The 114,745-nt window shown below is 63.3% G+C and carries 97 protein-coding genes and 3 pseudogenes (1 of these 100 cut by a window edge); 61 read left to right on the top strand and 39 right to left on the bottom strand.

Going from position 1 to position 114,745, the window contains the following annotated elements; all coding sequences use genetic code 11:
- A protein-coding gene (locus tag GTP69_RS24080; RefSeq protein ID WP_161057249.1) for a putative bifunctional diguanylate cyclase/phosphodiesterase crosses the window boundary here: on the bottom strand, window positions 1-1,959 show its 5' portion. 384 nt of this gene lie to the left of the window's left edge; only the first 1,959 of its 2,343 coding nucleotides appear in the window; the start codon lies at window positions 1,957-1,959; its stop codon lies off the left edge, out of view.
- A gap of 259 nt (window positions 1,960-2,218) precedes the next feature.
- Between GTP69_RS24080 and GTP69_RS24075 the strand changes: the two genes are divergently transcribed.
- From GTP69_RS24075 to budC, 5 genes are all read left to right on the top strand, one after another.
- The gene (locus tag GTP69_RS24075; protein ID WP_161057248.1) at window positions 2,219-2,605 is read left to right on the top strand and encodes a response regulator; all 387 of its coding nucleotides are present in this window, start codon (window positions 2,219-2,221) and stop codon (window positions 2,603-2,605) included.
- Window positions 2,606-2,635: 30 nt separating this feature from the next.
- Window positions 2,636-3,184 carry a carboxymuconolactone decarboxylase family protein gene (locus GTP69_RS24070; protein WP_161057247.1) on the top strand — a complete coding sequence of 183 codons (549 nt, stop codon included), beginning with the start codon at window positions 2,636-2,638 and terminating at the stop codon, window positions 3,182-3,184.
- A 1-nt stretch (window position 3,185) separates the two neighbouring features.
- Window positions 3,186-4,403, top strand: a complete 1,218-nt coding sequence (locus GTP69_RS24065; RefSeq protein WP_161057246.1) for a sensor histidine kinase — start codon at window positions 3,186-3,188, stop codon at window positions 4,401-4,403.
- A gap of 78 nt (window positions 4,404-4,481) precedes the next feature.
- Window positions 4,482-7,439, top strand: coding sequence for a sensor histidine kinase (locus tag GTP69_RS24060; protein ID WP_161057245.1), 2,958 nt, complete (start codon window positions 4,482-4,484; stop codon window positions 7,437-7,439).
- An 84-nt stretch (window positions 7,440-7,523) separates the two neighbouring features.
- Entirely contained in the window at window positions 7,524-8,285 is a 762-nt protein-coding gene (gene budC, locus GTP69_RS24055; RefSeq protein WP_161057244.1) for a meso-2,3-butanediol dehydrogenase, read from the top strand.
- Here the strand turns inward: budC and GTP69_RS24050 are convergent.
- Window positions 8,263-9,990, bottom strand: coding sequence for an FAD-binding oxidoreductase (locus GTP69_RS24050; protein WP_161057243.1), 1,728 nt, complete (start codon window positions 9,988-9,990; stop codon window positions 8,263-8,265). The two genes, budC and GTP69_RS24050, sit on opposite strands and share 23 nt — an antisense overlap.
- 271 nt (window positions 9,991-10,261) lie before the next feature.
- Between GTP69_RS24050 and GTP69_RS31475 the strand changes: the two are divergent.
- A pseudogene (locus GTP69_RS31475) lies at window positions 10,262-10,366 on the top strand (TOBE domain-containing protein); the annotation flags it as partial.
- Between the two features lie 96 nt (window positions 10,367-10,462).
- Here the strand turns inward: GTP69_RS31475 and hemC are convergent.
- Entirely contained in the window at window positions 10,463-11,410 is a 948-nt protein-coding gene (hemC, locus tag GTP69_RS24045; RefSeq protein ID WP_161057242.1) for a hydroxymethylbilane synthase, read from the bottom strand.
- 14 nt (window positions 11,411-11,424) lie between these two features.
- A complete protein-coding gene (locus GTP69_RS24040) occupies window positions 11,425-12,468 on the bottom strand; it encodes an HD domain-containing phosphohydrolase (RefSeq protein ID WP_161057241.1) in 1,044 nt (347 codons plus the stop codon).
- 119 nt (window positions 12,469-12,587) lie between these two features.
- On the opposite strand from GTP69_RS24040, the gene GTP69_RS24035 reads away from it, so the two are divergent.
- Both GTP69_RS24035 and GTP69_RS24030 read left to right on the top strand, forming a co-directional pair.
- The gene (locus GTP69_RS24035) at window positions 12,588-13,028 is read left to right on the top strand and encodes a MarR family winged helix-turn-helix transcriptional regulator (RefSeq protein ID WP_161057240.1); all 441 of its coding nucleotides are present in this window, start codon (window positions 12,588-12,590) and stop codon (window positions 13,026-13,028) included.
- Between the two features lie 103 nt (window positions 13,029-13,131).
- Window positions 13,132-13,446: a cupin domain-containing protein gene (locus tag GTP69_RS24030; RefSeq protein ID WP_161057239.1), complete on the top strand. Its 315-nt coding sequence runs from the start codon at window positions 13,132-13,134 to the stop codon at window positions 13,444-13,446.
- Here GTP69_RS24030 and GTP69_RS24025 read toward each other — a convergent pair.
- Complete coding sequence (locus GTP69_RS24025) at window positions 13,430-14,044, bottom strand: LysE family translocator (protein WP_161057238.1); 615 nt, start codon at window positions 14,042-14,044, stop codon at window positions 13,430-13,432. The genes GTP69_RS24030 and GTP69_RS24025 overlap by 17 nt on opposite strands.
- A gap of 67 nt (window positions 14,045-14,111) precedes the next feature.
- On the opposite strand from GTP69_RS24025, the gene GTP69_RS24020 reads away from it, so the two are divergent.
- Window positions 14,112-15,038, top strand: coding sequence for a LysR family transcriptional regulator (locus GTP69_RS24020; RefSeq protein ID WP_161057237.1), 927 nt, complete (start codon window positions 14,112-14,114; stop codon window positions 15,036-15,038).
- A 10-nt stretch (window positions 15,039-15,048) separates the two neighbouring features.
- Here GTP69_RS24020 and GTP69_RS24015 read toward each other — a convergent pair whose 3' ends face one another.
- Entirely contained in the window at window positions 15,049-15,804 is a 756-nt protein-coding gene (locus GTP69_RS24015; protein WP_161057236.1) for an aspartate/glutamate racemase family protein, read from the bottom strand.
- On the opposite strand from GTP69_RS24015, the gene GTP69_RS24010 reads away from it, so the two are divergent.
- Entirely contained in the window at window positions 15,791-16,327 is a 537-nt protein-coding gene (locus GTP69_RS24010; RefSeq protein ID WP_161057235.1) for a GNAT family N-acetyltransferase, read from the top strand. The genes GTP69_RS24015 and GTP69_RS24010 overlap by 14 nt on opposite strands.
- Here GTP69_RS24010 and GTP69_RS24005 read toward each other — a convergent pair.
- A complete protein-coding gene (locus GTP69_RS24005) occupies window positions 16,276-16,710 on the bottom strand; it encodes a winged helix-turn-helix transcriptional regulator (RefSeq protein ID WP_161057234.1) in 435 nt (144 codons plus the stop codon). The two genes, GTP69_RS24010 and GTP69_RS24005, sit on opposite strands and share 52 nt — an antisense overlap.
- Window positions 16,711-16,810: 100 nt before the next feature.
- Here GTP69_RS24005 and GTP69_RS24000 point away from each other — a divergent pair, with 100 nt between their 5' ends.
- The gene (locus GTP69_RS24000; protein ID WP_161057233.1) at window positions 16,811-17,722 is read left to right on the top strand and encodes an NmrA/HSCARG family protein; all 912 of its coding nucleotides are present in this window, start codon (window positions 16,811-16,813) and stop codon (window positions 17,720-17,722) included.
- A gap of 82 nt (window positions 17,723-17,804) precedes the next feature.
- Window positions 17,805-18,668 (top strand): subclass B3 metallo-beta-lactamase, encoded by an 864-nt coding sequence (bla, locus tag GTP69_RS23995; protein WP_161057232.1) that lies wholly within the window; start codon window positions 17,805-17,807, stop codon window positions 18,666-18,668.
- Window positions 18,669-18,672: 4 nt separating this feature from the next.
- Here bla and GTP69_RS31470 read toward each other — a convergent pair whose 3' ends face one another.
- Together GTP69_RS31470 and GTP69_RS31465 are read right to left on the bottom strand one after the other, a co-directional pair.
- The gene (locus GTP69_RS31470) at window positions 18,673-19,398 is read right to left on the bottom strand and encodes a Fic family protein (RefSeq protein ID WP_229261133.1); all 726 of its coding nucleotides are present in this window, start codon (window positions 19,396-19,398) and stop codon (window positions 18,673-18,675) included.
- Window positions 19,399-19,529: 131 nt separating this feature from the next.
- Window positions 19,530-19,742 (bottom strand): annotated as a pseudogene (locus GTP69_RS31465) (Fic/DOC family N-terminal domain-containing protein); the annotation flags it as partial.
- 237 nt (window positions 19,743-19,979) lie between these two features.
- On the opposite strand from GTP69_RS31465, the gene GTP69_RS23985 reads away from it, so the two are divergent.
- From GTP69_RS23985 to GTP69_RS23975, 3 genes are all read left to right on the top strand, one after another.
- Entirely contained in the window at window positions 19,980-22,181 is a 2,202-nt protein-coding gene (locus tag GTP69_RS23985) for an OsmC domain/YcaO domain-containing protein (protein ID WP_161057231.1), read from the top strand.
- An 82-nt stretch (window positions 22,182-22,263) separates the two neighbouring features.
- Entirely contained in the window at window positions 22,264-23,658 is a 1,395-nt protein-coding gene (gene bcaP, locus GTP69_RS23980) for a branched-chain amino acid transporter BcaP (protein ID WP_371868091.1), read from the top strand.
- A gap of 3 nt (window positions 23,659-23,661) precedes the next feature.
- On the top strand, window positions 23,662-25,857 hold the full coding sequence (locus GTP69_RS23975) for an ATP-binding protein (RefSeq protein WP_161057230.1): 2,196 nt from the start codon (window positions 23,662-23,664) through the stop codon (window positions 25,855-25,857).
- A 3-nt stretch (window positions 25,858-25,860) separates the two neighbouring features.
- Here GTP69_RS23975 and GTP69_RS23970 read toward each other — a convergent pair whose 3' ends face one another.
- Window positions 25,861-26,766 (bottom strand): alpha/beta fold hydrolase, encoded by a 906-nt coding sequence (locus GTP69_RS23970; RefSeq protein ID WP_161057229.1) that lies wholly within the window; start codon window positions 26,764-26,766, stop codon window positions 25,861-25,863.
- Window positions 26,767-26,907: 141 nt separating this feature from the next.
- On the opposite strand from GTP69_RS23970, the gene GTP69_RS23965 reads away from it, so the two are divergent.
- Genes GTP69_RS23965 through GTP69_RS23955 form a run of 3 tightly spaced genes read left to right on the top strand, consistent with a single transcriptional unit; the run spans window position 26,908 to window position 31,548 of the window.
- The gene (locus tag GTP69_RS23965; protein ID WP_161057228.1) at window positions 26,908-29,868 is read left to right on the top strand and encodes a sensor histidine kinase; all 2,961 of its coding nucleotides are present in this window, start codon (window positions 26,908-26,910) and stop codon (window positions 29,866-29,868) included.
- A 60-nt stretch (window positions 29,869-29,928) separates the two neighbouring features.
- A complete protein-coding gene (locus GTP69_RS23960; RefSeq protein ID WP_229261131.1) occupies window positions 29,929-30,564 on the top strand; it encodes a response regulator in 636 nt (211 codons plus the stop codon).
- Window positions 30,565-30,597: 33 nt separating this feature from the next.
- The gene (locus GTP69_RS23955; RefSeq protein WP_161057227.1) at window positions 30,598-31,548 is read left to right on the top strand and encodes an AEC family transporter; all 951 of its coding nucleotides are present in this window, start codon (window positions 30,598-30,600) and stop codon (window positions 31,546-31,548) included.
- Window positions 31,549-31,559: 11 nt separating this feature from the next.
- On the opposite strand, the gene GTP69_RS31460 is transcribed toward GTP69_RS23955, so the two are convergent.
- Both GTP69_RS31460 and GTP69_RS31455 read right to left on the bottom strand, forming a co-directional pair.
- A complete protein-coding gene (locus GTP69_RS31460) occupies window positions 31,560-33,917 on the bottom strand; it encodes a TonB-dependent receptor domain-containing protein (RefSeq protein ID WP_371868097.1) in 2,358 nt (785 codons plus the stop codon).
- A gap of 23 nt (window positions 33,918-33,940) precedes the next feature.
- Window positions 33,941-34,348 carry a TonB-dependent receptor plug domain-containing protein gene (locus GTP69_RS31455; RefSeq protein WP_229261130.1) on the bottom strand — a complete coding sequence of 136 codons (408 nt, stop codon included), beginning with the start codon at window positions 34,346-34,348 and terminating at the stop codon, window positions 33,941-33,943.
- 211 nt (window positions 34,349-34,559) lie between these two features.
- Here GTP69_RS31455 and GTP69_RS23945 point away from each other — a divergent pair, with 211 nt between their 5' ends.
- On the top strand, window positions 34,560-36,143 hold the full coding sequence (locus tag GTP69_RS23945) for a methyl-accepting chemotaxis protein (RefSeq protein WP_229261129.1): 1,584 nt from the start codon (window positions 34,560-34,562) through the stop codon (window positions 36,141-36,143).
- Here the strand turns inward: GTP69_RS23945 and GTP69_RS23940 are convergent.
- The 3 genes from GTP69_RS23940 to GTP69_RS23930 are packed head-to-tail and all read right to left on the bottom strand — an operon-like array spanning window position 36,124 to window position 37,743.
- A complete protein-coding gene (locus GTP69_RS23940; RefSeq protein WP_199240549.1) occupies window positions 36,124-36,351 on the bottom strand; it encodes a hypothetical protein in 228 nt (75 codons plus the stop codon). The two genes, GTP69_RS23945 and GTP69_RS23940, sit on opposite strands and share 20 nt — an antisense overlap.
- A gap of 19 nt (window positions 36,352-36,370) precedes the next feature.
- Window positions 36,371-37,288: a PaaX family transcriptional regulator C-terminal domain-containing protein gene (locus GTP69_RS23935; RefSeq protein ID WP_161057224.1), complete on the bottom strand. Its 918-nt coding sequence runs from the start codon at window positions 37,286-37,288 to the stop codon at window positions 36,371-36,373.
- Complete coding sequence (locus tag GTP69_RS23930; RefSeq protein ID WP_161057223.1) at window positions 37,285-37,743, bottom strand: hemerythrin domain-containing protein; 459 nt, start codon at window positions 37,741-37,743, stop codon at window positions 37,285-37,287. Before GTP69_RS23930 ends, GTP69_RS23935 begins: the two co-directional genes overlap by 4 nt.
- Window positions 37,744-37,874: 131 nt before the next feature.
- Here GTP69_RS23930 and ubiU point away from each other — a divergent pair, with 131 nt between their 5' ends.
- The 4 genes from ubiU (at window position 37,875) to GTP69_RS23910 (ending at window position 40,858) form a co-directional block, all read left to right on the top strand.
- Window positions 37,875-38,894 carry a ubiquinone anaerobic biosynthesis protein UbiU gene (gene ubiU, locus GTP69_RS23925; RefSeq protein ID WP_161057222.1) on the top strand — a complete coding sequence of 340 codons (1,020 nt, stop codon included), beginning with the start codon at window positions 37,875-37,877 and terminating at the stop codon, window positions 38,892-38,894.
- A 13-nt stretch (window positions 38,895-38,907) separates the two neighbouring features.
- Window positions 38,908-39,807, top strand: coding sequence for a ubiquinone anaerobic biosynthesis protein UbiV (gene ubiV, locus GTP69_RS23920; protein WP_161057221.1), 900 nt, complete (start codon window positions 38,908-38,910; stop codon window positions 39,805-39,807).
- The gene (ubiT, locus tag GTP69_RS23915) at window positions 39,804-40,274 is read left to right on the top strand and encodes a ubiquinone anaerobic biosynthesis accessory factor UbiT (RefSeq protein ID WP_161057220.1); all 471 of its coding nucleotides are present in this window, start codon (window positions 39,804-39,806) and stop codon (window positions 40,272-40,274) included. Before ubiV ends, ubiT begins: the two co-directional genes overlap by 4 nt.
- Before the next feature lie 83 nt (window positions 40,275-40,357).
- Complete coding sequence (locus GTP69_RS23910; RefSeq protein WP_161057219.1) at window positions 40,358-40,858, top strand: sigma-70 family RNA polymerase sigma factor; 501 nt, start codon at window positions 40,358-40,360, stop codon at window positions 40,856-40,858.
- Here GTP69_RS23910 and GTP69_RS23905 read toward each other — a convergent pair.
- The 3 genes from GTP69_RS23905 to GTP69_RS23895 are packed head-to-tail and all read right to left on the bottom strand — an operon-like array spanning window position 40,855 to window position 44,602.
- Complete coding sequence (locus tag GTP69_RS23905; RefSeq protein WP_161057218.1) at window positions 40,855-42,171, bottom strand: cytochrome c; 1,317 nt, start codon at window positions 42,169-42,171, stop codon at window positions 40,855-40,857. The two genes, GTP69_RS23910 and GTP69_RS23905, sit on opposite strands and share 4 nt — an antisense overlap.
- A complete protein-coding gene (locus GTP69_RS23900) occupies window positions 42,168-43,907 on the bottom strand; it encodes a GMC family oxidoreductase (protein ID WP_161057217.1) in 1,740 nt (579 codons plus the stop codon). Before GTP69_RS23900 ends, GTP69_RS23905 begins: the two co-directional genes overlap by 4 nt.
- 2 nt (window positions 43,908-43,909) lie before the next feature.
- Window positions 43,910-44,602, bottom strand: coding sequence for a gluconate 2-dehydrogenase subunit 3 family protein (locus tag GTP69_RS23895; protein ID WP_161057216.1), 693 nt, complete (start codon window positions 44,600-44,602; stop codon window positions 43,910-43,912).
- A 145-nt stretch (window positions 44,603-44,747) separates the two neighbouring features.
- Here GTP69_RS23895 and GTP69_RS23890 point away from each other — a divergent pair, with 145 nt between their 5' ends.
- Together GTP69_RS23890 and GTP69_RS23885 are read left to right on the top strand one after the other, a co-directional pair.
- Window positions 44,748-45,614 carry an alpha/beta fold hydrolase gene (locus GTP69_RS23890; protein ID WP_161057215.1) on the top strand — a complete coding sequence of 289 codons (867 nt, stop codon included), beginning with the start codon at window positions 44,748-44,750 and terminating at the stop codon, window positions 45,612-45,614.
- A 1-nt stretch (window position 45,615) separates the two neighbouring features.
- Complete coding sequence (locus GTP69_RS23885; protein WP_371868089.1) at window positions 45,616-46,554, top strand: AEC family transporter; 939 nt, start codon at window positions 45,616-45,618, stop codon at window positions 46,552-46,554.
- Here the strand turns inward: GTP69_RS23885 and GTP69_RS23880 are convergent, their stop codons facing one another.
- Window positions 46,555-47,550 (bottom strand): OmpA family protein, encoded by a 996-nt coding sequence (locus GTP69_RS23880; protein ID WP_161057214.1) that lies wholly within the window; start codon window positions 47,548-47,550, stop codon window positions 46,555-46,557.
- Between the two features lie 121 nt (window positions 47,551-47,671).
- On the opposite strand from GTP69_RS23880, the gene GTP69_RS23875 reads away from it, so the two are divergent.
- A complete protein-coding gene (locus GTP69_RS23875) occupies window positions 47,672-48,178 on the top strand; it encodes a hypothetical protein (RefSeq protein WP_161057213.1) in 507 nt (168 codons plus the stop codon).
- On the opposite strand, the gene GTP69_RS23870 is transcribed toward GTP69_RS23875, so the two are convergent.
- Both GTP69_RS23870 and cadR read right to left on the bottom strand, forming a co-directional pair.
- Complete coding sequence (locus GTP69_RS23870) at window positions 48,175-49,296, bottom strand: mechanosensitive ion channel family protein (RefSeq protein WP_161057212.1); 1,122 nt, start codon at window positions 49,294-49,296, stop codon at window positions 48,175-48,177. The genes GTP69_RS23875 and GTP69_RS23870 overlap by 4 nt on opposite strands.
- Window positions 49,297-49,380: 84 nt before the next feature.
- Window positions 49,381-49,776 (bottom strand): Cd(II)/Pb(II)-responsive transcriptional regulator, encoded by a 396-nt coding sequence (cadR, locus tag GTP69_RS23865; RefSeq protein WP_161057211.1) that lies wholly within the window; start codon window positions 49,774-49,776, stop codon window positions 49,381-49,383.
- A 60-nt stretch (window positions 49,777-49,836) separates the two neighbouring features.
- On the opposite strand from cadR, the gene GTP69_RS23860 reads away from it, so the two are divergent.
- Both GTP69_RS23860 and GTP69_RS23855 read left to right on the top strand, forming a co-directional pair.
- Window positions 49,837-50,460, top strand: a complete 624-nt coding sequence (locus tag GTP69_RS23860) for a cation efflux transmembrane domain-containing protein (RefSeq protein ID WP_161057210.1) — start codon at window positions 49,837-49,839, stop codon at window positions 50,458-50,460.
- An 81-nt stretch (window positions 50,461-50,541) separates the two neighbouring features.
- A complete protein-coding gene (locus GTP69_RS23855) occupies window positions 50,542-52,887 on the top strand; it encodes a glycoside hydrolase family 31 protein (RefSeq protein WP_161057209.1) in 2,346 nt (781 codons plus the stop codon).
- A gap of 1 nt (window position 52,888) precedes the next feature.
- Here GTP69_RS23855 and GTP69_RS23850 read toward each other — a convergent pair whose 3' ends face one another.
- On the bottom strand, window positions 52,889-55,150 hold the full coding sequence (locus GTP69_RS23850; protein WP_161057208.1) for an acyltransferase family protein: 2,262 nt from the start codon (window positions 55,148-55,150) through the stop codon (window positions 52,889-52,891).
- Entirely contained in the window at window positions 55,147-55,698 is a 552-nt protein-coding gene (locus GTP69_RS31885) for an arsenate reductase/protein-tyrosine-phosphatase family protein (RefSeq protein WP_161057270.1), read from the bottom strand. Before GTP69_RS31885 ends, GTP69_RS23850 begins: the two co-directional genes overlap by 4 nt.
- Window positions 55,699-56,451: 753 nt before the next feature.
- Between GTP69_RS31885 and GTP69_RS31880 the strand changes: the two genes are divergently transcribed.
- From GTP69_RS31880 to GTP69_RS23830, 4 genes are all read left to right on the top strand, one after another.
- Complete coding sequence (locus tag GTP69_RS31880; RefSeq protein ID WP_371868087.1) at window positions 56,452-56,754, top strand: hypothetical protein; 303 nt, start codon at window positions 56,452-56,454, stop codon at window positions 56,752-56,754.
- Window positions 56,755-56,905: 151 nt separating this feature from the next.
- Entirely contained in the window at window positions 56,906-58,426 is a 1,521-nt protein-coding gene (locus GTP69_RS23840) for a PAS domain-containing hybrid sensor histidine kinase/response regulator family protein (RefSeq protein ID WP_161057207.1), read from the top strand.
- A 78-nt stretch (window positions 58,427-58,504) separates the two neighbouring features.
- A complete protein-coding gene (locus GTP69_RS23835) occupies window positions 58,505-59,458 on the top strand; it encodes a methyltransferase (RefSeq protein WP_371868085.1) in 954 nt (317 codons plus the stop codon).
- Between the two features lie 2 nt (window positions 59,459-59,460).
- Window positions 59,461-61,548 (top strand): Mur ligase family protein, encoded by a 2,088-nt coding sequence (locus tag GTP69_RS23830; RefSeq protein WP_161057206.1) that lies wholly within the window; start codon window positions 59,461-59,463, stop codon window positions 61,546-61,548.
- Window positions 61,549-61,587: 39 nt separating this feature from the next.
- Here GTP69_RS23830 and cphA read toward each other — a convergent pair whose 3' ends face one another.
- The 4 genes from cphA to GTP69_RS23810 form a co-directional block, all read right to left on the bottom strand.
- Complete coding sequence (gene cphA / locus GTP69_RS23825; protein ID WP_161057205.1) at window positions 61,588-64,239, bottom strand: cyanophycin synthetase; 2,652 nt, start codon at window positions 64,237-64,239, stop codon at window positions 61,588-61,590.
- 4 nt (window positions 64,240-64,243) lie between these two features.
- Window positions 64,244-65,071: a cyanophycinase gene (locus GTP69_RS23820; RefSeq protein WP_229261128.1), complete on the bottom strand. Its 828-nt coding sequence runs from the start codon at window positions 65,069-65,071 to the stop codon at window positions 64,244-64,246.
- Between the two features lie 3 nt (window positions 65,072-65,074).
- Window positions 65,075-66,478 carry an iron-containing redox enzyme family protein gene (locus GTP69_RS23815; RefSeq protein WP_161057204.1) on the bottom strand — a complete coding sequence of 468 codons (1,404 nt, stop codon included), beginning with the start codon at window positions 66,476-66,478 and terminating at the stop codon, window positions 65,075-65,077.
- Between the two features lie 108 nt (window positions 66,479-66,586).
- Complete coding sequence (locus GTP69_RS23810) at window positions 66,587-67,048, bottom strand: MarR family winged helix-turn-helix transcriptional regulator (RefSeq protein WP_161057203.1); 462 nt, start codon at window positions 67,046-67,048, stop codon at window positions 66,587-66,589.
- A gap of 32 nt (window positions 67,049-67,080) precedes the next feature.
- Between GTP69_RS23810 and GTP69_RS23805 the strand changes: the two genes are divergently transcribed.
- Window positions 67,081-67,785, top strand: a complete 705-nt coding sequence (locus tag GTP69_RS23805) for a siderophore-interacting protein (protein ID WP_161057202.1) — start codon at window positions 67,081-67,083, stop codon at window positions 67,783-67,785.
- A gap of 3 nt (window positions 67,786-67,788) precedes the next feature.
- Here the strand turns inward: GTP69_RS23805 and GTP69_RS23800 are convergent, their stop codons facing one another.
- From GTP69_RS23800 to GTP69_RS23785, 4 genes are all read right to left on the bottom strand, one after another.
- On the bottom strand, window positions 67,789-68,874 hold the full coding sequence (locus tag GTP69_RS23800) for a porin (RefSeq protein WP_161057201.1): 1,086 nt from the start codon (window positions 68,872-68,874) through the stop codon (window positions 67,789-67,791).
- 20 nt (window positions 68,875-68,894) lie between these two features.
- Window positions 68,895-70,178, bottom strand: coding sequence for a gallate dioxygenase (locus GTP69_RS23795; RefSeq protein ID WP_161057200.1), 1,284 nt, complete (start codon window positions 70,176-70,178; stop codon window positions 68,895-68,897).
- A gap of 8 nt (window positions 70,179-70,186) precedes the next feature.
- On the bottom strand, window positions 70,187-71,515 hold the full coding sequence (locus GTP69_RS23790) for an MFS transporter (RefSeq protein ID WP_161057199.1): 1,329 nt from the start codon (window positions 71,513-71,515) through the stop codon (window positions 70,187-70,189).
- A gap of 131 nt (window positions 71,516-71,646) precedes the next feature.
- Window positions 71,647-72,852: a LysR family transcriptional regulator gene (locus GTP69_RS23785; RefSeq protein ID WP_161057198.1), complete on the bottom strand. Its 1,206-nt coding sequence runs from the start codon at window positions 72,850-72,852 to the stop codon at window positions 71,647-71,649.
- Window positions 72,853-72,972: 120 nt separating this feature from the next.
- On the opposite strand from GTP69_RS23785, the gene GTP69_RS23780 reads away from it, so the two are divergent.
- From GTP69_RS23780 to ligK, 3 genes are read left to right on the top strand one after another with little or no spacing between them, the layout of a single operon-like run.
- Window positions 72,973-74,085, top strand: a complete 1,113-nt coding sequence (locus GTP69_RS23780; RefSeq protein ID WP_161057197.1) for a 4-oxalomesaconate tautomerase — start codon at window positions 72,973-72,975, stop codon at window positions 74,083-74,085.
- A 14-nt stretch (window positions 74,086-74,099) separates the two neighbouring features.
- Window positions 74,100-75,125 carry an amidohydrolase family protein gene (locus tag GTP69_RS23775; RefSeq protein WP_161057196.1) on the top strand — a complete coding sequence of 342 codons (1,026 nt, stop codon included), beginning with the start codon at window positions 74,100-74,102 and terminating at the stop codon, window positions 75,123-75,125.
- 11 nt (window positions 75,126-75,136) lie between these two features.
- Window positions 75,137-75,820 carry a 4-carboxy-4-hydroxy-2-oxoadipate aldolase/oxaloacetate decarboxylase gene (gene ligK / locus GTP69_RS23770; RefSeq protein ID WP_161057267.1) on the top strand — a complete coding sequence of 228 codons (684 nt, stop codon included), beginning with the start codon at window positions 75,137-75,139 and terminating at the stop codon, window positions 75,818-75,820.
- Between the two features lie 5 nt (window positions 75,821-75,825).
- On the opposite strand, the gene GTP69_RS23765 is transcribed toward ligK, so the two are convergent.
- Window positions 75,826-76,713, bottom strand: coding sequence for a LysR family transcriptional regulator (locus GTP69_RS23765; protein ID WP_161057195.1), 888 nt, complete (start codon window positions 76,711-76,713; stop codon window positions 75,826-75,828).
- A 105-nt stretch (window positions 76,714-76,818) separates the two neighbouring features.
- On the opposite strand from GTP69_RS23765, the gene GTP69_RS23760 reads away from it, so the two are divergent.
- Window positions 76,819-78,189, top strand: coding sequence for an MFS transporter (locus GTP69_RS23760; RefSeq protein ID WP_161057194.1), 1,371 nt, complete (start codon window positions 76,819-76,821; stop codon window positions 78,187-78,189).
- On the opposite strand, the gene GTP69_RS23755 is transcribed toward GTP69_RS23760, so the two are convergent.
- The 5 genes from GTP69_RS23755 to GTP69_RS23735 are packed head-to-tail and all read right to left on the bottom strand — an operon-like array spanning window position 78,182 to window position 82,889.
- Complete coding sequence (locus GTP69_RS23755) at window positions 78,182-78,901, bottom strand: hypothetical protein (RefSeq protein WP_161057193.1); 720 nt, start codon at window positions 78,899-78,901, stop codon at window positions 78,182-78,184. The two genes, GTP69_RS23760 and GTP69_RS23755, sit on opposite strands and share 8 nt — an antisense overlap.
- Window positions 78,902-78,921: 20 nt before the next feature.
- Entirely contained in the window at window positions 78,922-79,455 is a 534-nt protein-coding gene (locus GTP69_RS23750) for a hypothetical protein (protein ID WP_161057192.1), read from the bottom strand.
- Window positions 79,452-79,907: a (2Fe-2S)-binding protein gene (locus GTP69_RS23745; protein ID WP_161057191.1), complete on the bottom strand. Its 456-nt coding sequence runs from the start codon at window positions 79,905-79,907 to the stop codon at window positions 79,452-79,454. Before GTP69_RS23745 ends, GTP69_RS23750 begins: the two co-directional genes overlap by 4 nt.
- 13 nt (window positions 79,908-79,920) lie before the next feature.
- Window positions 79,921-82,071: a xanthine dehydrogenase family protein molybdopterin-binding subunit gene (locus GTP69_RS23740; RefSeq protein WP_161057190.1), complete on the bottom strand. Its 2,151-nt coding sequence runs from the start codon at window positions 82,069-82,071 to the stop codon at window positions 79,921-79,923.
- Window positions 82,068-82,889, bottom strand: coding sequence for an alpha/beta fold hydrolase (locus GTP69_RS23735; RefSeq protein ID WP_161057189.1), 822 nt, complete (start codon window positions 82,887-82,889; stop codon window positions 82,068-82,070). Before GTP69_RS23735 ends, GTP69_RS23740 begins: the two co-directional genes overlap by 4 nt.
- Before the next feature lie 202 nt (window positions 82,890-83,091).
- Between GTP69_RS23735 and GTP69_RS23730 the strand changes: the two genes are divergently transcribed.
- Window positions 83,092-84,024, top strand: coding sequence for a GlxA family transcriptional regulator (locus GTP69_RS23730; RefSeq protein WP_161057188.1), 933 nt, complete (start codon window positions 83,092-83,094; stop codon window positions 84,022-84,024).
- Window positions 84,025-84,026: 2 nt separating this feature from the next.
- On the opposite strand, the gene GTP69_RS23725 is transcribed toward GTP69_RS23730, so the two are convergent.
- On the bottom strand, window positions 84,027-85,310 hold the full coding sequence (locus GTP69_RS23725; RefSeq protein ID WP_161057187.1) for an MFS transporter: 1,284 nt from the start codon (window positions 85,308-85,310) through the stop codon (window positions 84,027-84,029).
- Between the two features lie 93 nt (window positions 85,311-85,403).
- Between GTP69_RS23725 and GTP69_RS23720 the strand changes: the two genes are divergently transcribed.
- The 12 genes from GTP69_RS23720 (at window position 85,404) to GTP69_RS23660 (ending at window position 101,637) form a co-directional block, all read left to right on the top strand.
- Window positions 85,404-86,039, top strand: coding sequence for a response regulator transcription factor (locus tag GTP69_RS23720; RefSeq protein ID WP_161057186.1), 636 nt, complete (start codon window positions 85,404-85,406; stop codon window positions 86,037-86,039).
- 21 nt (window positions 86,040-86,060) lie between these two features.
- Window positions 86,061-86,966: a catalase gene (locus tag GTP69_RS23715; protein WP_161057185.1), complete on the top strand. Its 906-nt coding sequence runs from the start codon at window positions 86,061-86,063 to the stop codon at window positions 86,964-86,966.
- 240 nt (window positions 86,967-87,206) lie between these two features.
- The gene (locus tag GTP69_RS23710) at window positions 87,207-87,701 is read left to right on the top strand and encodes a gluconokinase (protein WP_229261127.1); all 495 of its coding nucleotides are present in this window, start codon (window positions 87,207-87,209) and stop codon (window positions 87,699-87,701) included.
- A gap of 42 nt (window positions 87,702-87,743) precedes the next feature.
- A complete protein-coding gene (locus GTP69_RS23705) occupies window positions 87,744-90,728 on the top strand; it encodes a TonB-dependent receptor plug domain-containing protein (protein WP_229261126.1) in 2,985 nt (994 codons plus the stop codon).
- A gap of 3 nt (window positions 90,729-90,731) precedes the next feature.
- Window positions 90,732-92,069, top strand: a complete 1,338-nt coding sequence (locus GTP69_RS23700) for a gluconate:H+ symporter (RefSeq protein WP_161057184.1) — start codon at window positions 90,732-90,734, stop codon at window positions 92,067-92,069.
- Window positions 92,070-92,073: 4 nt separating this feature from the next.
- The gene (locus tag GTP69_RS23695; RefSeq protein WP_161057183.1) at window positions 92,074-95,100 is read left to right on the top strand and encodes a glycosyl hydrolase family 28-related protein; all 3,027 of its coding nucleotides are present in this window, start codon (window positions 92,074-92,076) and stop codon (window positions 95,098-95,100) included.
- Window positions 95,090-95,962, top strand: a complete 873-nt coding sequence (locus tag GTP69_RS23690) for an alpha/beta hydrolase (protein WP_161057182.1) — start codon at window positions 95,090-95,092, stop codon at window positions 95,960-95,962. The genes GTP69_RS23695 and GTP69_RS23690 overlap by 11 nt, the downstream gene beginning before the upstream one ends.
- 92 nt (window positions 95,963-96,054) lie before the next feature.
- Window positions 96,055-96,297, top strand: a complete 243-nt coding sequence (locus GTP69_RS23685) for a hypothetical protein (RefSeq protein ID WP_161057181.1) — start codon at window positions 96,055-96,057, stop codon at window positions 96,295-96,297.
- A gap of 299 nt (window positions 96,298-96,596) precedes the next feature.
- Window positions 96,597-97,292: a Crp/Fnr family transcriptional regulator gene (locus GTP69_RS23680; RefSeq protein ID WP_229261125.1), complete on the top strand. Its 696-nt coding sequence runs from the start codon at window positions 96,597-96,599 to the stop codon at window positions 97,290-97,292.
- A gap of 357 nt (window positions 97,293-97,649) precedes the next feature.
- Window positions 97,650-99,902 (top strand): TonB-dependent receptor, encoded by a 2,253-nt coding sequence (locus GTP69_RS23670; RefSeq protein WP_161057178.1) that lies wholly within the window; start codon window positions 97,650-97,652, stop codon window positions 99,900-99,902.
- The gene (locus GTP69_RS23665; protein ID WP_161057177.1) at window positions 99,902-100,846 is read left to right on the top strand and encodes a fatty acid desaturase; all 945 of its coding nucleotides are present in this window, start codon (window positions 99,902-99,904) and stop codon (window positions 100,844-100,846) included. The genes GTP69_RS23670 and GTP69_RS23665 overlap by 1 nt, the downstream gene beginning before the upstream one ends.
- Complete coding sequence (locus GTP69_RS23660) at window positions 100,843-101,637, top strand: phosphate/phosphite/phosphonate ABC transporter substrate-binding protein (protein WP_229261124.1); 795 nt, start codon at window positions 100,843-100,845, stop codon at window positions 101,635-101,637. The genes GTP69_RS23665 and GTP69_RS23660 overlap by 4 nt, the downstream gene beginning before the upstream one ends.
- A gap of 6 nt (window positions 101,638-101,643) precedes the next feature.
- Here GTP69_RS23660 and GTP69_RS23655 read toward each other — a convergent pair whose 3' ends face one another.
- The gene (locus GTP69_RS23655; protein ID WP_161057176.1) at window positions 101,644-102,582 is read right to left on the bottom strand and encodes an aliphatic sulfonate ABC transporter substrate-binding protein; all 939 of its coding nucleotides are present in this window, start codon (window positions 102,580-102,582) and stop codon (window positions 101,644-101,646) included.
- A gap of 214 nt (window positions 102,583-102,796) precedes the next feature.
- Here GTP69_RS23655 and GTP69_RS23650 point away from each other — a divergent pair, with 214 nt between their 5' ends.
- The 11 genes and pseudogenes from GTP69_RS23650 to GTP69_RS31875 all read left to right on the top strand — a co-directional run.
- The gene (locus tag GTP69_RS23650; RefSeq protein WP_161057175.1) at window positions 102,797-104,362 is read left to right on the top strand and encodes a flavin monoamine oxidase family protein; all 1,566 of its coding nucleotides are present in this window, start codon (window positions 102,797-102,799) and stop codon (window positions 104,360-104,362) included.
- A 15-nt stretch (window positions 104,363-104,377) separates the two neighbouring features.
- The gene (locus GTP69_RS23645) at window positions 104,378-104,839 is read left to right on the top strand and encodes a Rid family hydrolase (protein WP_161057174.1); all 462 of its coding nucleotides are present in this window, start codon (window positions 104,378-104,380) and stop codon (window positions 104,837-104,839) included.
- 26 nt (window positions 104,840-104,865) lie between these two features.
- Window positions 104,866-107,256: a TonB-dependent receptor plug domain-containing protein gene (locus GTP69_RS23640; protein ID WP_161057173.1), complete on the top strand. Its 2,391-nt coding sequence runs from the start codon at window positions 104,866-104,868 to the stop codon at window positions 107,254-107,256.
- 49 nt (window positions 107,257-107,305) lie between these two features.
- Window positions 107,306-108,220: a LysR family transcriptional regulator gene (locus GTP69_RS23635; RefSeq protein WP_161057172.1), complete on the top strand. Its 915-nt coding sequence runs from the start codon at window positions 107,306-107,308 to the stop codon at window positions 108,218-108,220.
- 111 nt (window positions 108,221-108,331) lie between these two features.
- Window positions 108,332-109,162, top strand: coding sequence for an ABC transporter permease (locus tag GTP69_RS23630; RefSeq protein WP_161057171.1), 831 nt, complete (start codon window positions 108,332-108,334; stop codon window positions 109,160-109,162).
- A 2-nt stretch (window positions 109,163-109,164) separates the two neighbouring features.
- Window positions 109,165-110,028, top strand: coding sequence for an ABC transporter ATP-binding protein (locus GTP69_RS23625; RefSeq protein WP_161057170.1), 864 nt, complete (start codon window positions 109,165-109,167; stop codon window positions 110,026-110,028).
- A gap of 4 nt (window positions 110,029-110,032) precedes the next feature.
- A complete protein-coding gene (locus GTP69_RS23620) occupies window positions 110,033-111,271 on the top strand; it encodes an acyl-CoA dehydrogenase family protein (RefSeq protein WP_161057169.1) in 1,239 nt (412 codons plus the stop codon).
- Window positions 111,268-112,371 (top strand): LLM class flavin-dependent oxidoreductase, encoded by a 1,104-nt coding sequence (locus GTP69_RS23615; RefSeq protein ID WP_161057168.1) that lies wholly within the window; start codon window positions 111,268-111,270, stop codon window positions 112,369-112,371. Before GTP69_RS23620 ends, GTP69_RS23615 begins: the two co-directional genes overlap by 4 nt.
- Before the next feature lie 25 nt (window positions 112,372-112,396).
- Entirely contained in the window at window positions 112,397-113,353 is a 957-nt protein-coding gene (locus GTP69_RS23610; protein ID WP_161057167.1) for a D-isomer specific 2-hydroxyacid dehydrogenase family protein, read from the top strand.
- A gap of 15 nt (window positions 113,354-113,368) precedes the next feature.
- Window positions 113,369-114,238, top strand: coding sequence for a class II aldolase/adducin family protein (locus tag GTP69_RS23605; RefSeq protein WP_161057166.1), 870 nt, complete (start codon window positions 113,369-113,371; stop codon window positions 114,236-114,238).
- A gap of 388 nt (window positions 114,239-114,626) precedes the next feature.
- Window positions 114,627-114,745: pseudogene (locus tag GTP69_RS31875) on the top strand (hypothetical protein); the annotation flags it as partial.

Genomic DNA, 114,745 nt, shown 5'->3' with positions numbered 1-114,745 from the left:
GATCAGGCTGGTCTCGGTGATTTCGATCTCGATCCATTCGGGACTGACGGCATGCCGCGCCAGCGAGGCGATCACATCCTCGGGGAGGCGGTTGTCGCGCAGCTGGTGCGCAGAGACGTTGATCGCCACCGGCACCAGCGGCACGTGGTCCGCCTGCCACTGCGCGATCTGGCGGCAGACCGCGTCGATGACCCAGCGTCCCAGCGCGATGATGTAGTTCTGTTCTTCGGCGAGGGGAATAAAGTCGCCGGGGAAGATCAGGCCATGCTCCGGGTGGTCCCAGCGTATCAGCGCTTCCAGGCCGACCACGGCGAAGTCGTCGAGCGCCACTTTGGGCTGGAAGTGCAGGCAGAATTCATTCTCGTGCATGGCGGACTTGAAGCGCGAGGTCAGTTCCGAGCGGCGCGCGCTCGACGCGTTCAGCGATGCATCGTAAAAGCGGAACACGCCACGGCCCTTGGCCTTGGCGCTGTACATGGCATGATCGGCATGGAGCAATAGTGAATCCACGGTCTGGCCGTCGCGCGGGTATAGCGCAATGCCGACGCTGGGACTGGTGTCGACGTTGTGTCCATCAAGGTTCAGATAGGTTTTCGACAGTTCCTGCACCAGGTTGGTCGCCAGCTGGCTGACAAACTCTTCGGAAGGGATTTCGGACAGCAGGACGACAAATTCATCGCCGCCCAGGCGGGCGACCAGGTCGTAATTGCGGACCGATGCCTGAAGCCGCCCGGCAACCGCCTTCAACAGCAGATCGCCGACCGCATGGCCGAGATTGTCATTGACCAGCTTGAAGCGATCGAGATCGAAGAACAGCAGTGCGTACAAATTCCTGCTGCGGCGGGCGCGTTTGAGCTCGGATGCAGCCAGTTGCTGGAATTGCCGGCGGTTCGGAATGCCCGTCAGGTAATCGTGCGAGGCCAAGGCGAGTGCGCGGATCTTTTCCTGCTCCAGCAGGTCGATCAGTTTCTTTTTTTCCTGCTCGGAATCGGCAACCGCCTGATGCAGGCGATGCTGATGCCGCAGGCTGAACACGACAATCAGGATGACCAGGATGACCACCGCCGAGAAGACCAGCGAGCGCACCAGATACTCCTGGTGTTGTGCCGCCAGCCTGCCCAGCACCACGGCGGAATTTTGCGTGACCGCGACCTGGATCGGGTAGTGGGCCAGGCGGTGCACCGAGGACAGATAGCCTAGATCGGTCGGGCCGCTGGAGAAGGTGAAGGCGTCCATGTCACCGGGCAGCCTGGAGTGTGAGCCTGGCAAGCGCGTGTCGACCGATAAGGCGCCTTCGCGCAGGACGGCCAACGGCAAACCATCTGAATGGATCAGCTCGATGCTGCCGCCCTGGCCCAGTTCGACCTCGCGGTAACGGGACAGGATGTAACCGAGGTCGAGAATCGCGCCGTAGTAGCCGGCGTTGCGCTCGTCGCCGAGCGGCACCAGAATCGGCAGCCGCCAGGCGCCGTTGCCGTCGACTGGGGGATGGCCAATCAGGATTTGTGATGGATCGGCGCGCGCGCCGTCGCGCAGCGCCTGATCGAGCAGCGGCTGCAATTCTGCTTCGCTCCGCTGATGGGCCGACGAGTAAATCAGTCTGCCGTCGCGGTCATACACCGCCGCCCGCAAGTAGGCGGAATCGCCGACCTGCTGGGGATTAAAGTGCCGGCTTGCGACGCTGGCGGACTGGTCGCCGCTGCTGGTGATGCGCGCGTACAGGGACGACCTGCCCAGGACCTCTTCCAGATTGGTGGCGACGATGGTAGCGATATTCTGGCTGCTTTCCGTGGTCGCCTGGAGCGCCAGTTTTTTCTCGTTCTGGATGCGGGTGAAGTGCAACGCCCACAGATAGACGAGCAGGGCCAGCCCAAGGACGAAGGCGCTCGGTATCAACGTATGCTGGCTGGTGAGTAGCGAAGCGCAACGACGTTTGAAAACTGCAAGGAGTGAAAACATGGATTGGCAAAGCCAAGTGGTATTGCAAATCGGAAAAATTTCCTTATGGTATCAAAATAAGATGTCAGTTTCGTGACATGACGCATCTGGTCATTTGGTTGGGTGGCGTGCCAGCCTGGACCAGGAGCGGAGTTCATCCTATTGGCATGTATAATGAAAAAAATTTCACAGGTGTTGTCCGCATTGCCATCACCTTCAATCTCGGCCACAGAATCGCCGAACGCGCAGTTTCCTGCGGAACTGCAACCTCGGACTAGCTATGGCCTCCCAATTCGCCCCCAAACGTATTCTTGTGGTTGATGACAACCGCGATGCGGCCGATCTCACCGCGCAGCTGCTGGAACTACACGGCCATCAGGCCGTGGTCGCTTATGGCGGCAAACAAGGTGTCGAGATTGCGCTCAAGTATGGCCCGGACGTGGTGTTGCTGGACCTCGGCATGCCCGAGATGGACGGCTTCGCGGTGGCGTCTGCGCTGCGAAAAGTGAGGTCGTTGGATCAGCTGGTGGTGATCGCCTATAGCGCCTGGGGCGATCCGGAAACCCGGCAGCGGGTCCGCGAGTCTGGGTTTGACGGCCACACGGTCAAACCGGCCAAATTCGACGTGCTGCTGAACTTGGTGACCAACACCCGGCGCGCCAGCTAAATCTGTAGCAACCTACCAGCAAAGCCCACCATGCCCTTTTCGACATTAAAATTACCCGCCGAGTTTTCCGAGGAATCCGAAGCGGTTTTCCAGGAATTCCAACGTGGCATGGGATTCCCGATGACGCCCAACTTCATGAAGATGCACGGGCATTCGCTGGCGGCGGCCAAGGGAACCTGGGGCTTGCTGCAGGGCGCTATGTTGAGCGGAAACCTGCCGCGCGCGCTCAAGGAGATGCTGGTCGCGGCGGTCTCGCATGACCGTGATTGCATCTATTGTGAAGCCGCGCACCTGGCCTGTTGCCGCAGCCTTGGCGTCGACACCGCCACGCTGCAGGCCCTGGTCAAGGACGTCGAGGGTCTGACGCCTGAAAAAATGCGCGACATCATCATGTTTGCGGTGAAATGCGCGCGCAATCCGCAAAGCATGACCGAGCAAGACTACGCGTCCCTGCACCGGCATGGCCTGGGCGACGAAGACATCATGGAATTGATTTCGGTGATCGGCCTGGCCGTCTACCTGAACATCGTTGCCGATGCGACCGGCGTGACGCCCGACGACATGTTCTTCCAGATCTGATATGGACCTGAGGGAGGAGCTGACGCGCCAGAGCTTGCTGTTGGAGTTCATCTCCGAGTGCGTCAGCTTGCAGAGCGTGCCTGACCTGGCAAAGCTGGTCAAATCCCGTTTGCACTGGATCTGCGACTATCACACTTGCACGGCGTTGCTGCCCGACGCCCATGGCTTGTCGCTGTGGTCGCAGGACCGCAAGGCCGGCAGCGCGGCGGAAATCGGCGATGATATGTTTCTGTCGCGACACCGGGCCGCGCTGAATGACGCCATGGCGAGAGGCGCGCCAGCCGTGGCGCACTATGACGACAGCGCCATGTTTCTGGTGTCCTTGCCGTTGGGCTCAAAGACCGCCGTCCACGGCGCCTTGTGCGTTGCCAGGCGCGCGGGCTTTTCGCAGGGCGATGTACGCCATCTGCAGCACGCGTGCAGCGCGCTCGGCGGCGCGCTCACGCGCATCGCGGCGCTGGCCGCCGAACACAAGGCGGAGCACGCCATCAAGCTGGCCGAGTTGGCGCTTCGTGCCGCAGCCGAGGACCGGGTGCTGCTGGCTGAACAGATGGTCGGCATCGTCAGCCATGACTTGCGCAATCCGTTGTCGGCCATCCTGATGGGCGCCACCGTGATGGAAATGGGCGAGCCGTTGCCGGCGCAAAAAGAGCGTGTGCTGCGCAAGGTGCAGAGCGCCGCGCGGCGGGCCCAGCGCCTGGTGGAAGAGCTGCTCGATTTCACCCAGGCCCGGGTTGGCAAGGGACTGGCCCTGCAAAAGGCGGAGGTAAACCTCGACGAGCTGACGACGTCGGTCGTCGATGAGCTGCGGCTCAGCTTCCCGAACGTTGAGTTTGATCGGCCCGATGGGCCGTTGGGAACGGTTTGTCTCGATGCCGACCGTATTCATCAGATGGTCGGCAATCTGGTTGCCAATGCGGTCATGTACGGCGCGCCAGGCCGGCCTGTACTGGTTAAATGCGAGATTCGCAATGGCGAACTGACGCTCTCGGTTTGCAATGAGGGCGAGGCGATTCCGGAGGCCATGTTCGCGGCGATGTTCGATCCCATGATTCGCGGCCAGGGCCAGCAAGCCCAGCGCGGTGTCGGGTTGGGCCTGTACATCGTGCGCGCGATTGCGGAAAGCCATCACGGCACGGTTGACGTGACGTCGAGCGCGGAAAACGGCACCTGTTTTTCAGTGCGCATGCCGGTTGTCGTTGACCTGCTGTTGTTTTGAAATCACGTCATTGCACAAAGGCATGTTCGATTTTTTGTGGACAATCTAAAATCGCGAGTTTGCATTCAGGAATAGTTCATGCGTCTATCTCACTGGTCATTGACGGTCGGCTTGCTTTCACTGCTGTGGTGGCCATGCGCGCATGCGCTCAATCCGGATCTCCGGTTCGATCAGCTCAACCACAGCAGCTGGACACAAAAGGAAGGCGCGCCGTCCGATATCACCAGCATGGCGCAAACCCCGGATGGCTGGCTGTGGCTGGGGACGCGCGGGGGCCTGTATCGGTTTGACGGCATCACGTTTGAGCGCTATCCGCTCAAGGGCAGCCGGGTTTACAAACTTCACGCGGCCGACAATGGCGATCTGCTGATCAGCTTTGTGCCGGACGGCCTGATGATTCTGCATGCGGACGGCAGCAGCACCCAACTGCCGCCGCTGCCCCATCAGCTGGGCACATTCCGTGCCATGACCCTGGACCGCGACGGGGCGATCTGGGCCATCAACCTGGAAGGGCTGTACCGTTACGCGCAGGGCCGATGGCAAGTGATGGCCAGCGGTGCGGAATGGGCGGAAGCGACCCAAAGCCTGGTGGTGGATCAATACGGCCGCTTATGGATCTCCAATAGGCAAGCGCTGTATCTGCACGATCGCGCCACGGACAAACTGATACGGATAGAGGGCGAGGGCATGCAAGGCGGCTTGCTGCAATCGCCCGACGGACGCCTGTGGATCAATGGCAATGACGACCGCGTGCGGCTGGTGCCGATGCCACCGCTCGGACAGCATCTGCAGCGGCTGCCTTCGTTTAACCAGGGCTCGGCGCGCAGCGCGGGGCAATTCGACCGCGATGGGAATCTGTGGGTTCCGCTCTGTCCGCGCGGCATTTGCCGGATCGCCCGCGCTGGCGCCCAGCGCAGCGGGGCGCTGGACCCGGAACACGAGGCCACGGATCGTCTCGACCAGTCCTGGCAGCTCAGCGACCTGGGCACGCGCGGCATACTGGAGGATCGGGAAGGCAATGTCTGGATCTTCACCAAGTCCGGCATCGACCGTTTTCGTGAAAACAAGCTGATTCCTGCGAATATGGTGGGCGTTGCCGGCGAGCTCAATGCCGCCAGCGATAATGCGGGCAAGCTATGGGTGGCGGATGGGCAATTGCACAGCATCTGGACCATCGGCGCCGACGGCGTTGCCGTGCGTGACCCGCAACGCTCTGGCACCTCGATCGCGACGGACCGCGACGGCGCCATCCTGATCGCCGGCAACCGCTACATCGAGCGCATCTACCAAGGCCAGTCCAGCCGCATTGTCTACCCGGAACGGGATGGCAAACCGGCCGACCTCGGCGTGGTGAGCATGCTCGACGACGGCAAGGTCTTGTGGGTGATCTCCATGCAAGCCGGTCTGATGGCATGGATGGATGGCCGCTGGCGCGATCGCTCCGAGTTCAACATCCCGCAGCGCATTTATATGCTGGCGCCGGGCGGCCCTGGCCAGATGTGGCTCAGCAATAACGACGGTAGCCTGAAGTTTTTAGATAACGGCAAGCTCACCCCATACGATATCGCGCTGGTGGGCCAGGAGTCGGGCATTTTTCCCGGCCCACAACTGGTGGTGGCGGGGGATCGGGGTATCGCGGTTCTGCGCGACAGCAAGTTCGTGGCGCTGGGGCCTATCGGCGTGGAAGCATTGCGCAACGTCAGCGGCATGGCGGTGACAGCCGATGGCGACCGCTGGCTGAACGGCGCCCGCGGCCTGGTGCACATTCGCCGCGAAGACTGGGACGCATCGATGCGCCAGCCCGCGATTCCGCTGGTGTATGAGCTGATCGATTCGCAGGAAGGCTATCCCGGCCAGGCAACGCTGGATAATCGTCAGCCATCCGTGTACGACATGGGCGGCGGCGTGCTGTGGCTGCGCGGCAGCGGTGGCCTGGTGCGGATAGACACGGCCAAGCTGCGGCCCAATCCGGTCAAGCCTGTCGCGCAACTGCTGCGCGTCAATGTCGACAACCACTCTTATCCGGCGACCTCACCCTTGCGCCTGCCGCCGGACACGCGCAGCTTCAACATCCAATATACTGCGCCTGGCTTGCGCAAGCCGGAAGGCATGCGCTTCCAGTACAAGCTCGACGGTGTCGACCGGCAATGGCAGGATGCCGGCAGCCGGCGCGCCGCCTACTACACCAATGTGGGGCCGGGCCATTACACCTTCAGCGTGCGCGCCGTCAATGAGGATGGCCTGGCTGGTACGGCAGTGGCTGCGCTGCAGCTGGAGATCGCACCGACCGTTGTGCAGACCTGGTGGTTTCAACTGGCGTGCCTGCTTGCCGTGATGCTGGCGGTATATGGCTTGTACCGGTATCGGCTAAGCAAGGCGACCGCAGCGATCGCGCGGCAGCTGGAAGTGCGCATGGACGAACGCGTGCGCATCGCCCGCACCTTGCACGACACTTTCCTGCAGAGTGTGCAGGCGCTGATCCTGCGCGTGTACACGGTGCTGACCAAGCTGCCCGAGGACAGCGAGCCGCGCATCAAGCTGGAATCAATTCTTACGCAGGCGGAGCAGGCGATTAACGAAGGCCGCGATCAAGTGCAGCAGCTTCGCAGCGGGCGCGATCTCCAGCAGGAAATCGAAGGGTGCGGCAACGCGATGGCCCTGCTGCACGAAGGCGTCGCCTTCGACCTGGTGACAGTCGGCACCGTGCAGCCGCTGGCGCCGCCGGTGCAGGAGGAATTGTGCGCCATCGCGCAGGAGGCGTTGAGCAACGCCTTCCGTCATGCATCCGCCAGCAAGATCACAGTGAGGCTCGAATACATGCGGGATGGATTGTTGCTGAGTGTGGCCGATGACGGTTGTGGAATTGATGATGCTCAATTGCATCGCCGTATGCAGGGGCGCCATTTTGGCATGGTCGGCATGCGTGAACGCGCCAAGCGGGTGGGCGCTGTTCTGGAGGTGACCAGCGCGCCCGGCAAAGGCACTGTCCTCGCGATGAAGGTGCCTGGCGAACTATGCTATGCCGCCGATATGTGAGTGCGCTGTTCAACAGACCGCACCGGCAGTTTTCCCTAAGCTGGAAGCAGGCTCCAAGGCCTTGACCTCCACGAAAGGAAAAAGATGAACCGCTTTAAAGATAAAACTGTACTGATCACCGGCGCCGCTTCCGGCATGGGCCTGGCGGCTACCCGCCGCTTCCTCGATGAAGGCGCGCGCGTCACGATGCTGGATATCGACGAGGGCAGCCTCAGGGAAGCCGCTGCAAAATTTCCACAGGACCGCGTTCTGGTGCAAGTTGGCGATACCGCTGACCAGCAAACTGCGGCGGTCGCCGTCAAAGCGACCGTCGAGCGCTTCGGCGGGCTGGATGTCCTGATTAATAACGCCGGCGTCGCCAGCGAGGGCGACATCATGAAGACCAGCGAAGCAGACTTCGAGCGCGTGATGGCGGTCAATGTCACCGGTTACTTCCACATGGCCAAAGCCGCGATGCCGGCGCTGGTGAAGGCCGGCGGCTCGATCGTCATGACCTCGTCCGTGTCAGGGCTGGGCGGCGACTGGGAAATGTTTGCTTATAACACGTCGAAAGGCGCGGTCAGCAACATGGTGCGCGCGATGGCCCTGGATGCGGCCAAGGATGGCGTGCGGGTCAATGCGGTCAATCCCAGCCTGACGAAAACCGGGATGACCAAGGATATGTTGAAGGATGCGGAACTGGTCGCCAAGTTCAAGGAACGCATGCCACTCGGCACGCCTGAAGACCCGGATGGCATTGCAGCCGCAATGGCCTTCCTTGCCAGCGACGACGCGCGCCTGATCACTGGCGTTAATCTGCCGGTGGATGCCGGCTTGAGAGCTTCTAATGGGCAGCCGCGCCAGTAAGTAGCAAGTCTTCGAAATAAGCGCCATAGTGCAGGTCGGGATGCCGGATGTGAATTTCCAGCACCCATAGTTGCGGTGACGGTTTGAAATCGACCTGCGCCATGGTGCCGTCAAAGTGTACAGTGTGTGGAAAGTCCCCCAGCCGGTGCCCGGACAACTCCAGATTCAGCACCCAGCCACGGCGCTCTGTCGCAGCGCGGGCGAACTCGTACAGCGCCTCGCCGCTGTCGCCGGTATCCAGCCAGTGTTGCCGCACTTCGTCAAAGATGATGCGGGCGTCCTGTTGGCAGCGCCGCATGTTGGCATTGTCGCCGGTCAGGAAGGTCATGGCACCGTCGCCTTCCAGTCCTTGCCAGGTGGGGCCGATGTCGATGAAGTAGATATCGTCCTTGCCAAGCACCACGCCAGGCTCGGACTTCTCGCTCCACGATTTGACGGTATTGCGGCCGAAGCGGACATAGACGCCATGCCAGCCTTGCAGCATGCCGTGCTCAGCTAACACTGCCTTGGCCAATTCAAGCGCATCTTCTTCCACCATGCCGGCATGGATTTGCGCAGCAATGAGCTGGATTATCTCGAAGGTGCGTGCGCGCAAAGCCAGCATGCCCTCTGCATCGTACCGGCTGCCGACCGCTTCGATTTGCGCTTGCGCGCGTGGTGTTTGCGTTTGAAGCTGCGTGTGGATGTCTAGCCGCAAGCCGTTCATCGCCGGCGTGACGGGCAGTTGGCAGGCCAGCCGATCGCCAGCAACATAGTTAACCAGACTTGCCAGCAGGCGCTGCTCGGCAAGCGATATGGACGGCAGAACCGCCGCCCATGCCGGTTCCGGGCGCACGCGGCAGGTGCCGCAGGACAGCTTGCCGCCGCATACGCCTTGCATTAGCTTGTTGGATTTGAGGCCGCGATAGAGGCTATCACCAACGGCCACCGCCGCCTGGTGGTGTCTTCCGTCGGGCAGCGTTGTCTCTACCTGCACCGTTGACGCTTCTGCATCCTGCACCGACTCCGCCGGCTCGAAGGTGTCCGCGAAGAACCGGCGTGAATCCAGGCCGCAGTCACTGGCCAGCAGCGCTTTGGCTTCGGTCACCATGGCGCCCGAGCCGCAGGCGTACACCTTCGCGTTGCGCAGATCCGGATGCCGCACCGCCGCGACATGCTGCACATGACCACGCTCGCCGGCCCATTCCGGCGCAGCTCTACTCAGCACCGGAACAAAGGTAAAGCGGAACGACTGCCGTGCCAGCTGTTGCAGCTCCTCCAGCAGATAAAGTTCATCCAGCACGCGCGCGCCCCAGTACAGCGTGACTGGCGGCGCATTGTCATCCGCCAGCACAGTCCGCAAGATGGCGTGCAGCGGCGCGATACCGGTGCCGGTGGCCAGCATGATGATGCTGTCGGTTTGGTCGTCTGCCTGCCAGGTGCAGGCGCCGAAGGGACCGTGCAGCGTTATTGCATCGCCCTTATTGAGCGTTGGCAGCCATTTTGCCATGCGACCGCCATGTCGCAAGCGGATGTGCAATTCCAGCTGGCCATCCGCTTGACAAGGCTGGGCCAGCGAATACGAACGCAGGCTGCCGCAGGGGAGTTGCAGCGACAAGAACTGGCCTTCGCGATAATGCATTGGCCGGTCGGCGCCATCGAGAATCAGGCGGTAGATATCGGCGCCTATTTGTTGCAGAGAGTGCAGGGGGAGTGCTTCAGTCATGTGCTTCACGTTGGGGCAAGGTGGCGCCGGCGGCACCAACACGGTGCACTTGCGTAGGCTGTTGTCTGCATCAGGGACAACGTACGCTGGCGCTATTCTTGCCAAGTATAGCGCTATATTCCAAGGAATATAGCGTAAGGTTTTCGAACACACAACTGTAAAGGCACATTCAACCTGGACGATTTCGCGACGGATCGCTCCTTGGTCGCCTATCGGTGCGCACTCAAGCAGATGGGGCTGCCATTTAGCCGGACGTAATTCAGGTGGGGAAGCAGATCTGACCAATGAAAGCGTGAGTGCGCTGGGACTAGTCGTGGGCCAGCGCGCCAGCGCCGTGTTCAAAGCGTCGAGCGTGATCGTTGGCGTGAAGATTTAAGGCTGTATTTCCGCCGCCGTTACTGGCGGCGGAAACGTGTAGGGCGTGTCCGAGCACGCCCTGCGCTGTATAGCAAACTTTACTTCGAGCATCAGTTCAGGCGGTCAGAATGTCGTCCGCGCCCTGCGCGCGCAGTTGCGCGGCCACGTGCAGGCCCAGCGCTTCGGGTGCGCTGGCTGGACCGCGTGCTTCGGCGGTGAGCATGCGCCTGCCATCCGGCGTGGCCACCATGGCGCGCAGGTGCATCTGCGTGCCACTGATGGTTGCGTAGGCACTGAGCGGCACCTGGCAACTCCCGCCTAGCTGTCGCGATACCGTGCGTTCGGCGATAGACACCAGTGCGCTCGGTGCGTGGTGCAGCGGCGCCAGTAGCGCGATCAGGTCGAGGCCATCGTCGCGTTGCGCGATTTCGATTGCCAGCGTGCCTTGGCCGGGGGCGGGGAGGCTGATTTCCGGCGGTAGAAAAGAGCGGATGCGAGCGGCCAGCCCCAGGCGGTTCAAGCCGGCGGCGGCGAGGATGATGGCGGCGTATTCGCCGCGATCCAGCTTGGCCAGACGGGTATCCAGGTTGCCGCGCAACGGCTTGATCACCAGTTGCGGATAGCGCGCCGCAACAAGCGCCTGGCGGCGCAGGCTGCTGGTGCCAACCACCGCGCCGGCCGGCAATTCGGCCAGCGACGCGTAGTGGTTGGAAATCAAGGCGTCGCGCGCGTCGTCGCGTTCCAGCATGGCGGCGATGACGAAGCCATCGGGCAGCGTCATCGGCATGTCCTTGAGCGAGTGGACCGCCAGGTCGGCGCGGCCTTCCGCCATCGCCGTTTCCAGCTCTTTGACAAACAAGCTTTTGCCGCCGAGCTTGGATAGCGTTTGCTCCAGCAGTTGGTCGCCACGCGTGGTGACCCCGAGGATGTCGACGTCGCTCTGCGGATAGAGCAGCTTCAGGCGGTCGCGGACGTGCTCGGCCTGCCACATGGCGAGCCGACTTTCGCGCGAGGCGATCACCAGTCTGGACGGGGCGTTGGCTGAGGAATAGGATGTGTTCATGTCATTCCTTGTCGTCAAATTAGTCTCAGGGTGACGGCCTTGAGCGCTGCCGCCGCGCGTGTGGTGCAATTCAATTTGCGGAACGCGCTTTCCATATGCGTGCTGACGGTGCGTGGACTAATGCCCAGCAAGCGCGCCGCTTCCTTGTTGGTGTGGCCCCGGCTGATGGCTTGCAGGACATCAGCCTCCCGTTCGCTCAGACTGATCCTGGAGGAGGGGAGTGCTTCCGGCATCGTCGGCATGAAACGCAAGGCATCGACTACGCCGGGATGAAAGCGTCCCGCGTTTGCTTCCTTGGCCAGCTCATCGCCCGCCATCGCCACGGAAAACGTTGGCCGCCACGGACGGGCCGACTGCAGGGCGATCCAGGCCGATGCTGCGGCCAGCACCTGGCCTTCAATCGGTATGGCGGCGCCGATGGCGCCGCGAAAGTTGCCTGAACCATCTAGCCGTTCACCGGCGTAGGAGGCGATTTCTGCCTCTACCGCCATCCCTTTTATTTCGCGAAGCGCGCGCAAGGTCCAATACGGCGCGATCCGCAAACGCTCCCGTACCGCCGGCGGCAGCGGCCGGGCTGCGTTCCACAGTTCACTTTGCACAGCGCCGCGGCCGATGCCGTGCACCAGCCCGGCACGATAGCAGCGTTGCTGCGTCGGCGCATCCAGTCCAAGGCGAATGGCGGCGTCACGGCTGGCGACGGCTACACGGCGCGAATGGCCGCATAACCAGGGCTGCTGCAAATCGATGAGGTCCGCCATCAGTTCCATCGACACCGTTTCCGAGCGCCGCGCCTTTGGATTGCAGGCCCAGGCTGGGAATGCGTTGTCCATGACTATCGGCGAATACGATAGGCCACGCATCTCCAGAATCAGCCCGCGCATAGCAGCCAGTGCGTCATTGCGGTTCAGTAATTGCATCTTGTCAGCCAGCGCCGGTGCTGAGCATGATGTCACGGCACGCAGAATGTTCACGCCGAGTTGCCCGGTATGTCCACCGCTGAGACCGCCAACAAACGCCAGCGAACGCTCGCAGTCCGCAAGCCGCATTACGTGCTTCATGGAGTCCTTTTATTGGTGTCACGATAAATGATATCGCGATATGTACTTACTATATCTGCGGTCAATTCAGATGTCCAGTAAAATATGTCACGATAAGTATTTTCAGGAAGACTGAACTCATGCCTAAATCTAAGACCACCATGCTGGAAGAGCAGCTATGCTTTTCGCTCTATCGCGCCAATCTGGAAATCGGCCGCGCCTATCAGTCGCTGTTCGATGAGCTGGGCATTACCTATCCGCAGTTTCTGGTGCTGAACTCCCTGTGGGAGAAAGATGGACGGACGGTCGGCGAGATCGCGCAACGCCTGACGCTGGAGTCCAGCAACATCACGCCGCTGATCAAACGGCTGGAAGCGGCAGGCATGCTGACGCGCCAGCGCAATCCTCTGGATGATCGGCAAGTGCTGGTGACCTTGAGCGAAGCGGGCCGGGCATTGCAGGGCCGTTGTACGCTGACGGACATCTTGCAAGATTCGACCGGCCTGAAGGTGGCGCAGCTAAAAGAACTCAACGCCTCGATCCAGGGACTGTTGCAAGCCTTCAGTGACAACCGGTCTTGACGGCCATCGGGTGATTACCCGAGTCGGCTGGAATTTCTTGACGACGCTGGCGTGGAAACGGCAACCTCACGTTCCTTAGCCAACCTCCTCAAGGAACAACATCATGATTTTGGAACGACAACAAACCCGACAATGGAATGACACCGAGATTTCCGGCATGCGTGTTGCCAACGTGTGGAATGAAAATGAAGATGGCAGTTACTTCGTCCAGTTCACCGAAGGCACCCGCTTCCCCATGCACGACCATAACGGCTGGGAACAAATCCTGATGCTGAGCGGCCGTATCCGTTTCGGCGATGTCGAATTGTCGGCGGGCGATACCTTGCTGCTGAAAGAGGGCGACATCCACGATGCGCTGGCGCTGACCGACGCCACCTTCTTCGTGGCGCATCGCGGCGATATCACTTTGACGAACTGATCGCAAGCAGCGCGCCGAAGCCCACCAGCAGGCAGCCAAAGGTCTGGTCGATCCGGCGCCGCGCCGCCAGCAGGCGAGCGCGGACCGTATCGGCGGAAAAGCAAAGCGCCACCAGGCTGAACCAGCCTGCATGGGCCAGCGCGATGAAGACGCCGTAGCCGATTTGTATCGGTAGCGGCGTGTCCGGCCGCACCGCCTGCATGAATAGGTTGACGATGAAAATGGTGGTCTTGGGATTCAGCACATTGGTCAGGAAACCGGTCCGTAGCGCATCCCAATCGGATAGCGATGCTGCCGTGGCCTGCGTTTGCTGCTGCGCCGGCTGCGCGCGGAGCATCTTGATGCCCAAATAAACCAGATACACCGCTCCGACCAGCTTGATCGAATGAAACAGCCACAGCGACCGGCTGATCAGCAAGCCGATCCCCAGCAGCGTATAGCTGACGTGGACTGTCACGCCTAGTCCGATGCCCAGTGCGGTCAGCACGCCAGCGCGCCGGGTCAGCATCAGGCTGTTGCGCGTGACCATCGCGAAGTCGGGGCCGGGACTAATGACGGCCAGTAAAGTGATTGTGACTACAACGATCAATTCGGACATTGTGTTTCCTTCTCCATGAATGCAACAATGCTGTAATCTTAGTGGGAGCGGGATAGCGGGTATAGCGATGATTTCTGACAGGGATTGTGAGTTGAACGCACAGATGATTGAAACCAGATTGCCGTCCCTGATCGCCTTGCGCTGTTTCGAGGCAGCAGCACGCCATGAGAATTTCAGCCGCGCTGCGGATGAGCTATACGTTACGCACAGCGCCGTTAGCCGCGCGGTTCGGCTGCTGGAAGATGAACTGGGGCTGCCCTTGTTCGAGCGCCGCAGCCGTCGCGTTTTCCTGACGGACGCCGGCCGCAAGCTTGCCCAGGCGGTGCAAGACGGCTTGGGCCTGATGCGCCGCGCCGCGCACGAAGTGCGTACCGAAGCGCGCCGTGGCCAGAGTTTGGTGCTGTCGTGCGAACCGACCTTGCTGATGCGCTGGCTGATTCCGCGCTGGCCGGATTTTCAGGCCAGACAGCCTGATGCGGCGATTCATCTGGTGGCCGCCGGCGGGCCGTTTTCTTTTGACAGCGGCATCGACCTGGTCATCCGCCGCGACGACTTTGTGTGGTCGGCCGATTACCATGCCGTGCCCCTGTTCGCGGAAAAGGTTGGCCCGGTTTGCCGGCCTGACAAAGCGGCTGAATGGTTTTCCAGCGGCCGGACCGGCGCTGCGTTGAAACGGGACGCGCCACGCTTGCACACCCAGACGCGGCCGGAGGCATGGGCCGAATGGGCGTCAGCGGCGGGGCTGCCGGTGACGCGCAAGACTGGCCAGACCTTCGAGCATTTCTATTTCAGCCTGCAAGCAGCGGTTGCCGGTATTGGCGTCGCCATCGGCCCGTGGCATCTGGTGCGCGACGACATCGCAAGCGGCGCTCTGGTCGCGCCGCTTGGCTTTGTGGAAGACGGCTCCAACTATTGCCTGGTGACGCAGACTGCGCCAACCGCCGGCAGCGTTCAGTCGGAGCTGATTACGTGGCTACAGGAGATGGGACTTTGATGTTTTTCGGTCAGTCTTCAAAGGCAAATTTAATCGCCGCCTCGCAGTGAATTTCTGTCGTATTAAAAATAGGAATGTTCACATCGGACTGGCGAATGATCAATGGCAACTCGGTGCATCCCAGGATGACGCCGTCCGCGCCGCGCTGTTGCAACTTGTCGATGATGTCCACAAAAACCTTGCGGCTGTTTTCTTCGACGCGGTTATGCACCAATTCGCTATAGATGATCTCGTGAAGAATATCCTGGTCCGCCGCCTCGGGGACGATCGTCTCAACGCCCAGGTCGGCGAGCGTGCGGTGATAAAAATTGCCGGTCATGGTTGGCTTGACGCCCAGCAGTCCTACTTTTTTAATGCCGGAGCGCTGCACATGCGCCGCCGTTTCGTCGACGATGCTCACAAAAGGCAGTCCGATTTTCGGCACCACGTCAGCAGCAAAGCGGTGCGCGCCGTTGGCGCAAATCAGGAAGAAATCAGCGCCAGCCGCTTTGAGGCGCTGGCCTTCTTGAATGATAAATTGCTGGATGGTTTGCGGCACGGTTTGCTCGACCCGCGCAGCGAAGTCGTACTGATTCATGCTGGTCAGAATGATGCGCGCGCTATGTTCAACTCCCATGCGCGCAGCAACAGCTTCGTTGAGCAGCCGATAGTAATCATGGGTTGATGCCCATCCAATGCCACCAATTAGTCCAATAGTTCTTTTTTGCATAAATTTAGTATATACCTTCTCAATAACACAGGATTTGATCGCAATGACCATCATCATTCGCCGCCCGCATGCGGCTGATCTGCAAGCTTTTCTGGACTATCGTAATGATGCCGAAAATTTGCGCCTACAACCGATTCAACCAATGCAAGCAGCCGATGCAGCGGCGTTTCTGCTGGCGCAATCCAACCTCGCCGATGATGCCGATAATTGCTGGATCATGTTTGCAGTTGAGCGCAGCGAGGACCAGCGCATGATAGGCGAAGTTGGCATTTATATCGAGTCGGCAACCAAGCAGACGGGCGATATCGGCTGGTCGATGAATCAGGCGTTCTGCGGCCACGGCTATGCGACCGAAGCGGCAAAGCTGCTGCTCGACTATGCGTTCAACGAACGCAAGTTGCAACGCGTAACGGCGTCCATGAGTGCCCACAACCTGCGCTCGATTCGCTTGTGCGAGCGCCTGGGGATGCGGCTTGAAAAGACCATGCGCCACGCGCAGCCGGTGGGCCACGGCTGGCACGACGTGCATCAATTTGTGCTGGAATCGCCAGCCGCATCGCCGTCGTGTTCGGCATCGTAGGCGCGGCGGCAGTGTTCAATCTGCGGCCAGTTGTCCCGAATCCATGAGGTGAAGCCTTCCAGCGCGGGAAGCATTCCTTTGCCCATCTCGGTTAATTCGTATTCCACGCGCGGCGGCACTTCCGGGTAGTAATGTCGCTTGACCAGACCGTCGCGTTCGAGGTTGCGGACCGTCAGTGTCAGCATGCGCTGGGTGATGCCTTCGATGCCTCGTTTGAGTTCGGAGAACCGCAGCCGGTGGCCTGGCGACACGGCCAGATGCGAGAGAACGAGTATCGTCCACTTGTCGCCAAGCCGGGCCAGAACGTTGTGCGGCGCGCAGGCTTTGAACCTTGGGCCGGCTGCCGTTTCTTCATAGGTTCGCCCGTTTATCGTCTTTTCCAAAAGTATCATCCTTGTGCCTGAGGTAGAAAAATGTGCCGTCTTGTGGAGGTATTTTTGCCAGTATATATTGGTAACCCTCATTCATTCACAAGGGAATTCCATGTCGGACGGTAAATCTATTCTGGTCTTTGGCGCGACGGGTCAGCAGGGCGGTTCGGTCGCAGCGGCGCTGCTCAAGGCGGGCTGGAAAGTGCGCGCATTGGTGCGTGACGTGGCGGCGCCGAAGTCGGTTGCGCTGGCCGAAGCGGGCGTTGATGTCGTGCGCGGAGACTTCGATGATGTCGCTTCGATTCGCGCCGCAATGCAGGGTGTTTATGGCGTCTTCAGCGTGCAACCTAGTTCGCCTGGCGGCACGGTCAGCGACGAGGACGAGGTGCGCTTCGGCATCGCTATCGCGAACGTGGCGGCAGAAGCCGACGTCGGCCATCTGGTTTACAGTTCGGGCGGTGCTGTCCGTGAGACGCCTAGCGGTTTGGGGCATTTCGACAGCAAGGCGCGCATTGAGGCGCATATCCGTACGTTACCGATTGCGGCCACCATCATTCGTCCGGTGGCATTCATGGAAATTCTGGTGATGCCGGGATTTGGACTCGACCAGGGCCAGTTCAATTTCTTCGTGCAGCCGGATCAGGCTATCCAGTTGTTGGCGGTGGAAGACATCGGCAAGTACGTGGCCGCGATTTTTGCAGACGTCGAAAAATTCGCCGGCGCGACGATCGAAATCGCCAGCGACGCGGTCACTGGACGCGAGTTGGCAGCGGCCTTCAGCGAGGTGGCTGGCCGCGCCATCACCTACGCGCGGTTTGGCGATGACGTGCTGGCCGCCAATCCTTTCCTGAGCAAGTTGACCGCGCTGGTTGATGCCGGCCGGCTGGCGGGCAGTGCCGATTTCGACGCGCTGCGGGAAATGAATCCGGAGATGCGCTCGCTGCGCGAGTGGCTGGCAGGAACTGGTCGCCAGGCTTTTTTGCAGGCGCTTGGTCAGGCCGGCAATTGGGCATATAACGCCTGACAAAAGGTGGCTTGACGAAATGCGACACTTGTCGCATTATTGCGATATCCGTCACATGGCGACTTTTTAGTTATCTTCGCAAATGAAAAAGCAAATTCTTGGATGTATCACGCTGGCAGCCGCATGTCTCATCACTGCCAAGGCGGCAGACTGGTATGCGCCACAGGAGCCGTTCCCGCTGTATGGGAATACCTATTACGTCGGCACCGGCGGAATCAGTGCGGTGCTGATTACCTCGTCGGCGGGACACATCCTGGTGGATGTTGGCGGACCGGAGGCGACCGAGCAGGTGGCGGCGCATATCCGCCAGCTCGGCTTCCGCGTCGAAGACATTCGCTACATCCTGAATTCGCACGCGCACCAGGATCATGCGGGCGCGATTGCCGATTTGCAGAAACTGAGCGGCGCGACAGTGCTGGCCAGCGCGGCCTCTGTGAAGGTGCTGGAGAGCGGCCAGCCTGATCCAGCCGATGCACAGTTTCCCAACCTGACGCCGATGTCGCCGATCGCACACACGCGTGCCGTGCGCGACGGCGAAATCGTCCACCTTGGTCCGCTGGCAGTGACCGCGCACTTCACGCCGGGACACACGCAGGGCGGCATTAGCTGGACCTGGAAAGCAGAGGAGGGCGGCCGCACCGTGAACGTGGTGTTTGCCGACAGCCTGTACGCGTTGGCCGCCGAGGGTCGGTATTTCAGCCGCAATCCGTTGTATCCGCACGCGCAGGCGGACGTCGAGCGCTCGATCGCCACCGTTGCCGCATTGCCGTGCGATGTGCTCATCTCCGCGCACCCGGAGCTAGGCGGCCTATGGGAACGCAAAGCCAAACAGGCGGCGCTCGGCGATGCCGCCTTCATCGATACCGACGCCTGCCGCAACTACGCCGCCAAGGCCCGCGTCACGCTGGCGCAAACGCTGGCCGCCGAAGCAGCGCCTGGCAAGTAGCGTATCAAGAAGAGAGTAATTCGATGTACGCCGGATAGCCAAAGCTTCGATTCTTGCGCTGACCAGTCATTTCCTGCACGATGCCCAAGTCCGTCAAGGTTTTCACGGCGGCGTTGGCGGTCGGATAACTTGTATCCAGCCGCTGCTTGACTTGTTCGACGGTGAAGCGCGGCATCATGGGTAGTGTTTCGAACAGGCGGTAGGCGGCAGCGCTGGGAGCAGAGGACGCCAGCAACCGGCGCCGGTCATGGGCGATCAACGTCGCCAGATCGACGATGTTGCGCTCCGCTTGAGCGGCAGCAATGGTGACTCCTTCAAGGAAGAAAACAATCCATGCTTCCCAGTTACCTTCCGTGCGGATGGCGGACAGCAAACGATAGTATTCAGCCTGGTGCTCTTTCAGATAGCCGCTGATGTACAGCAACGGCGCTTGCATCAAGCGCCAGTGTTCCAGCAATGCGGAAATGAGGAGGCGGCCGATCCTGCCGTTACCGTCCAGGAAAGGATGGATAGTTTCGAATTGGGCGTGAACCAATCCGATTTTGACCAGTGGCGGCAGGCCGCCGTTGTCGGCGTGGATGAAGCGCTCCAGGTCGCCCAGCAATTCCAGCAAGCGCTCTGGCGGTGGCGGAACGAACACCGCATTGCCGGGACGCGTGCCGCCCAGCCAGTTTTGTGTATGTCGTAATTCGCCGGGCTGTTTGCCGGCGCCACGAACGCCGTCCAGCAACAGGCGATGTCACTGATCAAGCGCACACTGATGGGGAGGCCGTGTTCCGCCTGAAGGTTGTCATGTATAAAGTGGAATGCGCGCAGGTAATTGCTGACTTCCTCCACGTCGTCGGCATTGTCTACGTCCATGCCGGCTTCGTCTTCGAACAAGTCTTCAAGCGTTGCCAGTGTTCCTTCAATCTGGGAGGTTAGCAATGCCTCTTTGCGCACGGCGCCATACAAGAGCCACTTCTCTGAGGGCACCAGGCCAGCGACGCCACTCAACCTGGCCAGAGCGAGTTCGGCGGCATGGTTGGCGGCAGCGTAGCAATCGGCGGCGAGCGGTGGCGCATCCGGCGGCATCGGGTGCGGTACGAATGCCCGGACGCGTTCGCCTAGCGTTGTCGTCATCACCAAGGTTCCAGTCGAGCGTGGCATTTTAAAGATTCCTTTAATACCGAAATCCATCTTAAAGCATTCTTTAATTTGCCGCTTGGTCTAACAGTGATATACTGCTAAGCCATTGATTTATCAGGCAGTTCGACTCAGGGGTAGCCCAGGTGGCTGCCCTTTTTGCATTTCTTTTTCGGAATTCCCCCCATGGAAATTAAGGTCAATTTTCTCGACAAGCTGCGTCTCGAAGCCAAGTTCGACGACTTCACGGTAATTGCCGATCAGCCGATTCGCTATAAAGGCGACGGCTCGGCGCCCGGTCCGTTCGATTACTTCCTGGCGTCGTCGGCGCTGTGCGCGGCGTACTTCGTCAAGTTGTACTGCAACACGCGCAATATCCCGACCGAAAATATCCGGCTGTCGCAGAACAATATCGTGGACCCGGAAAACCGCTACAAGCAGATCTTCAAGATCCAGGTCGAGCTGCCGGAAGACATTTCCGAAAAAGACCGCATCGGCATCCTGCGCTCGATCGACCGCTGCACGGTGAAAAAAGTGGTGCAGGAAGGCCCGGACTTCATCATCGAGGAAGTTGCCAACCTGGACGCCGACGCCCAAGCGCTGCTGACCGTCAGCCCGGGCGCCGACACCAGCACCTACATCGCCGGCAAGGACCTGCCGCTGGAGCAGACCATCGCCAATATGTCCGGCTTGCTGGCCGGCCTGGGCATCAAGATTGAAATCGCCTCGTGGCGCAATATCGTGCCGAACGTGTGGTCGCTGCATATCCGCGACGCCCACTCGCCGATGTGCTTCACCAACGGCAAGGGTTCGACCAAGGAAAGCGCGCTGGCCTCGGCGCTGGGCGAGTACATCGAACGCATTAGCAACAACCACTTCTACGCCGGTGCCTTCTGGGGCGAAGACATTGCCAACGCCGAGTTCGTGCATTATCCGAACGAGCGCTGGTTCAAGCCTGGTCCGAAAAGCAAGCTGCCGGCCGGCTTGCTGGACGAGTACACGCTGGACATCTACAACCCGGACGGCGAACTGCGCGGCAAGCACCTGATCGACACCAACTCCGGCAATGTCCAACGCGGCATCTGCGCGCTGCCATTCGCGCGCCAGTCGGACGGCGAGACGGTGTATTTCCCGTCCAACCTGATCGAGAACCTGTACGCCAGCAATGGCATGAGCGCGGGTAACACGCTGGTCGAGGCGCAAGTGCAGTGCCTGTCGGAGATTTTCGAGCGCGCCGTCAAGCGCGAGATCCTGGAAGGCGAAATCGCCTTGCCGGATGTGCCGCAAGAAGTGCTGGCGAAATATCCCGGCATCGTGGCCGGCATCCAGGGCCTGGAAGAGCAGGGCTTCCCGGTGCTGGTGAAGGATGCCTCGCTGGGCGGTCAATACCCGGTGATGTGCGTGACGCTGATGAACCCGCGCACCGGCGGCGTATTCGCCTCGTTCGGCGCGCACCCGAGCCTGGAAGTGGCGCTGGAACGCAGCCTGACCGAACTGATGCAGGGCCGCAGCTTTGAAGGCCTGAATGACCTGCCGCGTCCGACCTTCGCCAGCGAAGCCGTCACCGAGCCATACAATTTCGTCGAGCACTTCATCGATTCCAGCGGCGTGGTGTCGTGGCGCTTCTTCAGCGCCAAGGCCGATTACGATTTCGTCGAGTGGGACTTTTCGGCGCAGGGCGAAAACGCCAACGCCGAAGAAGCCGCGACCTTGTTCGGCATCCTCAAGGACATGGGCAAGGAAGTGTACACGGCGGTCTACGACCAGCTGGGCGCGACCGCCTGCCGCATCCTGGTGCCGGGCTATTCGGAAGTCTATCCGGTGGAAGACCTGATCTGGGATAACACCAATAAATCGCTGCTGTTCCGCGAAGACATCCTGAACCTGCACCGTCTGGACGACGCCCAGCTGGAAGCGCTGCTGGACCGTCTGGAAAACAACGAGCTGGACGATTACGGCGACATCGCCACCCTGATCGGCATCGAGTTCGACGAGAATACCGAATGGGGCCAGTTGAACGTGCTGGAGCTGAAGCTGCTGATCAACCTGGCCTTGCAGCAGCTGGACGAAGCGCACGAGCTGGTCGGCGCCTTCCTGCAATACAACGACAACACGGTCGACCGCGGCCTGTTCTATCAGGCGCTGAACGTGGTGCTGGAAGTGGAACTGGACGACGAGCTGGAACTGGACGACTACGTGGTCAATTTCCGCCGCATGTTCGGCAACGAGCGCATGGACGCGGTGCTGGGTTCGGTGGACGGCAGCGTGCGCTTCTACGGCCTGACGCCGACCAGCATGCAGCTGGAAGGTCTGGACCGTCACCAGCGGTTGCTCGATAGCTACAAAAAACTGCACGCAGCGCGCGCCAAGGCGGCTGCAGGCCGCTGATTCTGCCCGCTCGGCCTCGGTTGTGTCATACTGCCGCGCTTCAAGTGTGCGCAATATGTTCAATAAAGCAACGGAGGCAGCAGTGAGTATTTTTAGAACCAAGGATTTCGACGCAATGCGCGCAGCCAGCGCCAAGCCGGGCGGGCTGAGGAAAGTTCTTGGCCCCGTCGACCTGGTGCTGATGGGTATCGGCGCGATTGTCGGCACCGGCATCTTTGTGTTGACCGGCAGTGGCGCCACCACCGCTGGCCCGGCATTGGCCCTGTCCTTCGTGGTGGCCGCGTTTGCCTGCGGCTTCGCCGCCCTGTGTTACGCGGAGTTCGCCTCCATCCTGCCGGTTGCCGGCGGTATCTATACTTACAGTTACGCCATCCTGGGTGAAATCATCGCCTGGATGATTGGTTGGGACTTGATCCTGGAATACGGCCTGGTGACCTCGGCCGTGTCGGTCGGCTGGTCCGGCTATTTCCAATCCCTCATCAGCGGATTCGGCCTGCACATTCCGGTGGCGCTGTCCGCTGCCCCCGGCGCGCTGCCGGGCGTGACCACCTTCTTCAACCTGCCTGCGTTCGTGATCATGATGGTGCTGACCGTCATGCTGTCGCTGGGCGTGCGCGAATCGGCCCGCATCAACAACATCATGGTGGTGATCAAGATCGCCGTGGTGCTGCTGTTCATCTTCGTCGGCGTGCGCCATGTGACGCCGGCAAACTGGCATCCGTTCATGCCGTACGGCGGCACCGGCGTGATGAGCGCGGCGGCGCTGGTGTTCTTCGCCTTCATCGGCTTTGACGCGGTGACCACGGCGGCGGAAGAGGTCAAGCAACCGAAGCGCGACCTGCCGATCGGCATCATCGGTTCGCTGGCGGTCTGCACCGTGCTGTATGTGGTGGTCAGCCTGATCATGACCGGCATCGTGCCGTTCACCCAATTCAAGGGCGTCGACCATCCGGTCTCGCTGGCGCTGCAATTCGCCGGTGAAAACTGGGTTGCCGGTTTCGTCGATGTCGGTGCCATCCTCGGCATGAGCACCGTGATCCTGGTCATGGCGTTCGGCCAGACCCGCGTGCTGTACGCCATGTCGCGTGACGGCCTGCTGCCGAAGCAGCTGTCGGCGCTGAACGGCAAGGGCACGCCGATCGTGGCGACCTGGCTGGTCGGCATCGTGTTCGGCCTGCTGGGCGCGCTGGTGCCGCTGCAAGTGCTGGGCGAGCTGGCCAACATCGGCACGCTGGCGGCGTTCTGCCTGGTATCGGTGGCGGTGATCGTGCTGCGCAAGCAGCGTCCTGATCTGAAGCCGGCGTTCCGCTGCCCTGGCGTGCCGGTGATCCCGGCGCTGGCCATCCTGTTCTGCGGCGCGCTGATGATCTTCCTCAGCGCCGTCACCTGGATCGCCTTCATCATCTGGCTGCTGATCGGCCTGGTCGTGTACTTCACCTACGCGCGGCATCACTCGGCGCTGAACAAAGCGAGCTGACCCATGCCCATGGCGCCGCTGCTAGCCTGGCGTACTGCCGTGTCACGGCGCCTGCAGGCGCTCGACCACGGCGACCAGGGTTTGCAAGGCTGGCGCCAACGGCTGCTGGATGGTTTATGTTCGGTGGCCTTCTGGCTGGGGTTGGTGGCGATGTTGCCCAGCATCTGGGGTAGCGCGCGCCAGGGCCACTGGCCGCTGATCGTCACCGACGTGGTGGCGCTGGCCGGCATGGTGGTGCTGAATTACCGGCGCAGTATCGCTTATCGGCTGCGCGCCGTGGCCTTGCTGGGCATCGCCTACCTGCTGGCGGTGATGCTGCTGTTTGCGATGGGGCCGCTATCGCAAATCTATTTGCTGGCGGTGCCGGTGCTGTGCACGGTGCTGATCGGCAGCACGGCCGCCATGCTGGCGCTGCTTGGCTGTACTGCGACGCTGTTCCTGGCCGGCTACGTCGGCGGCATCGAGCCGGGCCTGGCGGTGATGGTGGTCAGCCCGATGGCGCATTGGATCATCCTGAGCGTCAACTTCCTGCTGGTGGCCAGCATATTGTGCGTGTCCTGCTCGTATCTGCTGCATGGACTGGCCGGCGCCTTGGTGCGCGAACGCGCGGTCCACGCGCAAAATGCCGAAGCCCTGGCGGCGCGGCGGGCGGCCGAAGTCTCCAACCAACTCAAGAGCGACTTCCTGGCCATGATCAGCCACGAGGTGCGCACGCCGCTGGGCGGCGTCATCGGCATGCTGCGCTCGGCCCTGCGCGACGCCAGCCTGCCGCACGCCACCCGCGACAAGCTGCGCCTGAGCCTGAGCAACGCCGAGGTGCTGCTGCAAATCATTAACGATATCCTCGATTTCTCGCGTCTGGAAGCCGGCAAGATGCCGCTGGAGCATCTGGACTTCGACCTGCCGGCCTTGCTGCGCGATGTGGTCGACCTGCTGGCCAACCGGGCCGAGGCCAAGGGCATCTCGCTGGTGGCGGAGGTCGATCCGGCGCTGCCGGTCTGGTGGCGCGGCGATCCGACGCGGCTGCGGCAGGTGGTGGTCAACCTGGTCGGCAACGGCATCAAGTTCACCGAGCGTGGCGAGGTGTGCGTCAGCGTGGCGCCGGGGCAGGATGGGTCGGGCATCGACATCACTGTGCGCGACACCGGCATCGGCATCGCGGCCGAGGCGCTGGGCCGGCTGTTCCAGAAATTCGAGCAGGCCGACGCCGCCACCTCGCGCAAATACGGCGGCGCCGGCCTGGGCCTGGCCATCTGCAAGAATATCGTGGCCGCAATGGGTGGACGGATCGAGGCCACCAGCCAGCCGGGCGTGGGCAGCGTGTTCAGCGTACTGCTGCCGCTGGAACATGGCGTGCCGGCGCCGGCCGCGCCGGTTGAACTGCTGCGTCCGCACAAGGCCAGCCTGGCGGTGCTGTGCGCCGAGGACGGCAGCATCAACCAGCTGATCCTGCGCGAACTGCTGGGCTACATGGGCCACACCATCACCATCGTCGAAGATGGCGTGGCGGCGCTGGAAGAACTGGCCGCGCGCGACTATGATTTACTGATTATGGATGACCGCATGCCGCGCATGGATGGCTATGCCGCCTTGCAGCGCCTGCGCGCCGGGCGGGACGGCGTGCGCAACCCCGCCGTGCCGGTGATCGCGCTGACCGCCAACGCCGGACCGGAGGACCGCCAGCGTTTCCTGGCGGCCGGCGCCAACGGTTTCCTGCCCAAGCCGATTGATGAAAATGATTTGCATGCTGAAATCGCGCGCCAGCTGGATGCCCTGCTGGCGCAGGGCCGCCCGTTGATCGCCGACCTGCACACGATGCCGGCCAGGCTGGACGCGATGTTTGGTGTAACGACTGCACCGGCGTCGAGCGCAGCGTCGCGCACCGCGCCGTCGACGACTGATTCCAGCGACAAACTGTACCGCGCCATGCGCGCCGCCTTCCAGATCGAAGGACCGCGCTTGCTGGACGTCGCACAACAGGGATTGGATAACGGCGACGCTGCGGCAGTCGCGCTGGCCGCCCATCGGCTGATGGGGGCAGTGGCTTATCTTGGCGCCGACTCGCTGCACGCGCGTTGCGCCAAGATCGAGCGTCTGGCCGACGCCGCCGAGCTGGAGGCGCTGGCGCCGCACCTGGCGGCGCTCAAGCTGGAGCTGGAACAGGCATTGAAAACGCTGGCGTCGAACGCGCCAGCTTAACCATCACTTCAGGAAATCAACCAGCTTCGGCACGACTTGCGCGGTGGCTTCTTCCATCAGCCAGTGACCGCTGTTCTTGATCACCACGCCTTCAACATTGGTGTCCACCAGGCGTGCCTGCTGGATCAGGAACTCGCCCGAGGCTTTCTCGCCGGTCAGCACCAGCATCGGCATCGTCAGCGGGGTTTTGGCGTAGCCGGCGAAGTCCTTGGCATCCTGCTCGAAGGCGCGGAACACTTCAAAGCCCGCGCGCATATGGCCTGGTTGGGCATATTCGTTGGTGTAGAACTTGCGGTCGGCTTCGCTCAGCGACTTGGTTTTGTCGGCCGCAAAGTCATTCCAGAAGTGCTCGAAGTAAGTGCGCTCGCGGCCTTTGACCAGGGCCAGCGGGGTTTCGCCGTAGAAGTGGAAGTGCCACAGGTCGCGCAGCAGCCACACATCTTTCCAGTTGCCGACGCCAGGCAGGAAGGCATCCATCAGCGCGATCTTGCTGACTTCCTGCGGATACTGGGCGGCGTAAGCGTAAGCCACCATCAGGCCGATATCATGGCCGACCACCTTGGCCGACTTGATGCCCAGGCTGGTCGCCAGCGCGTGCACATCCTGCGCCATCACCGACTTGGTGTACGGGCCTTGCGGCAAGCCGGACTGGCCGAAGCCGCGCAAATCCGGCGCGATCACCAGATGGTCTTTCGACAGCTTGTCGATCAGCGGCAGCCACATGTGGCTCGACTCGGTATAGCCGTGCAGCAGGATGATCGGATCGCCTTTGCCGGCCGTCAGGTAGTGCAGCCGCACGCCGTTGACTTCGGCGAACTGGCTTTTCGGCGCCTCGGCGTGGGCCGGCCCGGCGACCACGCCGAGCATCAGCAGGCCAATGGCCAGCAGCTTGGAAAAAGTAGCTTGCATGATAAATCCTCCTCAATTTGGTGAAGCAAACAGCATAGCTAGCAGCCCGAAATGGACATACACACGATCGGGTGATTTCTATACAATATTCGCCAATAGCAAACAAATTCCGAATTACAACTAATTGTTGGTTGCGCTGTGATGAAGAGACCATTGCCGGCTTACGGCAAGGCACTGGCCTTGTTTGTGATGCTGTCCTGCTGCGTGTTGCCGTCCGTGTGCCATGCCCAGGCGCCGGCCGAAGTGCGTCCGGCAATCAACCTGCATCACACCAGCTGGACCGCCCGCGACGGCGCACCGGCGTTGGTGCAGTCGATGGCGCAGACCACCGATGGCTGGCTGTGGCTGGCGGCGCCGACTGGCCTGTATCGTTTTGACGGCGTCCAGTTCGAACAGTTCGTGCCATCCAACGAGCCGCTGCTGACCCGCAACCTCAGCCTGGTCAACGCGTTTGCCGACGGCGTGCTGTGGATCGGCTACCGCACCGGCGGCGCCGCCCGCCTGCAGCACGGCCGCATCCGCAATTATGGCGAGATCGACGGCTTGCCGCGCCGCGCCGTCTGGGGCCTGGAGCAGGATGGCAACGGCCGCATGTGGGCGGCGACGCCGCTGGGCATGTACTACCTGGACCATGAGCGTTGGCTGCCGGCAGGCAGTGCATGGAACTTGCCCGCCATGACCTACAAGACGCTGATGCGCGACCGCCTGGGCATCTTGTGGGCGCAAGGCGATGCCGGGGTGTATTTCCTCAAGCCGGGCGCAACGCGCTTTGAGCGGGCCGACGCCGACAGCGGTACCGGCGTGCTGTTCAATTTGGCCCATGACAGCGTGGTCAGCTGGAACGCCGTGCATGGCCGTTTCCGTCAAGTGGCGGGCCACCCGCAGGATGCGCAGTCCGGGCTGTGGCATCAGATGGGCGACCCCACCAGCCTGCTGTTCGACCGTCGTGGCGCCTTGTGGGTCGGCCTGCAGGAGGGCGTGGAATACCGCACCGGGCACGGCATCTTTCGCAGCACGCCGACCCAGGGCATGAGCGGACGTTACGTCGGCGCCGTGTTCGAGGACAAGGAGGACAATATCTGGGTCTCGACCGCTGGCGGCATCGACCGCTTCGGCCGCCGGCGGCTGACCCGCGTCGAAGTGCCGGTCATGGGCAGCGCCATCCTGGCCGATGACCAGGGCGGCGCCTGGATCGGCGGCTACCACATCAGCGACGGCGACGGCGGCGAATCCACGGTCACGCCGCTGTGGCCGGCCAACCGGCAAGGCTGGTCCTCCATGCTGACTTCGTTCACCCGCACCAGCGATGGCGTGTTGTGGGGCTCCACCCACCGCGCCTTGCGCCGGTTGCAGGGCAGCGATCAGCGCGACGTCGCCTTGCCGCCGGAGGTGGCCGGCCCGGTGGTGCCGCGCGTGCTGGCGGACCACGATGGCAGCTTGCTGGTGGGGCTGCGGCAGCAGGGCTTGTACCGCTACCAGCCGGTCGCCGGCAGCTGGGCAAAAATCGCCAACCCCTGCGATATTGCCCTGATGGACCGGGCCGATGGGGCAGGGCTGTGGCTGGCATGTTTCGACGGCCGGGTGGTGCATGCCGATGGCGCATCGTGGCGCAGCTACGGCCCGTCCGAAGGGTTGTCGATCGGCCTGGTGATGGCGCTGTATTTGCACGGGCAGCATGTGTGGGTCGGCGGTGACAACGGCCTGGCGCTGCGCATCGGCGAGCGCTTCCACCTGCTGCGTGGCGCCCACGGCGAGACCTTCGACGGCATCTCCGGCATCGTCGAACTGGCTAACGGCGAGTTGTGGCTCAACGCCGCCACCGGTCTGTTCCGCATTACCGGCGCCGAACTCGCCCGCTTCCAGCAAGATCCCGATTATGCTGTGCAGTACCAGCGCCTCGACCAGCTGGATGGACTGGAAGGCATGGCGCCGCGCATGGAGCCGTCGCCGTCGCTGGTGCTGGGGACCGATGGCCGCTTGTGGGTGCTGCGCTCCTCCGGCGTGTTCCGGCTCGACCCCGCCGAGCAACTGCCGCCGGCGCCGGCGTTGCCGGTGATCATCAAAACCATGGGCGTACCCGGCGTTGCGGCGCCACCGCTCCCTGCGGCGCGCTTCGTGCCCGGTACCTCGGCGCTACAGATCGACTACACCTTGCCGGCGCTGGCGATGCCGGAGCGGCTGCGGTTCCGCTATCGGCTCAACGACGGCGACTGGCAGGAAGTCGGCAACCGCCGCAGCGCCTACCTTAGCAACCTCGGCGCCGGCGACCACCGTTTCCAGGTGGCGGCATCGGATTACAACGGCCACTGGCCGGCCGGCGCCACTGCGGTGCAGTTCACCATCTTGCCGGCCGTCACGGAAACCTGGTGGTTCCGGACGCTGTGCACGGCCACGCTGCTGGCGGCGGCCTGCCTGGCCTACCGCTGGCACGTGATCCGTCTGCGCCGGCAGATGGCCACCCGGCTGCGCGAACGGGTGAACGAACGGGAACGCATCGCCCGCGAGCTGCACGACACGCTGCTGCAATCGGTGCAAGGGCTGATCCTGCATGTGCACGCCGCTACCATGGCCCTGCCGGCCAAGGACAGCACCCGTCAGCAGCTGGAAACCGCCTTGCTGCAGGCCGATCACGTGGTGGACGAGGGCCGCGACCGCATTCGCGGATTGCGCGGCGAAGACGCCGGCAAGGCCAACTTCCCGGATGCGGTGCTGGCGGCCGCCACCCGGCTGCGCCCGCACGACGCGCCGCCGGTGCAGCTCAGCCTGGTGGGCACGCCGCGCCGGCTCGATCCCACCATGCATGAAGAAGCGCTCGCCATCGTCACCGAGGCGATTGCCAACGCCTACCGCCATGCCGGGGCAGGGCGGATCGAAGTCGAGTTGCAATATGGCGCGCGTGAGCTACGCTGTACAGTACGCGATGATGGCGGCGGCATTGCCGCCGACGTTTTGCGCGACGGCGGCCGCCAGCATCACTGGGGCATGCGCGGCATGACCGAGCGTGCCGACCGGATCAAGGCCAGGCTGGTGTTGCGCAGTGGTGAAGGGAGCGGTACCGAATGGCAGCTGGTGCTGCCCGCCACGCTGGCATATACCCGATAGGGTGATGAAGGAATCCCCGGCTGGTGCTAGTCTCGCGCGTGTCAATTCAGGAGTGCGGCGATGAACAACAGAAGCAGTGGAATAATCAGTGTGATGATCGCGGACGATCATCCCTTGCTGCGCAGCGGCATCGCGGCGGTGCTGGCGGCCGACCCGCGCTTTGCGGTGGTGGCCGAGGCCTGCGACGGCGATCTTGCTCTGGAGCTATATCAGCGCTTCCGTCCCGACGTTACGCTGATGGACTTGCAGATGCCGGGCCTGAACGGCATCGACGCCACCATCGCCATCCGCAACATCAATCCGCAGGCCCGCATCATCATCCTGACCACCTACGGCGGCGAAGTGCAGGTGGCGCGCGGACTGAAGGCCGGCGCCAGCGGCTACATCCTGAAGAATATGGCGCGCACCGAGTTGAGCCACTACATCCTGTCGGTGCACGCCGGCCAGCAGCAACTGGCGCCACAACTGGCCTGTAGCCTGGCCAGCAGCTTCCAGCAGGATACGTTGAGCAAGCGCGAGATCCAGGTGCTGCGCGTGGTCGCCGACGGCAACTCCAACCAGCGCGCCGGCACCCAGCTGGGCCTGAGCGAGGACACCATCAAGGCCCACATGAAAACCATCCTGCAAAAACTCGACGCCCGCGACCGCACCCACGCGGTGATGATCGCCATGCGCCGCGGGTACTGGGAGAGCTAGACTGCCGCGCGAAGGTGATATGCTACGCGGCTTATGCTTGAAATCCTCGCCATCACCTGTCCAATCTATCTGGTCGTTCTCGCCGGTTATATCGCCACCCGCAGTGGGCTGTTTGCCCGCGCGGATATGCAGGTATTCGGCAAATTCGTCTTCAACCTGGCGCTGCCGGCGCTGATCTTCAATGCGCTGGCGCAGCGGCATATCAGCGACATCCTGCATCCCGGCTATCTGCTGTCCTATCTGTTCGGCTCGCTGTTGATGCTGACGCTGGCGTTTGTAATCGGCCGCCGGCTATTGGGCTTGAACCTGGTCCGCAGCACCTTTCTGGCGATGGGCGTGTCGTGCTCCAACAGCAGCTTTATCGGCTTTCCGATCCTGATGCTGATGGTGGCGCCGGTGGCCGGCGTGGCGCTGGGACTGAACGTGATCGTCGAAAACCTGGTGATGCTGCCGCTGCTGCTGGCGATGGCCGAACACGGCAAGAGCGGTGGTGGCGGCGCCTGGCATCAGGTGATCCGCCAGTCGGCGCAGCGGCTGATGAAAAATCCGCTGGTGATTTCAGTCACGGCCGGGCTGGTCATCAGCGTGGCGCAGATTCCGCTGCCGCAGCCGGTGGTGCGCAGCGTGAACCTGTTCGCACAGGCCAGCGGCGGGCTATCGCTGTTTGCCATCGGCGGCATGCTGGTCGGGCTGTCGCTGAGCGCCGGCTGGCAGCGCGTGGTGCCGCTGGTCGCGGGCAAGCTGATTGGCCACCCGCTGGCGGTGCTGCTGATTTCCTCGCTGCTGCTGCCGTTATTGGGCGTGGCGCCGATGGGCCCCGAACTGCGCGCCGCAGCGCTGCTGATGGCGGCCATGCCGATGCTGAGCATCTATCCCATCCTGGCCCAGGCCTACGGCGAGGCAGACCGCAGCGCCACTGCGCTGCTGATCTGCATGGTGTCGTCCTTCTTCACGCTCAGCGCGTGGATGTGGCTGGTGCGCTGAGCGTACTTCCGCTAGAACAGCGAACGGATGCCGATACTGAAGTAGCGGCCGCGCGGGTCGTCGGCCAACGCGAAGCCGTCGCGCAGGCCGGCGCGGGTGCCGTTGCCGGAGAAGGCGCCGACCGGCGGTTCGGCGTCGAACAGGTTCTCGATGTTGAAGTAAAGCTGTGCGTCGCCCATGCCCAGATCCAGCTTGTAGGCGAAGTTGACGCCGGTGGTGGCGAAAGAGCGCATATGGTTGTTGGCCCACACCTCGGCCGGATCGCCGCTCAGCTTCATGGCGCTGCGCCAGCGCTGCGAGATGTCGACGGTGAAGTCGTTCATCGGCCGGAAGCGGAAGTAGCCCGACACCCGCACCGCCGGCGTGGACGCCATGCCGCCCGCGCCGAACGCCACGCCACCCTGGTCGACCGTCGCCAGGCCGGGCTGGCGATAGTAGACGTGCGGCTGCCACGCCGTCAGCACGCGCAGCGACATCGGTCGGTCAAACAGCTTGGCCGAGTAGTTGCCCTCCAAATCCAGCCCGAAGGTTTCGATCTCCGAGATATTGACGCTGCGGTTGACCCACGCGGTAACCGCATTCGCGGCCGACTTGTCGGCGTAGCCGTTCGGCCGCACTTGCAGCGCGCAGTAGGGTGAGGTGCCGCCGCTCTGGTAGCAGGCCTGCTGAAACGCCGCCGTGGAACCGGAGACGGTAGTGATGGCGTCCGAAATCTTGATGCGGTAGGCGTCCGCCGCAAAGCTCAGTTTCGGCAGCGGCTTCCACACCGCGCCCAGCGTCACGGTATTGCCGATTTCCGCCGTCAGCTTGGGATTGGATTCGTCGATCTGCGGCACGGTGGGGCTGGTGCCGGTCAGCAGGTCGGTCGGCCGCACCTGCACTTGCGAGATCGGCGCAAACAGATCGTACAGCGTCGGCGCGCGGATATCGCGCGAGCGGGTGGCGCGGATGCGCAGCGTATCGGTCACGCTCCAGTCCATGCCCACTTTCCACGTCACGTAATTGCCGCTGGTGTTGTATGAGGTATAGCGCGCCGCGCCATTGGCGCTGAGGCGCTTGGACAGCGGCACATCCATTTCGCCCGCTACTTCCCACACGCGCTGGCTGACGCCTTGCGGGCTCTCGCCGAACACGTATTCGGTGCGGGTGGCACCGGCGGTGCAGTTCAGCGACAGGCCGGTGCAGTTGACCAGGTCCATCGGCCGCGAACTGCTGTGCGAGTTGAAGGACATATCGCGCCAGTCGGCCGACAGGGCGGCGTTGACCGGTCCCGCCCAGCTGTCGAAGGGACTGCCGGCGATCTGGCCGGAGATATCGTTCATCACCGTGGTGGAGTCGAAGCGTACGGTGTCGGTGACGTAGTCGATGGCCTGCGCCGACGCGGCATTCGGGCCGAACACGTTGAGCGGCACGCAGTCGTCGGCCAGGCCGGGATTGGTGACGGTGACGTTGCACACGGTCTTGCCGCCGCTGCTCACCGCATCCAGTGCGGCCGACAGCTTCTGACGGTTGATCACATTGGCCATGGCGGTACTCAGCTTGGCGCGGCCGTAGACGTAGTCCACGTCCCATTTGATGCCGCGCGCTTTGCCTTCCACGCCGGTGGTGAAGACCCATTGCTTGGAGTCCGAATCGGCCGTCAGGCGTGGCACGTCGCTCATGAATTTGCTGAAGCCGAAGGTGGGCTGCGAGGCGGGAATCAGCGCCGCATAGTCGCCCGGCAGGAAGGCGTTGGTGCGGCGCAGGGAGACGTTGTTGAGCTGATTGGTTTCGGCGAAGCTGGTGTTGGTCTTCAGGTTGCCGGAGACTTGCGCGTAGGCGTGGATGTCGTTCGGCAGGTCGTAGTCGGCGCGGCCGAATAGCTGTTTGGCTTCCAGTTGCGCCAGCAGGCCGGAATCCCAGTAGCCGCCGTCGCCGCCCACTTCAATCGCGGCGGTACCGGTCGGCGTGCCGGCAACGAAGGGACTCAGTACGCCATTGGTCTTGAAGGTTTGTCCGGCCAGCGCGCCACTGGTAATCAGGCCGCCGAACGGAAAGGTCTTCTGCCGCAGATTGGTTTGCAAGACATAGGGATTGGCGGCGGTGCCGGCGCCGGTGACGCCGGCCTGATTCAGCCAGTCGCGGTCCGAACGGCGGTCGATACCGTCTTCCTTGCGGTATTCCAGCCCCGCCTCCAGGTGCAGGCCCGTGCCGACCTTGGCGCCCCAGGCTACGCTGGCGTTGTACTTGTTGGCATCGCCCAGCTGCGAGACGCCGGTGCTGGCGTCAGCCTTGATGCCGTTGAATTTGTGGTCGATGATGTAGTTGACCACACCGGTCATCGCATCCGAGCCATAGACGGCCGAGACGCCGCCGGTGACCACGTCCACGCGCTCGACAAACTGCTGCGGAATCAGGTCGACATCGACGGCGCCGTTGTACAGCGTGGGCGGAATGCGTTTGCCATCATCAGCACCAGTGTGCGGGTGGCGCCGATGTTGCGCAGGTTGAGCTGATTGGCCGAACCGCTGCCACCGGCGGCGCTGCCTGCGGTGGTGGGATTGCTGGCCGAGCCGCGCGAGCCGGCAAACACCGGCAGCGTGTTGAGCGCGTCGGCCAGCGTCGAACCGGGTTTGGCGGTCATCAGGTCGTCGCTGCTCATGACGGTGGTGGGCGAAGGATTGCTGTCGCCGTTGCGAATCACGCGTGACCCGGTCACGGTGACCGAGGTCAGTGGCGCGTCGTCGGTTTGGGCGGATGCAGTGCTGCAGAGCGTGAGCATGCTCACACCGCACATCAGCATGTGCTGTGGTTTCTTCATTTTGTCTCCTGGTTGGTGATTGATTCACTCTGGTGACGAAGCCTAACCAACTATCAACCGTATGGCTTTGGACAAAAAGAAGATTTGCTTGGATCTTTTTGCATTGACCCAAATCAAAATGGAATAAGATAAATATTTATTAATTATGTTGTTGTGGCGACTATATAATTGCCAGCTTAATTTTGCGCTGAAAGCGATTATGCGTTTAAACTTGCCTATTAGTGATGTGGAATATGTGCTGGATGCCAGTGAGACGATTGTTTCAAAAACCGATCTCCAGGGGAATATCACTTACGTCAATCGGGATTTCATCAAGATCAGCGGCTACACGGAAGAGGAATTGCTCGGCGCACCGCAGAATATCTTGCGCCACCCGGACATGCCATCGGCCGCATTCGCCGATATGTGGCGCGCGCTGAAGGCGGGCAGGGCGTGGACCGGGATGGTCAAGAACCGCTGCAAGAATGGCGATTTCTATTGGGTCGAGGCGAATGCCGCACCGTATCTGGAAAACGGCCGCATCGTCGGATATACGTCTGTTCGGGTAAAGCCATCACGCGAGAAAATCGAATCCGCCCAGCGTCTTTATAATACGGAAAATCTTCATTTTCCAGAAAAGCGTAGTATATCTCTGGCGTTTAAATTGAATACGCTATTCTTCTTAATAATCGTCCTGATGCCGGCGGCATTGATATCGCCGGCGATGTTGGGCGTGGATATGTTGCTGGCGCTGGCGGGATTGATCATGCTGCGCAAAGCCGCCATCCAGCCGCTCAATGACATGCGCGCGCACCTGGAGCAGATGAGCGGCGGCGACCTCACCGCCCGCATCGCGACGCGCGGCAGCAGCGAGGCGACCGAGATGCAGCATGCGCTGCGCATCCTGCAGACCAACCTGAAATCGCTGGTTGGCCAGATCAAGGAGGCCAGCATCTTGGTCAGCGCCGGCGCCGACGACATCGCGCACGGCAACGCCGACCTATCCGCGCGCACTTTAGGGCAATCCAGCTCGCTGGAACAAACCGCCGCGTCCATGAAGCAGATGACCAGCACCGTGCGCCAGAACGCCGACACCGCGCATGACGCCAACGAGCTGGCGCTGGCGGCGGCCCGCGTGGCCGGCGAGGGCGGCGCCGCCGTCGACGCCGTGGTGCAGACCATGGAGTCGATACGCGCCAGCTCCAACCGGATTGCGGACATCATCACCGTCATCGACAGCATCGCTTTCCAGACCAATATTCTGGCGCTGAACGCCGCAGTGGAGGCGGCGCGCGCCGGCGAGCAGGGACGGGGCTTTGCGGTGGTCGCCACCGAAGTGCGCAATCTGGCGCAGCGTTCGGCGACGGCGGCGCGCGAGATCACGCAACTGATCACGCATTCAGTCAGCGAAATCGAGAGCGGCAGCCGTCAGGCGGCCGATGCGGGCCGCATCATGGCCGGCATTGTGGAATCGGTGGTGAAGGTGGAGCAGTACATGGGCGATATCAGCAATGCCAGCAAGGAGCAAAGCAGCGGTATCGCGCAGATCAACCAGGCCGTGGCGCACATCGACGCTATCAACCAGCAGAACGCGGTGGTGGTGCAAGAAGCGGCGCTGGCGGCGCGCCGCATGCAGCAGCAGGCAGTGCAACTTGGTAGCTTGATCGGCCAGTTCAAACTGGTGGCCGCCAGCGATGCGTCGAATGTGCTGCGCCTTGTTGCTCGCCGCAAGCAGGCGGTGATGCCGGTTGCAGCGCAAGGACAGGCATCCGCAGAAGCCTATTCCTCCGATGCAGTCAGCGCCGGCCTGCCTTGATCTTGCGCGCGGGGGCTGCCTGTGGCGCGTGTTCGGCGGCGGCGCCGAACAGCGCCTCCACCATCGGATCGCGGCGGATGCAGAGCTTCTTGGCGCGCGTGGGGTAGGTGGTGTCATCGATCAGGCGGTGCACGCGTGCACCTTCGCGGTTAACGGTCACGCTCAAGGTCGGGCCGTCGTAGTATTCCTGTGCCATTTCCAGTTCCATCTTGATTCTCTTTCGATGATTAAGCAGTCATGTAAACACTGGACCGGCGCGCCACCTGCCGGGCCGGCGGCGCCGCAATGACTGGCTGTTCCAGTGCCGGCGTTTCAGTGATCTTGAGGATGTGGCGGCGCGCCTGCGCCGCGCAGCCCGCGTACAGGGCGACATAGGTCTGGTAGGCGGCCATCGCCGGCCAGTCTTGCGGCAGCAGCTCCTGCGGCAGCAGCGGATCGCTGCGGCGGCTAAGCTGGTAGCCGTGGCTGACCAGCAGCCGCACCATGTAGGCCTGCTGGTCGGTGAGGGCGCCGCGCTTGCCCAGCATCGCGCGCAATGGCGTGAAGCGCTGCTGGAATTGTTCGTACAATTCCTTCGGCGTGTCCAGATCCCAGTCCATCTTGCCGAACAGCGGTTGGCGCACGGCCGCCGCCAGCTGGCTGCCGTTAACTTCAAACAGCGCCAGTCCGTGGTCTTCGCCGGACTGCACGCCGCGCGCGTAGGACGCCGGCCGCGCCATGATGTTCGGCGCCAGCACGCAATAGTCCAGCTCCAGCAGCTGTTTGCGCGCGGTGGCGTAACGCGCGGCGCTGAAGCTGCCCGTATGTACCAGCATGCTCCAGTCTTCGCCGAAGCTGCGCGCGGCCGGCGTGTTGAGACGCTGGCGCGCGGCCTGGATGGCGGCTGCCGTCGATGGCGTCAGCATGCACAGGCTGCGGCGGCCGTGGCGTTCGATCTTGATCAATTTGCTCTCGGCGAGGCGGAACAGGGCGGTGCGAATGGTGCGCTCCTGGAAGCCGAGCGGTTCGATCAAGGCGATCACGCTGCCCAGCCACTGGGTCTTCTGGCCGAAGGCCTGCGCTTCGCTGAACATCAGTTTCAGCAGGGTGCTCAGGCGCGGCTTGGCCTGGCGCAGCACGGCCTCAATGTGGAATTGGCTGTTCATGCGGCGCTCCATTCGTTTTGTTCGAGATTCTCCATGCTGGCCAGGACTTCGTCAGCCTGCTGCGCCAGCACGAAGTCGGCCTGCGGATAGAGGATGCCTTCTTCTTTCAGGCTGTGTTGGCGCATCAGCAGGCGCAGCATGTCGGCCTGGTCGAAAAAGGCGTCGCAGTCGTGGCGGGCGATGGCGGTTTTCATCTGGTCCAGCATCTCGCGCATGCGGCGGTGCTCGGCGCGCATCACCACCGTGGGGCCGTAGCCGTTGCCCAGTGCGTGGTCCAGGCGCGGGAACAGCACGCGTTCTTCCTTGTCCAGATGGAGGCCGAACATGGCCAGGAAACTGCTGAATTGACTGCTGGCGGCGTCCCAGTGGTGCAGGATGACTTCCGATTCCGCCAGGGCGTATTGATCGTCGCAACGGCGATGATCGTGATCGAGATATGTGGCGATCTTTTGCATCTTGTTTGTCCTTCATTAAGCGTGCGCACATTGTCCCACCCGATAAAGGTCAAATTCTTTGATTCACATCAAGGATTTCCGGGATCACGAGGCGATACAGTTCGTCCGCCCCTGTTAGCTATCAAAACCTTATGAATCCATCTGAATCTCCTCCCATCGAGCTGGTATGCCCGGCGGGCAGCCTGCCGGCGCTGAAGAACGCCATCGACCTGGGCGCCGACTGCGTCTACCTCGGTTTTCGCGACGCCACCAACGCCCGCAACTTCGCCGGCCTGAATTTCGACGATGCGGGCATCAGCACCGGTATCGGCTACGCCCATGACCACGGCCGCAAGGTGCTGCTGGCGCTGAACACCTATCCGCAGCCGCACAACACGGCACTGTGGCAAAGCGCCATCGACCGCGCTGCCAACGCCGGCGTGGATGCGGTGATCCTGGCCGATCCGGGCCTGATGCGCTACGCCGCCGACCGTTACCCGGAGCTGCGCCTGCACCTGTCGGTGCAAGGCTCGGCCACCAATGCGGAAGCCATCAACTTCTACCAGAAGCAGTTTGGCGTGGCGCGCGCGGTGCTGCCACGCGTGCTGTCGCTGGCGCAGGTAGAGCATGTGGTGAAGAACACCTCGGTGGAAATCGAAGTCTTCGGCTTCGGTAGCCTGTGCGTGATGGTGGAGGGACGCTGCCAGCTGTCGTCGTATGTGACGGGCGAATCGCCGAATACCCACGGCGTCTGCTCGCCGGCCAAGGCGGTGCGCTGGCAGCAGAATCCGCGCGGCCTGGAGTCGCGCCTGAACGGCGTGATGATCGACCGCTACACGCCGCAGGAAAACGCCAGCTATCCCACGCTGTGCAAGGGCCGCTTTGAGGTGGAGGACGAAACCTATTACGCCATCGAGGAGCCAACCAGCCTGAATACGCTGGAACTGCTGCCGCAACTGCTGGAGATGGGTGTGCGCGCGGTGAAGATAGAAGGCCGCCAGCGCAGCCCGGCCTATGTGTCGCAGGTGACGCGTGTGTGGCGCGCGGCGCTGGACGACTGCCTGCGCAACGCGGCGCGCTACTCGGTCAAGCCGGCCTGGATGGCGGAACTGAATACGCTGGCGGAAGGCCAGCAGCACACACTGGGCGCGTATCACCGCGCGTGGAAATAACAACGGAGAAGTCATGCTGAAACTCGCCCTCGGGCCGCTGCTGTATTACTGGCCGCGCGCCAAGGTCATGGAATTTTATGAGGACATCGCGGACAGCCCGGTGGATATCGTCTACCTCGGCGAGACCGTGTGCTCGCGCCGCCACGAGCTGCGCGCCGCCGACTGGCTGGCCGTGGCCGAACTGCTGCAAGGCCGTGGCAAGGAAGTGGTGATGTCGACGCTGGCGCTGATCGAATCCAGCGCGGACGTCGCCGCGCAGCGCAAGCTGGTGGCCAATGGCCGCTTCCAAGTGGAGGCCAACGACATGGGGGCGGTGCAGATGCTGGCGGGCCAGTCGTTCGTCGCCGGGCCGCACCTCAACGTCTACAACCCGCCGACGCTGTCGCTGCTGCACGAACTTGGCGCCAGGCGCTGGGTCATGCCGCTGGAGATGGGCCGTGCGGGACTGGCGCACATGCAGCGCGAACGGCCGCAGGGGATGGAGACCGAGGTATTCGCGTTCGGCCGCATGCCGCTGGCGTTTTCGGCGCGCTGCTTCACGGCGCGCAACCGCAACCTGCCGAAGGATGACTGCCGCTTCAGCTGCATCGACCATCCGGATGGCCTGATGATGCAGACGCGCGAAAAGCAGCCGTTCCTGGTCCTGAACGGCATCCAGAGCCAGTCCGCACTGGTGTACAACCTGGCGGCAGAGATGGCGCAGATGGCGGAACTGGGCGTGGATGTGGCGCGCCTCAGCCCACAGTCCACCCATATGAAACAGATCATCGCCGCGTTTGACGCCGCGCGCACCGGTGCGCTGGCCCCGCGCCAAGCCGCCGACACCATCTCGCCGCTGCTGCCGTCCGAGGCCTGCAACGGCTACTGGTACGGCAAGCCCGGACTTGAATACAGCATGGAGAACGCAGCATGAACCCAGTCGCAACTAACCATTACGGCGCCGCCCAGCCGTTGCCTGCCTTGCTGGCGACGCTGGGCCAGCGCCTGCCGGCCTATCCCGGATCGCTGCTGTGCGTGGCCGCATTGAACCTGGTGGTCAAGCCGCATCTGCCGGACGACGTGCGCGCCGGCCTGGCGGGCCGCCATTTGCGCGTGCGCGTCAGCGACGCCGGCGTGGCGTTCGACTTTACCTGGCGCGGTGACGGCTTCGCGGCGCTGCGTCACAGTGGCGTGCCGGACCTGGAGATCGGCGCCTGCGCGCGCGACTTCGTGTCGCTGGCCAAGCGCGAACAGGACCCGGACACGCTGTTCTTCGCGCGCCGCCTGTCGATGGAGGGCGACACGGAACTGGGCCTGCTGGTGAAGAACACGCTGGATGCGATGGAACTGCCGGTGACGGAACTGGGCCGCCAGGCGCTGAGGCGCTTGATCCGCAAATAATTGTGCTTATTTTGCAATGGCTGTGAAATTCGTTTTATAATTGAATGAGAATTATTCTCATTCAATTAAACGAGAGCACAGTCATGTCCCTCAACGAGGTCTTTATCCAGCACCACCCGCAATTGCGCCAGATGGTACTCAACATCGTTCGCGCCGCCGATTTTGCCGATGACATCATGCAGGACGCCTATCTGAGGCTGGCGGAGGGCGGCGCGCTGGGCGGCGTGCAAAAGCCGCTGTGCTATTGCTATCAGGTGGTGCGCAACCTCGCGATGGACCATTTTCGCCGCCACAGCACCGAGGCCAGTTACCGCACTTACGGTCTGGATGTGGAAGGGATGGAGCGCGCCTGCGGCGTCACGCCGGACAAGGTGCTGCACCAGCGCCGCGTGGTCGACGCCATGGAGCAGGCCCTGAAGACACTGCCGGCGCGCACGCGACGCGCCTTTGAGCTGCATCGCCTTCACGAGCTGTCGCAGCGCGATGTGGCCGCGCAGTTGGGCTGCTCGGCCACGCTGGTCAACTTCATGATGCGCGACGCTTCGGCGGCGCTGCAAGGCTGCCGGCGTTTGCTGGACGACTAGTGTGAACCGGCGCGCTGCTGCTTCACATCGCTGGCGCTGACGGCCGCCGCCTGGTTGCCCCAGCTGGCGCGGATGAAGGTCGCTACATCCGCCACATCCTGGTCGCTCAAGCGCTGGGCGAAGGAGGGCATGGAGAATTGCGCCGGCGTGCTGTCGGTGCGCGCGGTTTTCATACCTTCCAAAACGATGCGGATCACCGAATCGGATGGCGCTGCCGCCACCACCGGGTTGCCAGCCAATGCCGGGAAAACGCCCTGATAACCCTTGCCGTCCGGACGATGGCAGGCGGCGCAGTTGTCCAGATACAGCTGGGCGCCGCGCGCGCCGGCGTCGCCGTTACGCAGCGCCAGGCTGGTGGCGGGATCGTAGACATAGCGGCCCTTGCCGGTGCCGGCGCCAGCATCGGTGAGCGATTTGAGGAAGTGCGCCACCGCAGTCGCGTCATCGCCGCTGAGGAACTGGGTACTGTCGGTCACCACCTCGTTCATCGAGGCGAAGGCGATGCCATGGCGGTTGCTGCCAGTGCGCAGGAACTGCGCGATATCCGCTTCGCTCCAGGCGCCGATGGTGGTACGGTCGCCGTTGCGCAGGCTAGGAGCGTTCCAGCCGTCGATGATGGCGCCGGACAGATAGGCCGGACCATCCGCCGCGCTCAGCGCGCGCACTTGCAGCGTTGGCCCGCGCGGCGTGTGGCAATCACCGCAATGGCCGAGGCCTTCGACGATGTAGGCGCCACGCCGCAGCATGGCGTCGCCGGTCTGCATCTGGAAGGCGCGCGGCGCTGGGGCTACGGCCCAGCGCCAGATGGTCAGCGGCCAGCGCATCGAGAGCGGGAACGGAATCTCGTTGTCACGCTTTGCTACCGCTGCCGGCTGCACCTCGTGCATGAAATAGGCGTACAGTGCGGCCACGTCTTCCGGCGTGGTGCTGGAATAGGCGCTATACGGCATGGCGGGATACAGCGTATGGCCGTTAGCCACACCATAGCGCAGCGCGCGGTCGAAATCGGCCAGCGTGTAATTGCCTATGCCGTGCTGGCGGTCCGGCGTGATGTTGCTGGTGTAGATGGCGCCGATCGGCGTTTGCATGCGCAGGCCGCCGGAATAGGGCGCCTGGCCTTGCACGCTGTGGCATGCGGCGCAGTCGCCCAGGCGCGCCAGGTACGCGCCGCGCGCGATCATGTCAGCGCTGACCGTCGGCGCCTGCGGATGGGCGCCGGCGCGCGAATCGGACCAGCGGGTGGCGCTGATTAACGTCAGCAGGCCAATCACCAGCACCGATCCCGCACCGATAAAGAGAGTCCGTTTATTCATGCGTGTACCAGTGCTCCGCCAGTTTTCAGATAGGTGGACCGGATTTTGGCGGCGGCAAAGTAGGTCAGCGCCGCGACCAGGCCGGTGGGGTTGTAGCCGATGTTCTGCGGGAAGGACGAGGCGCCGAACACAAACACGTTGGGCACATCCCAGCACTGCGAATAGCGGTTCAACACACTGTTGGAGGGATTGGTGCCGATGATGGCGCCGCCCGTGTTGTGCGTGGACTGGTAAACGCGCACGTCGTAGCTGTCGCCCGGCTTGAGGATGTGCTGCGACATGCGCTGCGGCTTCATCGCGCTGACGATTTCGCCCGCGCGCGCCGAGGTGAATGCAGTCATCTTGTATTCGTTCGGATGCCAGTCGAAGGTCATGCGCAGCAGCGGCACGCCGTGGGCGTCGCGGTAGGTCGGGTCCAGGTCCAGGTAGCGGTCGCGGTAGGACATCACGGAACCCATGGTGGCGACCGAGCTGCTGTGCGCATAGTGCTTGCGCACCGCGCTTTTCCAGCCGCTGCCCCAGCGCGGCGCATCGGGCGGCAACGGCATCTGCACGATGGGACGGCCGCCGGTGGCGCCGGCGAAGATCATCGCGCCGCCGATGAAACCATGCTTGGCATGGTCGAAGTGGTCGGCGTTGTAATCGTCGATGGCCTGCTGGCCGGCGGCGCCGGCGCCCATGAAGGGATTCATGTTCACGCTCTCGTCGAAGAACGCGGTGCTGCTACTGACCATCTGGTAAGCGTAGTTCTTGCCCACCACGCCTTTGCCGGTGACCGGATCGTAAGGCTTGCCGATGCCGGACAACAGCAGCATGCGCACGTTATTCATCTGGAAGCTGGCCAGTACCACCATGGCTGCCTGCTGGTCGACCTGCTTGCCGTTGGCGTCGATGTAACGGACGCCGGTGGCCAGCTTGCCGCTGCTGTCGAGCAGGATGCGGGTGACGTAGCTGTTGTGGCGCACTTGCAGGTTGCTGCGGCCCTTCAGCACCGGGATGATGGTGGTCTGCGGCGCCGCCTTGGAATACAGGAAGCAGCCGAAGCCCTCGCAGTAGCCGCACAGATTACACGGTCCCATGCGCACGCCGTATGGATTGGTGTAGGCGGCGGTGCTGTTCGCGGCCGGCACGGCGAAGGGCTGGTAGCCCAGTTCACGCGCGGCCTTGGCAAACAGCTGGGAGCTCAGTATCGGCGGCATCGGCTGCTGCGGAAACGGGTTGCTGCGCTTGCCCTCATACGGGTTGCCGCCGGCCGTTCCAGCCACGCCGGTGACTTTTTCAAAGTGGTCGAAGTAGGGCTCCAGCTCTTCGTAGCTGATGCCATAGTCCTGGATGCTCATGTCGTCCGGGATGAATTTTTTGCCGTAGCGTTCTTCGTACACGCTGCGGATGCGCAGGTCGTTGGGCGAGGCGCGCCATTGCTGGCCGTTCCAGTGCGCGCCGGCGCCGCCGGTGCCGTTACCAAGGATGAAGGAACCGTACTGGCGATACGGCACGGCGATTTCGCCAGGCTTGTGGCGGATGGTGACGGTTTCGCCGGCCAGTGGTTGCCACAGGTCGCCGCGCACGGCGTACTTCAGTTCATCCGCAATGCGCGGGTATTCAAAGTCCGGGGCGGTGTCGCGTTCAGGGCCGCGTTCCAGCACCAACACGGACAGGCCGGCGTCGGTCAGTTCCTTGGCCATGATGGCGCCGGTCCAGCCGTAGCCGATGATGACTGCATCTACTGGTTTCATGTTCAGCCTCGCGATCCGTCAATCGACACCGGGCCATAAGGATATTTGCGTCCCTGCTGATCGATGAAATCGGTGAAGTCGGCGCGCGCGCCGGGAAAGCCGACCATCTTCCAGGCGGCCATGTCGCGGTTGCCGCCGTAGAGCGGATCGGCGAAGTAGCCTTCGCGGGTATTCCGCAGCAGCAGGGCGAAGAAGGCTGCGGCCAGCAGGCTGTCTTCCGGCAGGTGGCCTTGATCGGCCTGCGTCAGCAGCGCGTCGCGCTGGGCTGCGTCCAACTGGGCGAATGGGTGTTTGTGTGCATGCATGGCGGCGCGGTCGATCAGGGCGATGCCGGCGCGGTACAACTCACGCGGCGTCTGGCGCAGCTGGTAGCCCAGCGTTGGCGGCGTCTCCGGATGAAACGGCCCTTGCATATACCAGTAGGCGCCGTGGCCGTAGGGCAGCTGCATTTGCTTGTCGAGGAAGACCGGCACGCCGGCGTCCACACCGCCGGGGCCATTGCCATCGTCGGGAATCAGGCGCTCGACGGCGGCGTTGATGAATGCCCATTCTGCGGCTGTGAAGTAGGTAGGCGAATAGGGTTTGGACTGCGGACCAGCGCTGCTGGCGGTGCTGGCCGCGCCGATGCCGGAGGCCAGCGCAACACCCGCCGCGCCGCGCAGGAAGTCGCGTCGCTTGAGGGGAATTTCACTCATCTTTTTTCCTTGCTTGGATGTCATCCCCCGGAGTGTAGGCGCGCGCGTGCCCATTCCTCCTCTCTCCAAAGTCCTCATCCTAAGATAGTGTTGATTGACAGGCCAAACTGATTTAATCGCCAGGTTATCCAATCGCGAGGAATCTATGAGCATCGACATCAAGCACCACACGGTGCAGGCCAACGGCATCCGTCAACACTATCTGGACGCGGGCAAGGGCGCGCCGGTGGTGCTGCTGCACGGCTTCCCTGAAACGAATTTCGCCTGGCGTTTCCAGATCCCGGAACTGGCCAAGCACTATCGCGTGATTGCACCAGACCTCCGTGGCTACGGTGAAACCGACAAGCCGGCCGGCGGCTACGACAAGCGCAATATGGCGCGCGACCTGGTGGAGCTGCTGAAGGTGCTGGATATTCCGAAGATCGCGCTGGTGGGCCACGACCGCGGCGCGCGCGTGGCGACGCGCTTCGCCAAGGACTATCCGGAACTACTGGATCGCTTGGTAGTGATGGACAATGTACCGACCCGCATCGTCGCCCGCGAATTCAGTCCGGCGCTGGCCAAGTCGTACTGGTTCTTCATCTTCAACCAGGTGCCGGACCTGCCGGAGGCGCTGATCTCCGGCCGCGAAGACCTGTGGTTGCGCCACCTGTTCTCCGACTGGTGCTACAACCCGCTGGCCATCGAAGGTAAAGCGTTCGACACCTATGTGCAGGCTTATCGCCGTCCCGGCGCGCTGCGCGGCGCCATGTCGGACTACCGCGCCATCACCGAAGACGTGGAGCAGGACAAGGTCGATGCCGAGATCAAGATCGCCTGTCCGACGCTGGCCCTGTGGGGTGAGGACTTCCACGCAGTCGGCAAAATGTTCGACATGGCGAAGATCTGGTCCGAAATGGCCAGCGACCTTCGCACCGCGCCGATCGCGCAAGCAGGTCACCTGCCGCAGGAAGAGCAGCCGGAGCGCGTCAACGAAGCGCTGCTGGACTTCCTGCTCGGCTGGAAAGGATAACGTGCAGGTTCTGTTCTCCATCGTCCTGCCGATCTTCGCGCTGATCGGCGTCGGCTGGCTGGCCCGTTATCGCGGCTGGATGGGCGAAGCCGGCGCATTCGAGATGAACCGCTTCGTGGTCTATCTCGGCATGCCGGCGCTGCTGTTCCAGATTATGGCTAAATCCAGCTGGAAGCAGCTGGACCAGCCGGGCTTCATCGCCGCCTTCGGTCTGGCCAGCGGCGCGGTCTACGCGATCACGGTGGCGGTGGGTCGCATGCGCGGCGGCGAGCTGGCCGACGCCAGCATGGAAGGGCTGAACGCTGCCTATGCCAATGTGGGCTTCATCGGCTTTCCGTTGGCGATGGCGGCGTTCGGGCCATCGAGCATGATGCCGGCGACGATTACCTCGATCCTGACGGTGTGCGTGTTGTTCGGCATCGCCGTGACGGTGGTGGAGCTGGGTGTGAGCGAGGGCGGCGGCATCGGCCGCATACTGAAGAAAGTGAGTTGGTCGCTGGCGCAGAATCCCATGCTGCTGGCGCCCGTGCTCGGCGCGCTGTACGCCGGCTTTGCGCCGCCGCTGCCGGAAGGCGCGGACCGTTTTCTGTCCCTGCTGGCCCATGCAGCCAGTCCGTGTGCACTGGTGTCGCTGGGGTTGTTCATCGCCGACCAGCGCGGCCGGCCGCAGATTCCGGCGCTGAGCGCGCAGGTGGCGCTCAAACTGATAGGCCAGCCGGCGCTGACGTGGGTGCTGGCGGTGTATGTGTTCCACCTGTCGCCAGCGATGACCGGGCTGGCCGTGGTGCTGGCGGCGCTACCGACCGGCACCGGCCCGTTCATGCTGGCGCATATGTACAAGCGCCAGGCGGTTGGCATTGCCGGCAGCATCCTGGTCTCCACCGTGCTGTCGATCGTGACCATCTCGGTGCTGGTCAGCTGGTTCCGTACGACCAGTTGATTACTGCTTGACCAGCTCCACGCGCCGGTTCTTCTCGCGTCCCGCCTCGGCGTCGTTGGAAGCCACCGGCGCGTAAGAGGCCACGCCTTTGGCGGCAAGGCGCCTGGCATCGACTTTGTAGTCGGTGGCGAGCGTCTTGATCACCGCGTCGGCGCGCTTCTGCGACAGTTCCACGTTGTGCGCCAGCGCGCCCTGGTTGTCGGTGTGGCCGACCACGAATACCTTCAACTGCGGATTCTGTTGCAACAGCTTGGCCATCTCGCCCAGCGCCGCTTTGGACTCCGGCTTTACGTCGCTCTTGTCGGTGTCGAAGTAGACGCCGTACACCGCGACCTTGCCCTCGGCCGCGATGCTCTTCGCCATATCCGCCGCATTCAGGTTGACGCTGACTTTGCCGGCTTCCATCGGCTTGCCCTCGACCACCTGGATATAAAAGCCGCCGTTGCGGTTTTCGGTCGGCGGCACCACCCACAACGCGACGTGCACCAGCGTGCCGTCGGCGGTGGTGCCCTTGGCGACCAGGTAGCGGTCATCGTGGCGGCCGTAGATGAAGGGTTCGTACTGCTGGCCGCCGTCAATGAAGTTATGGCCCATGTGTTTGTCGTACATGTATTCGCCGAAGTTTTCGCCGCAAGTCTCTTTGGCGCAGGTGAACACGGTTTTCAGGCCGGCCTTCTCCAATGCTGCCTGGTAGTTGCGCATGACCTCCACGGCGGAACGGGTCTTCGGATAATTGTAGGCGATGCGGGTGTAGCGGCCTTCCAGCGTCAGCGAACTCTCGAATCCCGGCTTGCCGCTTTTGTCCACCACGCGTTTGCCGGCGGGGATCGTGACTTCGTCAAATTCCTTGAAGTCGTAACCGACGATCTTCGAATCGGTAAAGCGCGACAGCAGCGGATGGTCCTTGGCGCCTTTCACTGTGTCCTTGGCCGGCATGTCCGCATAGGCGGCCGAGGCCAGGACTGCGCCGAGCACCAGCAGGAGGAGATTTCGCATGGTATTGCCTTGTAAAGTTAATAATTATTGCGATTATAGGAAGATTCAATGTGCCCTAGCGCACGATTAGCGCCGGCGTCGGGCTCTACAATCGAACAATTAAACTGCTGGGGAATCAACAATGAAGAAAATTATGCTGGCATTCGGTCTGGTGCACGCCTTGATCGCCTTGCTGTTCACGGGCGGCGCGCTGTTCCTGATCGTCATCGGCGCGCAACTGGGCTGGCATGCGGCGCATTCCGATCTGGGTCTGGTGGCGGCGCAGGAAGTGATCGAGGCGATCGGCATCCTGGCCGCCGCCGTGGTGGCGCTGCAAATCGCCGAGACCATCATCGAAGAAGAAGTGGTGCGCGACGCCGACATCAGCGCGCCGACCCGCGTGCGCCGCTTCCTGTCGCGGTTCTTCGTGGTCGTGGTGGTAGCGCTGGCGATTGAAGGCCTGGTCGCCACCTTCCACGCGGTGCACGAAGACGTCAGCGAATTGCTGTATGTCGCAGCGCTGATCGGCAGCGTGGGCGTGCTGCTGGCGGCATGGGGCGTCTTCGTTCACCTGAATCGCTCGGCCGAAGAGTTGGAGCCGGAAGCGATGCAGGATGCTCAAGCCGAGGATGCGAAGCTCAAGCCTTAATGTGCGCGGGCGGCGAGACGGGGCTCCGGTTGCTCCGTCTCGTTGGCCGCCTCCGCACCTTTCTCGAACAGCAGGCGACGTGTTGGCGCGTTCGCGTCCACGCCCAATTCGCTGAATACTTCCAAAGCGCCCAACAAGACCGCCTGCTGCGCGTTCATGAAGTTGGCGTACGACGAATTCAGAATGTAAAACACCAGCTCATATTCCAGCGCATCCTGCGTGACGGACTTCAGGTGCACGCGGTCGGCGCGCACGTCCGGCTGGCGCTCCACAACGGCCTTCAATGCATCGGGCACCTTCGCTGCCAGCGCCGCCGGCGTGGCCGGATTGATACGCAGCGAGAACTGCACGCGGCGGGTTTGCATGCGCTTGTAGTTGCGAACCACGTTTTTCAGCAGTTCCGCATTGCCGATGATGATTTGCTCGCCGCTGTCGGCGCGGATGCGGGTGGTCTTCAGGCCCACATGCTCCACCGTGCCGGAGACGTTGGTGATGGCGATCGAATCGCCCACCTCAAACGGCTTGTCGACTGCGATGGCCAGCGAGGCAAACAGGTCGCCCAGCACATTCTGCACTGCCAGCGCCACGGCGATACCGCCGATCCCCAGGCTGGCAACCAGCGCGGAGACGTTGATGCCCAGATTGGAGAGGGCGGCCAGCATGAAGATCACCCACACGGTAGTCTTCAGGGCCCATACCATCAGCGTGTTTGCGACGGTGGTTGGCGAATCGGGATTCTCAGAGTGGTTGCGGAAGTAGCGGCGGGCGCCGAGCGTGGCGGCGCGGTCGAGGTACAGCACCAGCTGGAAACCCAGCACGATGAACCACAGATGGCCGAGGCGTTCTTCCCAGATCGGCGTCAGTTCCAGCATTTTAAGGCCGACCAGCAGCGATACCACCAATACCGCCAGCATGCTGGTGCGGTTCAGCGTTTCCTTGAACAGCTGTACTGCCGGGCGGTCCGGGCGGCCAGCTTCGTCATGTTTGCAGAGGCGTCGGCGCAGCAGCCGCAGCACGCCGTAAATGGCGCAGAAGGTGATGGCGGCGGCGCTGGCTGCAACCAGCAACTCCTCGCCGTCGACATTGGAAAAGGGGGCCAGATAGCGTTGAATATTCAAACCATGCTCCTGTTCTTCGTTGTGGCGTTAAGCGCCACATCTTAGACGCGCGGCAGGCAACGGTCTGTTCGGTGCATCACATTGCTATGCCGTGCTGCCCAGGCAGTGCAGAATGGCGCAGTCTTTGGCCGCGTGGCTATCGCCGCACAAGCCGCGAATGTCGCGCAGTTGCCGCTCCAATGCGCGTAACTCGGTGATGCGCGCGCGGACCTGGACGATATGCTGGTCCAGCATGGCGTTGACGGTGCCGCAGTTTTGTTCCGGCTCATCGCGCACCGCCAGCAGGGTGCGGATCTCGTCCAGTCCCATGTCCAGCGAACGGCAATGGCGGATGAAGCGCAGGCGCTCCAGGTGCGCGCTGCCATACAGCCGGTAATTGCCCGACGAGCGGGCCGGCTTGGGCAGCAGCCCCGCATGTTCATAGTGGCGGATCGCTTCCACGGTGTAGCCGGTATGGCCGGCCAGTTCTCCAATCTTCATGGCTTGACCTTGTAGTGGCTTCAGGGTTTGTAATGGCGACTATACATCAAGGGAGGAAGCATGTCTGATTGCTGTTCCGGCGGCTGCGCGCCGGCCAAACCGGTGGTGGACCGCCGTTATCGCCGTATTTTGTGGATTGCGCTGGTGGTTAACGCGCTGATGTTCGTGGTCGAACTGGCCGGCGGCTGGCGCGCCGGTTCGGCCGCCTTGCTGGCCGACGCCGTCGATTTCCTCGGCGACGCCGGCAACTACACCGTGTCGCTGCTGGTGCTGGGCGCTTCGCTGGGCTGGCGCGCCCGTGCTGCCATGGCCAAGGGGCTGACCATGGCGGCCTACGGCAGCTTTGTGCTGGCCAAGGTAGTGTGGGATACGGCGAACGGTGGCGTGCCTGCGCCGGCGGTAATGGGCGCCATCGGCCTGGCGGCATTGCTGGCCAACGGCACGGTGGCGCTGCTGCTGTACGCCTATCGCGACGGCGACGCTAATATGCGCTCGGTCTGGCTGTGCACCCGCAATGACGCCATCGGCAACGTAGCCGTGATGCTGGCCGCGCTGGGCGTATTCGGCACCGGCACGCGCTGGCCGGACCTGATGGTGGCGGCGGTGATGGGCGGCCTGGCCGTCAGCGCCGCGCGCCAGGTCATCCGTCAGGCGCGCGGCGAGTTGCGGACGGCAGAAACATAGTGCGATTTGGTGATTTTCGTAATTGCCATTTCGAAAATGAAGACGCACAATGCTGGCACATCTCCACATAAAGAGAGGATTATGAGACTGCTCGCCCACACGTCGGTATTCACCGCGCTCGCATCGATTTTTGTGTTGTCCTCCTCCGCGCTTGCCGCGCCTATCGCCACCCTGGACCGCGACGGCGCCTACGTTTCGATTGAAGCATACGGCCCCAATGTCGTCCACGTGACGATCGCCGTCGATAAAGACCAGGTGCTGAAAGGCCCAGGCTACGGCGTGCTGCCGAAGAACGCCGACAACAGCGCCTTCCGCCACAACGGCGGCAAGGACGGCGACGTCTTCACTTCGTCGGCGATGACGGTGCGCGTCAATCCGTCGCCGCCGCCATCCGTGCCGACGCAGGGCCAGAAGTATTTCGCGCCGTCGCTGGCGCCGGTTGGCCTGCAGGTGTTGAACGCCAAGGGCGAGACCGTCGTCAGCATGAACGGCTGGGAGATGTCGCCGCAGACCGTCAACACCGAAAAGACCTTCCAGGTCGGCGCCTCGTTCTCGGTGGCGCGCGACGAGCATTACTACGGCATGGGCCAGAACCAGGAGTCGCTCGGCGCGCTGGATCTGCGCGGCCGCGTCCTCGATTGCAAGCACTGGTACGATGCGCCGGCCGGCGAGACGGTGTGCGTGCCGTTCATGGTGTCGTCTAAGGGCTATGGCATCGTGTGGGACAACCCGTCGGCCACGCGCTTCATCGCTGGCGTCAATGGCCGCACGGCGTTCCAGTCGAATGTGGGGGAGCGCGTCAGCTTCTTCGTCATCACCGGTTCAACGCCGGAAGAGATTTACTCGGGCTATGCACGCGTGACCGGCAAGACGCCGATTCCGCCAAAATCCGCCTTTGGCCTGATTCAGTCGAAAGCCCGCTACGACAGCCAACAGGAAGTGCTGCGCGTGGCGAATACCTATCGGCAGAAGAAGTATCCGCTGGATGTGATGGTGGTGGACTGGTTCTACTGGACCCGCATGGGCCAGATGGATATCGATCCGGCGCAGTTCCCCGATCCGAAGGCGATGAACAAGCAACTGCACGATATGGGCATGGAGTCGATCATCTCGATCTGGCCGCGCTACGAAACCTCGGGCCGCTATTTCAATGAGCTGGATAACAAAGGCCTGCTGTTGAAGGACAAGGACGGCAAGACCGTCGATGGCCTGCCGTTCCGCTCCGACCGCACCGGTGGCCTGATCGATCCGACCAATCCAGCGGCCCGCAAATGGTTCTGGGAGAAGGCGCGCGACAATATCCTGTCGCAGGGCTTCGATTACCCTTGGCTGGACGAGACCGAGCCGGATCTGGTGCCGGATGGTTTCTTCTATTCGATCGGTTCGGGCGACCGCTATCACAACCTGTTCCCGCTGATGCATGTGGAAGGCGTGGCCGAGAACATGCGCGCTTGGAAGCCGAACAAGCGGGTGCTGATCCTGTCGCGCGCCGCTTATCTGGGTTCGCAGCGCACCGGCGCCTTGTTCTGGTCTTCGGACATCCAGCCGACGTGGGAAGCGCTGACGCGCCAGATCCCGACTGGCCTGAACATGACGGCGTCCGGCATCGCTTACTGGGGCAACGATATCGGCGGCTGGCAGAAGCTGGCGGCGGAAAGCAGCGCGGTCAAACCGCCGTTGCTGGACCCGTCGGATGCCCGCAATGTGGTCGGCAATAACCACGACTATCCGGAGCTGCTGACGCGCTGGTTCCAGTACGGGACATTCCTGCCGACGCTGCGCCTGCACGGTGACCGCAAGGAAGCCGAGATCTGGTCCTTCGGCAAACAGGCGGAAGCCGTGATGGCGCGCTACGATACGCTGCGTTATCAGCTGATCCCTTACATCTACTCGCAGGCCAAGTTCACGCACGATACCGGCGCGCCGTTCATGCGTCCTTTGTGGATGGACTTCCCCAACGATCCGAACGTGGCCAATATCGGCACGCAGTATATGTTTGGTCCGGCCTTCCTGGTGGCGCCGGTGACGGAGCAGGGCCAGACGGAGAAGGATGTCTACCTGCCGGCCGGCGCGGACTGGTATAACTTCTGGACCAACGAGAAGCTGTCCGGCGGACGTTGGGTCAAGGTGGCTGCGCCGATCGACCAGATTCCGGTGTTTGTGAAGGCTGGTTCGATTGTGCCGATTGGCGCCGAGGTGCAGTCGACGGCGACCAAGCAGGGCATCGCTGCGATCAACGTTTATCCGGGCAAGAGCGGCGAGTTCCGCCTGTATGACGACGATGGCGTGAGCTATGACTACGAGAAGGGCAAGTCGACCGTGACGCAGCTGAAGTGGGATGACGCATCCGGCAAGCTGAGTGCCAGTGGCGGCGATGCCGGCTTGGTCAAGTCGGCGGCTGGCCTGGTGAAGGTGATTGGTAAATAAGTCACTTTGCCTTGTTCAGGTAGCGCTGTTGGAGCAACCGCTGTAATACGCTGTGGCGCAGGTCGCGCCACAGCGGCATTGGATCGCGCCAGTCGTGGACGAAGTAGCAGGCGCCGGGACGCAGGAATTCGGTCAGGTACTCCGCCAGTGCGCGCCAGCGGCTGGTCTGCGGCGAGGGCCGCATCAGCAGATGCAGCAGGCGGCGCGTCTCCGCTGTCATGAAGCGGCAGCGCATGCCAGCGCGATACGGACCGGCCGCAATCGGCTGCTGAAGGCCCAGCGCCTGATAGCAGTACCACGGAAAGCTGGCACCCGCGTGACAGGCCAGCGGCAGGCTGCCCCAGAAGCGGCCATTCACCTCCATCAGCGCCGCGCGCCCGGTGGCTGGATCATAACGATATTCGACCATCGCCACGCCTTCCCACTCCAATACGCGCAGCAGGGCGACTGACTGCCGCATCAGCTGCTGCGAAACAGGCGTCGATACGCACAGCGTCGAGGTGCCGCCCTCCGGCGGCCACTCATGCAGGCGCCTGTGCTGGAACTGATACAACGCCTCGCCATCCTTCATCAACACGAATTGTCCCAGGCCGTAGCCATCGCAGTATTCCTGCACCATGGGATAGCGCCCCGTCACTTGATAGCGCCGCAGGGCGGCCGTCAGCGTTTGGGCGTCGTCGCAGTGCTGCACCTTCTCGAGCGCCATGCCGGCCTGGCGCAGTAACGGCGCTATAGCGTTTGGATCGGCCCATTTCAGCACAGCGGGATAGCGCGCCTCCTGCGCAGCTTCATCGGCCTGCGCGATCGATGCCGGATGCCAGGTGCGTGGCACGAATATGCCTACGTCCGCCGCCGCCGCGTAGGTAAGCTCCTTGCGCAGCACGCGCTCCATGCGGGTGGCGTCGGCAAACATCATGCGATATCCGGGCAGCGCATCGCGCGCCTGGTTCAGCATCACAATATCGGCCTCCGAAATGGCGAACAGCGCGGCCGGACCAATCTCCTTGCCAAGCTGGTGCAGTTGGGCGATCACATCGTCCGCCCGCACCACGCCGCGATGCAAATAGCGCGAGCCGAGTCCCAGCGCCTGCGCGCTGCGGGCAATGCCAACTACGTTGACGCCATGCCGGCCAAGATCGCGGATGATGGCCAGGCCGATTGGCGTATCGATGCCCAGCACCACCGCCGGTAGCGGCTGCGGCGCGGGAGAGGCCAGTAGCCGGTGTATCGCCCGTCGCCAATGATGCCGCTGCTGCTCGGTCAGCGTGCCGATGGCATATATGCTGGCAAACACCGCCAGCATGGTGACGATGTAGAACCACGGCCCGGTCGGATCGCCGTTGAATAGCGTTGCGTAGAACTGAATCAGCGGCTGGTGTAGCAGGTAGATGCTGAACGTGTAGGCCGCCAGCGGCCGCACCAGCGGCGCCAGTCGTTCCAGTGACGGCGCCAGCGCGCGCACGCCGACGAAATGACAGGCGACGATGATCGCCAGCAGATAGTCCGTCATAAAATAGCGCGAGAACGCAAACTGCTGATGCCAATGCGCGCCAACGATCTGGCGCAGCCACGCGCTGCCTGCCTCCGTTAGCTGATAATGATGGAACAGCGCATAGCCGATGCAGGAGCCGGCTAGCAGCACAGCACCAGCACCACGGCCGATGCGCTGCAAGGTAGTCCAGCGATGCAGCAGCACGCCAGTGGCCCACACAGGCGCCAGCAGCAGGATCTTGGGCCCGATCAGCAGCGCCGCCGCTGCGCACCACAGCACGCGCTTCCGGCCGCGCGTGAAGGTGAGAATGGCAAACAGCACGTAGTACCAGAATTCATAGCACAGCGACCAATACGGCACGTTGGAGAAGGACATGATCGACAGTGTCCATACCTCGTTGAGGAAGGCCAGGCTGGTGAGGATGCGCAGCCAGGCCAGATCGTGCGTGGTGCGGTCGCCATAGAACTGCGGCGCCATCGCTTCGCCAAGGCTATCCAGCAGAGGCGTGAGCAGCACAGCGGGCAGCGCAAGCGAATAAAAGCGCGCCAGGCGGCTCGACCAGTATTCCAGCGGCGTATTTTCGCGCGTGCTGGTGATGTGAGCAATCACGTAGCCGGAAAGGACGAAGAATACAATCACCGCCGCGTGGCCGTGGGTGCTGAGCGGCAGCTTGTCCACGCTGAGCAGGCGGATGTTGGAGTGATACAGCACCACCAGCAGCGCGCTGATGATGCGCACCAGGTCGAGGTAAATCGAAAACGACCGGTTCATGCGCCGCTCCGTGCCAGGGTACGGTGCAGGCCATAGACCGCCTGTCGCACGCGCGCGAAGCACTGGTCGAAGTAGGCGTCGCTCAGCGTGTAGGGATCGTGCAGGTGTGGAGTGGGCGGATCGCACCAGAGTCCCAGCAGCGCGATCTGGATATCGTGGCGGGCGATCAGGCGATTCTGAAGTTCTTGCGCATGACGGACTTCCATTGCCACCAACAGGTCTCCAGGCTGTATGTCAAAGTCACGGATATCTGTCGCGCGGTGTGCGGACAAATCTTCGCCGCCGCGTTCCGCTGCGCGCAGGGCGGATTCGGGGGAAGGCGCGCCGGTAGTGGTGGAAAGGCCTATAGAAACCGCGTGCATACCGAGACGCTCCGCCACGCGCTGCGCATAAGCGCTGCGGCATATATTCCCCAGGCAGACAAACACCACGCGCCGCACGCGGTCCGGATGCTGAAGTTGAAACGCCGCCAGCCGTCCGCCGTGCAAATCGATCCGCGCCAGCCAGGCCCGCACCGCGCCGCGCCACGTTCCATGCTGCCGGTCCATGCGCAGCCTCGCAATAGCGCCGTCGAGCACCTGCGCCCATCGGCCATAACGGTCATAGATGGCTTGCGTCGCGATGCGGCAGACGGCACGCCATGCGCGAACTCGCAGCAGTGGATTGCGCGATGAGACGGCTGTCAGTGGCTGGCTGGCCGCAGCCGCCATGCCGCATGCCTGGAAGCGCTGGGCATGCGCCGCAAGGTAAGCGCACAGCCGCTCCATGCGCGCCTGATTGAGCGCGTGTCGCCGCAATTGGGAAAATCCCTCGTCACCGCTTTGCACATACTCGAATGGATGGGTGAGGATCACCACCATCTCCAGACCCGCCGCATACGCCTGCTCCAGCAGCGCGCGCATCTCGGCAAAGGTGGTGCTGGACACCGCCAGAGATTTCAAATGCGTGCCACGGTCGCGGTAACTCAGCACGGGACACTCCAGCACACCATGCCGCCGATGCCTCCCCGCGTAGAGCTGATACGACGTCAGTCCGGCGTTGTAGACGCCCAGGCCTATATTGGAGCTATACGGAATCCGCACCGCCGCCAGCGCGCGAAACAGGTTGTCGTCATATTGCAGATTCCCGGCGCGGAAGACCTGCGGCGCCGGCAAGCCCCAGTCTGCAAACGTGGCCTGGCCGTGCCGCAGCAGCGCCAACGTCGACGCCACATCGCGCCCGGCCAAGTCATCCTGGCGCGGCTGCTGGCGCACGCGTTGCGGCCAGTCCGCATGTTGGAACACGGCCCAGCAGGGATGCACATGCAGCTGTACCTCATGGCCGGCGGCGGCGATTTTCGTCGCCAGCACGCGCATCGGATCATCGCGGAAGTAATACCGTTGCGCCGTCTCCACAAAAAACGTCGCCTGCACGCCATGCCGGCGGAAGCAATCGAGCAGAAAATCCAGTCCCTGCGACCGTCCGCCGACCTCGCAACGCACCATCTGCGCGCCCACCGGCCGCCGCGCCGGATCGGCAAACGCCCCGGCGATGCTGAACTCCGTATCGATTGTTATGCACACGCGCATGGCGGCCACCCGGCAACGGCAATCCGGCCAGTGTAGCCAGCGCCATCCCAGCCGGCATGCGCTTGATCAAGCGCAAAGCAAAAACAACGTTGGCCCCGGATGAGCTGGTTTGTCCAGGACACGAGATTGTGTGCGTGTTTTCATGTCTCTCTAGTAAAATCGGATGATAAGAGCAATCGAGGAAGTCATGCACAGTGTTCAGCCAAATGTAGATGCGATAGAAGCCGAACGGTTCCGCCAGTTCATCATGGGCGTGACCGACTACGCGATCTACATGCTGTCTCCCGAAGGCGTGGTGGTCACCTGGAACGCCGGCGCGCAGCGCTTCAAAGGCTATCCGCCCGACGAAATCATCGGCCGCCACTTCTCCATGTTCTATACCGAGGAAGATCGCGCCGCCGGCCGTCCCGCCTATGCGCTGGAGCTGGCGCGCAGTACCGGCAAGTTTGAGGACGAGGGCTGGCGCGTGCGCAAGGACGGCAGCCGTTTCTGGGCCAGCGTGGTGATCGACCCGATTGTCGATCCGGCCGGAGAACTGCTGGGCTTTGCCAAGATCACGCGCGATATCACCGAACGGCGCGTGGCAGCGGAAGAGCTGGAGCACGCGCGCGAGGCGCTGTTCCAGTCGCAGAAGCTGGAAGCCATCGGTAAACTCACCGGCGGCATCGCGCACGATTTCAACAACCTGCTGAACGTGATCATGAACGGGCTGGAACTGCTGCGCATGTCGCGCGATCCGGCGATGCACAGCAAGTCGATCGACACTATGTCGCGCGCAGCCCAGCGCGGCGCCTCGTTGACCCAGCAGTTGCTTGCCTTCGCGCGCCAGCAGCCATTGCGTCAGGACCCGCACGACGTCGCGCGCGTGATCCGCTCGTTCGAGTCGGTGCTGCGGCGCGCGCTGCCGGACGACATGCGCCTGCATCTGCAACTTGAAAACGACCTGCCACAAGCCATGCTCGATCCGACGCAGTTCGAGTCAGCGTTGCTCAACCTTGTGGTCAACGCGCGCGATGCGATGGATGGCAGCGGCGAAGTGCTGATGGAGCTGTCGGCCGTCGCCCTGACCGAGGCGCAGATCGAGCGGCTGCCGGCCGGCTGCTACGTGCGCGTGGTGGTCAGGGACCGGGGCGTCGGCATGACGCCGGAAGTGATCAAGCGCGCGGTCGAACCGTTCTTCACCACCAAGGAAATCGGCAAGGGAACCGGCCTTGGCCTGAGCCAGGTGTATGGCTTGATGCAGCAATGCCAGGGCGCGCTGACGCTGGAATCGCAACTGGGCGAGGGCACCACGGTATCGATGTATTTCCCGGCAGTGCGCCGGCAAGGACCGGTCGATGATACCAAAGGCCCAGCCGAGAAGGTGCTGCTGGTGGACGACCAGCCGGAGGTGCTGGAAACCGCCATCAGCCTGTTCACGCACCTGGGTTATGAAGTGCTGTCGGCCGATAACGGCATGCAGGCGCTGGAGACGCTGCGGCTCAACCCTGGCATCTCCATCCTGTTCAGCGATGTGGTCATGCCCGGCATGAGCGGGGTTGAACTCGGCCAGATCGCGCGCAAGGAAGTCCCCGATTTGAAAATCGTGCTGGCTTCCGGCTACGTCAAGGCAGCGCTGGGCGACCAGATGCCGGACATCGGCAACTTTGAGCTGATCGCCAAGCCGTATCGGCTGAGTGATCTGATTCGTACGCTCAAGGTCCTCTAGCGATTGCGTTGCAACGTGCGCTAGCGCACCCAAGCCGCCAACGGTGTGCGTCACTATCAAGGTTTCATAGGAGCCTTTGTGACCACCCCGTTTCTGACTGCCGTTCAACATCAGGCGTTGCTGGCGCTTGGCGCCGCGCTGCGCGCGCGTAAATACCAGTTCACCACCGTCACGCCGGCAACGCAGTCGCGCGTGCTGGCGCGTCCCTTCGCGCCGGAACAATCAACCCTGCGCGACATCTTCGGCTGGAGCCGACCGTTTACCGCAGCCGCCATCGACGATGAACTGCTGGCCTGCATGCGCGCCGCCGGCGTGCTGGAGGAGCAGGACGGACTGCTGCGCAGTACCGTCCGGATGTCGACGCTGGCCGGCGAGTGGCTGTTCCACTCAGCTTATCCCACCACGCAGGCGGACGCGGTGTTCTTCGGCCCTGACACCTGCCGCTTCGTGCGCGCCATGGAGCAAACGCCGGCGCCTGCTGCCGATCCGCTGCGACGCATCGCCGATATCGGCTGCGGCAGCGGCGTCGGTGCAATCACGCTGGCGCGCCGCTTCCCGCAGGCCGAGGTGCTGGCGGTCGACATCAATGACCGCGCGCTGGCGCTGGCCGACGTCAATATCCATTTGGCCGGCGTGGAAAACGCCAGTGCGCATCACAGCAATTTGCTGACGCAGGTGGACGGCCTGTTTGACCTGATCGTCGCCAACCCGCCGTATCTGCTAGATGCAGCGGAGCGCGCATACCGGCACGGCGGAGGTAAGCTCGGCGCCGGCCTGTCGCTGCAAATCGTGCAGGCGGCGATTGTGCGGCTGGCGCATGGCGGCGCACTGTGGCTGTATGCCGGCGTGGCGATGGAAGACGGCGAAGACGCATTCCTGCGCCAAGCCACGGCAATGCTGGAAGAAGCAGGCCTGCGCTGGACCTATGAAGAAATCGATCCCGACGTGTTTGGCGAAGAACTGGAAACGCCTGCATACACCGGCGTTGAGCGCATCGCGGCGGTGTGGCTGGTCGCCAGCAAGGATGTGTGAACATGCGGATACTGCAACAACGCCTGCTACGCGGCGCTAATCTATACAGTCCTATGCCGTGCGTCGTCGCGGTGATTGAATCGCCGCTGGCGGAAGCCGGCCAGCAGCTCGCCTACACGGCGCGCTTCCTGCAACAGGCTTGCGGCGAAGCGGTGACATTCATGCACGCGGAGTTGGCGGACAACACGATGGTCAATGAAGCTGGCGGCGGCATTGCGGTGCGCTGGCGGGTGGTGGTGGAGTACACGCTGGAGCATATGGGGCAGGCAGCGCTGACCGCTGCGGCCGACCTGATTGCCGCGACCGGGCGCGGAGAAGCGCCAGACGTGCCGGCGGCAGTGGCGTCGCTGCGAGCACTGGCCGCATCCATGCAACTGCCACCCGCCGCGCAAGCGGTGCTGCGTGAGGCCAGCGCACTAGGCATCCCGGTGCAGCGCATCAGCGAACATGCCGGCTTGCTACGCCTGGGCTGGGGCCAGCGCCAGTGGCGCTATCTGGCGCACGCCGACGATGACAACCGGCTGCTCACCAACACCTTGCTGCACGAGCGGCAACTGATGCGGTCCTTGCTGATCGAAGCCCAGCTTGACGTGCCGGCCGAAGATTTCCACGCTCCGCAGCGGCAACCGGGCGAACGCCTGCGCGTGCAGGTACTCAACGGCGAGGCCCAGCACCCCGATCCGGCGGTACGCAGTGTCGCCCAGCGCGCCGCCGTCACATTGGGACTGACTCACGCGCAAGTCGACCTGCTGCCGGGCCGACGCGCGCCGAAGGTGGATGCCGTGCTGGCTGCACCGCCGCTGAGTCACGAGCAGCATGGGCTGCTGCGCGCGTTGCACACCGATCCGGCCAAGGGACGCATTCCCGTCATCGGCATCACTGGCACCAACGGCAAGACCACCACCACGCTGATGATCGCGCATGCGGTGCAGCTGGCGGGCTTCCGCACCGGCTGCGCCAGCACGCAGGGCATCACCGTGGCCGGTGATCTATATGGCGAAGGCGATTGCACCGGTTACTGGTCGCATCGGGCCGTGCTGGCGTCGCCGCAAACCGAATTCGCCGTGCTGGAAACGGCGCGCGGCGGCCTGCTGAAGCGCGGACTGGCGTATGACCGTTGCAGCGTGGGCGTGATGCTGAACGTCTCCGACGATCATCTTGGCATGGACGGCGTGGACACGGTGGAGCAGCTGGCGCGGGTGAAGTCGCTGGTGGTGAGCGCCGCCGATACCGCAGTGCTGAATGCCGACGATGCGCACTGCGTCGCCGCGCGGGCGCGTCTGGCGCCCGGCGCGCGCGCGGTCTACTTCTCCATGAAGCCGGACAACGCGGTGCTGCTGGCACATCTGGCGCATGGCGGCGACGCGGTGTGGCTGGAGAATGAGGTGATCATGTTGAGCCAGCGCCAGGTGCGTCAGCGCGTGATGCCGGCAACGCATATTCCCGCCACCAGTGGCGGGCTGGCGCGCTACAACATCGCCAACAGCCTGGCGGCGACGGCAGCGTTGGCGGCCAGCGGTTTCACGGTGATGCAGATCAGCGCCGGCCTATCCAGCTTCGAGTCCAATGCAGCCACTAATCCTTTGCGATCGAATGTGTTTGAACTGGGCGCGATGACTATCGTGCTGGATTACGCGCACAACCCGGCGGCTTACGCGGCGCTGGCAACGCTGGCGCGCGGACTGGCGCAAGGGCAGGGGCAAAGCAAGGCCACCGGCCAGGCGCCAGGCCGCGTGTTGGCGGTGGTGACGTCGCCAGGCGACCGCCGGGATGCCGACCTGACCCGCACTGGCGCTACGTGCGCCGCGCATTTCGATGAATTGTTTGTCTACGAGTCGACTTCGCGCGGCCGTGCGCACGGCGAGGCCGCGCAAATTATCGCCGACGGCGCGCGTGCATCTGGAGGCGCTGCGATTCACACTTATGACCATGCGGCGGCTGCGGTGCAGGAAGCCTATCTTGCTTGCCGGCCTGGCGACGTACTGGTATTTGCATGCGGGACCGAAGTGGCGACACTGATTGACGCCATTCGCGCTATAGATGCGCCGGCGGCGGCGCGTTTGGAACAGCAGGCGGCGCCCGCCGCTTAATGGGAAAATGGCCCGCAGTTGCGGGCCATTTTCGTTGGGTTACACCAGCGTGGCGTCGATGCGCGCCGCGCTGACCGGATCGACCGGTCGCAGCGCATCCACCAGCTCCGACACCGACGAACCGCAGGCATACACCAGCACATCGCCAGCGCGGCATTGCGACAGGCCGAGACGCAAGGCTTGTGCCGGATCAGCCTCCAGCAACACGCCACCGGCGTCTCCACGCGCGGCATGTGCTGCCGACTGCATCATGGCGGCGCGCTGGCCTGCTTCGCGGCCACGATGTTCCGCTGGCCATTCATAAAACACGGTGGTATCGAAGCCGCTGCCGCAAATCTGGCCAATCTGCTGGAAGTCTCTTTCACGCCGGTCGCCGGGCGAGGTGACAACGGCCACGGTGCGGCCTTGCGTCATGGCGCGCGCGGTGGAGGCCAGCGCACCAAATGCTGCCGGATTGTGGGCAAAGTCCACGATCACCCGCACGCCGTTGACGTCGTACAGATTGGCGCGCATCGGATTGTGGCGCGCGTCGGAGACGAAGCTGCGCAGGCCAGCCGCAATCGCGCCGTTACCCAGATCGCTGGCCATCAGAGCCGCCGCCGCCGCCAGGCCATTGGCGATGTTGTGCCGCGCGCAGCCGCCCAGCGTGGACGGCATCTCGGCTGCATCCAGCAGAACGTGGCGCTGGCCGTCGCTATCGGACGCGATCAGCGCGCCATCTTCCAGCCAGGTCGCTCGGCCGCCGTCGCGGAGGTGTTCCAGCAGTGCCGGATGCTGGGCGTCGCAGCTGAAGTAGATGCGTTCCACTTTTTCGTCCAGACTTGCGCCGATGGCGCAGCAACGTGCATCTTCTGCATTCAGCACCACAGCGCGCGAGGCGGCTTGCAGCACTACGCCCTTGACCGCCGCCAGGTCTTCCAGCGTCTCCACGCCTTCCAGGCCGATATGGTCTTCGCTGACGTTCAGCAGCACCGACACGTCGCAACGGTCGAACGCCAGGCCGCGTTTCAAGATGCCGCCGCGCGCCGTTTCCAGAACCGCGAATTCCACTTCCGGCGCCGACAGAACGGTGCGTGCCGACCAGTAGCCGCTGCAATCGCCGCGCTTGACCGTCGTACCGTTAATGTAGACGCCTTCGCTGGTGGTGCAGCCGGTGGTAATGCCGGCCTGGCGCAGTGTGTGTTCGATCATCAGCGTGGTGGTTGTCTTGCCGTTGGTGCCGGTGACCGCGATTACCGGAATGCGGCCGTCCTGGTTGCCGAACATGGATTCGACGATGGCGGCGCCGGCGTCGCGCGGCACGCCGGCGCTGGGATATTCGTGCATACGAATGCCCGGCGCGGCGTTAATCTCGATCACCGCGCCATTGCGGCCGTCCAGCACCTGTGAAATGTCCTCGCAAACCAGGTCGATGCCTGCCACGTCCAGGCCGATCTTGCGGGCGGCGCGCACGCACATGTCCAGCGTTTCCGGCGGCAGCTTGCCGGTGACGTCTTCGGCGGTGCCGCCGCTGGACAGGTTGGCGTTGCCGCGCATGACTACGCGTAGTCCGGCTTCCGGCACGCTGTCGAAGTTGAGGTCCTGCGCAGCCAGCGTGGTTTCGGCGTGGCCGTCCAGCGGAATGCGGGTCAGGATATTGGTGTGGCCTTCGCCGCGTGCCGGATTGCGGTTTTCCTGCTCCACCAGCTGGCGCACCGTCGATTCGCCATCGCCAATGACTGCGGCAGGGCGGCGCAGGGCGGCGGCGACTACACGTTCGCCGGCCACCAGGATGCGGTAGTCGTCGCCGGGAATGTAGCGTTCAATGATGATGGTGCGGCCATGTTCGCGTGCGCGTTCAAACGCCAGTTGCACTTCGTCCGGTGTGCCGCAGCGCGTGGTCACGCCGCGTCCGTGATTGCCGTCCAATGGCTTGACGGTGACCAGGCCTTCCAGCTCGCGGGCGGCGCGCAGCGCCTGTTCCAGCGTGCGCACGCTCACGCCTTCCGGCACCGGCACGCCTGCTTCCTGCAACAGTGCCTTGGTCAACTGCTTGTCCGACGCGATGTCGACGGCGATGTGGCTGGTGTCGCCGGTAATGGTGGCTTGCAGGCGTTTCTGCTGCGCGCCCCAGCCGAGCAGAAACATATTGGCGTCTTCGGTCAGGCGCTGATAGGGAATGCCCTGGCGGATCGCTGCGCGCAGGATGGCGCCAGTGCTGGTGCCGATGGCATGACGTTCGGCGGTGTCGCGCAGCGCGGCCACGCCGGCTTCCAGCTGCTGCGCCAGGCCTTGCGCGCCAGTGGCAAGGCCGCGCACCAGTGACATCGCCAGGTCGCAGGCGTCAATCGCCACGTGCTCCGATTCGTACGAACACACCACGCGGTACTGGCCGGGCGCGTCCTGCACTTCATGCGTGCGTCCCAGGTAGGTCGGCGTGCCGGCCAGGCATTGCAGCGCGATCGTTACGTGTTCCACCACGTGCGCCAGATTGGCACCGTTGTTCAGAGCCTGCACAAAGCCGCCGTACTGGCCCACCGAGCAGCGGTGGTCGTACAGCGACGGCAGCAGTTCCAGCAACTGCTGGTTAAAGCCTTCGATGCTGGTGCTGGTGTGATCGCGCAGCGCTTGCAGATCGATCACGTTCAGCAGGCAAGGCTGGTTGGAGTACAGATTCGGGCCGCGGAGTACGTGCTGTTTAACGATGTTCATGCTATCAGGTCCTGTTGGTTAAATATTGGATGAAATCGGCCAGCGCGCCCGCTTCGGCGGGACTGGCAAAATGGGTGCCGGATGGCAGCAGGTGCAGCCGCACGTCCTGCATTTGCGGGACGTCGCCGCGCGCGATGTCGGCGATGGTGGTGACGGCGTTGCGGCAATCGACCACGGTGACGCTACCGTTGCCGGCGACCTCGATGCCCTGGTCCTTGACGATCAGCGCGGTGTCTTCGTCAATACCAGCGCCCAGCAGGAATGGGCTTTGCGCGATGACGCTGAGCAGGCGGTTGAGGCGGTGGCGTTGCGAGAAGTGCTGGTCGATGATGACGCTGGTGACGTAGCCCAGGCCAGCGCCGAGCCGCACCGCGCCTTTTTCCGGCGCCAGTTCGGCTTTACCCTCGGCCAGCATATGGGTGCACATGCCGGACGCGCCGGCGCTGGTGCCGGCGATGCAGGCGTTGTTTTCGCGGTAGGCCATGCGCATGGCGCGGTCCATCTGGGTGCCGCCCACGAAGGCCATCAGCCGTTTCTGGTCGCCGCCGGTCATGAATACGCCGCGTGCCTGCGCCACCTTCAGCGCCAGCATGTCGTTGTCGGCATCGGCGCGGCTGTCGATGCGCACATGGGTGACGTCTGTGGCGCCGAGCGCGTCGAAGGCGATGCGGTACATTTCCCAGACGTCGTCCGGCACCGTGCTGGCGGCCGTGGTGACGACGATCGGGCTTTGCGGGCCGCCTGCCAGTTCAACGAATTTTTGCAGCACATCTTTGTTATCGGTGCGGTCTTCGTTACCGCCGATGGTCATTAAACTACCGGTATGGTTCATGTGTCAGGCGATCAGTTGTCGGTACATGCGGGTCGCCATCAGGCCCAGTGGGCGGTGATGCTGGGCGGGTGTCATCAGCGTTTGCAACAGCTGCACGGCGGCCTGCTTGCTGCCCAGCGTGGCGACTTGTTGTTCCAGCTGGCGCAGCGGACTGGTGTCGTCATCGTTGGCGTGGTGGCGCACGATGCCGCGCAATGCGCCATGGCGTGGCGTCTGGTGCAGGCCGAGCGAGTCCAGGGAGCGCTGGCGCGCGCGGAAGCTCGGCACGCGCGGCGGCGTGACGATCCAGTCGCGCAGCACCTGCTGTTCGTAGGCGCTGAAGACGCCGAACATTTCGGCGCGTTCGCTCTGGATCAGGCGCCAGAAGCGGCTGTTCTCGGGCGGCTGGCCGCGCTGGATCCAGCCGGCGCTTTCCAGTTCCGCCAGCATTTGCGGGATCTGCTGCGGATCGCTGAGCCATTCATTGATGCTGCGGCCGGCCAGACGGCAGTAGTCGGAATGCATATTGGCGCCGGCGTGGGCCTTGGCGGCCATGATGTTTTCCAGTTCTTCCTGCAGGTCGAAGCCTTCGATAATCGACGTGGTGCAGGCGCCAAGGTCGTTGAGTCGATAGCCGTTCTGCACCCGTTGCCACACGCTGGCGCTGTCGCCAAAGCGCGGCAGCAGCTGTAACAGCGCCTGCACCGCCTTGTGCGCGTGGCCGGTGCTGCCGTTGTCCACCGTGATGTGCAGCGTGAAGTAGTAAGGATCGATGCCCAGTTCATTCAGCTCATAGGCGGTAATCAGCAGGTGCAGCGGAAGCTGTTCGTAACCGAGGTTGTAGCCGATGATCTCCGGCAGGAAGCGTTCGGCGTCATAGGCCAGCGCCAGCTGGATCGCGCCTTGTTCGAAATAGGTGTCCGGCAGCTGCTGCCAGTCTTCGCAGTCGTGCGCGGCCAGCAGTTTTTTGTACAGCAGGACGTGGTTCTTTTCCGGCACGCCGTCGCCCAGTTCTTCCAGGTAGGTCTGGATCAGCGGGCGGAAGTCGGGATCGTCCCAGCGCGCCAGCAGGCCATACAGCCAGGCGCCGTCTACCAGTTTGGTGGGTGCCGCATGCTTGAGGAAGTGCAGGGCGTGCGCCTGATTGCTGAAATAGCGGCGCGGCGCGCCTTCGCGGCGGCCTTGCAGGTAAGCCTGGTATTCAACGCCGACGGTGAAGGCGCGGCTGGCGATCCATGGCGTCAGCTGCTGCGGATCGGCCGGCAGGTCATCGCGCAGCTGCTGCGCGGCCTGGAGGCGCTGCCCTAAAAAGGTGCGGGCGTCGGCCAGCGCCGCGTCATCCGGCGGACCGGCGTTAAGTGAACGGTAGATCGCTGCGGCGCTGGTGGCGACGGCAGGGACGGAGACGGCATACGCAAGCTGTGACATGAGATTCCCGATAAGTGGGGTAGTTAGTCCGTTGATTATCAACGTAGCTAGCTATGCCCCACATCGGTGCGCCTCTTGTGTTTGTGTAAGAGTAGGCCGACAGACGGTCTACATTTTGTCGTCTGCTTCCAGATTGTCGCGGATCTGCTGCAACAGTCCTTGTAATTGCGTCAACTGGTCGGCGTTCATGCCGGTGACGGCGGCGGAAGAGGCCTGCACGCCCAATTCGTGCAGGTTGTGAAAGATCCGCTGGCCTTCCGCGCTGAGGGTCAGGCGGGTGATGCGGCGGTCCGCTTCATCGGCGGCGGCGTCCAGCAGCTGCTTGTCGCGCAGGCCTTTCAGCAGGCGCGCCAGCTGCGCCTTGTCGCGGCCAGAGTGAGCCACCAGGTCGCCTTGGGTGGCGCCCGGACGGCGGAAAAAGAAGCCCAGCGCCTTGTATTCCATGTGGGTCAACTCGTGCGGATTGTCGCGCAGGCCGCGCAGCTGGCGCGCGCGGAACAAATGCATGATCGAGTGGATGGCGTCGAACACCTGTTCCGATTGGTTGACTTTATTAACTTGTTTGGTCATAATAGGTGACATTATCAACTAAGGAGCGGAAGATGAGCAATCGAATTCAGCGCGTGCGGCACGAAATCAAACGGCGGGAACTGCAAGTGGCCAAGGTACAGCATCTGGCTCCGGACTATGTCAGCGTAACATTCAAAGGCGAGACCTTACACGATTTCGTCTCGGCCTCCTACGACGACCATGTCAAATTCATGTTGAGTGACGAAGACCGGCGCGATTTCACTCCGCGCAGCTACGACAATGTGGCGGGCGAACTGACCATCGAATTTGCACTGCACGCCACCGGCGCCGCCTCCGACTGGGCGCGCCAGGCAGCCGTGGGCCAGACGGCGGTGATCGCCGGCCCGCGCGGCTCGATGATTATCCCGATGGATTATGACTGGCACCTGCTGGCCGGTGATGCGACCGCGCTGCCGGCGATTCGCCGCCGCCTGGAAGAACTGCCGCGCGAGGCGAAAGTAACGGTGCTGGTGTCGGCGGAGAGTGCGGCTTTGCTGCCGTTCCGCAGCGAAGCGCAGGTGGATCTGCAACTGCTGGACAGCCAGGAAGCGCTGCTGGCCGCCATCCGCGCCTTGCAGCTGCCTGCGGGCGAGGGCTTCTTCTGGTTTGCGGGTGAAGCGTCGGTGGCCGCGCAGGTGCGCGATGCGGTGTTTGTCGATAAGGGCCACCCGCGCGAGGCGGCCCGTATTTCGGCGTACTGGAAGCAGGGCGCTTCCGGCCACCACGAAGACCTGTAACGGTCAGAAGGTGTGCTTGATGCCGGTGATGATGCCGGTCTGGTTGAGGCCCGCGCCGACCGAACCGCCGGCGCTCAACGCCACCGCCGCCGTGCCGCTGTTGTTGATGCGGCCCGCCGCCACGTAGAACGCGCTGCGTTTGGACAGGTTATACACGCCGCGTATCAGCACCTGCGCCGAGTCGTTATTGGTGGCGCGGTAATCCAGCTTGGCGATCTGGCCATCCAGCGTGAAGAACGGCGTAACGTTGTAGGCCGTGCCGATGTAGACCAGGTTACTGCGCGGCTGCGTCGCCGAGCCTTCGTTATTGCGGTTGATGATGCCCACGCCCAGCTTCCAGTCGTTCTGCTTGAGGAAGAAGGCGACGTGCGCGCGGCTGTCGGTCTTGTCGCTGCTGTTCAAGCCATTGGCTGCACCAACGCCGCCGTAGATGCGGTCATAGGCGCTGATCAGCGCGTAGCCCGGCGCGTCGTAGCGCAGCAGCGCAGACCATTCGCGGCAGGCGATGGCGTCGGTGGCGCTTTCGCCGGCGCAGCCGGTGCCCGCTGGGCCGCCGGCCGCTGAAGTGTCGCGGCCCAGGCTATAGGTGCCGCCGACCGTCACGCCGCTGAAGGTGCCGCGATAGGCGACCGAGTTGTCGCTGCGGCCATTTGGAATGAACGAGTCCAGCGAACCGAGACCGTATTGCGACGGGCCGATGATGTCGACGTCATAGGTCGAAATATTCAGCATATTGTAGTTGCGGCCAAACGTCACCTGGCCCCAGTTGCCTTGCAGGCCTCCCCAGGCCTGGCGGCCGAACAGGCGATTCTGGCCCAGCGTTCCGGTATCCGGCGCAAAGCCGTTCTCCAGCTGGAAGATGGCTTTCAGGCCGCCGCCCAGGTCTTCCGTGCCACGGAAGCCGAGGCGCGACGGGAACATGCCGCCACCCAGGCTGGGCATGCGGGTCAGGCTGTTGCCGGCGGCGTCGGCGTTATTGTAGTACTCCACGGCGGCGTCGATGATGCCGTACATGGTGACGTTGCTTTGCGCGTGGGCGGCGCCCACGCTCATGGCTGCTGCCAGGGCAGCATAGATGGTCTTCTTCATTTAAGTCTCCTCGTTTTAGTTTATTTTTTGTCCCAGGCGGCGCTTGAGCCGACCGAGTACAGCGCGCCCGGTGCGTTGCGGGTCTGCTGGAAGTCTTCCAGCGACTGCCCGCGCATGGCGGCGTAGATGTGCAGGTTGGAGACGCCCACCACGGCGCCCAGCTTCTCCAGCAGGAAGAAGATCACGCCGTACCGGATCATGCCGCGCCAGTCGCGGCGCGTGATCAGGTCGCGCTCTTGCGGCGTGAGGCCGGCCGCATCGTAGGTCGCTTCCGGCGCTACCCGGAACTGGTCGCGGAAGGCTGGATCGACCAATTGGTGCAGGTACTTGTTGATGCGGTAGGCGCGCACGCTGGTCTCCAGCGTGAACGGATAGGTGCCTGGCAGTTCTTCCACGCCCTTGGTCTGGTGGGCGATGTGGGCGCGGTGCGCTTCGATGGCAGCTGCATTCAGCGCGTGGTCGGTGGACGCGGCGTTTTCGTACAGCGCCACCGCGATGCCGGTCATCGATGGCAGGTAGTATTCGCGGTGCACACAATTGAGCTTGGCCGACATGGCGCCGCGCATGGCCATCCACATCACCACTTCCGCACTCTCCCAGCCGCCCAGGCGGGCGAAGTCGGCATGGGTCATGTTGAGCAGCGTTTCCGGATCGTTCTCGAACAGGTCGAGGAACTGGTGGTCCCACGGCGTGTTGTTGAAGCCAGCCCGCTCGCCATGCACCTGGTGCGACAGGCCGCCCGTGGCCACCAGCACCACGTTCAGGTCTTCCGGATAGCTTTCAATCGCGCGGCGCAGGCCTTGTCCCAGCTTGAAGCAGCGGCGCGCCGACGGCACCGGGAATTGCAGCACGCCGATTTGCAGCGGCACGATCTTGCCCGGCCATTGCTGTTCGTGCGGCCACAGGATAGACAGCGGAGAGAAGCAGCCGTGGTCCAGTCCTTTATCCTGGAAGAAGGACATATCGAATTCGTCCGCCATCAGCGACTGGCCGATGTGGCGCGCCAGCCCGGTGTGGCCGGCGATGGCCGGCAGCTTGCGCGCGCCGCCGCCTTCATCGGCTGCTTGGTAGCTTTCGCCGATCCCCAGCGAGAAAGCGGAGTAGTGGTCGAAGAAGAACGAGGTAACGTGGTCGTTGTAGATGACCAGCATGACGTCCGGCTTCTTCTCCGCCAGCCATTGCTGCACCGGTTCATAGGCCTTGAAGATGGGCGCCCACGCAGCGTCCTGCTGCTTGTTGGCGTCCAGTGCGAAACCGATGGTCGGAGTGTGGGATGAGGCGATGGCGCCGATGATGTTTGCCATGATGGTTCCTAAGCTGCTACGGTACGTTGACCAAATTTATTCGCAATGATGAAGATGGCCGCCAGCGTTGCCGGTCCCGCCAGGATGGCGATCACCGCGCTGAAGCCCCAGCCCATCGACAGCAGCATGCCGCCGGCGAAGGAGCCGAAGATGCTGCCGAAGCGGCCCATGCCCTGCATCCAGCTGACGCCAGTGGCGCGCACCACGGTTGGATAGCACGACGGCGCGTAGGCATTCAGGCCGGTCTGGGCGCCGCTCATGCAGAAGCCTGCCAGCAGCACGAACACCGAGAACAGGGACGATTCTACGCTGCCCGAGGCCAGGCACAGGATGAAGATGGCGCCGCCCATATAGGCTGCGGAGATCACTTTATTCGGCGACAGGCGGTCCATGAAATAGCCTACCAGCAGCGCGCCGACGGTGCCACCCAGCTGGAACAGCGCGGTGATGTTGGCGGCGCGTTCGATCGGCAGGCCGGCATCCTTGATCATGGTCGGCAGCCAGCCGCTCAACAGATAGATCACCAGCAGGCCCATAAAGTAGGTGCCCCACAGCGACAGCGTGGTAGCGCGATAAGCGGAAGACAACAGCACCTTGCCCGGCTGCGAGCCGGTCACTTGCGGTTCGCTGATGGTGAAGCTGACGTTGGACGGCACCTCGCCGCCGACCACGCGGCGCAGGGTGCGGCCGATACGCTCAGTCGGGAATTTGCGGACGACCAGGAAGCGCACCGATTCCGGTATCAGCAGCAGGTACACCGGCAGGCAAAGCAGCGGCACCGCGCCGCCGGCGATCAGCACCGCGCGCCAGCCGTAGTGCGGCAGGATAGCGGCCGCGCCAAAGCCCACCAGCGCCGAGCCGAGATTAAAGCCGGTGAACATGATGGCGATCAGCGTCGAGCGTGAACGCTCCGGCACATATTCCGACAGCAGGGTGGTGGTGTTAGGCATGGCGGCGCCGAGGCCGAGACCGGTGACGAAGCGCAGCAGCGACAGCGTGGTGACGTCCTGCGCAAAGGCGCTCAGCACACTGAAGGCGCCGAACCAGGCGACGGAAGTCAGCAGCAGCTTCTTGCGGCCGAAGCGGTCCGACATCGGGCCGACCAGAATCGCGCCGATGGCCAGGCCGATGGGGGCGGCGCTCATGACGACGCCGAAGGCGGCGCGCGAGATGCCCCATTCCTTGGTGATGTCCGGTGCGAGGAAGCCCATGATGGCGACATCCATGCCGTCAGTCGCCACGATCAGGAAGCACAGGGCGAGCAGCAGCCACTGGTAGCCGCTCATCTTCCTGGCGTTGATGTGTGCCCGGACGTCGAGCGTTTGTCCTATATTCATTAAGTCTCCTGTCTGGATTATGATTTTATGTAAAGAGGTGTAAAGGCCAAGGAGGCCTTTACCACTTCACCAGTGTACGTTTTGACAGGAGGGGATGTATTGCTTTTGCTTGCCGGACCGTTTCAATCTGCTTATCGCCAGCGCGCGCTGATGGCTTCGATTTCGGCCAGCAGCGCATAGGCGCCAGGGGACAGGTGAGCGTTCTTGCGGGTGGTGATGCCGATGCTGCGTTCCATGCCGGGCATCTCGAACGGCAGCACCACTAATTGGCCGGTTTGCACTTCATGATGCAGTTGATGCGCCGATAAAACGGTCAGCATGTCGCTGGAGACCAGCAAGCCGCGCAGCAGCGCCAGGTCGCCGGTTTCCACGGCGGGCGAGGGCGCTGCTTCGCCCTGGCGTTCAAAGAACTGCACCAGCGATTCGCGTAGCGGTGTGCCGCTGCGCGACAGTACCCATGGATAGCCGCGCAGGTCTTGCAGCGTGAGTTTGCTGCGCCTTGTGAGCGGATGGCCGCTGCGCGCCACCAGCGCGGCCTTGTCCTGGAACAGTGAGCGCGACTCGAAGACGTCGGCCGCACCGGCGCGCTGGGCGCCGACGATGAAGTCGATGCGGCCGCTCAGCAGGCTGGCGGTCAGTTCTTCATACGGGCTTTCCAGTGAGCGGATATGCAGTTGCGGGTGACGCTTGAGCACAGAGGCGATAGCGGTCGGCAGCAGTTGCGAACGGGCCAGCGGCAGCGCACCCATGGTCACCACGCCCAGCACCACGCCGGCCAGCGCGGCGATATCTTCCGGGATGTGGCGCAGCTCCGATAAGACGCGCTCAAACGATTCGGTCCAGCGCCGGCCGGCGTCGGTGGGCACCATGCCGTGGGCGGTGCGCAGGAACAGGGGCTGGCCCAGCATGTCTTCCAGCCTGGCGATGGCCTGGCTGACGGCCGATTGCGAGACGCCCATCGCGTGCGCTACGCTGGGCATGTGGTGCATTTCCGCCAGCAGCGTGGTGGCCTGTAGGCGGCGTTCGTTGAGTAAGGCTTCGATGCCGCCGACCTTGGCGTCGTTGCGGTCGCGCAGGCGCATGGCTTCTTCGCGCACAGCGTGCAGTTCTGCTTCGATGCGCTCGGCGCGCTTGCGTACCACGTCGCCGGCAGCGGTCAGCAGCATGCCGCGGCCTTTGCGCTCGAACAGCTGGGCATCCAGGCTGCCTTCCAGCGCGGCCACTGAGCGGGCGATGGCGGAGGAGGCGCGGTACAGGCTCTCGGAAGAGCGGCGGATGCCACCGCTGGCGGCGACGGCGTTAAACGCGTGGAGGTGGCGCAGGCTGACCAGGAACATGGTGGCTAAAAAGTAGGCGTGATAAGCAGATTAGAACAAATCAGCGCCTACAACGCAACCACGCTTTGCAGTGTGGCGCGGATACTGGGCATATTCATACAGCCTGATCGCAACGCCACCATGAGCAATCCACCTCTTTCCGACCAGCGCGCAGTGCCTTGCATGTTGATGCGCGGCGGTACTTCACGCGGACCGTTTTTCCTGGAGTCCGACCTGCCGGCTGATGCGGCGGCGCGTGACCGGGTGCTGCTGGCGGCCATGGGTTCGCCCGATCCGCGTCAGATCGATGGCCTGGGTGGCGCGCATCCGTTGACCAGCAAGGTCGGCATCGTCCGCCGCAGCACGACGCCGGGCGTGGATCTGGACTTTTTGTTCGCGCAGCTGCAACCGGATAACGATACGGTGGATGTTACGCCCAACTGCGGCAATATGTTGGCGGCGGTGCTGCCGTTTGCGCTGGAGCGCGGACTGCTGCCGGTGGCGCACGGCACAACCACGGCGCGCATCTTGACGCTGAATACCGGCATGCAGTGCGATGTGACCTTGCAGACACTGAACGGCCGTTTGCAATACGGCGGCGATGCGCGCATTGACGGCGTGCCGGGCACTGCGTCGCCGATCAGCATCAACTTTCTCGACACGGCCGGCTCGGTGTGTCCGGCGCTGCTGCCGACTGGCGCGCCGCAGAACCGCATCGCCGTCCCTACCGCAGACTTTGTGATCGACGCCACGCTGATCGACAATGGCATGCCGATGGTGCTGGTACGCGCTTCCGATTTCGGCATCACCGGCTACGAGCCGGCCGCTGAGCTGACCGCCAGCATCGAACTGCGCACTCGCCTGGAAGCGCTGCGCCTCGCCGTCGGTCCGTTGATGGGCCTTGGCGACGTGAGCGCCAAAAACTACCCGAAAATGTGCCTTATCTCCGCCCCGCGCGATAGCGGCGCGGTCAACACGCGCTGCTTCATCCCGCATGTCTGCCACGACTCCATCGGCGTGCTGGCCGCCGTGACCGTGGCTACCGCCTGCATCCTGCCGGGCAGCATCGCCGAAGGCATCGCCGCAACGCAGCCAGGCGCGCGCCAGACACTCTCGATCGAACACCCCACCGGAGAATTCAGCGTCGAGCTGGAACTGGACCCGAACAACCCCGGACAAGTGCTGCGCGCCGCGCTGCTGCGCACCGCCCGTCCCATCATGCGGGGCGAAGTGCTGATCCCCGCGTATCTCTGAAAAAGGATCACCCGATGATTATCGACTGCCACGGCCACTACACCACCGCGCCGAAAGCGCTGGAAGAATGGCGTAACCAGCAAATCGCCAACCTGAACACACCGCACCTCGGCCCAAAAGTCGCCGACCTGAAAATCAGCGACGACGAACTGCGCGAATCGATCGAACTGAATCAACTGCGCCTGATGAAGGAACGCGGCTCCGACCTGACAATTTTCTCGCCGCGCGCCAGCTTCATGGCGCACCACATCGGTGACTTCAACACCAGCGCTACCTGGGCCGCCATTTGCAATGAACTGTGCGCGCGTGTGGCACAGCTGTTCCCGGACCACTTCATCGGCGCGGCCATGCTGCCGCAATCGCCGGGCGCGGACCCTGCGACCAGCATCCCGGAGCTGGAGAAGTGCGTCAAAGAGTATGGTATGGTCGGCATCAACCTGAATCCCGATCCATCGGGCGGCCACTGGACCGCACCGCCGTTGTCCGACAGATCGTGGTATCCGATCTACGAGAAGATGGTGGAATACGATATCCCCGCCATGATCCACGTCAGCACCAGCTGCAACGCGTGCTTCCACACCACCGGCGCGCACTACCTGAATGCGGACACCACCGCCTTCATGCAATGCCTGACCAGCGATTTGTTCCGGGACTTCCCGACGCTGAAGTTCCTGATTCCGCATGGCGGCGGCGCGGTGCCATATCACTGGGGACGCTTCCGCGGCCTGGCGCAGGAGATGAAAAAGCCGCTGTTGAGCGAACACCTGCTCAATAACATTTACTTCGACACCTGCGTCTACCACCAGCCGGGCATCGATCTGCTGACCAAGGTCATGCCGGTCAAGAACGTGCTGTTTGCCTCCGAGATGATCGGCGCCGTGCGCGGCATCGATCCAGAAACCGGCAACTACTACGACGACACCAAGCGCTATATTGAAGCGGCCAACCTGACCGATATCGATCGCGCCAACATCTTTGAACACAACGCGCGCCGCGTCTTCCCGCGTCTGGACGCTGCACTGAAGGAGAAGGGATTATGACCACACCGCTGATCAACCAACTGGGCATCGTCAAGCGCGGCATCGCGCGCGCCGAGCGCGAACACGTCGACCATCTGGGACAGCTGGGCAGCGCCACCGTACACGAAGCCATGGGCCGCGTTGGACTGCTCAAGCCTTATATACGGCCGATCTACGCCGGCGCGCAGGTGGCCGGCACCGCCGTCACCGTGCTGCTGCATCCGGGCGATAACTGGATGATGCATGTGGTGGCGGAGCAGATCCAGCCCGGCGATATCGTGGTTGCCGCCATCACGGCCGATTGCACCGATGGCTACTTCGGGGACCTGCTGGCGACCAGCTTCCAGGCGCGCGGCGCCAAGGCGCTGGTGATCGACGCCGGCGTGCGCGACGTGCGTATCCTCAAGGAGATGGGTTTCCCGGTATGGAGCAAGAACATCAGCGCCAAGGGCTGCATCAAGTCGACGCTGGGTTCCGTCAACATCCCCGTGCTGTGCGCCGGCGCGCTGGTCAACCCCGGCGACGCCATCATCGCCGACGATGACGGTGTCGTCGTGGTGCCAGCCGCCGACGTCGCGCGCGTAGCAGCCGTGGCCCAAAAGCGCGAAGACCTGGAAGGCGAAAAGCGCGCCAAACTCGCCTCCGGCATACTAGGCCTCGACATGTACAACATGCGCGGCCCGCTGGACCAGGCAGGCCTCAAGTACATCGACTAAGCATGCTACAGCCGCAGCGCGTCGACCACCAGCTGGAAGGCGGGGGAGGACTGGCGGCGGCTTGGGTAGTACAGGTGATAGCCCGGAAAGCTCTGGCACCATTCTTTCATCACGCGTATCAGCGTGCCTTCCTTTACCAGGTCGCACACCATATCTTCCGGCACGTAGGCGAGGCCATAGCCGGCCAGCGCTGCGCGCAGGCGGGAGGTGGTGTTGTTGAACACCCATTGGCCGTCGACGCGCACGTTCTGCTGCGTGCCGTTCTTTTCGAATTCCCAGATTTGTAGATTGCCGTGCGTGGGCAGACGCAGGTTGATGCAGCTGTGCTGTTGCAGGTCTTGCGGCGTGCGCGGCTTGCCACGCTTCGCAAAATACTCCGGCGTCGCCACCACCGCCATGCGCAGGTCGGGACCGATGCGCACCGCGATCATGTCCTTCTCCACCTGGTCGCCCAATCGCACGCCGGCGTCGAAGCGCTGCGAGACGATGTTGGTCATGCTGTAGTCGACGTTGATGTCGATCTTCACATCCGGATAGTCGTGCATAATGGGCGACAGCTTGGGCCACAGTACATTGTTGGCCGCATGTTCGGCCGCTGTGATGCGGATGGTGCCGGCCGGTTTGTCGCGCAATTCGTTGAGCGAGGCCAGTTCCTGCGTGATCTCGTCAAAGCGCGGCGCGGCGGTGTTGAGCAGCCGCTCGCCGGCCTCAGTCGGGCTGACGCTGCGCGTGGTGCGCGTCAGCAGGCGAATGCCGAGGCGCGTCTCCAATCCACGTATCGTGTGGCTCAGCGCCGACTGCGATACGCCCAACTGCTTGGCTGCCTTGGTGAAGCTGCCTTCACGCGCCACCGTCACAAACGCCAGCAGGTCGTTGAAATTCTCGTATTCCATTGATGAAGACTCCTCATAAGCTCATGCGGATTATACCGTCTTATCAATAGGCCGCTACGCGCCTAGACTGTCGGCCATACTCTCCAACCTGGAATTCGTGACGTTATGAATAAGCGTGCCATCCTTGCCATCATTTTGGCCAGCTATGTGATGATTGTGCTGGATACTTCGGTGGTCCTGACCGGCCTGCCGAAGATCCACCTTGAAATGGGCTTCAGCGACAGCGGCCTGGCGTGGGTGCAGAGCGCCTACACGCTGACCTTCGGCGGCTTCCTGTTGCTGGCGGCGCGTGCCGGCGATGTCGTTGGACGCCGCCGCATGCTGGTGGCAGGACTGGCGTTGTTCACGCTTGCTTCGCTGGCGATCGGGGCGGCGCAGACGCCGGCCATGCTGGTCCTCGCCCGCGCGGTGCAGGGGCTGGGTGCGGCCATCCTGGCGCCGTCCACGCTGGCGCTGCTGCAAACCACTTTTGCCGAAGGCGCGGAGCGGACGCATGCCGTATCGCTGTATAGCGCCACCGCCGGCATAGCCGCCAGCGTAGGGCTGGTGCTGGGCGGCGTGCTGGCCGAGTGGATGTCGTGGCGCGTCGGCTTCCTGGTCAATCTGCCGATCGGCATAGCGATGATCTGGGCCGCGCGCCGCTATATTCCGGAAAGCCCGCGCAGCAGCGGCCAGTTCGACGTCATCGGCGCGCTCACGTCCACCATCGGCATGAGCGCCTTGGTGTACGCCTTCATCCGCTCAGCTGGCGCCGGCTGGGGCGACCTGCTGACGCAAGGCGCGTTGGTGGCGGGCCTGTTGTTGCTGGTGGCCTTTGTGGTCAACGAGCGCAGTGCGGTGCAGCCCATCATGCCATTGCGCTTGTTCGCGGACGCCCAGCGCGCTTCGGCGTATGCGGCGCGGGTACTGTTCCTCGGAGCGATGATCGGCTTCTTTTTCTTCACTACGCAGTATCTGCAAACGGTGCTGAACTATTCGCCTTCGCTGACCGGCATGGGCTTCCTGCCGATGACGCTGATGAATTTCGCCGTCGCGCTGCAAGTGCCGCGCTTGACGCGGCGCTTCGGCAATGCGCGCCTGCTGGCGTTTGGCCTGCTGGTATGCCTGATCGGCATGGCGTGGTTAAGCCGCGTGTCGGCGCATAGCGCTTACCTGACGGCGGTGGCGCTGCCGATGGTGCTGATCGGTGCGGGGCAGGGCATGACGCTGAGCCCATTGACGGCGGCCGGTATCGGCGGCGTGCCGGCGCGGGATGCCGGCGCGGCGTCGGGTGTGGTGAATGTGGCGCACCAGTTGGGCAACTCGCTTGGACTGGCGGTACTGGTGGCGCTAGCCGCAGCCGGTGCGGATCAGTTGTCCGGCGTGGCGCTGCTGGCGCACCGTGTGACGACAGCGCTCACCGCATCCAGCATCTTCCTGATACTGGCACTGCTGCTGATGGTGCGGTTGCAGCGAGCGCCCGTCGTGGTCAGCTGAATTTGATCTCGCTGACGACGATCGACACCACCAGCGGTTCCGGCTGGTGTCCCATGTCGGCGTCGCGCACGTAGATCAGGTGGCGGGTCGGCATGCTGATGCCGTCGAAGGTGCCGTAGTCGTGGAAGTAGTGCACCGCCGGCGTGCCGCCACTGATGTCGACATCATAGTCGTGGCGACGCAGCTTGCCGTCTTCGGCGAAGTAGAACGTCTGTTCGCGGCTGTGGGTGGCGATGCTGTCCGGGTAGCGCACCTTCAGGCGGCGCAGCGATTCGCCGCCTTCCTGCCACGGCGCCAGTTCTTCGAACTCGAAACCCGGTTCGGCAAACGCGAATGGCAGCGTCAGATAGTTCCACATGGCGTAGCCGACGAAGTAGGCCAGTTGCGGCTCGCTCCATTGTGTCTCCAGGCCAAAGCCGGCAAACGAATCGCGCGGCGACGACAGCGAATCGACCACCGTGCCGTTCGCCGTTTCGATGATGGCGCGCTGCGGCGTGACCGAGGTGCGGCGGTCCGCTGCGCCAAACGGCGCGTGCGAAGTCCACTGGCGATGCAGTTCGATGCTGACATCCACCTCATCCAGCTTGCCGCCGTGGCCTTTGAGTGGCCACAGAATGCCGCCCTGGCTCAGGTGCGCGGTCAGTTTGTTCAGGCTTTTCCAGCGTTGCAGGCCGCCGTGCACCTGCAGTACTTGTTCGAGCAATGCGTTCATGATATTCCTTGGTGAGAGAGTTATTGAGGGCAGGGCATGCCGGCATCCGCCCATGTTTCCAGTGCTTTGATGAAGTCTTCATGCGACATCGGCGGCAGCGTGCGTTGCGCGCCCGGATTCCACGCCCAGAGCACCAACGGATCGGTCTTCATATGTTCGATTACCTGTTCGCCGGTTTTGCGGTTGCCGTTGCGTTTCGGGTCTTTCATTTGCTGGCATACGCCTTTCTTGTCCAGGCCTTGCCACTTCATGCTGAGCGGCGCCAGGTGCCAGTTGGGCGCGCCCGGCACGCGGCCTTGCGCGCTGTTGGAAGCCTGGTGGCAGGCGGCGCAATGCAGCACCGCCGAGCCGTGGCCGTCGGCGCCGCGCACCACCTGCTGCGCGTGGACGATGCCGATGTCCTTCTGGTGCGGCGCCTCGACCTGGTGACAGTTGATGCAGCGCGGCGACATCACCACGCTGGCCACCGGGTCGAACAGCTTGCCGTCGCCTTTGGGGGCGGCCTGCACCAGGCCCGCTAGCGCGGCACACATCAGCAGGAGCGCGCGCATCATGCTTTCCCCGCTGCTTTGTGGATGGCTGCGCGAATGCGTGGATACGTGCCGCAGCGGCAGATATTGCCGGACATGGCCTGGTCGATATCCTTGTCGGTTGGCTTGGGAATCGCCTTCAGCAGCGCGGTCGCCGCCATGATCTGGCCGGACTGGCAGTAGCCGCATTGCGGCACGTCGATTTCTGTCCATGCCAGCTGCACGCGCTTGCCGACCGCCGAGTCGCCGATCGCTTCGATGGTGGTGATCTTCTTGCCCGCCGCTGCCGATACCGGCGTGACGCAGGCGCGTGAAGGCTGACCGTCGAGGTGCACTGTGCAGGCGCCGCACAGCGCCATGCCGCAACCGAATTTGGTGCCCGACATATGTAATTCGTCGCGCAGCACCCACAGTAGCGGGATATCGGGTTCGGCCTGCACGTCGACCGCTTTGCCGTTGATGTTCAATGAAGTCATGATCTTGCTCCTGTTAAGTGGTGGCCGCGGCGAGGGCCGTGGCGATCGGCAGCTTGCGCACGCGGGTGCCGGTGGCGGCATACACCGCGTTGGCCAGCGCCGGCATCAGCGCCGAGGTGCCCGGTTCGCCCATGCCGCCGGGCGCTTCGCTGCTGCTGACGATGTAGGTTTCGATCACCGGCGTTTCGTGCATGCGCAGCACGCGGTAGTCGTGGAAGTTGGTTTGCTCGACGCGGCCATCCTTGAAGGTGACGTCGCCATACAGTGCGCCGGAGATGCCGAAGATGACGGCGCTCTGCACCTGCGCCTGCACGGTGTCCGGATTGACCACCACGCCGCAATCGAGCGCGCACACCACGCGGCTGACGCGCACTTCGCCGTCCTGGATATGGGCATCGACCACCATCGCCATATAGGTGCCGAAAGCGAATTGCACCGATAGTCCGCGTCCGGTCTTGCCGGCGTGAGAACCCTTCCAGCCGGCTTTTTGCGCGGCCAGCTTCAGCACCTGTTCGGCGCGTGGATTCTGCTTGAGCAGCGCCAGGCGGTATTGCAGCGGATCGGCCTTGGCGGCGGCCGCCAGTTCGTCGATGAAGCTCTCCACCACGAACACATTGTGGGTCGGACCGACGCCACGCCAGAACGCGGTGGGGATATGCGGCGGTTCGTGTCGGGTGTAATCGACCTTGATCGACTTGAAGGCGTATGGCGGCGTTTCGGCGCCATCCAGCGTTTCCGAATCCCAGCCGTTGTTGAATGCTGCCGGCATGAAGCGGCCCAGCACCGAGGAGCCGGTGACGTGGTGCGACCATGCGACCGGCGCGCCGTTGCTATCCAGCCCCGCGCGGATACGGTCGTAGAAGTAGGGGCGGTACATATCGTGCTGGATATCTTCTTCGCGGCTCCAGATCACCTTGACCGGATATTTGACTTCGCGCGCGATGCGCACCGCGCGCTCGACGCCGTCGATTTCCAGCCTGCGGCCAAAGCCGCCGCCCAGCAGGAAGTTATGCACGGTGACTTTTTCAAGCGGCAGGCCGGTGACCTTGGCGGCCACCGCGCGTGCCAGCGTGATCACCTGGGTGCCGGTCCAGACTTCGCAGCTGTCGGCGGTAACGTGCACGGTGCAGTTCATCGGCTCCATCGTCGCATGGGCCAGGAATGGCTGCTCGTAGGTGGCCTCGATGATGCGGGCGGCGCTGCCGAAGGCTTTTTCAGGATCGCCCTCGTTGCGGACTTTGGCGCTGCTGGCATCGGCGGCGCGCACCATATCGGCGACGATATCGGCGCTGCTCAGCTTCGCATTCGGGCCGTCATCCCAGCGCAGGTCCAGCAACAACAGGCCTTTGTGCGCGGCGCCGTAGTTGTCGGCGATGACGGCGGCGCCGTCGTCCAGCTTCACCACCTGGTGCACGCCAGGCACCTTGAGCGCGGCCGTTTGGTCGAGGCTTGCCAGGCGGCCACCGAGCACTGGCGAAATCGCCAGCGCGGCCACTTTCATGCCGGGTAGTTGGACGTCGATGCCGTATTCGGCCGAGCCATTCAGTTTTTCCGGCGTGTCGAGACGGCGCGTGACTTTGCCGATCAGGCGGAAGTCCTTGGGCTGTTTCAGCACGATGGTTTTCACATCCGGCAGCGGCAGCTTGGCGGCGGCGTCGGCCAGTGCGCCGTAACCCAGCTTGCGGCCGGACGGCGTGTGGATCACCGTGCCATGTTCGGCGCGGCAACTGGCGGGATCGACCTGCCACTGCTGCGCTGCGGCCTGCACCAGCATCATGCGGGCGGCGGCGCCGGCCTGGCGCATCGGCATCCAGGCGACGCGCATGGTGGTCGAGCCGCCGGTGACCTGGAAGCCCAGCGCCGGATTCATATAGCGCTTGTCGTCGGCGCCTGCGTGTTCCAGTATGACGTCTTTCAGGTCGACTTCCAGTTCCTCGGCGATCAGCATCGGAATCGAGGTGTAGGTGCCCTGGCCCATTTCGACGTAGGGCATGGCCATGTGGACCTTGCCATCGGTGGTGATGCGCACCACGGCGTTCGGCTCGAAGGCGGTGGCGGAAGTGGTCGAGGCGTCACGCGCGCGCGCCGAGGGAATGGCGATTTGCAGCATCAGACCACCGCCGGCAGCGGCCATGGCTTTCAGGAATAGGCGACGGTCGGTCATGCGAGCTCCTTGCGCAGGAAGGTGTCTACCTGTTCTACGAACAGCGACGGGTATTGGAACAGCGAAGCATGGCCGGCGTCCGGATACAGACTCAGTTGCGCGTTCGGCAGATGCTGGAACAGGCGCACTGATTGCTCGGTCGGGAACATGCTGTCGTTGCTGCCCTGGACCACCAGCACCGGGTGCTTGATGCGCTTGAGCAGCGCGTAACCGGCGTCGCGCTGGCCGCACCAGCTTTCGATGGCCAGGTACTGGGCGGTAAACACCTGCGACGGCGGATTGGGACCGGCTTCGTCGCGGAATTTCAGGCGTTGCAGGAAGGCCTTGCCGCGCTGCTGGCTGTTGGCGGTAAGCGTGAAGAACAGGTGCAGCAGGATTTCGGCCGGCGTCTTGCCGCCGATTTCGCTGATCACCTTGCGGAAGTCGCCCGCGCCTTGGCCCTGCGGACAGCCGCCGGCCAGCACCATGCGGCGCACGCTCTGCGGCTGGTTGGCGGCGATTTCCTGGGCCAGGAAGCTGCCCAGCGAAAAGCCCAGCAGGTCGACCTGTCCCAGGCCCAGCGCCTCGATTACGCTCAGCGCGTGTTGCGCCATCTCCGGCACGTTGGATGGCGTGGTCCCGTGCGAGGCGCCGACGCCGGCGTTATCGAAAATGACCACTTGCCGATGCCGGGCCAGGCCCTCGATCACCAGTGGGTCCCAGTTGTCCATGGTGCCGGTGAAGTGCTGCATCAGGAACAGCGGTGGTTCAGCGCTGCGCTCGCCGTACAGGCGATACGCGGTCTGGATGCCGTTGACCGTGATGTATTGGGTCGTCATGGGAGCTCCTTGCAGGGTGAAATGAAAAAATTATAAGAGCGCATTCCCTGCAATTCGGGACGTAAACCGCGCAATTCGGGACATGCAACCCTTATGGGGGGAAGCTGCACAGCCGCCATGTGCAAGATAGCCCCCGAAAGAGGTTAGATGCCCCCGCTTACGCTGGATCGCGGCGCGCGCGGCGGTCCGCTACCATCGCCGCATGAAATCAATCGCCTTTTTTGTGTTCCCCGGATTCGAGGTGCTGGACTTCGCCGCGATGACGGTGTTCGAGCTGGCGAACGTGATCTCTGGCGAGCGTTTGTATGAGATGGCGATGCTATCGCAGGCCGGCGGCAGCATCGCCAGCTCCGCCGGGCCGGCAGTTGAAACGCAGGCTGGGGGCGGCACGGCAGCCGTCGTGGATACGGTGCTGGTGTTCGGCACCATCGGCAGCATGCCGACCAGTGCGCCACTGGTGGAGATGGTGCGCGGCGCCTGCATGGCCGCGCGCCGCGCCGGCAGCATCTGCACCGGCGCCGAGCTGTTGGCGGCCACCGGGCTGCTGGACGGGCGCCGCGTCACCACCCACTGGGCGCGCGCCGCAGAGCTGCAGCAGCGCTTTCCGCTGCTCAGGGTAGAGTCGGAATCGATTTATATCCATGATGGGAAGTACTGGAGTTCGGCCGGCATGACGGCCTGCATCGATCTGGCGCTGGCCATGGTGGAGCAGGATCATGGCGTGGAGCTGGTGCTGAAGATCGCGCGCCAGATGGTGATCTATCACCGCCGCGCCAGCAGTCACTCGCAATTCTCCACGCTGCTGGAGATGGCGCCGCGTTCGGACCCGATACAAAAAGTGCTGTCATATGCGCGCACGCATTTGCGGCGGCAGCTATCGGTGGATGAACTGGCCGGTGTGGCGAACCTGAGCCGGCGCCAGTTCAGCCGGCGCTTTCGCGACGAAACCGGGCAGTCGCCGGCCAGGGCGGTGGAGTCGCTGCGGCTGGAGTCGGCGCGCGAGATGATCGAGAACACGCGCCACACGCTGGACTACATCGCCCGCGAATCCGGCTTTGCGCAGCTGGAGCAGATGCGGCGCGCCTTCGTGCGCGTCTGTGGCGCGCCGCCGCAGTCGCTGCGGCGGGCAGCCTAGCTTTATGCCTTGCGCACGAATAACGCCGTCAGCATGCCGATCAGGCAAACCATAATCACATAGTACGCTGGCGCCAGCGGATCGTTCTTCAACATCAGCGTGACGACCACCGGCGTCAGGCCGCCGAAGATGGCGTAGGACAGGTTGTACGAGAACGACAGGCCGGAAAAGCGCACCTGCGGCGGGAAGGCCTGCACCAGCACACACGGCACCGCGCCGACCACGCCGACAAAGAACCCGGTCAAGCCATACAGCGGCAGCAGCAGCTCCGGCTGCACGCGCAGCGTGGTGTAGAACACCCAGGTGCAGATGGCCAGCAGCAGGGCGCCGACGAACAGCACCGGCTTGGCGCCGATGCGGTCGGCCAGCACGCCGTAGAAGATGCAGCCCAGCGCCAGGCCGATAGTGGCCAGGGTGTGGGCCGTCAGCGAGGTGCGGGCGTCGATGTGATACATCTTTTGCAGAAGCGCGGGCGTCATCAGGATCACCACCACGATACCGGCCGACAGCATCCAGGTCAGCAGCATCGAGACGGCGACGGCGGCGCGGTGGCTGCGCAGCACTGTCTTGAGCGGCATTTCGGCGGCCAGCGCTTTTCGCTGCGCCATTTCGGCAAACACCGGCGTTTCGTGCAGCCAGCGGCGCAAGTACATCGAGGCCAGGCCGAATACGCCGCCCAGCAGGAACGGCCAGCGCCAGGCGCCTGCCAGCACTTCCGCTGGCTGGTATGCGGTATTGAGGCCCGTCGCCACCAGCGATCCAAGCAGGATGCCGACGGTCAAGCCGGCGGTCAGCACGCCGCAGGCGTAGCCGGTGTGACGCGCCGGCACGTGCTCGGAGACGAACACCCAGGCGCCCGGTACTTCGCCGCCGACGGCCGCGCCTTGCAGCACGCGCATCAACAGCAGCAGCAACGGTGCGGCCAGGCCGATGCTGGCGTAGGTCGGCAGCAGGCCGATGGCCAGCGTCGGCACCGACATCAGCAGGATCGACAGCGTGAACATGCGCTTGCGGCCCAGCAGGTCGCCGAAGTGCGCCATGACGATGCCGCCCAGCGGCCGCACCACGTAGCCGGCGGCGAAGATGCCGAAGGTTTGCAGGGTGCGCAGCCACTCCGGCATGTCGGGCGGGAAGAACAGCTGGCCGATGGCGTTGGCAAAAAAGACGAAGATGATGAAATCGTAGAATTCCAGGGCGCCGCCCAGGGCGGCCAGCGCCAGGGTCTTGTAATCCTGGCCAGTCAGCGGCCGGCTGGCGGTGGCTGGCGGAGCGGAGGTGGCGATCATGTGCGCAGGTCTCTTATGTCGGTAGGGATAGGGGCGTATGCTACCCTAGAACGGGGGATGCCGGGCTGCGTCAAAATGCGTAGAATCACTGATATGAGCTACCCACACTCCATCCGTGTCATGATCGTCGACGATCACCCCTTGCTGCGCGAGGGGCTGCTGGCTATCCTGGCAAAAGCGCCGGATATCGAACTGGCGGCGGAAGCCGACAGCGGCGAAGAGGCGGTAGCGCGTTATGCCGAAGCCCAGCCCGATGTCACGCTGATGGATTTGCGCATGCCGGGCTTGGGCGGCCTGAATGCGATTTCGGCGATCCGCCGCAATCGCCCCAACGCCCGCCTGATCGCCTTGAGCACCTATGCCGGCGGCGCGCTGGTACAAGCCGCGCACAAAGCCGGCGCCAGTGGCTATCTACTCAAAAGCATGCTGGCCGAGAATGTGCTCGACAGCATACGCACTGTGCATCGGGGACGCGAGGTCTGGCCGTCCGAGCTGCTGGGCGGGCAGATTTATTTTGACCGCGACCGTTTGAGTTTCCGTGAACTGGATGTGCTGCGCAATGTGGCTGGTGGCCTGTCCAACCGCGCCATCGGCGAAAAGCTGGGCATCAGCGAGGAAACCGTCAAGAGCTATATGCGCATCGTGATGACGAAACTGGATGCCAATGACCGCACCCACGCGGTCACCATTTGTCTGCAACGCGGTCTTCTGGAAACCTGGGAACTATAGGCCGGACGGGCACACGGCACGATGACAACTCCCCCCGGCCGGCAGCCGTTGCTCGATGCCCTGACCCATCTTGGCGCCCATGCCGGCAGGCGCGCCACTCACGTGCGAGGTTACTGCGCCGTTGGGCATTTCGCGCCGGATGACGAGGTGGCGCACTTTGCCGATCTTGCGATACTGCGCGATGGCCCGCTACCGGCCACGGTGCGCTTCTCGGTTGGCGGCAGCGACCCGGCGATCTCGGAAAAGACCCGCAACCTGCGCGGCATGGCGATGCGCGTGCACGGCGTGCATGAATCGTATGACCTGGTGCTGGTGTCCGAGCCGATTTTTTACGCCGCCACGCCGGTCTCCTATCTGAGTTACCTGGAGGCGCACGCCGCCGATCCCAATACCGGTGTGCCCGATCCGCTGCGCATTGCCGCCCACGAGCTGCGCCACCCGGACACACTGCGCCTGCCAGCGCTGCTGGCGTCGCACGCAGCGCCATCCTCGTACGCCAGCACGCCATACCATTCTGCTCACGCCTTCCTGTTCTCCGGCGCGGATGGGGTGATGCGACCGGCGCGCATGGTGGCGGAGCCGGAAGCCGGCACACGGTATCTGAGCGAAGCGCAGGAACGCCAGCTGCCGCCTGCCTTCCTTGAACATGAGATGGACGAACGCCTGCTGCAAGGGCCGATCCGCTTCCAGCTCTACGCACAACTGCCGGCGGTGGGTGATCCGCTGGACGATCCCAGCATGCCATGGCAGGGGCAGGAAAGGGTGCCGCTTGGCGTGCTGCTGATCACCGCCCTGGCGGACAACAGCTGCGACTTCATGACTTTTATGCCGACCCGGCTACCGGCCGGCATCGATCCCAGCGACGATCCCATGCTGCGCGCCCGCGCCAACGTCTACGCCGCGGCTTCGCTGGCGCGGCGGCGATAAATCAGCAGCGCCGGCGAGGCGGTGTTTCATTCGGCAGCGTTGCGGCGCTGCGACGTTCATGGTGCGATGCAATATGAATAATTCTTTACAAATTCCTACGGTGAGCTAAAGTTCATGGCAAATGATAACGCTAACTTAGCGCTGATCAGCCTCCCTTGATACCTTGTTGGTAGATGCTTTCATGCGGCATCCAGTTCCACAGGAGAGCAATGTTAGCGCTATCTAATCTTGGAGACATGGATGCAGAGTACCCGGTGGGTGGTGATGGGCGTTAGCGGCTGCGGCAAGAGCACAGTGGGGCAGGCGCTGGCGACTGCGAACGCGGTCGGCTTCGTTGAAGGCGACCAGTTTCACCCGCAGGCCAATGTCGCCAAGATGTCGTCCGGCGTGGCGCTCAACGACGATGACCGCGCCGATTGGTTACTGACTTTGCAAGCGCAGATCCGCGAAGCGCGCGAGCGTGGCGAGGGACTGGTGATTTCCTGCTCGGCGCTGAAGCGGCGCTACCGCGATCTGCTGCGTGAAGGCGATCCGGCGCTGCGTTTCGCGCACTTGAGTGGACCGAAGGAACTGATCGCAGCGCGCATGCAGGCGCGGGTCGGCCACTACATGCCGACCTCCCTGCTGGACAGCCAGTTCCGTGATCTCGAACCACTGCAAGCCGACGAAGCAGGCATCACGCTGGACATAAGAGTACCGCCCGACGATCTGGTGACGCAGATCCGCAGGGAGTAGCAGCAAAGTAGCACAACACAAAAAAACTATATGGAGACCTACATGACTACACAGACTACCCGTAACACCATCATGCGCCTGGCCGTGGCCAGCGCGTGCAGCTGGCTTGCCGTCGCCCATGCGCAGCAGGCCACGCCGGCAGCGCCGGCAGCCGATGCGCAACCCGTCGCGCAAACCGATAAGCCAGCGTCTCCTACCGAACCGGAAGCCAAGGTAGAAAACGTGGTGACGGTATCCGGTTCGCGCATTGCGGCGCGCGGCTTCTCGCAGCCGACGCCGACGACCGTGCTGAGCGCCGAAGACCTGGCCAAGAACGCCAAGCCCAATCTGTTCAACGCCATCGCCGAGCTGCCGGCCCTGCAGGGCAGCACCGGCCGCACCACCAGCACCAACAGCACCAGTAGCGGCATCCAGGGCCTGAGTTCACTGAGCCTGCGCGGCCTCGGCCCGATCCGCACCCTGACGCTGCTGGACGGCCAGCGCGTGGTGGGCGCCAACGTCACCGGCGTGACGGACGTCAGCCAGTTCCCGCAACTGCTGGTCAAGCGGGTGGACGTGGTGACCGGCGGCGCCTCGGCATCCTACGGTTCGGACGCCATCGGCGGTGTGGTCAACTTCATCACCGACAAAAAATTCGAAGGCTTCAAGGCCAACGTGGAAGGCGGCCAGACCACCTACCACGACGACAAGAACGGCACGCTGCAAGCCGCATGGGGCAAGGCCTTCCTCGATGATCGCCTGCACGTCACGGCCAGCGTGGAATATGGCCGCGAGAAGGGCATCGATTCGCCAGGCTTCGGCGAAGTCGGTCCGAACGGCCGCTCGTGGTACAAGAATCCCGCCTACCAGGTACGCCCGCTGAGCGCTACCAACGACGGCAAGCCGCAGTACACCTTCATCGAACACGCGCAGCAGTACCAGTACGCCAAGTACGGCCTGATTACCAACGGCCCGCTGCAAGGCACGGCGTTTGGCGTCAACGGCCAGCCGTACAAGTTTAACTACGGCTCCGGCGGTGTACCGACCGGCACCGGCGCGGTGAGCGGCTGCGTCAATCCGTTCTGCGTCGGCGGTGACTTGAGCGGCAGCGTGGGCGCCGGCACCAACCTGGCGATGGACCTGACGCGACAGGTGGCTTACACCCGCGTGGGCTTCGACATCAACCCTGATCATGAAATTTACTTCACCGCCAACTTCGGCAAGGTCAAGTCGGAGTTCACGCCCAATCCCGGCGCGGCCAAAAATGCCAATCTGACCGTGCAGTGCGATAACCCGTACCTGCCGGCGTCGATTGCGGCGGCGTGCGCGGCGAATAACATCACCAGCTTCCAGTACGGCACGGCCAACGGCCAGTTCCCAGAAAGTATCAACGTCCATCCTACGCGCGAGATGCGCCGCCTGGTGCTGGGCGCCGACGGCCACTTCCCGCTATTCGGCAACGACTGGTCCTATGACGCCTACGTGGAACGCGGCATCAACTTCACCGACATCATCGTCCACGACATGACGCTGAATAACCGCTACACCGCCGCCATCGACGCGGTGCGCCTGGCGGATGGCTCCATCGCCTGCCGCAGCCTGACCGCGCGCGCCGCCGGTTGCGTCCCGATGAACATCATCGGCAATGTTCCGGTCAGTGCCGCCACCTGGGCGTATGTGGCGCCGGAATACGGTCCGCAACAGCACACCCGCCAGCAGCAGGACGTCGGCAGCTTCAACCTGAATGGCGAAGCGTTCAAGACCTGGGCCGGTCCGATCAACTGGGCGACCGGCGCCGAGTGGCGTCGTGAGAGCTATCGCGTCGGCGGCGACCCATACGGCAACGGCGTAACCGCCGATACGCCAAACGACGCCAACTACCCGGCCGATCCGGTGCTGAATCCGATGAACAACTGGTACGCGGGTAACTACCACAATGCGTCCGGCACCTACAACGTGCGCGAAGCGTACGTGGAAGCCAACCTGCCGGTCCTGAAGTCCGACAGCTGGGGCGAGGCGAGCCTGAACCTGGCCGATCGCCATACCCACTACAGCACTTCCGGCCACGTGGAAAGCTGGAAGCTGGGTGCGACCTGGAAGACAGGCATCGACGGACTGCGTCTGCGCGCCGTCACATCGCAGGACGTGCGCGCGCCCAACCTGAGCGAACTGTATGCGGCGCCGGTGGTGGTCAACGCGGCGGTGCTGTACCAGGGCGCCAACGTGACGATCCAGCAGCGTACCGTGGGCAATACCGCGCTGCGTCCTGAAATCGCCCGCAACAAGATCTTCGGCATCGTGCTGGATCGTCCAACTTGGGCGCCTGGTTTCAGCGCTTCGCTGGACTACTTCGACATCAAGGTCGCTGGTGTGATCTCGACCCTGAACGCGCAGCAGGAAGTGGATCTGTGCGTGGCCGGTAACAAGGAAATCTGTAGCGCCATGTCGCTGGGGAATGCGGTCCAGACCAACAACTACGTGACGGTGCAGTCGTTCAACCTGGCCTCCATGCGCCTCAAGGGCTACGACCTGGAAGCGGCGTATCGCCTTAACCTGAAGGACTGGAACCTGCCGGGCCGCATCACCCTGCGTGGCCTGGTGACCCGCAACATCACCTTCCTGACCGACAGCGGCGTGGTGGGCACCATTCCATCCGAAGGCGCGGGTAACAACCTGGGTAACACGCCGCGTTGGAAAGGCTTGACCTCGCAGTCGTGGGATACCGATAAATACAGCCTGACACTGACCCAGCGCTGGATCAGCAGCGGCAAGTACAGCAACGAGTTTATCGAGTGCCAGACCAACTGCCCGGTATCGACCGTGATCCATCCGACCATCTACGACAACCACATGAAGGGCGCCTTCTACGTGGACCTGGGCGGCACCTGGAAGTTCTCGGACAAGGCCACGGCTTTCTTCAAAGTCGATAACATCGGCAACGTCGATCCGGCCGCCGCGCCGCAGACCAACCTGAGTTACGGCATCAACCCGGCGCTGTACGATGTTGTCGGCCGTGTGTACCGTGTTGGCATGCGCTATAACTTCTAAGCGATGACCACTACCAGTCCCGCGTGGGCGCTGCTGGCCGTGGCTTTGTCGGTCGGCTTGCTCACGCTGCTGATCGCCTGGGCCAAGCTGCAGCCGCTGATCGCGTTCGTGGCGGCGGCGCTGGCGGCCGCGCTGCTGCTTGGCATGCCGGTGGAGAGCATCCCCAAGTCCATCGACAAGGGGATTGGCGATCTGCTTGGATCGCTGATCGTCATCGTCTGCCTCGGCGCGGTGTTCGGCAAGCTGATTGCCGACAGCGGCGCCGCGCAGCGCATCGCCAGTTACCTGATCGGCGTATTCGGCTCCGCGCGCATGCCGGTGGCGTTGACGCTGACCGGCTTCGTGGCCGGCATTCCGCTGTACTACAACGTCGGCTTTGTGCTGCTGGTGCCGCTGGTGTTCTCGCTGGTGTACCAGAGCGGACGGCCGGCGGTGGCGCTGGCGATACCGCTGCTGTGCGGACTGTCGATAGCGCATGGCTTCCTGCCGCCGCATCCGTCGCCGACGGCGCTGGTGGCGCAGTTCCATGCCGATATGGGCCGAACGCTGATGTATGGGCTGCTGGTGGCGGTGCCGACGCTGATCATCGCCGGGCCGTTGTTCGCCATGACGCTCAAGCGCATCGAAGCCACACCGGCGCCAATGTTCCGCACCGGATTGCGTGACGAAGCCGAGCTGCCCGGGGTGTTCAACAGCTTTGCGACGGCGCTGCTGCCGGTGTGGCTGCTGGCTGCCGCCACCGCTGCGGCGGCGCTGCCGATTGCCGATCCGGCGTTGAAATCGCTGGTCGGCTTTCTCGCCAATCCGATGATCGTGATGCTGGTGGCGCTGCTGGTGGCGGTGATTACGCTGGGCGTGGCGCGCGGGCAGAAGTTGGTGGCGCTGATGTCCGGCGCGCAGGATGCGTTGCGGGACATCGCTCCCATCCTGCTGGTGATCGCCGGCGCCGGCGCGCTGAAACAGGTGCTGGTCGATTCCGGCGTCAGCGCGCAACTGGGCACGCAGCTAGGCGCATTGCCGGTGCCGCCGCTGGTATTGGGCTGGCTGGTGGCGACGCTGATCCGCATCTGCCTTGGTTCGGCCACGGTGGCGGGGCTGACGGCGGCGGGCATCGTGGCGCCGGTGGTGCAGGCGTCTGGCACCGATCCTGCGCTGATGGTGCTGGCGATTGGCGCCGGCAGTTTGATGTGCAGTCATGTGAACGATTCCGGCTTCTGGATGTTCAAGGAGTATTTCGGCCTGTCGCTAAAAGACACCTTCCGTTCGTGGACCTTGATGGAAACGCTGGTCGGCGTATTCGGGCTGATTTTCGTATTGATTCTTTCTGCCTTATTGGGATAAACAGATGAAACCATTATTGACAATGCTGGCGGCGGCAGCCCTTGTTGCGCCCCTGCTGGCGCAGGCGGCCTCTATTTCCGCGTACCAGACCATGCCAGACGACCCGCGCGCGGTGCAAGTGAAAGCGGCCGGTGACGGCCGCACCGACGATAGCGCCGCGATCCAGCAGGCGCTGAATGCGGCTTCTGATAAGGGTGAGGGCGGCGTGGTGTTCCTGCCATCCGGCCGATACCGTATCACCCGTTCGCTGCTGGTGCCGCTGGCGGTGCGACTGTATGGCGTTGGTCCGACGCGGCCGGTGCTGGTCCTGGCTGCGAATACGCCGGGCTTCCAGAAGGGCGTTGCAAACATGGTGGTGTTTACCGGCGGTGACCAGTACACGGTCGGCAAAGTGCCGTTGCCGGTGAAGAGCGCTGTGCCGTATAGCGACAATGTACGCGATGCGAATTCCGCCACCTTCTACTCGGCGATGAGCAACGTCGACTTTGAAATCGGCGACGGCAATCCCGCTGCCGCAGCGGTGCGCCTGCGGACCGCGCAGCACTCGTATCTGAGCCACATGGACTTCCACATCGGTTCCGGCCTGGCCGGCGTGTACATGGTCGGCAACGAGAGCTTCGACCTGAAGTTCTACGGCGGCCGTTATGGCATCCTCACCGAGAAAACCTCGCCGGCCTGGCAGTACACGCTGATGGACTCCACCTTTGACGGCCAGCGCGATGCGGCGATACGCGGCCATGAAGCAGGACTGACGCTGATTAACACCACCATCCGCAATACGCCGGTCGGCATTGAGATCGACCGTGGTTATGGCGACTGGTTGTGGGGCAAGGACGTGCGCTTCGAGAACGTGTCGAAGGCGGCGGTCATCATCAGCAATGAGAATAACGTCTACACGCAAGTGGGTTTTGAGAATGCGCTGGCGAAGAACGTGCCGGTGTTTGCGCGTTTCCGCGACAGCGGCAAGACGGTGCCCAGCTATGGGCCGGTATATCAGGTCAGCGAATTCAATTACGGCTTGATGCTGCCCGGCGTTGGCAGCGTGGGCAAGTTCGCCACCAACGTCAAGGGCGCGGCGTTGAAAGCCTTGCCGGCAGCGCGCGCGCCGGTGATGCGCGCGCTGCCCTCCACCAAGGAATGGGCCAGCGTGCGGTCATTCGGCGCAGTGGGTGATGGCGTGACCGACGACACGGCGGCGGTGCAGAAGGCCATCGACAGCAAGCGCGTGGTGTATCTGCCGCTGGGCTTCTACATGGTGCAGGACACGATACGACTGAAGCCGGACACGGTACTGGTCGGCCTGCATCCCGGCGTCACGCAGCTGGTGCTGCCGAATGGTTCGCCCGCTTATGCTGGCGCCGACGGTCCGAAGGCGCTGCTGGAAAGCGCCAGGGGTGGCGACGCCATCGGTTCCGGGTTTGGCCTGGCGACCGGTGAAGTCAATCCGCGTGCGACGGCGCTGTTGTGGCGCGCCGGCGCGGATTCGCTGGTGGATGATATCCGCATCCAGGGCGGCCATGGCACGCGTCTGTACGACGGCAAGCGCCGCGACCCGTACCAGAAGACCGCTAATTTCGATCCGACGCAGCATTGGGACCGGCAGTATCCGAGCATCTGGGTAACCGATGGCGGTGGCGGGACGTTTGTAGCCTGCTGGTCGCCGAGCACTTTTGCGCAGGCGGGTTTCTACGTCTCCAATACCAAAACGCCGGGCAAGGTGTACGAGCTGTCGGCCGAGCACCACGTGCGCGCGGAGATCGTGCTGGATAATGTGGAGAACTGGGAATTCCTGGCGCCGCAAACGGAGCAGGAAGTACGCGACGGCATGGATGCGGTGTCGCTGGAGATCCGCAACTCGCGCAACATCACCTTCGCCAACTACCATGCATATCGCGTCACGCGCTCGATCAAGCCGGCCGTGTCGGCGGTGAAGATGACCAACTCCGGGAATATCCGCTTCCGCAATGTGCATGTGAACGCGGAGAGCGGCTTTGCCACCTGTGACGAAAACGGCTGCGATACCTATCTGCGCGCCAGTAAATACCCGTTCGAGAACACGCTGCAGGATCTGACGCACAAGCAGGAAGTGCGCGAGCATGAATTTGCGGTGCTGGATATCGGCGCGGGCGCAATGACCAACACGTCAAGCGCTCCCGCCGGCAAGGTGAACAAGCTGGAAGACGGCTTCTACTCCATCGCCGGTGCGACGGTGGACAGCAAAGGCACGCTGTACTTCGTTGACCGCCGCTTCAACCGCATCTATAGCTGGTCGAAAGCGCGCGGGCTTGCGGTAGTGCGCGATGCGCCGCTGGACCCGGTCAACCTGGCCATCGACAAGAGCGGCGCGATGCTGGTGGTGTCGTCGTTCGGGCCTGAAGGCACGGTGTATTCGTTCGATCCTGCCCAACCTGCCGGCCCGATCACCGTCATCAAGCCAACGCCTGTGAAGGCGAACCAAGGCGCGCGCGCGCTGGCGCCGGTGAATTTCTGGCAGAACGGCGAGTTCCGCGATCAGCTCAACTTCGATACCTACGAATTCACCACGCTGGCCGAGATGTTCGCGCGCGACGTGGCGCTGCCGAAGCAGCGCGAGTATGTGTCGCCGGACGGTAGCCTGGTGCTGCCGGCCTATCGTGTTTTTAAGCAGGGACCGAACGATCACCTGGGCTACCGATTCTCGGACACGCTGGACACGCATGGTCTGGTATCGGCTGGCGCCAATGGCCGCGTGGTGTTCACCAACGGTTCCGAGAACCGCACCTTTAGTGGCGTGATCGGCGCGGGCGGCGGCATCACGGATCTGAAGCTGGCGGCCAATCGCGGCGGCGAAAGCGCGGCGGTGGACGGCAAGGGCAATGTCTACGTCGCCAATGGCCAGGTCTTCGTCTACGCGCCGGATGGTAAGGAGATCGGCCGCATCGACGTGCCGGAACGTCCGCTCCAATTGATCTTCGGCGGTGACGATGGTCGTACACTGTTCATTCTTACTCATCACGCGTTGTACGCGACAGGAGACATTCATGCGCAATAAACTGGCTTTGCTACTGCTGGCGTTCTGCACCCACGCCGGCGCGCAGCAGCTCGCGCTGTGGCCGGACGGCGCGCCGGGTTCGGAGCAGCGCCGCGCCGAGGCGGAGAAGGTGGATAACAGCTATATCAGCAATATCCACAATCCGTCGCTAACGGTGGTGCGCGCCAATCCGCGTCACGCCAACGGCGCTGCCGTCATCATCGCGCCGGGCGGCGGCCACCGCATGCTGGTGTGGCAGAACGAGGGCATGGTGGCGGCCAAGTCGCTCAACCGCGCCGGCGTGACGGCCTTCGTGCTGAAGTACCGGCTGGCGCGCGACCAGGGCGCCAGCTACTCGATCGAGAATGACGCCGCCGCTGACTTGCGCCGTGCCGTGCGCTGGGTACGCGCGCATGCGGCGGAGTATGGCGTCGATCCGCACCGGCTGGGCGTGATGGGCTTCTCTGCCGGCGGCGAACTGGTGTCGCTGATCGCGGATACTCTGGAGCCAACGCCGCCCGCTAAACAGGACGCCGTTGACCGCCAGAGCGCGCGGCCGGATTTCCAGGTGCTGGTCTATCCCGGTCCGCTGGGCGTGCCGGCCAAGGCAGCGCAGAACGCGCCGCCGGCATTCATCGTCGCCGGCTCCAGCGACAAGTGCTGTATGCCACCGGCGCTGGCGCTGTATCAGCAATTGATTGGCGCCGGTGTCTCGGCTGAGCTGCATCTGTATGCCGACACCGATCACGCCTTCAATATGGGCCAGCGGTCCGAGCGGCTGTCCGATGTGCACTGGCCGGATCGCCTGGCAGACTGGCTCAGCGACGGCGGCTGGCTGATCCCGCACAACGGCCAAGCGCCGCAGGGCGTACCTGCGCCGTAGTTGCGTCGTGACCACGGAGGTACGTTACCGCACGGCGCAACCTGCTGTAGAATCCCAGAATTGGATTTTGTCCATATTCTCAGGAGGCAGTAATGTCTACCAAGCAAACTTTCCGGCCCGACTACCAATCATCCGAACTGGTAGAGGCAGGTATTGAACGCGCCGACCGGCTGGGTCCGGAAAGCGCCGCCGAATACCTCAGCCATCGCGGCGTGCTGGAAAGTGTCATCAAGCGCGTTATTTCCGAGCCGGAACATCGGCGCAATCCGGGGCGCTTGCGCTCTCGCGACGAGCGCATGATTGAAGAAGGTTCGCGCTTCAAATTCATTCCTTGAGATCCTGCGCCACGTAGCGCAGTAGCATCTCCTGCTCAGCGGCGCGCCGCGCGGCTGCTGAGCGTCTCCATGCCCATCATTTCCCTCGGGCACTTCCTTTCCTGACAGTATTTAATACCTCAAGCGTAGGATCAGGCTGACACTAGCCTATGTTCCTTGCCTACATAAGGCCTATCTGTGTTCCTATAATCGAGCGTACATAGCACGGATATAGTGTGAGTCATCCAACACATATACAGATGAGGCACAAAATGTACGCAGCTAACCAGACTTCCGTTTCCGCCAGCATTCCTCGCGCCATGCAACAAACCGCAGCGCCAGTGATCAGCCTGACCGGCGCCCAGCAGAACGAATTGCTGCGTGGCCTGTCGCGTGAAGAGCTGATTGACCTGTTCGTCCATCTGGATCTGGTGCCGCTGGAAGCCGGCAAGCGCCTGTTCGATACCGGCGAATCGATGGAATACGCATTCTTCCCAACCAATGCCATCATCTCGCTGCAATATGAAACCGAAGATGGCGGCGCCGCCGAAGTCGCCGTAGTCGGCCGCGAAGGGGTGGTCGGCGTGTCGATGTACGAAGCCGAACGCGCCAACTGCTCGGCCGTGGTGCAGACCAGCGGCTACGGCTACCGCATCAAGTCGGCCGTGCTGCGCCAGGCTTTCTTCAGCGGCGGCGCACTGGCGCAGCAACTGATGCGTCACACCAGCTCGCTGTTTGCCCAACTGGCGCAAACCGTGGCCGGTGTCCGTCACGGCAGCATTGAGCAGCGCCTGTGCCGCTGGTTGCTGGAACGCCTGGACCGTTCCCTGTCCAACGAATTGAAAGTGACCCAGGAGATGATCGCCAACATGCTGGGCGTGCGCCGCGAATCGATCACCTGCTGCGCCGGCAAGCTGCAAGAAGAAGGCTTGATCGAGTATCGCCGCGGCACCGTCACCGTCATCGACCGTCACGCTATGGAACGCCGCGCCGGCGGTTGCTACTCTCCTGCCTAATGCAGGTATCGCGGCGCATGCTGGAGTTGATCCAGCTTGCGCTGCACCAGCTGATACCACGCCTGCGCCCAGCGCGCCGCCGCTTGCGACTCTTCCACAGTACTTGCTGAAATCGTCCTGCGTACCGCCACCATCTGCCTGTGCATCGCATAGGCGGCGGGTGGGAATTTGCGTGGTTTGATTAGTTCGGGGTGCGTATCCATAGACTTTATTTTGCGCGCCCCCAGTGGCTGCGGCTGTACGCTGTCTCACCTTGACGGCCACGCAATTTCTGCATAAAGAAGCTTGTTTAAATTCGTTTCCCGTTGCGTTCGCCCAATTTATACTCACTTTTGGGAGAACATCAAAAGGGTATAGATGAGCAAGCGCACCTTACTGGCAGTTGCCGCCTTGTCGGCCGGCGTGGCCATCGCCGCAGAGCCGGAATCGGACAAAATCGAAAAAGTAGAAGTCACGGCCACGCGTTCCGCCACGGCGGTCGACGTGCAGCAGGTGCCGGCCGCCATCACGGTGATCAAGCCGGATAGCCTGACGCGCTACGGCCAGGGCAACCTGACCGATATCGCCAACCTTGTGCCGGCCATGTCGGTGCAGGAGCAGGGACCGGGTGTCAACAACATCACCATGCGAGGACTGGTAGTACGCGGCATCGTGCCATCCGAGGTGCAGGATTCGTCGCTGGTGGCGGTGTACATCGACGATATGCCGGTGACGCTCAAATCCGGCAATCCGGACCTGAAGGTGCTGGACCTGGAGCGCGTGGAAGTGCTGCAAGGGCCGCAAGGCACGCTGTTCGGCGCAGGCGCCATGGCCGGCGCGGTGCGCCAGATTACGCAAAAGCCGGAGCTGAATGATTTCTTCGGATCGGTGGAAGCGGTCGGATCGCAGACCTCCAGGTTTGGCGGCTCGAATCACAACCTGCGCGGCGCGGTCAACCTGCCGTTGAAGGATGATGTGGCGGCGCTGCGGCTGACGGCATATGCCGGCAATGACTCCGGCTACATCCGCAACCAGTACAACGGCGCCATCACCAATGCGGTATCGACCAATCAGGGCAGGGCGGCGCTGCGCCTGAAGCCGTCGCGCGATCTGGTAATTGACGCCAGCGTCACTGCTTCCAATATCAAGGGCGGCATAAACGATGCCTACGCCGGACTGGCGCCGTACACCACTTTCGCGCTGATCCCGCAGACCAGCAACGACAATCTGCAACTGTATAACCTGGGCTTGAACTACGACTTCGGCGGCGCGCAGCTGGTGTCGTCCACGTCGTATCTGCATCGCGATACGCTGTATGTGACGTCGGCGCAGTATCCCGCTACCGCCTTCATCTTCGGCGGCAAAGACCCTCTGATGAAGGCCGCATACACGATCGGTAATGCGGTCAAGGACTTCACGCAGGAGTTCCGATTGAGCTCCAAGGGCGATGGCCCGTTCAAGTGGACCGCCGGCGCTTTCTTCGAGGCGGGCAAGCGCGATACCCGGCAGGACGAGCCAACCGAAGGCTTTGACGCGCGCTTCGCCGAGACGCACAACTTCCCCGGCTATAACTCGCAGACCAACGAACTGGCCTTCAATACGAATGACTTCTTCTCCGGCCAGCAGAACACCAAGTCCCGCCAGGCCGCGCTGTTTGCGGAAGGGACGTACACGGTGTGGGAGAAGCTGGACCTGACGGCTGGCCTGCGCGTGTTCCGCGGCACGCAGGATTTCGATTTGCGCTTCACCGGCTTGTTCGGCAATCTGGTCGGAGCAACGCCCGCTGCGCCGGTAGGACAGCCGGAACTGAGCAACAGCAGCGCCACCTCGCGCGGCGGCAATCCGCGCTTTGCTGCGGCCTATCGTCTCGATCCCGATCACACTCTGTACACGTCGGTGGGCAAGGGCTTCCGCTACGGCGGGAATAATCAGCCGGTGCCGTTCAACTTCTGCGGCATCAACGCGCCGTCGACTTTTGCGCCGGACAGCTTGTGGAACTTTGAGGCCGGCACCAAGAACACGCTGCTCGATCATCGCCTGACTTTCAACGCCAACGCCTACCTGATCGAATGGAAGGATGTGCAGGTGTTTAACAAGCTGCCGTGCACTTACTACTTCACGCAGAACGCTGGCAAGATCCGCAGCGAAGGGCTGGAGCTGGAGACGGCGTTCAAGATCACGCGTCGCGCCTCGGTGGGCTTGAGCGCATCCTACAACCACGCTTACGCCACACGTACCGTGGTCACCGGCATCGCCGCACAGAATATCCCGGAAGGCAGCCGCGTGCCGTATGCGCCGCGTCTCGCCGCCACCGTCAATGCCAGCTACTACCTGCCGGTGAATGGCGTGGACGAATTGGGCTTCCTGGGCAGCTATTCGCATCGCGGCAGCGCCTACACCAACTTTGCGGCGGCGCAGGGCAGCTATGAAGAGATACCGTCGTCGAATACGATGAACGCCACCGTCACCTACCGGACCGGCGCCTATGAATTCGGCCTGTTCGGCACCAACCTGACCAACGGCGCCAAAGTCAGCGACGTCACCGCGAACACCATCGCCATCCAGCCGGGGAACCTGGTGTACATGGTGCGGCCGCGCACCGTGGGCCTGCGTGTGAAGGCGCGCTTCTGATGCAAGCCTGGATCGACGCCACCCAGCAGCACGAGGTCACGACCGAACGCCGGCGCGCGTTGTGGCGCGGCGAGTGGCCGACCTGGCTGCTGATTGCGGTGATCCATGGCGGCTGGCTGGCCACGCTGGCGTTCTGGCGGGTGCTCGGCACGGCGCCAGCGACGCTGCTGATGATCTGGTGGTGCGCATGGTATATGTCGCTTCAGCACGAGCTGATACATGGCCATCCTACGCGCTGGCCGTGGGTGAACCGTCTGTTTGGCTATCTGCCGCTGGCGGTGTGGTATCCGTACGAGATTTATCGCGAGAGCCATCTGCGGCACCACGATGACTTCAACCTGACCATGCCGGCGCTGGATGCGGAGAGTACCTATGTGTCGCCTGCCGAATGGTCGGCGATGAGCCGTCCGCGACGCGCACTGCATTGGCTGAACAAGACCTTCTGGGGCCGGATTGCGGTTGGCCCGGCGCTGGCGATTGCTGGTACCTGGGGCAGCGCTGCCCGTCGCATCGTTCGCGGCGATTGGAGCGACGCGGGCGTCTGGCTGCGACATCTGGTCATGCTGGCTGGTTTGCTGTGGTGGGTGCAGACGGCGTTTGGCGTATCGGCGGTGTGGTATGTGCTGGCGATTTCCTATCCGGCGCAGTCACTGGCCATGATCCGCTCCTACTATGAACACCGGCCGGCGGAAAACCACAAGCAGCGCATTGTGCTGAATGATGCCGGCCTGGTGTTCCGTATTCTGTTCCTGAATAATAATCTGCACCTGGTTCACCATGACTTGCCTTCGCTGCCGTGGTATCTGCTGCCGCGCGTGTATGGTGCGCGTCGCTCGGCTTATAATGCGCGCAGCGGCGGCTTCCAGATCAATGGGTATGGAGAGCTGATGCGCCGCTATGGATTCCGTCCCATCGACGCACCCGTACACCCTCGCATGCCATGAACAGGAAAGTAGCGCTGCCGATGTATAACGTCTCCCCGCGATTGCAGCGGGAGTATGAGGCGTTCGCGGCGTCGTTGCTGGCGCAAGCCGAAGTGCTGGGCGAGGTGGAGCTGCTGTCTGCGCCGGAGCTGCCGTCACTATGGCATCGCGAGGACGTGTTGTTGACGCAGACTTGCGGCTATCCCTACATGAAATCTCTGCGTGACAAGGTCTCACTGCTTGCCACGCCGTGTTTCGACTTTGACGGCTGCGAAGGCAGCGATTATTCCAGCGTGATCGTCACGCGCGTCGGTGGTCAGATACACGCGCTGGCCGATGCGCGAGGGAAGATCGCGGCTGCCAACGACCCACACTCCAACAGCGGCATGAATGTGCTTCGGCACGCGGTATCGCTGCTGGCCAACAAGGGGCGCTTCTTCGGCGAAGTGAAATGGAGCGGCAGCCATGCGGCCAGCTTGCGCATGGTGCGCGATGGCGAGGCCGATATTGCGGCCATCGATTGCGTCACCTACGGCTACCTGAAGGAAGAGTCCCCAGAGAGCCTGCACGGCACGGAGGTCTTGCAATACACCGCGCAGACGCCAGGCCTGCCGCTGGTAACGGCGCGCAGTGTGCCGGAGCCGTTGCAGCGCCGCTTGCGCGACGCCTTGCTGTCGCCTGGCGCGAAGCTGCACGCGCATATGCAAGCCTTGCACATCCGCGAGTTCGGATACGTCTCTGACGCAGAATACCAACGCATCCTGCGCCTGGAAGCCGTCGCACTCGCAGTCGGCTATCCAGTGCTAGCCTAAGCTTGCTTAGCGCGGCCGCCAAAGTGGCACGGCCGTCGCATCCAGTTTGCGCGGCAGCAGACCCTCGCCATAGAACGCATCGGCAATCCTCTGCTGCTCACCCAACGCTTCCTTGACCACCTGCCGCACTTCGTAGCTGCGGCGGCCATTCGCCAGCTCCACCGTCGCCGCATCCAGTCCCCACGCGGGCGCCAGCAATTCCGCCGCCTCCCTGGGTGACTGCTTGACCCATTTGCCCGCCTTGCGCAACGCCTCAAACACCACCGCCAGCACCTCCGGATGCGCCGCCGCATACGCACTGGACGCCAGATAGTAGCGCTGGTAATCCGCAATCCCGCGTCCATCCGCCAGAATGCGCACCTGCGACTGGCGCTGCACGCCAGCCAGATACGGGTCCCACGTCACCCACGCCGCCACACTCCCGCGCTCAAACGCCGCGCGTCCATCGGCCGGCGTCAGATAGGCCGGCTCAATATCCTTGAACCTCAGGCCCGCCTTGTCCAGCGCAGCAATCAGCAGATAATGCGATCCCGCCGCCTTGGTCACCGCAATCTTCTTGCCCTTCAAATCCGCGACGCTGTTGATGGGCGAATCCGCCCGCACTACAATCGCCTGCGCGGATGGCGAGGGCGCTTCCTGCGCAAAATACGTCAACTGCGCGCCGGCCGCCTGCGCGAACACCGGCACCGTATCCGCCACATCCGCGCTCAAATCGACACCGCCGACATTCAACGCCTCCAGCAACGGCAAGCCGCTGGAGAACTCATGCCAGGTCACCTTGACGCCCAGCGGCGCCAGATCCTGCTCAAGCTGCCCGCGCACTTTCAGCACCGTCAGCAAGGTAGACGACTTCTGATAACCGATGCGTAAATTGGATGGCACCTTCTGCGCCAAGGCCGCAAACGGCAACAACGTTAACAAAGACAGCAAAGTACGGCGATGCATAAAAGGCCCCTGAAGATAGTTATCTCCCGATAGTACGACGCTGCCGCAAGCCTCTGGAACGAATGCTTTCGAGTTTGAATATAGCGCCAGCGGATATCGATCATGTAAATACATTATTCTTAAAATTCATATTTCAATATGATAAATAATTAGTTTATACATAATCTTGGTGCGTCATAAGATCGCTTCAACATCACCAACTGGAGCGATTGAAATGACCGTAACGCGCAGAACATTCCTGATGCAGCTGGCCGCCACCAGTGGCTACACCGCTGCCGCAGCCGCCATGACCACACTGGGCCTGGGCGCCTCCACCATCGCCGCCGCAGCCGTCCAGCTCCCGCCGCTGCAACTGGCGCCAGGTTCCGGCAAGGGCGTCAAGGTGCTGGTGCTGGGCGCCGGCATCGCCGGCCTGGTGTCGGCTTATGAGCTGCGCAAGGCAGGCTACCAGGTCCAGTTGATTGAAGCCCGTGACCGCGTGGGTGGCCGCAACTGGACCATCCGCAACGGCACCCGCATCGAATACGAAGACGGCGCCACGCAGGTCGCGGAATTTGAGCCGGGCCACTACTTCAACGCCGGGCCGGCGCGCCTGCCCAGCCATCACCAGACGATACTTGGCTACTGCCGCGAATTCGGCGTGGAGCTGGAAGCGGAGGTAAACACCAGCCGCAGCGCCTACTTCCTGCCGGATGCGGCCAAGGGCGGCCAGCCGATCCAGCTGCGCCGCGCGGTGAACGATGCACGTGGTCACGTCGCCGAATTACTGGCACGCGCCACCAACAAGGGGGCGCTGGATCAGGAACTGAGCGTCGACGACCGCGTCAAGCTGGTCGACTTCCTCAAGGTCTACGGCGACCTGACGCCGCAGGCGGAATTCAAGGGCAGCGAACGCTCCGGCTACAAGGTCTATCCCGGCGCGGCCGAGCAGGTAGGGGAGCGCAACGAGCCGCTGCCGCTCAAAGCGCTGCTCGACCCGGACCTGTGGACTGCGCTGATCTTCGACGAACTGCTCATCTTCCAGCCAACCATGCTGCAGCCGGTGGGTGGCATGGATCGCATTCCCTACGCCTTCCATCAGCGACTGAAAGACGTCTCGCGCCTGAACACGGAAGTGAAATCGATCCGCAACAAGGACAAGGGCGTGGACGTGGTGGTGCGCGACCGCGCCACAGGCAAGCAGCAAACGCTGTCGGCGGACTACGCCATCGTCACTTTCCCCTTGCCGGTGCTGGCGAAGGTGGAGACCAACTTCGCGCCGGATGTGCAGCAGGCCATTAACAGCGTCCACTACGACACCGCCAGCAAAATCGCCTGGCAGTCGCGCCGCTTCTGGGAGACGGAGGCACAGATTTACGGCGGCATCTCGGTGGTGAAAGCCGAAACGGGCTTGATCTGGTATCCGAGCGGCGGTTTTCACAAGAAGACCGGTGTGCTGGTCGGCTGCTACAACATCAGCCAGGCGGCGCGCGACTTTACCGCGCAGCCATTGAACGCGCAATTCGCCGTGTCGCGTGATGTGATCGACCGCGTGCATCCCGGCCGTGGCGCTGAGCTGAAGAATCCCGTCAGCGTGGCCTGGCACAAAGTGCCTTACAGCCTGGGGGCCTGGGTGCACTGGGCCACGCCGGCCGAGAAGGAATACGCACGTCTCAACCAGCCGGAAGGCCGCGTGCACTTCGCCGGCGAGTACCTGAGTCAGATCGGCGCATGGCAGGAGGGCGCCGCCTTGTCCGGCCACCACGCTATCGCCGCCATCGCCCGTCGCATCGCCTCTTAACCTTAAAGGACCACCATGAAAGCCTCCTTACTGCTCGCCGCACTGTTGATCGCCGTACCTGTCGTCCACGCACAACAGATCAAGCGTACGCCCATCCCCAACTCCAACTTCCCGATCTCGGTCGCCGTCAGCGTGCCGGCTGGCGCGGACACCGTCTACTTCAGCGGCGTGCTGCCGGAAACGACCGACGGCGACACGCAAACGCAAACGCACTCCGTGCTCACGCGATTGAAAGCCGCGCTGGCCAACGAAGGCCTGACCTTTGCGGACGTGGTCTCGCTGCGCGTGTTCCTGGTCGGCGATCCCAAACTGGATAACAAGCTTGATTTCAAAGGACTGAACGCGTCCTTCGGCCAGTTCTTCGGTACTGCCGAACAGCCGAACAAGCCCGCCCGCACCGCGCTGCAGGTAGTCGCGCTGCCACAGCCTGGCGCCCTGGTCGAAATCGACCTGATCGCCGCCCGCGTCAAAAAATAACCCACAACCCACTGGAGTCAGCCCGCATGAATCAACCGCAATCGCATCGACCGCGCCGCCTGCCGTTAGCGCTAGCCATCTCCCTGGTGTACGCCGTCTCGCCCGCATGGGCAGCCGATGGTGATGACGCCATCTCCGCCGCACCGGCCGCCTCCGTCGCCATCCAGGACGTGGTGGTCACCGGCACCCGCGACACCCAGCGTTCGGCCGCCGAAAGCCTGAGTCCCATCGACGTCATCAGCGCCAAGGACTTGCAGCGCACCGGCCAGACCGACCTGCGCGACGCGCTGGTCAAGCTGCTGCCATCGGTGAACCGGCTGGCGCAAACCGGCGACGCCGCCAACCTGACCAGCGCCCTGACGCTGCGCGGCCTGAGTCCCAATCACGTACTGCTGCTGGTGAACGGCAAACGCCGTCATACCTCGGCCAACATCACCGCCGATGCGGGTTCGCAGCAAGGCGCGACGCCGGTCGATATCGATCTGATTCCCGTCAGCGCGGTCGACCATATCGAAGTGCTGCGCGACGGCGCCGCCGCCCAATACGGTTCCGACGCGATTGCAGGCGTGATCAACATCATCCTGAAAAACGGCAGCAGCGGCGGTAGCCTGACGCTAACCAGCGGCGAATACTACAAGCATGACGGTTTTACGCTGGGCGGCGCCACCGACGCCGGCATCCCGTTGGGCGAAGACGGCTTCCTGCACCTCAGCGCAGAATACCGCCGCCACGAACACAGCTTCCGCAGCGGCGCGGATGAACGCACCGGCACCTTTGCCAACAAGACGCTGGGCGATCCGCAGATCCGCCGAGAGTCGTTTGGCGCCAACGCCGGCATCAACCTCACCAAGGATATTGAGGCCTACGCATTCGCCACGGTGGCGCACCGTTCCGGCGGCAGCTACCAGAACTACCGCCTGCCATCGCGCCTGCCGGCCATCTACCCGAACGGCTTTACGCCGGTGGAGACCAGCAACGAGACCGACGGAGGTATCACCGCCGGTATCAAGGGCGCCGACCTGGCAGGCTGGCGCTGGGACTTGAGCGCCAACTACGGCACCGATAACGTCAAGATCGGCATGACCGATTCGGCCAATACCGATTTGTACGCAGCTACTGGCGCGACGCCGACCAGCTTCCACCTGTCGCAATTCCAGAACACGCAGCAGGCGGTGAACGGCGACATCGCGCGCTCCATCGATACCGGCGCGCTGCCGGCGGCGTTGAGCGTGGCGCTGGGCTCCGAGTTCCGCCGCGAGACCTATGAAATCGGCGCCGGCGACGCGGCTTCGTATTACGGCAGCGGCGCGCAAGCCTTGCCCGGCTTGTCGCCGGTCAGCGCCGGCAAGCACTCGCGCAATATCGGCGCGGCGTATGCCGACTTGTCCACCAAGTTCACCAAGGAGTGGGAGGGCGAACTGGCCGGCCGCTATGAGCATTACAGCGACGCAGGCAGCACCCGTAACGCCAAGCTGTCCACCCGCTACGAGTTCACGCCGCGCGTGGCCTTGCGCGCCACCGCCAGCACCGGCTTCCGCGCGCCATCGCTGGCGCAGGAGTATTACACCAGCCTCGCGGTATCGCCAACCACCGCCGGCGGCCAGCTGGCGGTGAACTCGGATGCGGCGCGCAAGCTGGGCGCCACGCCGCTGCGGCCTGAAAAATCGCGCAGCTACAATCTGGGCCTGGTGGCGGAGCCGGTCGACAATCTGCACCTGACGCTGGACGCCTACCGCATCGACATCCGCGACCGCATCGTGCAGGGCGGCACCTACAGCGGCCAGGCGGCCATCGACGCGCTGACCGGCGCCGGCATCTCGCTGCCGAGCGGCCTGTCATCGGTCAGCGCCAACTACTTCGCCAATGGCGTCAACACCCGCACACAGGGCCTGGACCTGGTGGCCAGCTATCCGACCAACCTGGGTAACGCCGGCCGCATCGACTGGGACGTTAGCGCCAACATCAACAACAGCAAGGTGACCAAGGTAGGTATCGACGGCAACGGCAAGACGCTGCTCAACGCCCAGCAAATCGGCTACCTGACCACCGCCACGCCGAAGAACAAGCTGATTGTCGGCGGCGCCTGGACGCTGGACCAGTGGAGCTTCAGCCTGCACGCCACCCGCTACGGCAAGACCGCCACCGAAGCGACCTTCTATTCCGGACCGAATATCTATTCGACCTCCGTGTTCAATCACATTGAAAACGATCCGAAGACGATCACCGATCTGGAACTGCGCTACGCTGTGACCAAAAAGCTGCAGATTGCGGGCGGCGCCAATAATCTGTTCAACGTCTATCCGACCAAGGTGCCGGCGGCCAGCCGTTATCTCGGCGTGTATCAGTACGATACGGCGGCGGCGCAGATTCCGTTCAACGGCGGGTATTACTACCTGCGCGCCAGCTACAAGTTCTGATGCTGTTAAGATGGCGGCTGATTTTCGTATGGCTTACTTTGACAATGACATGAAAATAGATGACATCAGCGCCTTCGTGGCCGTGGTGCGCAACCAGTCGGTGAGCGCTGCGGCCGAGGCCCTGGGGCTGACCCAGTCCGCCATCACCCGGCGCGTGCAGAATCTGGAACACGCGCTGGGCGTAGAACTGCTGGATCGCAGTGTCAAGCCGCCCAAGCCCAGCGCCATGGGCCGGCAGGTGTTCGACCAGGCAGGCAAGGTGCTGCAGGAAGTCGATCGCCTGCGCGGGCTGGTGCAGGTCGATCATGCGCCGACCGGCGTGTTCCGCATCGGCGTGATCCAGACCATCGGCGACGTGGTGCTGCTCGATACCCTGCAAAAGCTCAACCGCACCTTCAAGGATCTGCACACGGAAGTGTCGTCCGGCTGGGGCTCGCAACTGGTGGAGCGGGTGGCCAATGCGGAAATCGACGCGGCGGTGGCGCTGTTCCCGGCCACCAAAGTGCTGCCGGACGGCCTGTCCGGCCGCGCGCTGGGCCGCATCGAGCTGGTGGTGGTGGCCAAGAAGGACACGATGCCTAAGCGGAGCTACAAGCTGCGCGAGATTTTCGGCACCGGCTGGGTGCTCAATCCGGACGGCTGCGGCTTCCGCGCCGGCCTGGCGCGGGCGCTGGCAGAGCAGGGGCTGTCGTTCAAGATTAATCTGGAGACCTTCGGCACCGACTTGCAGCTTGGCCTGGCGGCCAGCGACATTGGTTTGGGCCTGATGCCGCGTCCTATCCTGGAACGCAGCCGGCATCGCTCCCACCTCGATATCGTCAACGTCTCGGACTTCAAGCCGGTGCTGGATATCTGGCTGGTGCAGCCTTTGCAACCGGGCCCGGTACAGCATGCGATCGACTTTTTTGCGCAGGCTGTGGAGCATGCATTTGCCGAATCGCCGCTCAAAGTTGTCGCAAGATAACAGTCCAAGATTATTCCCGAAAATCATATATCAATAATCGAAACGATTAGTTTAATCATAATCATTTGCTCCCTATACTAGCTTTCACCAGCTAATAAAAGGGATGCAAATATGTCGGTTTCCTCTCCAGCATACGGCGCCGCGCCAGTAACGGCGGGCCGTCTGCGAATCCAGCACAATCTCCTGATCTCCGTTGTTCGCCGCGCCATCGGCCCGTTGGTGCTGCTGGCGCTGTGGGAAACCGCATCGCGTACCGGCATCCTGCCGGAACGCATCCTGGCCGCGCCCTCGCAGATTTTCACCACGCTGGGCGAGTTGATCGCCTCCGGCGAAATGGGCAGCAATGTGCTGGTGTCGCTGCAACGCGTCCTGATCGGCATGGCCGTGTCGCTGCCGCTGGGCGTGGCGCTGGCGCTGATTGCCGGTCTGTCGCGCCAGGGCGAAGTGGCGGTGGACTCCAGCATGCAGATGGCGCGCACCGTGCCGTTTCTCGGGCTGGTGCCGCTGTTCATCCTGTGGTTCGGCATCGGCGAATTCACCAAGATCGTGCTGATCGCCTACGCCACCACCTTCCCGATGTACCTGTCGCTGTACAGCGGCATTCGCGGTGTGGACTCCAAGCTGGTGGAAGCCGCGCGCCTGTTTGGCCTGAGCTACCCGCAGCAGATTGTGCACGTGATCCTGCCGGGCGCCTTGCCTTCTTTTCTGATTGGCCTGCGCTACTCGCTGGGCGTCAGCTGGCTGTCGCTGGTGGTGGTGGAACAGATCAACGCCACGGCGGGCCTGGGCTACCTGATTAACAACGCCCGTGACTTCATGCGCACCGATGTCATCGTCGTCTGCCTGATCGTCTACAGCCTGCTGGGCCTCGCCACCGACTTGCTGGTGCGCGGCATCGAACACTACGCGCTGGCCTGGCGTCCGACTTTCATCAAGGATTGAGCATGCCAACGATTTCCCTGAACCTGCCCGGCCTGGGCCTGAAAGCGCGCAACGACGGCGCCGAAGCGCAGCACGATGCACCGGCGCTACCGCGCAGCCCTGTGCAAGCGCGCCAGCTGAGCAAGCGCTTTGGCGCCAACACCATTCTGGATAACCTGGACCTGGACATCCGCGCCGGCGAATTCGTCGCGTTGCTGGGCCGTAGTGGTTCCGGCAAAACCACGCTGCTGCGCGCACTGGCGGGACTGGACCGCATCAGTTCCGGCACGCTGGATGTGCCACAAGCCCGCGCCGCCGTGTTCCAGGAGCCGCGCCTGATGCCGTGGAAGCGCGCCTGGCGCAACGTTACTCTGGGCCTGAAGATAGAGCAGCCACGCGAACGCGCGCTGGCTGCGCTGGAAGAAGTAGGGCTGGCGCACCGCGAAAACGCCTGGCCGTCCACGCTGTCCGGCGGCGAAGCGCAGCGCGTGGCGCTGGCCCGCGCACTGGTGCGCGAGCCGCAGTTGCTGCTGCTGGACGAACCGTTCGCCGCGCTGGATGCGCTGACCCGCATCCGCATGCACCAGCTGATCCTGTCGCTGTGGCGCCAGCATCGCCCGTCGGTGCTATTGGTGACGCACGACGTGGATGAAGCCGTGCTGCTGGCTGACCGCGTGCTGGTGCTGGAAAAGGGCCGCATCGCCGCCGACATCGCCATCACCCAGCAACGCCCGCGAAGCGCCGATGCGCCGCAGTTCCAGAAAGTGCGCGCGCAGTTGCTGCAATTGCTGGGTGTCGAAATCGAAGCGCCGGCCGAAGCGCAGCCGGAACCACAGACGCCGACGCCAATTATCGCACCGTTCAACTTCAGTAACTTCTCGATCTGACACCATGACCTCCGTCCTCCGCTTGCCTATCGCAGAACACAGCCACCAGTTGGACAGCCCGGAATTTGCCGCGCTGCTGGACACGCTGACGGCCGAATTTTCCGCCACCGCCGAACAGCATGACCGTGACGGCAGCTTCCCGCACCGGAATTTCGAGCGCCTGCATGAACTGGGCCTGCTCGGCCTGACCGTGCCGCGCGCGCTGGGTGGCCTGGGCGCCAACCTGGCGCAGACCACGCGCGTTATCGCCGCCGTGGCGCGCGGCGAACCGTCCACCGCGCTGGTGCTGACCATGCAGTATCTGCACCATGCATCCGGCCGTGGCGCCAGATGGCCGCAGCACCTGCTGCATCGGGTGACCGACGAAACGCTGCGTGACGGCGCCCTGATTAACGCGCTGCGCGTCGAGCCGGAACTCGGCACGCCGGCACGCGGCGGCCTGCCGGGCACCATCGCCCGCCGCACGCCGGAAGGCTGGCGCATCAGCGGCCGCAAGATCTACTCGACCGGAATTCCCCGCCTGACCTGGCTGGCCGTGTGGGCCCGCAGCGACGATGCCGAGCCGCTGGTCGGCAGCTGGCTGGTGCGCCACGACACGCCCGGCATCACCATCAACGAAACCTGGGACCATCTTGGCATGCGCGCCACCGGCAGCCACGAAGTGGTGTTCGACGACGTGCTGGTGCCGCTCGATAACGCGGTGGATGTATCGCCCGCCAGCGCCGCGCCGGAGCTGGATGCATCGCTGCTGCTGTGGATGTCGGTACTGCTGGCCGCCATCTACGACGCCGTGGCCCGCAATGCGCGCGACTGGCTGGCCAGCTGGCTGGAAGACCGCGTGCCGGCCAACCTGGGCGCACCCTTATCCAGCCTGCCGCGCTTTCAGGAGTCACTGGGCCAGCTGGATGCCTGGCTGTTCTCCAGTCGTGTGATCCTGGATGCCGCCGCCAATGGTGCGGTGCCGCCGTCGGACGCGTTTCGCATCAAGTACCTGGTCACCAATACCGCGATCCAGGTGGTGGAAAAGGCGATTGAACTGAGCGGCAACCCTGGCCTGTCGCGCGCCAACCCGTTGGAGCGCCACTACCGCGATGTGCTGTGCAGCCGCATCCACACGCCGCAGAACGACACCATTCTGATTAACAGTGGCCGCGCCGCCTTCGCCGCGCGCGCCGCCGCCAAAAAAGCTTCCCCCGCCGGCGTCGCCGGTATTTCAACCATCACTGCAAAGGACGCATCATGAGTATCGAGTTTATCGGCTTTAGCGCCACCCAGGAAACCTCGGAAATCGTTCTGCCGCAAGGCCCGGTCGTCAACAAGAGCTTCCTCGGCGCGGTAGCGCGCGCACATGAATATGCGGGCTTCGACCGCGTGCTGGTGGCGCACAGCAGCGCCTCGGTGGACGGCTTCCAGGTCGCGTCCTACATCGCTTCGCAGACCGACAAGCTGGGCATCCTGCTGGCGCATCGTCCGGGCTTTGTGTCGCCGACGCTGGCGGCGCGCCAGTTCGCCACGCTGGACCACTTCAGCGATGGCCGGCTGGCGGTGCACGTCATCAGCGGCGGTGACGACACCGAGCAGCAGCGCGACGGCGACTTCCTCGACCACGACCAGCGCTACCAGCGCACCGACGAATACCTGGACGTGGTGAAGAAGACCTGGACGTCCGACGGTCCGTTCGACCACGATGGCCCGCTGTACCACTTCAAGGGCCAGAACGCCGGCGTGCGTCCGGTGCATGACCAGCATGTGCCGGTGTACTTCGGCGGCTCGTCCGACGCTGCGATTGAAGTCGCCGGCAAACACGCCGACGTCTACGCGCTGTGGGGCGAATCGCTGGCGCAGGTGGCCGACACCATCGCCCGCGTGCGCGCCGCAGCCGCCAAGCATGGCCGTGCCGACAAGATCCGTTTCAGCCTGTCGCTGCGTCCTGTGCTGGCGGAGACCGAAGAGAAGGCATGGGCCAAGGCCGATGCGATTCTCGCCACCGCCACCGAACGGGTGAAGCAAAACGTCCACTTCAACAAGCGCCCGCAAGACCCGCAAAACGCCGGCTCCAAGCGCCTGCTGGAGACGGCCGCGCAAGGCAAGGTAGTGGACGAGCGCCTGTGGACCGGCATTGCCGCACTGACCAAGGCGTCCGGTAATTCGACTGGCCTGGTCGGCACGCCGGAGCAGGTGCGCGATGCGCTGGTCAAATACTGGGAGATCGGCGTGACCACCTTCCTGATCCGCGGCTTCGATCCGATCCAGGACGCGCTGCAATACGGCCGTGAACTGATCCCGCTGGTGCGCGCGGCCATTGCCGAACGCGAGGCGCAGGACCAGCGCCTGGCAGCTTAACGACGCAACATAACGGAGCACGGAGATGAGCGCAGTGAAGAATGATTTGATCGTAGCCAGCCAGTTCGACCCCAAGGTCAACGCGCTGCTGGCCCAGCGTACCGGCTTGGCGGTGCGCGATGTGGCGCCCGGTCCGCTGACCGCGCTGCCGCCGGGCGCGGACGTGCTGTTTGCCTTGCCTGCGCCGAAAGGCCAGTCCTTGCTGGAGGTGCCGGCGCCGCAAGGCTGGAGCGACGTGCAGTGGGTGCAGCTGGCCTCCGTCGGCATCGACTACTACCCGGACTGGCTGTTCAACGGCCCGGTGGTGACGTCGGCGCGCGGCACGGCGTCGATCGCCATCGCCGAATACGTGCTGGCGGCGATCTTCACTGCCGCCAAGCGCATTCCGGAAATCTGGCTGGCGCAGTCCAGCGACTGGCGCCGCATCCAGCTTGGGCTGGTGCAGGGAACCACGCTTGGCCTGTACGGCTTTGGCTCCATCGGCCAGGCGCTGGCGCAGCGCGCGCTGGCGCTGGGCATCAAGGTGGTGGCGCTGCGCCGCTCCGACGCGCCGTTTGAGGTGGCCGGCGTGGAGCGCGTGGAATCGCTGGAGGAGTTGGTGCAGCGTGCGGACCATCTGGTGCTGGCTGCGCCATCGACTGCGGACACGCACCATGCGATCAGCCGCGCCTCGCTGGCGCACGCCCGGCCGAATCTTCACCTGATCAATATCGCGCGCGGCAACCTGGTCGATCACCAGGCCTTGCTGGATGCGCTGAACGAAGGACGCATCGCGCTGGCGACGCTGGACGTGACCGACCCCGAACCGCCGCCGGCCGGCCACGCGTTCTACGGCCATCCGCGCGTGCGCCTGTCGCCGCATATTTCGCCCAGCACCGACCAGATCGTGCCCGCGCTGATCGACAAGTTTGTACTGAACCTGGACCGCTTCCGCAGCGGGCAACCATTGACCGACGTGGTGGATACCGCGCGCGGCTACTGACATGAGGATTCCCCAATGAGCAGCTCTGCACCACTGTATTCCGCGCCGCTGGCGCGCCCCCATCTGCGCACGGTCGGCAAGCAGCATCCGCGTCCGTCCATCTACAGCGCGCCGCGCGATGAAAAGGGCAATATCATTTTCGCCCAGCCGCCGGAGCCGGAAGGTTTCGAGGCGCAGCGCCAGCACCGCAAGGAGCGGCTGGCGGTGTCGTTCCGCTTGTTCGCGCGCTATGGCTTCGACATGGGCGGCGCGGGCCACATCACGGCGCGCGATCCGGAATTCCCGGACCACTTCTGGGTCAATCCGGCCGGCGTCTACTTCGGCCATGTGCGGGTGTCGGACCTGCTGCTGGTCAGCCACGAAGGCAAGGTAGTGGAGGGCGATGGCCTGTTGAACCGCGCAGCCTTTGCGATCCACTCGGAGCTGCACAAGGCGCGGCCGGACGTGATCGCGGCGGCGCACTCGCATGGATTGTATGGCAAGGCGTTTGCGGCGCAGGGCCGTTTGCTCGATCCGCTGACGCAGGATTCTTGCGCGTTCTACGAAGACCATTCGATCTTCCAGGACTTCAACGGCGTGGTGCTGGATTCCAGCGAAGGCGAACGCATTGCCGAAGCGCTGGGCCAGCGCAAGGCGGTGATCCTGCAAAACCACGGCCTGCTGACGGTGGGTGCGTCGGTAGAGTCAGCAGTATGGCGCTACATCGCGTTTGAAAACGCGGCGCAGGCGCAGTTGCTGTCGGAAGCGGCGGGGCCGACGAAGCCGATTCCGCACGATGTGGCGCTGCATACCTCCAAGCAGATGGGGTCTGAGGCCGGCGGTTGGTTCAGCTTCCAGCCGCTGTGGGACGTCATCACGCGCGAAGAGCCGGATTTGTTCGACTGACAGGAGAGCCATCATGACCAGCGCCACGCTATCGTTACAGGACAATTACGCCACCGGCGAACCGCCGGCTGCGGGCCACGCTGCTGCCATCGTTTTGCCGAGCGCCGGCCACGCGCACTCTTATCTGGAGTCAGGCAGTGGCCAGAACTGGCTGCGGCGGCCGGGCGCTGTCGCCACGGTGGCGATACATGGCGCTGCATTGCTGGCAATCTGGGGTTGGTCCAGCGGCGTTGTCAAGCCACCGGCGACGCCGCCGGTGACAGAGCTGATCCGCATTGCGCCGGAGCCGAAGCAGATTACGCTGCCGAAGCCGGAGCCGGTGAAGGACAAGCCGGTCGCCCTGGCGCCGCCTAAACCGGCCGCGCCACCGCTGCCGGCGCCGAGAACCGTCGAGATCCCCGAGCCGGTGATTTCGCAGGCGGTGGAACCGAAGACCAAGGTCGACCAGGAGAAAATGGGCATCGCCCTGAATCGCCTGGCGCAGGAAGACCCGTCGTTCCGCGTGCA

The organism is Duganella levis, assembly GCF_009857605.1.
GTDB lineage: Bacteria > Pseudomonadota > Gammaproteobacteria > Burkholderiales > Burkholderiaceae_D > Rugamonas > Rugamonas levis.
Note: the sequence above shows the minus strand (reverse complement) of the source record. Positions and strands in the feature narration are given on the sequence as shown.

What these genes read in the sequence shown, in the direction of transcription:
- GTP69_RS31880 (WP_371868087.1), top strand. Translation starts at nt 56,452, where the DNA reads ATGCAGCTGTACCTCATGGCCGGCGGCGGCGATTTTCGTCGCCAGCAC.
- GTP69_RS23725 (WP_161057187.1), bottom strand. Translation starts at nt 85,310, where the DNA reads ATGATCGCCACCTCCGCTCCGCCAGCCACCGCCAGCCGGCCGCTGACT.
- GTP69_RS24050 (WP_161057243.1), bottom strand. Translation starts at nt 9,990, where the DNA reads ATGACTGAAGCACTCCCCCTGCACTCTCTGCAACAAATAGGCGCCGAT.
- GTP69_RS23630 (WP_161057171.1), top strand. Translation starts at nt 108,332, where the DNA reads ATGTCGGTTTCCTCTCCAGCATACGGCGCCGCGCCAGTAACGGCGGGC.
- GTP69_RS23720 (WP_161057186.1), top strand. Translation starts at nt 85,404, where the DNA reads ATGAGCTACCCACACTCCATCCGTGTCATGATCGTCGACGATCACCCC.
- GTP69_RS23935 (WP_161057224.1), bottom strand. Translation starts at nt 37,288, where the DNA reads ATGAACAGCCAATTCCACATTGAGGCCGTGCTGCGCCAGGCCAAGCCG.
- GTP69_RS23875 (WP_161057213.1), top strand. Translation starts at nt 47,672, where the DNA reads ATGAAGAAAATTATGCTGGCATTCGGTCTGGTGCACGCCTTGATCGCC.
- GTP69_RS23890 (WP_161057215.1), top strand. Translation starts at nt 44,748, where the DNA reads ATGAGCATCGACATCAAGCACCACACGGTGCAGGCCAACGGCATCCGT.
- GTP69_RS23615 (WP_161057168.1), top strand. Translation starts at nt 111,268, where the DNA reads ATGAGTATCGAGTTTATCGGCTTTAGCGCCACCCAGGAAACCTCGGAA.
- GTP69_RS23765 (WP_161057195.1), bottom strand. Translation starts at nt 76,713, where the DNA reads ATGGAATACGAGAATTTCAACGACCTGCTGGCGTTTGTGACGGTGGCG.
- ubiT (WP_161057220.1), top strand. Translation starts at nt 39,804, where the DNA reads ATGAACCCAGTCGCAACTAACCATTACGGCGCCGCCCAGCCGTTGCCT.
- GTP69_RS23740 (WP_161057190.1), bottom strand. Translation starts at nt 82,071, where the DNA reads ATGACCGACCGTCGCCTATTCCTGAAAGCCATGGCCGCTGCCGGCGGT.
- GTP69_RS23640 (WP_161057173.1), top strand. Translation starts at nt 104,866, where the DNA reads ATGAATCAACCGCAATCGCATCGACCGCGCCGCCTGCCGTTAGCGCTA.
- GTP69_RS23930 (WP_161057223.1), bottom strand. Translation starts at nt 37,743, where the DNA reads ATGCAAAAGATCGCCACATATCTCGATCACGATCATCGCCGTTGCGAC.
- GTP69_RS23645 (WP_161057174.1), top strand. Translation starts at nt 104,378, where the DNA reads ATGAAAGCCTCCTTACTGCTCGCCGCACTGTTGATCGCCGTACCTGTC.
- GTP69_RS23830 (WP_161057206.1), top strand. Translation starts at nt 59,461, where the DNA reads ATGCGGATACTGCAACAACGCCTGCTACGCGGCGCTAATCTATACAGT.
- GTP69_RS23660 (WP_229261124.1), top strand. Translation starts at nt 100,843, where the DNA reads ATGAACAGGAAAGTAGCGCTGCCGATGTATAACGTCTCCCCGCGATTG.
- GTP69_RS24015 (WP_161057236.1), bottom strand. Translation starts at nt 15,804, where the DNA reads ATGATGATGGTCATTGCGATCAAATCCTGTGTTATTGAGAAGGTATAT.
- GTP69_RS23695 (WP_161057183.1), top strand. Translation starts at nt 92,074, where the DNA reads ATGAAACCATTATTGACAATGCTGGCGGCGGCAGCCCTTGTTGCGCCC.
- GTP69_RS23790 (WP_161057199.1), bottom strand. Translation starts at nt 71,515, where the DNA reads ATGAATATAGGACAAACGCTCGACGTCCGGGCACACATCAACGCCAGG.
- cadR (WP_161057211.1), bottom strand. Translation starts at nt 49,776, where the DNA reads ATGAAGATTGGAGAACTGGCCGGCCATACCGGCTACACCGTGGAAGCG.
- ubiV (WP_161057221.1), top strand. Translation starts at nt 38,908, where the DNA reads ATGCTGAAACTCGCCCTCGGGCCGCTGCTGTATTACTGGCCGCGCGCC.
- GTP69_RS23655 (WP_161057176.1), bottom strand. Translation starts at nt 102,582, where the DNA reads ATGCATCGCCGTACTTTGCTGTCTTTGTTAACGTTGTTGCCGTTTGCG.
- GTP69_RS23895 (WP_161057216.1), bottom strand. Translation starts at nt 44,602, where the DNA reads ATGAGTGAAATTCCCCTCAAGCGACGCGACTTCCTGCGCGGCGCGGCG.
- GTP69_RS23805 (WP_161057202.1), top strand. Translation starts at nt 67,081, where the DNA reads ATGAGCAATCGAATTCAGCGCGTGCGGCACGAAATCAAACGGCGGGAA.
- GTP69_RS23815 (WP_161057204.1), bottom strand. Translation starts at nt 66,478, where the DNA reads ATGTCACAGCTTGCGTATGCCGTCTCCGTCCCTGCCGTCGCCACCAGC.
- GTP69_RS23880 (WP_161057214.1), bottom strand. Translation starts at nt 47,550, where the DNA reads ATGCGAAATCTCCTCCTGCTGGTGCTCGGCGCAGTCCTGGCCTCGGCC.
- GTP69_RS23800 (WP_161057201.1), bottom strand. Translation starts at nt 68,874, where the DNA reads ATGAAGAAGACCATCTATGCTGCCCTGGCAGCAGCCATGAGCGTGGGC.
- GTP69_RS23680 (WP_229261125.1), top strand. Translation starts at nt 96,597, where the DNA reads ATGCAACAAACCGCAGCGCCAGTGATCAGCCTGACCGGCGCCCAGCAG.
- GTP69_RS23860 (WP_161057210.1), top strand. Translation starts at nt 49,837, where the DNA reads ATGTCTGATTGCTGTTCCGGCGGCTGCGCGCCGGCCAAACCGGTGGTG.
- GTP69_RS23735 (WP_161057189.1), bottom strand. Translation starts at nt 82,889, where the DNA reads ATGACGACCCAATACATCACGGTCAACGGCATCCAGACCGCGTATCGC.
- GTP69_RS24025 (WP_161057238.1), bottom strand. Translation starts at nt 14,044, where the DNA reads ATGTCCGAATTGATCGTTGTAGTCACAATCACTTTACTGGCCGTCATT.
- GTP69_RS24075 (WP_161057248.1), top strand. Translation starts at nt 2,219, where the DNA reads ATGGCCTCCCAATTCGCCCCCAAACGTATTCTTGTGGTTGATGACAAC.
- GTP69_RS24065 (WP_161057246.1), top strand. Translation starts at nt 3,186, where the DNA reads ATGGACCTGAGGGAGGAGCTGACGCGCCAGAGCTTGCTGTTGGAGTTC.
- GTP69_RS23910 (WP_161057219.1), top strand. Translation starts at nt 40,358, where the DNA reads ATGTCCCTCAACGAGGTCTTTATCCAGCACCACCCGCAATTGCGCCAG.
- GTP69_RS31455 (WP_229261130.1), bottom strand. Translation starts at nt 34,348, where the DNA reads ATGAAGAAACCACAGCACATGCTGATGTGCGGTGTGAGCATGCTCACG.
- ubiU (WP_161057222.1), top strand. Translation starts at nt 37,875, where the DNA reads ATGAATCCATCTGAATCTCCTCCCATCGAGCTGGTATGCCCGGCGGGC.
- GTP69_RS23810 (WP_161057203.1), bottom strand. Translation starts at nt 67,048, where the DNA reads ATGACCAAACAAGTTAATAAAGTCAACCAATCGGAACAGGTGTTCGAC.
- GTP69_RS23710 (WP_229261127.1), top strand. Translation starts at nt 87,207, where the DNA reads ATGCAGAGTACCCGGTGGGTGGTGATGGGCGTTAGCGGCTGCGGCAAG.
- GTP69_RS23975 (WP_161057230.1), top strand. Translation starts at nt 23,662, where the DNA reads ATGCCCATGGCGCCGCTGCTAGCCTGGCGTACTGCCGTGTCACGGCGC.
- GTP69_RS23635 (WP_161057172.1), top strand. Translation starts at nt 107,306, where the DNA reads ATGAAAATAGATGACATCAGCGCCTTCGTGGCCGTGGTGCGCAACCAG.
- GTP69_RS23795 (WP_161057200.1), bottom strand. Translation starts at nt 70,178, where the DNA reads ATGGCAAACATCATCGGCGCCATCGCCTCATCCCACACTCCGACCATC.
- GTP69_RS23940 (WP_199240549.1), bottom strand. Translation starts at nt 36,351, where the DNA reads ATGGAACTGGAAATGGCACAGGAATACTACGACGGCCCGACCTTGAGC.
- budC (WP_161057244.1), top strand. Translation starts at nt 7,524, where the DNA reads ATGAACCGCTTTAAAGATAAAACTGTACTGATCACCGGCGCCGCTTCC.
- GTP69_RS24040 (WP_161057241.1), bottom strand. Translation starts at nt 12,468, where the DNA reads ATGAAGCACGTAATGCGGCTTGCGGACTGCGAGCGTTCGCTGGCGTTT.
- GTP69_RS23970 (WP_161057229.1), bottom strand. Translation starts at nt 26,766, where the DNA reads ATGCAAGCTACTTTTTCCAAGCTGCTGGCCATTGGCCTGCTGATGCTC.
- GTP69_RS23685 (WP_161057181.1), top strand. Translation starts at nt 96,055, where the DNA reads ATGTCTACCAAGCAAACTTTCCGGCCCGACTACCAATCATCCGAACTG.
- GTP69_RS24020 (WP_161057237.1), top strand. Translation starts at nt 14,112, where the DNA reads ATGATTTCTGACAGGGATTGTGAGTTGAACGCACAGATGATTGAAACC.
- GTP69_RS23900 (WP_161057217.1), bottom strand. Translation starts at nt 43,907, where the DNA reads ATGAAACCAGTAGATGCAGTCATCATCGGCTACGGCTGGACCGGCGCC.
- hemC (WP_161057242.1), bottom strand. Translation starts at nt 11,410, where the DNA reads ATGAACACATCCTATTCCTCAGCCAACGCCCCGTCCAGACTGGTGATC.
- GTP69_RS23690 (WP_161057182.1), top strand. Translation starts at nt 95,090, where the DNA reads ATGCGCAATAAACTGGCTTTGCTACTGCTGGCGTTCTGCACCCACGCC.
- bla (WP_161057232.1), top strand. Translation starts at nt 17,805, where the DNA reads ATGAAAAAGCAAATTCTTGGATGTATCACGCTGGCAGCCGCATGTCTC.
- GTP69_RS23850 (WP_161057208.1), bottom strand. Translation starts at nt 55,150, where the DNA reads ATGAACCGGTCGTTTTCGATTTACCTCGACCTGGTGCGCATCATCAGC.
- GTP69_RS23820 (WP_229261128.1), bottom strand. Translation starts at nt 65,071, where the DNA reads ATGAACCATACCGGTAGTTTAATGACCATCGGCGGTAACGAAGACCGC.
- GTP69_RS24060 (WP_161057245.1), top strand. Translation starts at nt 4,482, where the DNA reads ATGCGTCTATCTCACTGGTCATTGACGGTCGGCTTGCTTTCACTGCTG.
- GTP69_RS24070 (WP_161057247.1), top strand. Translation starts at nt 2,636, where the DNA reads ATGCCCTTTTCGACATTAAAATTACCCGCCGAGTTTTCCGAGGAATCC.
- GTP69_RS23715 (WP_161057185.1), top strand. Translation starts at nt 86,061, where the DNA reads ATGACAACTCCCCCCGGCCGGCAGCCGTTGCTCGATGCCCTGACCCAT.
- GTP69_RS24010 (WP_161057235.1), top strand. Translation starts at nt 15,791, where the DNA reads ATGACCATCATCATTCGCCGCCCGCATGCGGCTGATCTGCAAGCTTTT.
- GTP69_RS23650 (WP_161057175.1), top strand. Translation starts at nt 102,797, where the DNA reads ATGACCGTAACGCGCAGAACATTCCTGATGCAGCTGGCCGCCACCAGT.
- GTP69_RS23750 (WP_161057192.1), bottom strand. Translation starts at nt 79,455, where the DNA reads ATGATGCGCGCGCTCCTGCTGATGTGTGCCGCGCTAGCGGGCCTGGTG.
- GTP69_RS23730 (WP_161057188.1), top strand. Translation starts at nt 83,092, where the DNA reads ATGAAATCAATCGCCTTTTTTGTGTTCCCCGGATTCGAGGTGCTGGAC.
- GTP69_RS23755 (WP_161057193.1), bottom strand. Translation starts at nt 78,901, where the DNA reads ATGAACGCATTGCTCGAACAAGTACTGCAGGTGCACGGCGGCCTGCAA.
- GTP69_RS23625 (WP_161057170.1), top strand. Translation starts at nt 109,165, where the DNA reads ATGCCAACGATTTCCCTGAACCTGCCCGGCCTGGGCCTGAAAGCGCGC.
- GTP69_RS23840 (WP_161057207.1), top strand. Translation starts at nt 56,906, where the DNA reads ATGCACAGTGTTCAGCCAAATGTAGATGCGATAGAAGCCGAACGGTTC.
- GTP69_RS23905 (WP_161057218.1), bottom strand. Translation starts at nt 42,171, where the DNA reads ATGAATAAACGGACTCTCTTTATCGGTGCGGGATCGGTGCTGGTGATT.
- GTP69_RS24035 (WP_161057240.1), top strand. Translation starts at nt 12,588, where the DNA reads ATGCCTAAATCTAAGACCACCATGCTGGAAGAGCAGCTATGCTTTTCG.
- GTP69_RS23965 (WP_161057228.1), top strand. Translation starts at nt 26,908, where the DNA reads ATGAAGAGACCATTGCCGGCTTACGGCAAGGCACTGGCCTTGTTTGTG.
- GTP69_RS23855 (WP_161057209.1), top strand. Translation starts at nt 50,542, where the DNA reads ATGAGACTGCTCGCCCACACGTCGGTATTCACCGCGCTCGCATCGATT.
- GTP69_RS23760 (WP_161057194.1), top strand. Translation starts at nt 76,819, where the DNA reads ATGAATAAGCGTGCCATCCTTGCCATCATTTTGGCCAGCTATGTGATG.
- GTP69_RS23620 (WP_161057169.1), top strand. Translation starts at nt 110,033, where the DNA reads ATGACCTCCGTCCTCCGCTTGCCTATCGCAGAACACAGCCACCAGTTG.
- GTP69_RS23960 (WP_229261131.1), top strand. Translation starts at nt 29,929, where the DNA reads ATGAACAACAGAAGCAGTGGAATAATCAGTGTGATGATCGCGGACGAT.
- GTP69_RS23985 (WP_161057231.1), top strand. Translation starts at nt 19,980, where the DNA reads ATGGAAATTAAGGTCAATTTTCTCGACAAGCTGCGTCTCGAAGCCAAG.
- GTP69_RS23705 (WP_229261126.1), top strand. Translation starts at nt 87,744, where the DNA reads ATGACTACACAGACTACCCGTAACACCATCATGCGCCTGGCCGTGGCC.
- GTP69_RS23670 (WP_161057178.1), top strand. Translation starts at nt 97,650, where the DNA reads ATGAGCAAGCGCACCTTACTGGCAGTTGCCGCCTTGTCGGCCGGCGTG.
- GTP69_RS23700 (WP_161057184.1), top strand. Translation starts at nt 90,732, where the DNA reads ATGACCACTACCAGTCCCGCGTGGGCGCTGCTGGCCGTGGCTTTGTCG.
- GTP69_RS23780 (WP_161057197.1), top strand. Translation starts at nt 72,973, where the DNA reads ATGAGCAATCCACCTCTTTCCGACCAGCGCGCAGTGCCTTGCATGTTG.
- GTP69_RS23955 (WP_161057227.1), top strand. Translation starts at nt 30,598, where the DNA reads ATGCTTGAAATCCTCGCCATCACCTGTCCAATCTATCTGGTCGTTCTC.
- GTP69_RS24030 (WP_161057239.1), top strand. Translation starts at nt 13,132, where the DNA reads ATGATTTTGGAACGACAACAAACCCGACAATGGAATGACACCGAGATT.
- GTP69_RS23745 (WP_161057191.1), bottom strand. Translation starts at nt 79,907, where the DNA reads ATGACTTCATTGAACATCAACGGCAAAGCGGTCGACGTGCAGGCCGAA.
- GTP69_RS23775 (WP_161057196.1), top strand. Translation starts at nt 74,100, where the DNA reads ATGATTATCGACTGCCACGGCCACTACACCACCGCGCCGAAAGCGCTG.
- GTP69_RS23610 (WP_161057167.1), top strand. Translation starts at nt 112,397, where the DNA reads ATGAGCGCAGTGAAGAATGATTTGATCGTAGCCAGCCAGTTCGACCCC.
- GTP69_RS31885 (WP_161057270.1), bottom strand. Translation starts at nt 55,698, where the DNA reads ATGGACCGGCAGCATGGAACGTGGCGCGGCGCGGTGCGGGCCTGGCTG.
- GTP69_RS23785 (WP_161057198.1), bottom strand. Translation starts at nt 72,852, where the DNA reads ATGTTCCTGGTCAGCCTGCGCCACCTCCACGCGTTTAACGCCGTCGCC.
- GTP69_RS23665 (WP_161057177.1), top strand. Translation starts at nt 99,902, where the DNA reads ATGCAAGCCTGGATCGACGCCACCCAGCAGCACGAGGTCACGACCGAA.
- GTP69_RS23605 (WP_161057166.1), top strand. Translation starts at nt 113,369, where the DNA reads ATGAGCAGCTCTGCACCACTGTATTCCGCGCCGCTGGCGCGCCCCCAT.
- GTP69_RS24000 (WP_161057233.1), top strand. Translation starts at nt 16,811, where the DNA reads ATGTCGGACGGTAAATCTATTCTGGTCTTTGGCGCGACGGGTCAGCAG.
- cphA (WP_161057205.1), bottom strand. Translation starts at nt 64,239, where the DNA reads ATGAACATCGTTAAACAGCACGTACTCCGCGGCCCGAATCTGTACTCC.